The organism is Enterobacter sp. Acro-832 (genome assembly GCF_011752745.1).
Classification (GTDB): Bacteria; Pseudomonadota; Gammaproteobacteria; order Enterobacterales; family Enterobacteriaceae; genus Enterobacter; species Enterobacter quasiroggenkampii.
The window spans coordinates 741,521-855,539 of the sequence record NZ_VWWX01000002.1 but is presented as its reverse complement, the minus strand read 5'-3'; the positions used below and the strand labels follow the sequence as shown (position 1 = coordinate 855,539).

Genomic DNA, 114,019 nt, shown 5'->3' with positions numbered 1-114,019 from the left:
AGACCGACGCTTTCGGTACGCACGAAGACCACCAGCAGCACAAACGACACCACCAGCGCAGCCAGGTTCAGCTTATGGCGGTTTGGCAGCATCAGCGGCTTAGAGGAAATCTTCCCGCGCAGCTTGCCGAACGCGACAATCGAGCCGGTGAAGGTGACCGCACCGATGAAGATACCGAGGAACACTTCCGTCAGGTGAATATTCACCAGAATCGGTTCCAGACCCGGCGTGTGGTACAGGTAGCTGTTGAAGCCCACCAGCACCGCGGCCAGACCCACAAAGCTGTGCAGAATCGCCACCAGCTCCGGCATCTCGGTCATTTCAACGCGTTTCGCCAGGCGAATACCAATCGCACCGCCGATGATCATCGCCACCAGGATCCACGCTACGTTGCCAGTATCCGGCCCGAAGATGGTGGCAATCAGCGCAATCGCCATCCCGGCGATACCAAAGTTATTCCCCTGCTGAGACGTTTCGTGTTTGGAAAGCCCCGCCAGACTGAAAATAAACAGGATTGCAGCAACAATGTATGCGGCTGTCACTAATCCTCCAGACATATGCTACCCCTTAGCCTTTACGAAACATTTTCAGCATGCGCTGAGTCACGGTGAAACCACCGAAAATATTGATACTGGCGATCAGCACCGCGATAAAGCTCAGGAAGCTGATCCAGCCGCCGTGGCCAATCTGCAGTAACGCCCCCACCACGATGATCCCGGAGATGGCGTTGGTTACCGACATCAGCGGCGTATGCAGCGCATGGGAGACGTTCCACACCACGTAGTAGCCCACGACGCAGGAGAGCGCGAAGACGGTAAAGTGGCCGAGGAACTCTTTCGGCGCGACGTCAGCCAGCCAGCCGAAGAGAATAATCACCAGCGCCATGATCGCGTATTTGCGCCACGGGGAAGCCGGTTTGGCAGGTTCTTTTGGCTCAGGCGCCGCTTTAGGCGCTGCCTGAGGCTGGGCCGAAACCTGAATTGGCGGCGCAGGCCAGGTAATTTCACCTTCACGCACCACGGTCACACCGCGCACCACCACGTCGTCAAAATCGACGGTGATGTTGCCGTCTTTCTCTTTGCAAAGCAGCTTCAGCAGGTTGACGAGGTTGGTGCCGTACAGCTGAGACGATTGCGTCGGCAGGCGACCCGGCAGATCGGTATAGCCGATCACCTTCACGCCGTTCGCGGTCGTGGTCACCTGATTCGCTACGGTATATTCACAGTTGCCGCCGTTTTGCGCAGCCAGGTCGACAATCACGCTGCCCGGCTTCATGGAGTCAACCATCTCACGGGTAATCAGCTTCGGCGCCGGTTTACCCGGGATAAGCGCGGTGGTGACAATGATGTCGACATCTTTCGCCTGGGCGGCGAAAAGTTCCATTTCGGCTTTGATAAAGGCTTCCGACATCACCTTCGCGTAACCATCACCGCTGCCCGCTTCTTCCTTGAAGTCCAGCTCAAGGAATTCGGCACCCATACTCTGGACCTGTTCCTTCACTTCAGGACGGGTATCGAACGCGCGCACGATAGCGCCCAGGCTGTTTGCCGCACCGATGGCGGCAAGTCCCGCCACGCCCGCGCCAATCACCATCACCTTCGCCGGAGGGACTTTACCCGCCGCGGTGATCTGACCGGTAAAGAAGCGACCAAATTCGTGGGCCGCTTCAACGATGGCGCGATAGCCCGCAATGTTTGCCATCGAACTTAAGGCGTCCAGCGACTGGGCGCGCGAAATACGCGGCACGGAGTCCATCGCCATGACGGTAACGCCGCGCGCAGCCAGTTTTTCCATCAGCTCAGGATTTTGCGCAGGCCAGATAAAGCTCACCAGCGTGGTGCCCGGATTCAGCAGCGCTATCTCACTCTCTTCCGGTGCGTTGACCTTCAGAATTACCGGCGACTGCCATACGTCGGCACCGTCCACCACTTCCGCGCCAGCCTGGATAAAGGCCTCGTCATCGAAACTCGCCAGTTTGCCTGCGCCGCTTTCAACCGCGACGGTAAAACCCAGCTTAAGCAGTTGCTCCACCGTTTTCGGTGTTGCCGCTACGCGGGTTTCATTGGCTAACCGTTCTTTTGGTACCCCAATACGCATAGTTTTCCCTTCCATCGGTTTTTGATGATGGTTTATCGATAAATGCCCGCGGTTTGTATCATTTTTCGCCATCACACAAGCAATGAGACACAATTCACCCCGGAAAATAAAACAGTAACAAACTGTCTATAACCTACTGAAAATACCGGCCGTGATCTACCGCCAGAAAACACTATTTCTTACTTTATCTGTGAAAAATAAGCGATCGGCGTCACTGACAGTGATATTTACCTTAAATTCATCGCCAGAACCGATAATTCGCGCAAGCGAAGCGGTAAAAACATGATATAGCGCCATAAGAGAACAACTTATTAACATTAAATTAACTTGTAAAAGTCATAAGCTTTATCACTTTTAGTTGTCAAACGCGTGTTTTTTCAACATATCACTAAATGTTATCGAATAAGGTGATTCAGTGAGCACTGGCTGTGAAAAATGGCGCAGACAGCGACGGGTTTTAAATGCCATAATCGGGACCGTCTCAAATTAACAACAATACCAGTACATGGTTTGCGCAAGGCGAAGGATCATTTTTATGAAGCTTAAGAACACACTCCTGGCGTCCGCACTTCTCTCCGCGACCGCCCTGTCTGCGAATGCCGCAACAGAGTTAACGCCGGAGCAAGCGGCAGCGTTAAAACCTTTTGACCATAAGGTCATTGTGGGTCGTTATAATTCTATTGGCGACGCCGTCGCCGCTGCATCAAAGGCCGCTGATAAAAACGGGGCAGCATCGTTTTATGTTGTTGACCAGTCTGATAACGGCAACAGCGGTAACCAGCGCGTGACTATTGCGCTGTATAAAGACAACGCGCCAAAAGCTGACGCACCGAAAAACCGCGTGATCAACGGTGTTGTTGAACTGCCGAAAGATCAGGCAATTGCGCTGGAACCGTACGACACCGTCACCGTTCAGGGCTTCTACCGCAGCCAGCCTGAAGTGAACGATGCCATCACCAAAGCCGCGAAAGAGAAAGGGGCCTACTCGTTCTACATCGTGCGTCAGGTCGATGCTAACCAGGGCGGCAACCAGCGTATTACCGCGTTCATCTATAAAGAAGATGCGAAGAAACGTGTTCTGCAGAGCCCGGATGCGATTCCGGCGAACTCAGAAGCCGGTCGCGCGGCGATAGCGAAAGGCGGCGAAGAAGCGAAGAAAGTGGAAATCCCAGGCGTCGCAACGACGGCTGCGCCAAGCGCTGAAGTGGGCCGTTTCTTTGAAACGCAGTCCACGAAAGGTGGCCGTTATTCGGTTACGCTGCCAGACGGTACCAAAGTTGAAGAGCTTAACAACGCCACTGCCGCGCAGATGGTGCCGTTCGACAGCATCAAATTTACCGGCAACTACGGCAACATGACGGAAGTCTCTTACCAGGTCGCGAAGCGTGCGGCGAAGAAAGGGGCGAAGTTCTACCACATCACCCGCCAGTGGCAGGAACGTGGTAACAACGTGACCATCAGCGCCGATCTGTACAAGTAACAAAATCGTTTAAGAAAGGCGGCGCAATGCCGCCTTTTTTGTTACTTTTTTTGAATTTCTGCCACACGTCATTGCATGCTTTCGTTACACTCCGTAAAATCCCGCGCCTTAGTGTGATCCACCATTTTTATGCGCCTGAGCGAAATAATTATTCTGGATTTTGACCTTTCATAACAGGAAGCCAATGGAAAAGAAACTTGGCCTGAGTGCTCTGACTGCACTCGTTTTAAGCTCAATGCTGGGTGCGGGCGTATTCAGTTTGCCGCAAAATATGGCTGCCGTCGCCAGCCCGTCTGCGCTCATCATTGGCTGGGGCATTACGGGAGTCGGAATATTGCTGCTGGCCTTCGCCATGCTGCTGCTGACCCGCATTCGCCCGGACCTGGACGGCGGCATTTTCACCTATGCCCGTGAAGGCTTCGGCGAGCTGATTGGCTTCTGTTCCGCATGGGGATACTGGCTGTGTGCGGTTATCGCCAACGTCTCCTATCTGGTGATTGTCTTCTCGGCGCTCAGTTTCTTTACCGATACGCCTGAATTGCGCCTCTTTGGCGACGGGAATACCTGGCAGTCTATTGTGGGCGCTTCGGTATTACTGTGGTTCGTCCACTGGCTGGTGCTGCGTGGCGTACAAACGGCCGCCAGCATTAACCTGGTGGCGACGCTCGCGAAGCTGGTTCCGCTCGGCCTGTTTATCGTTCTGGCCTTCATTGCGTTCCGTCTCGACGTGTTTAAGCTCGATTTCAGCGGCGTTGCGCTGGGCGTCCCCGTCTGGGAGCAGGTGAAAAACACGATGCTGATTACCCTATGGGTATTCATCGGCGTTGAAGGCGCGGTTGTGGTTTCTGCCCGCGCCCGAAATAAACGCGATGTAGGCCGCGCCACGCTGCTGGCCGTACTGGCTGCGCTCGGGGTCTATCTGCTGGTCACGCTGCTGTCGCTGGGCGTGGTGGCGCGTCCTGAACTGGCTGAAATGCGTAACCCGTCAATGGCGGGCCTGATGGTGAAAATGCTCGGCCCCTGGGGCGACGTGGTGATTGCGGCGGGTCTTATTATCTCCGTCTGCGGAGCCTACCTGAGCTGGACCATCATGGCGGCTGAAGTGCCCTTCCTGGCCTCTACGCACAAAGCGTTCCCACGGCTGTTTGCGCGTCAAAACAAAAACAGCGCGCCGTCTGCCTCACTCTGGCTGACCAACATCAGCGTTCAGATCTGCCTGGTGCTGATCTGGCTCACAGGTTCAGACTATAACACGCTGCTGACCATCGCCTCGGAGATGATTCTGGTACCCTATTTCTTAGTGGGTGCGTATTTGTTAAAAATTGCCACTCGCCCCGCGCATTATGTCGTGGGTGTCGGAGCCTGTATTTACGGCCTGTGGTTGTTGTATGCTTCCGGACCTATGCATCTGCTGCTGTCGGTGGTGCTGTACGCACCGGGCCTGCTGGTGTTTATCTACGCCCGCCGCACGCATCAGCTGGAGAACGCGCTGAAACGCCGCGAAATGGCATTAATTGGACTCTTACTGGTTGCTGCCGTGCCGGCAACCTGGATGTTAGTGGGATAGCATCGCCTTTCCCATTGTTGAACTGTAAAGGAGAATACGATGGGAAATGCACCGCTTCGCCCCATACTGATCACCGGTGGAGGCCGCCGTATCGGCCTCGCTCTCGCCCATCACTTTCTCAACCTTCGCCATCCGGTCATTGTGAGCTACCGTACGGAATACCCGTCGATTGAAGGGTTACGCAAAGCCGGGGCGGTCTGCATTCAGGCTGATTTTTCAACCGATGAAGGCATTCTGGCCTTTGCGGAAAAGGTGAAATCCACCACTGCGGGGCTGCGCGCCGTGATACATAACGCCAGCGCATGGCAGGCCGAAAAAACCGGTACCTCGCTCAGCGAAACGCTTGCCGCCATGTTGCAGATCCATGTTAATACCCCTTATCTGCTAAACCATGCTCTGCAGGATCTGCTCCGCGGCCACGGGCATGCTGCGGGCGACATCATTCACTTCACTGATTATGTGGTGGAGCGCGGCAGTGACAAGCACATCGCCTATGCGGCCAGTAAAGCCGCGCTGGATAACATGACCCGCTCGTTTGCCCGCAAGCTCGCCCCCGAGGTGAAGGTGAACGCCATCGCCCCGGCGATGATTTTATTCAACGAAAACGATGATGCGGAGTATCGCCAGCAGGCGCTGAATAAGTCGCTCATGAAAATTGCCCCAGGCGAGAAAGAGGTCATCGACCTCGTGGATTACCTGCTCACCAGTTGCTACGTCACCGGCAGAACCTTTGCCGTGGACGGCGGCCGACCGCTGCGTTAGTGAAAGCGGCTCCAGAAGAAAATTAACAGCCAGGCGCTGAGCCCCCAGCAGACCACCGCCCCGCTCAGCGCCAGTGGAAGACGCAGAAAACCGGTGAAATACCACAGCGAAAGCAGGTAGAGAAAATACGGAATGATTGACCACATGCCAAACACGATGGTCGTGCGTAACGCTTCCGTACCGCGTTCAGACGCCACGATATAGTGGGCAATGAGTGCAAAGGTCGGGAAGAGAGGGATCAGCCCGGCAATATAATAGTTTTTCGTTTTCGCCAGCATGCCAATCAGCAACACCACCAGCGCGCCCAGCCCGGCTTTGATCACCAGCCCCATCGTTTTCCCTATAATAATCAACTCACAATATCAGCCAGAATAACGGAACCGACGTTAATTTTGAAAGATTAATGGAAGGTTAAGGTTTCGCGGTGTATGTTGGCTTTTTTCACGAAAACAGACGCTGTATGAATAAGATTGTTTATGTTGAAGACGAACCCGAAGTCGGGCAGTTGATCGCCGCCTATCTGGGTAAACATGATATGGACGTCATTGTTGAACCTCGCGGCGATCGTGCCGAAGAGGTGGTCGTCCGTGAAAACCCGGATCTGGTATTGCTGGATATTATGTTGCCAGGCAAAGACGGCATGACGCTCTGCCGGGACCTGCGCGCCCGTTGGGAGGGCCCTATCGTCCTGCTCACCTCACTGGACAGCGATATGAACCATATTTTGTCGCTGGAGATGGGTGCCAATGATTACATTCTGAAAACCACGCCGCCTGCCGTCCTGCTCGCTCGCCTGCGCCTCCATTTACGCCAGCACGCCAGCATCGAACGCGAAGCACCGGCGCCGTCTCTGACGCCGCACAAAGCGATGCGCTTCGGTACACTGTCTATTGATCCAATTAACCGTCAGGTGCTGCTCTCTGGCGAGCTTATCGCCCTTTCCACCGCAGATTTTGACCTGCTGTGGGAGCTGGCAACGCATGCCGGGCAGATCATGGACCGTGACGCGCTACTGAAAAACCTGCGTGGCGTAAGCTACGACGGAATGGACCGCAGCGTTGACGTGGCGATTTCGCGTCTGCGCAAAAAACTGCAGGATAACGCCACCGAGCCCTACCGCATTAAAACCGTGCGTAACAAGGGCTATCTGTTTGCCCCACATGCATGGGAAACCTGATCGCCGGATAAGATAACCTGCGCGAAATGAAGGCATTGCGCGACGATGCCTTCTCTTCGGGCGTTTATTTTTACGTTTGCGCAACAATTAACTTGCTAAGCACGCGGACTATTCCATAATTACCTTCTCGACTCTCCTTTCTTCAGCTCGCCCCGCTCTTGCGATTGTTTTACTCATTTTCGCCGTGAAGCTTTCACGACATCTCTCCAATAAATCTTGAAATGAGGATTTAAGCTCATGAATTATGTATAGCTACGGTCAGGTAGAAGCGATAAAAACCAATCTTGAGTGGATTGTTAATCAGGCAACCCTGAACCACGCCTCCCCCTCACGAACCGATCAAAAAGCGCTCTTTGACCTGCTGGAACTCATTCAGTCTTACGAAATACTGCTGGACCTCATCAGCGAATACGGAACGGATGTGATTGATACGCACATTGCAGAAGGCCTGGCCGTGACGGAAAAACTCATCGCCAAGGTAAAAAACAGCGCGAAAGCCATGTAACACGCTCGACTGACGTGAAAAACCCGAAGGGTTTTCATGTATATTCTGCATATAGCGTTTTTTTCGGTGAGATCCAATGAAAAAGCTGTTTGTGCAGTTTTATCTTTTACTGTTTGTCTGCTTCCTGGTGATGACCATGCTGGTCGGCCTGGTCTATAAATTTACTGCCGAACGTGCGGGCAGGCAGTCTCTGGACGACCTGATGAAAAGCTCGCTGTATTTGATGCGCAGCGAGCTGAGAGAGATCCCGCCACACGACTGGGCGAAAACCCTGAAAGAGCTGGATCTCAATCTGTCATTCGATTTACGCATTGAGCCGTTGAAAGATTTCGATCTGGACCCGCCCGCCATGCAGCGTCTGCGCGACGGGGACATCGTCGCGCTGGATGAGAAATACACCTTTATTCAGCGTATTCCGCGCAGCCATTACGTGCTGGCCGTCGGGCCGGTGCCCTATCTCTATTATCTGCATCAGATGCGCCTGCTGGACATGGCGCTGATGGCCTTTATCGCCATTTCGCTGGCGTTTCCGGTTTTTATCTGGATGCGCCCGCACTGGCAGGACATGCTGAAGCTGGAATCCGCCGCGCAGCGTTTTGGTGAGGGACACTTTACCGAGCGCATTCACTTCGACAGCGGTTCCAGCTTTGAACGTCTGGGCGTGGCCTTTAACCAGATGGCCGATAACATCAATGCCCTTATCGCCAGTAAGAAACAGCTGATCGACGGGATTGCGCACGAGCTGCGCACGCCGCTCGTGCGCCTGCGCTATCGTCTGGAGATGAGTGAGAATCTGACGGAAGCAGAGTCTCAGGCGCTAAACCGCGACATTGGCCAGCTTGAGGCGCTGATTGAGGAGCTACTGACCTACGCGCGCCTCGATCGTCCGCAAAACGAGCTTAACCTCAGCACGCCGGATCTGCCCGCGTGGCTGCAAACCCACATTGACGACGTTCAGAGCGTGAACCCGCAGCGTACGCTGTTGACCCGCGTGACGCCGGGTGATTACGGCGCACTCGATATGCGCCTGATGGAACGCGTGCTGGACAATCTGATGAACAACGCCATGCGCTACAGCGAAAGTACGCTACAGATTGGGCTGGATTTGCAGGGTAATCAGGCCAGCCTGACGGTAGAGGATGACGGGCCGGGGATTGCGCCGGAGGCGCGCGAAACCGTGTTTGAACCGTTTGTCCGCCTCGATCCCAGCCGCGATCGCGCCACCGGAGGCTGTGGTCTGGGGCTGGCCATTGTCTACTCTATCGCGCAGGCCATGGGCGGCACGGTACATTGCGAGGAGAGCGAGCTCGGCGGCGCGCGCTTCTGCTTTAGCTGGCCGGTGTACCATAACATCGCCCTTCCCGTTCCTGCCTGACCTCAACCGCACGCTGGCCTGACCCGGCGTGCTGTGCTATATGATAAGTATGTTGTAACTAATGAGAGGGGCTTATGGCGACCTACGATCTTATCGAACGGCTGAACAGCACGTTTCGGGAAATAGAACACGAGCTGCTGACCCTGACAGAACGTTTGCAGACCTGCCGCCTGCTGGCCGCGCGCGTCTTTACCCTGCCCGAGGTGGTCAAAGGGGCCGAGCACGATCCGCTGGACACCATCGACGTGAAGCAGCACATCGGCAAGGCCGCGCTGGAACTGGCGATGAAACACTATCGACATCTTTTTATCCAGCAGCAGTCTGAACAGCGCAGCAGCAAGGCAGCCGTGCGGCTGCCGGGCGTGATCTGTCTGCAAACCGATGCAGTATCGCGCGAGGCGCTGGAAAGCCAGATTGCCCATATCAACAGCCTGAAAGCGGCATTTGAGAAGATCGTTACCGAGGAGTCGGGCCTGGCCCCTGCCGCCCGGTTTGAATGGGTCCACCGTCAGCTTCCGGGGTTAATTACGCTGAATGCCTATCGTACGCTGACGGTACTGCGCCACCCCGCCACGCTGCGCTTCGGCTGGGCGAATAAGCACATCATTAAAAACTTCACCCGGGATGAGATCCTGGCGCAGCTGGAAAAAAGCCTCAAGGCGCCACGCACCGTCGCGCCGTGGTCGCGTGAGCAGTGGATTGAGCGCCTGGAGCAGGAGTACCACAGCATCGCCTCGCTACCGGCGGATACGCGCCTCAAAATTAAGCGCCCGGTGAAGGTTCAGCCTATCGCCCGCGTCTGGTATTCCGGCCAGCAAAAACAGGTGCAGTATGCCTGTCCAACGCCGCTGATTGCGCTCTATGATGCCGATCAGGGGGCTATCGTGCCGGATATTGGTGAGTTGCTGAATTACGATGCTGAAAATGTCCAGCACCGTTACCGACCCCAGGCGCAGCCGCTACAGCTGATTATTCCGCGGCTGCACCTGTACGTGGCGAGTTGATTATTTCAGACTGCCGACCATCGCCTCGGGGCGTACCCAGGCATCAAACTCCGCCTCCGTCAGATAGCCCAGCACCAGGGCGGAGGCTTTCAGCGTCAGCCCCTCCTTATGCGCCTTTTTGGCGATCTCGGCGGCTTTGTCGTAGCCAATGTGGGTATTGAGCGCGGTGACCAGCATCAGCGACTCGTTCAGCAGTTGGCTGATGCGCTCGCGGTTTGGCTCGATCCCCACCGCGCAGTGTTCGTTAAAGCTCTCCATGCCGTCTGCCAGCAGACGAATCGATTGCAGAACGTTGTGGATCACCATCGGGCGATAGACGTTCAGCTCGAAGTTGCCGGATGCACCGCCCAGGTTAACGGCCACGTCGTTGCCCAGTACCTGACAGCAGAGCATGGTCATGGCTTCGCACTGGGTCGGGTTGACTTTACCCGGCATGATGGAGCTGCCCGGCTCGTTTTCCGGAATGCTGATTTCACCGATGCCGCAGCGCGGGCCCGAGGCCAGCCAGCGCACGTCGTTGGCGATTTTCATCAGCGAGGCCGCCAGCCCTTTCAGCGCGCCGTGAGTGTGGACCAGCGCATCGCAGGTCGCCAGCGCTTCGAACTTGTTGGGCGCCGTGACGAACGGCTGTCCGGTAATGGCCGCAAGCTCCTCCGCCACACGCACCGCATACTCCGGATGGGTGTTTAACCCGGTGCCCACCGCCGTGCCGCCGAGCGCCAGCTCCGCCAGGTGCGGCAGGCTGTTCTCAATGTGCTTCAGGTTGTGTTCCAGCATCGCCACCCAGCCGGAAATCTCCTGGCCGAGCGTCAACGGCGTGGCGTCCTGCAGGTGCGTACGGCCGATTTTGACGATGTCGCGGAAGGCCTGCGCCTTCTCGTTGAGCGTCGATTTCAGGACATTGAGCTGGGGGATTAGCTGTTCGCGAATAGCTATCACCGCCGCCACGTGCATGGCCGTGGGGAAGACGTCGTTAGAACTCTGGCTCTTGTTGACGTCATCGTTCGGATGAACCTTACGCTCCATGCCGCGCACGCCGCCCAGCAGTTCGCTTGCCCGGTTCGCCAGCACTTCGTTCATGTTCATGTTGCTTTGGGTACCGGAACCGGTCTGCCAGATGGCGAGAGGGAATTCGTCGGGATGCTTGCCCGCCAGCACTTCGTCGGCGGCATTTATGATGGCGGTGGCCTTGTCTGCCGCCAGCAGGCCTAAATCCTGGTTCACTTTTGCGGCCGCGCGTTTGGTGAGGGCCAGCGCCTGAATCAGCGAGATGGGCATTTTTTCAGTCGAGATACGGAAATGCTCCAGCGAACGCTGGGTTTGCGCGCCCCATAGCTTGTCAGCCGGGACGTCGATGGCGCCCATCGAATCTTTCTCATGGCGTACCGTTGTCATTACTTTCTCCTTGATAACACTGTCGGGATTGCTCACATGCTTAAGGGATAAGTATTGATGACTTCTGAGAAACGTTATGGCGCTTTGTGCGCTCTTTTTGGTGTCGGGTGGCGGCTGCGCCTTACCCGACCTACGAGAATCCAGGCCGGGTAAGCGTCAGCGCCACCCGGCAATTTACAGAATTACTTCACACACGCCGAACACTGGGACGACTGGATCTGCTTGAAGAAGTCGTTGCCTTTGTCATCCACGAGGATAAACGCCGGGAAATCTTCCACTTCAATTTTCCAGATCGCTTCCATACCCAGTTCCGGGTATTCCACGCACTCCAGGCTCTTGATGCTGCCCTGCGCCAGAACCGCAGCCGGGCCGCCGATGCTGCCGAGGTAGAAGCCGCCGTGCTTGTGGCAGGCGTCCGTCACCTGCTGGCTACGGTTGCCTTTCGCGAGCATGATCATGCTGCCACCGTTGGCCTGCAACTGGTCGACGTACGAGTCCATACGGCCTGCCGTGGTCGGGCCTAACGAGCCAGAGGCGTAGCCTTCAGGCGTTTTCGCCGGGCCCGCGTAGTAGATCGGGTGATCTTTAATGTACTGCGGCAGCCCTTCGCCGTTGTCCAGGCGCTCTTTCAGCTTCGCGTGCGCGATGTCGCGGCCCACGATAATCGTGCCGTTGAGGGAGAGACGGGTCGAAACCGGATACTGAGACAGCTGCGCCAGAATCTCTTTCATCGGACGGTTCAGGTCAACGCGAACCGCTTCCCCCTCGCCCGCTTTACGCAGCGCTTCCGGAATGTATTTACCCGGGTTGTTTTCCAGTTTTTCGATCCACACGCCTTCGCGGTTGATCTTGGCCTTGATGTTGCGATCCGCAGAGCAGGAGACGCCCATCCCGACCGGGCAGGAAGCGCCGTGACGCGGAAGACGGATCACGCGCACGTCGTGAGCGAAGTATTTGCCGCCAAACTGCGCACCGAGGCCCAGGTTACGTGCTTCTTCCAGCAGCTCCTGCTCAAGCTGCACGTCGCGGAACGCCTGACCATGTTCGTTACCTTCGGTAGGCAGGCCGTCGTAGTATTTGGTTGAGGCCAGCTTCACGGTTTTCAGCGTGCTTTCCGCCGAGGTACCGCCAATCACAAACGCGATATGGTACGGCGGGCACGCCGCGGTGCCGAGGGTGCGCATCTTCTCAACCAGGTAGTTCTTCAGCTTGCCCGGGGTGAGCAGCGCTTTGGTTTCCTGATAGAGATAGGTTTTGTTGGCCGAACCGCCGCCTTTGGCGATACAGAGGAATTTGTACTCATCACCGTCGACGCTGTAGAGGTCAATCTGTGCTGGCAGGTTGGTGCCGGTGTTGACCTCTTTGTACATGTCCAGCGCGGCGTTTTGCGAATAGCGCAGGTTGTCTTCGGTGTAGGTGTTATAAACACCGTGCGCCAGCGCCGCTTCATCACCGCCGCCGGTCCAGACGCGCTGGCCTTTTTTACCGACGATGATCGCCGTACCGGTATCCTGACAGGTTGGCAGAATGCCTTTCGCCGCGATATCGGAGTTACGCAGGAACTGCAGGGCAACGTATTTATCGTTTTCGCTGGCTTCCGGGTCACTCAGAATATCGGCAACCTGCTGCTGATGCGCAGGACGGAGCATAAACGAGGCGTCGTGGAAAGCGTGCTGCGCCAGCAGCGTCAGCGCCTGCGGATCCACCTTGAGGATCTCTTGTCCTTCAAACTCAGAGACGGAGACGTGATCGCGGGTTAACAGGTAATACTCGGTCTGATCCTTACTGAGGGGAAAAGGATCCTGATAATGGAAGGGTTTATTCGACATTGTTCTCTCACTTACTGCTTCGGTCTGTTTATTCAGGGCAGATGTTCCGCTGCCCGGCTTAAAAGCGAGTCAGCTTATCCTACACAATTTTTTAACAAAAACTGAGACTAGTACGACTTTTTACATCCACAGGTTACTTCCATGTGGTTTATTGCTTTAATACCCGGAGTTAATTCCATCATTGAATCAGGGCTTGATAATGCAAAAACTCATTAACTCAGTGCAGAACTACGCCTGGGGAAGTAAAACTGCGTTAACGGATCTCTACGGTATCGCGAACCCGAACAACCTGCCGATGGCAGAACTGTGGATGGGGGCGCACCCGAAGAGCAGCTCAAAAATTGAAGACGCCAGCGGCCAGGTGCGCAGCCTGCGTGACGTAATAGAGGCCAACAAAGCCGCACTGCTGGGCGACAAGGTGGCTCAGCGCTTTGGCGAACTTCCGTTCCTGTTTAAAGTGCTGTGCGCAGACCAGCCGCTCTCCATCCAGGTTCACCCGAACAAGCAAGCGTCTGAAATCGGCTTTGCGAAAGAGAACGCGGCAGGTATTCCGTTAGACGCCGCAGAGCGTAACTACAAAGATCCTAACCACAAGCCGGAACTGGTGTTCGCGCTGACGCCGTTCCTGGCGATGAACGCATTCCGCGAGTTTTCAGAAATTATCTCCCTGCTGCAGCCGGTCGCGGGTGCCCATAACGCTATCGCGCATTTCCTTGAAAACCCGAATGCCGACGCGCTGAGCCAGCTGTTTGCCAGCCTGCTGAATATGCAGGGTGAAGAGAAGTCCCACGCCCTGGCGGTACTGAAAGCCGCCCTGGACAGCCAGCAGGGTGAACCGTGGGAGACCATCCGTCTGATTTCCGAATTCTATCCAGACGACAGCGGCCTGTTCTCCCCTCTGCTGCTGAACGTGGTGAAGCTGAATCCGGGTGAAGCAATGTTCCTGTTCGCTGAAACCCCGCACGCCTACCTTCAGGGCGTGGCGCTGGAGGTGATGGCCAACTCCGATAACGTGCTGCGCGCGGGCCTGACGCCAAAATACATCGATATCCCCGAGCTGGTTGCCAACGTGAAGTTTGTGGCGAAACCTGCCGCAGAGCTGCTGACTCAGCCGGTGAAAAACGGCGCAGAGCTGGACTTCCCGATTCCGGTGGACGATTTTGCCTTCTCCCTGCACGACCTGAGCAGCGACGAAACGTCGGTCGCTCAGGAGAGCGCGGCGATCCTGTTCTGCGTCGAGGGCGAAGCGACGCTGCACAAAGGCGAACAGCGTCTGGTGCTTAAGCCCGGTGAGTCAGCATTCGTTGCTGCCAATGAGTCTCCGGTTAGCGTAAGCGGCACCGGTCGCCTGGCGCGCGTTTTCAATAAGCTATACCCTAAATAATTCGAGTTGCATGAAGGCGGCGACGCTGCGAATCCCCAGGAGCGTACATAAGTACGTGACTGGGGTGAGCGAGGAAAGCCAACGCACAGGCAACTTGAAGTATGACGGGTATTAGGGACTTACTGATTTTTTTAACAACTCTTGCTAAGCTAGTTGCAGGCTTAATATCTCCAGGCGGTTTTTACCGCCTGGTTTCATTTTAGGGATAGTCGCAATGAAAAAATCGGTCGTAGCGGTAGGCGTGATTGTAGCGTTAGGCGTGGTCTGGACGGGTGCCTCCTGGTTTACCGGGAAACAGCTGGAAGGCCGTCTGGCTGAGATGGTGGCGCAGGCTAACGGAGAGATTAAGCGCAGCGCGCCGGAAGCGGGCCTTGAGCTGAGCTACCAGAACTATGAGCGCGGTGTGTTTACCAGCCATATGCAGGTTGTGGTGAAGCCGGTTGCCGGTAAGGAAAACGGCTGGCTGAAACCGGGCCAGAGCGTGGTGCTGGATGAAGTGGTAAGCCACGGTCCATTCCCGCTGGCGCAGCTGAAGTCCTTTAATCTGATCCCGTCGATGGCGTCCGTTCACACGGTCCTGGTGAATAACGACGTCACCAAACCGCTTTTCGACCTGGCCAAAAATACCTCACCTTTCGAGATCGACACCCGCATCAGCTATGCCGGTGACACGAGTTCTGATATTGCCCTGAAAGCGCTGAACTACGAGAAAGAGAATGAGAAAGTTGCTTTTAGCGGCGGTCACTTCAAACTTGACGCGGACCGCGACGGAAACGTGTTCTCCCTGACGGGTGAAGCGGAAAGCGGCCTGGTCAATGCCGTGAACGAATACAATCAAAAAGTTCAGCTCACCTTCAACAACCTGAAAGCCGACGGCAACAGCCGCATGACCGATTTCAAAGAGCGTATCGGCGATCAGAAACTGTCTCTCGATAAAGTTGCCATTGCGGTTGAAGGGAAAGAGATGGCCGTGCTGGAAGGCATGGACGTGAACGGAAAATCCGACGTGTCCAAAGACGGTAAGAGCATCAATACCCAGCTGGATTACACGCTGAAGAGCCTGAAAGTACAGAATCAGGATTTGGGCACCGGCAAACTGTCGCTGAAGATCGGCAATATCGACGGCCAGGCGTGGCACGAATTCAGCCAGAAATACAGCAAAGAGAGCCAGGCGCTGCTGACCGATACCGCACTGCAGCAGAATCCGGAAGTGTACCAGCAGCAGGCGATGGCGGTACTGTTCAACAACCTGCCGATCCTGCTGAAAGGCGAGCCGGTGATTACCGTTGCGCCGCTGAGCTGGAAAAACAGCAAAGGCGAAACCAGCTTCAACCTGTCTCTGTTCCTGAAAGATCCGGCCACTGCAACGGGTGAACCGCAGACGCTGGCGCAGGAAGTGGATCGCAGCGTGAAGTCGCTCGACAGCAAGCTGGCCATCCCGATGGATATGGCAACCGAGTTTATGACTCAGATTGCGAAACTGGAAGGCTACGGCGATGAAGATGCCGGCAAGCTGGCGAACCAGCAGGTGAAAGGTCTGGCGGCAATGGGCCAGATGTTCCGCATCACGAAGGTGGACAACAACACGATTTCCACCAGCCTGCAGTACGCCAACGGCCAGGTCACGCTCAACGGCGACAAAATGCCGCTGGAAGACTTCGTCGGCATGTTTGGTATGCCTGCTCTGGGGATGCCGGAACCGGCTGAACCGGCAGCGCCAGCCGAACCGGCGGCACCGCAACAGTAAACGTCAAAACCCCTCGCATGAGGGGTTTTTTATTGCCGGGTGGCGCTGACGCTTACCCGGCCTACGATTCAGAGCCAGCGCAGCGCCGCCGGGCGATATTATTTCACCGTCACTAACCGCGCCGCCACAATCTGGTGCCCGGCCTGCACATCCGCATTGTCGATACGCTGCATGATTCTGTCCGCCAGGGTGTAACCCATCTCCCGCGCGGGGGTAGTGGCCCAGACGATCGGCAGGTCGTCGAGGGCGTTTTCACCAACGTCGGCGAACGCCCCCAGCGCCACCTGGTGGCCAAAGAAGGTTTCCACCCCGCCCTCGCCGCTCTGACGCCCGGCGCGGATCAGGCCAAACCAGGCGCCCATGGCGATCACATCGTTATAACAAATGACGGCGCTGATGGTCGGACTGCTTCGCAGCAGCGCGCCTATCGCTTCCGCCGCCATCTTCTGGCTGGACTCACACTCAACAACCCACTCGCTGTGGAACGGCAGGCCGTATTTAATCAGCGTCGCACAATAGCCGCCGACCCGCTCGGCGCGGGTGAGGGACGAGCTTTTACCACCCAGCCAGGCAATGCGCTGATGCCCACGACGAATAAGATGCTCGGTCAGCATTTGTGCGGCCTGCATGTTATCCGGGCGCAACGTATCGGCTTCGTCGAGGTAGCTGGCGCGCGAGGCAAACACCAGCGGCACGCCTTTTTCGGCGGCGCGCTCGCACAGTTCACTGCCCACGCCCGATGCCCCGGCGACGATCACCCCGTCCACCCCCTGGTTCAGCAGCATATCGAGCCGGGAAAGCAACTGCCCGGCCTCGCGCCCGCCGTGCAGCAGAAAGACCATCCGCCCCTGCGCTTCAAGCGCTTCGGTTAACCCGGCGGTTAACTCCGCATAGAACGGTGACGTCAGGTCACGAACAATCAGGCCAATCACCCCGCTTTGCCCACCGCGCAACGCCGACGCCTGGCGGTTACGCACAAAGCCCAGCTGCTCAACCGCCTCGTTCACCCGCTGACCGGTCGCGGGAGAGATGCGCCCTTTTCCGCTCAGTACCAGAGAAACGGTGCTGACGGAAACTCCCGCCGCCAGCGCGACATCGTTGATGGTGACTTTCTTCGCTACAGCCATGTGTTGGCGTGACTCCCTGAAAAATGAGATCGGTAAAACGTTTTATCAATACGTTATCTTTATACTACCAGTCAAAGCCTGAGAATGTGATTTAGCGCGCACTAAACTTTGATAAAACGTTTTATCTTCTCGCAGCATTGAAGCAGACAAACTGATTTTAACAATTAAGGAGTCGTTTTATGACGGCGAAAGCAGCACAAAAAATATCGCTGTGGGAATTTTTCCAGCAACTGGGTAAAACCTTTATGCTGCCCGTGGCACTCCTCTCGTTCTGCGGGATCATGCTGGGTATCGGCAGCTCCCTCAGCAGTAAAGACGTTATCACGCTGATCCCGTTCCTCGGCACCCCCGTGCTGCAGGCGATCTTTATCTGGATGAGTAAAGTCGGCTCCTTCGCGTTTAGTTTCCTGCCCGTGATGTTCTGTATTGCTATCCCGCTGGGCCTGGCCCGCGAGAACAAAGGCGTCGCGGCGTTTGCCGGTTTTGTGGGTTACGCGGTGATGAACCTCGCGGTTAACTTCTGGCTGACGGCGAAAGGCATTCTGCCGACCACTGACGCTGCCGTGCTGAAAGCTAACAACATTCAGAGCGTGATTGGTATCCAGTCTATTGATACCGGGATCCTCGGGGCGGTGATCGCCGGGGTGATTATCTGGATGCTGCATGAGCGCTTCCACAATATCCGTCTGCCGGATGCCCTGGCCTTCTTCGGCGGTACCCGATTTGTGCCGATTATCACCCTGGTGGTGATGGGCCTGTTTGGTCTGATCATTCCGCTGATCTGGCCGGTCTTCGCGATGGGCATCAACGGCATCGGCCGCATCATCAACGGCGCGGGAGATTTCGGTCCGATGATCTTCGGTACCGGCGAGCGTCTGCTGCTGCCGTTTGGCCTGCAGCATATCCTGGTGGCCCTGATTCGCTTCACCGAAGCGGGCGGGACGATGGAGGTGTGCGGTCACGACGTGAGCGGTGCGCTGACCATCTTCCAGGCGCAGCTGAGCTGCCCGACGACACACGGCTTCTCCGAAAGCGCCACCCGCTTCCTGTCTCAGGGTAAAATGCCTGCCTTCCTCGGCGGCCTGCCGGGTGCTGCACTGGCGATGTACCACTGCGCGCGTCCGGAAAACCGTCATAAAATTAAAGGCCTGCTGATTTCCGGCGTGATCGCCTGCGTCGTGGGCGGGACCACCGAGCCTATCGAGTTCCTGTTCCTGTTCGTTGCGCCGGTGCTGTATCTGATTCACGCTGTGCTGACCGGTCTGGGCTTTACCGTGATGGCGGTGCTGGGCGTCACCATCGGTAACACCGACGGCAACGTGATTGACTTCGTGGTCTTCGGGATCCTGCACGGCCTCTCCACCAAGTGGTATCTGGTCCCGGTCGTGGCGGCAATCTGGTTCGTGGTGTACTACGGGATCTTCCGCTTCGCCATCACCCGCTTTAACCTGAAAACGCCAGGCCGCGATACCGATACGGCCACCAGCGTGGAACAGGCGGTTGCCGGTACCGTGGGCAAATCCGGCTACAACACCCCTGCCATTCTGGCGGCGCTGGGCGGTGCGGAGAACATTACCTCGCTGGATAACTGCATTACCCGCCTGCGTTTGTCGGTGGCGGATATGTCAAAAGTGGATACCAACGCCCTGAAAGCCAACCGGGCTATCGGCGTGGTACAGTTAAATCAGCACAATTTGCAGGTGGTTATCGGCCCGCAGGTACAGTCAGTGAAAGATGAGCTGGCAACCCTGATGCGAACAGTAGAAGCCTGATGCCTCCGCCCCCTCACCATGAGGGGGTTTTACGTTAAGGATTTAAGCATGTTTGATTTCTCCACCGTCGTGGATCGACACGGCACCTGGTGTACGCAGTGGGACTACGTCGCCGACCGTTTTGGCGCGGACGATCTGCTGCCCTTCACCATCTCGGATATGGATTTCGCCACCGCCCCCTGCATAATCGACGCGCTGCATCAGCGCATTCATCACGGCGTGTTTGGCTATAGTCGCTGGAAAAACGACGAGTTTCTCGCCGCCGTCGCGCACTGGTTCCAGCAGCGTTTTAACAGCCGGATTGATACTGAAAGCGTGGTTTATGGTCCGTCAGTCATCTACATGGTCTCTGAACTGATACGCCTCTGGTCAACCCCCGGCGACGGCGTGGTGGTCCACACCCCGGCTTACGATGCGTTTTATAAAGCCATAGAGGGTAACGCGCGTCGTGTTGTGGCGGTTGAGATGGAAAAGCAGGCTGCAGGCTGGCAGGGCAATATGGCAGCCCTCGAAGCGGCGCTGGCGAAACCGGAAAACAAAATTTTGCTTCTGTGCAGCCCGCAGAACCCGACCGGCAAGGTCTGGACGCGGGATGAGCTGACGCACATGGCGGAACTGTGCGCACGCTATGACGTGGCGGTTATCAGCGATGAAATCCATATGGACATGGTATGGGGAGAACATCGTCACACGCCGTGGAACGCCGTGGCGCGGGGCAAATGGGCGCTTCTGACCTCCGGCTCGAAAAGCTTCAACATTCCGGCGCTGACCGGGGCTTACGGCCTGATCGGCGATGAAGAGAGTTGTAACGGCTATCTCAGCGCGCTAAAAGGACGGGACGGGCTCTCTTCCCCTTCCGTGCTGGCGCTGACGGCGCATATCGCCGCCTACCAGCAGGGGGAGCCGTGGCTGGATGCCCTGCGGGGTTATCTCGAAGGGAATTTGTCGTATATTGCGCAGGAAGTAAACCGCGCTTTTCCGAAACTGAACTGGCAGCCACCGGAAGCGACCTATCTGGCCTGGATCGATCTGCGCCCACTGAACATTGACGATCGGGCGCTGCAAAACGTGCTGATCGAGCAGCAAAAAGTCGCCATCATGCCGGGATATACCTACGGGAAAGAGGGAAATGGCTTCGTGCGCTTAAATGCGGGCTGCCCGCGCAGCAAGCTGGAGCAAGGGGTTCAACGCCTCATCGCCGGGATTAACACGCTCCTGTAATTAACTTGCGCAACGGAATATTCCCTTGCGCAAATAGCTTTTTACCCCGTTTTGTTTTTATAATATGGCGCACTTTAACCAGAAAAGAGTGCGACCATGATTGATACACGCCTGCCTTTAACTGATATTCATCGTCACCTTGACGGTAACATTCGTGCCCAAACCATCCTCGATCTTGGCCGCCAGTTCAATTTAGCGCTTCCTGCTCAGACCCTTGAGTCCTTGATCCCTCACGTACAGGTGACCTCTAATGAACCGGACCTGGTGAGCTTCCTGAGCAAACTCGACTGGGGCGTGAAGATGCTGGCGTCGCTGGATGCCTGCCGCCGCGTGGCGTTTGAGAACATCGAAGATGCCGCCCGCAACGGCCTGCACTACGTCGAGCTGCGCTTCTCGCCGGGCTATATGGCGATGACCCACAACCTGCCCGTTGCAGGCGTGGTGGAAGCCGTCATTGAAGGCGTCCGCGAAGGGTGTAAAACCTTCGACGTTCAGGCCCGCCTGATCGGCATCATGAGCCGTACGTTCGGTGAAGCCGCCTGCCTGCAGGAGCTGGAGGCGCTGCTGGCCCATCGTGATGCCATCACCGCCGTCGACCTCGCCGGTGACGAACTGGGCTTCCCGGGTAGCCTGTTCCTCTCCCACTTCAACCGCGCGCGCGATGCCGGCTGGCACATTACCGTACATGCGGGTGAAGCGGCTGGCCCGGAAAGCATCTGGCAGGCCATCCGCGAGCTGGGCGCAGAGCGTATTGGTCACGGCGTGAAGGCAGTCGAAGATCGCGCGCTGATGGATTTCCTGGCGGAGCAGAGTATCGGTATTGAGTCGTGCCTGACGTCTAACATTCAGACCAGCACCGTAGCATCGCTGTCGCAGCACCCGCTGAAAACGTTCCTTGAACACGGCGTGCTGGCCTCTCTGAATACGGACGATCCGGCGGTTCAGGGCGTGGATATCATCCACGAGTACAACATCGCAGCTTCGCAGGCGGGGTTGAGCCGCGAGCAGATCCGTCAGGCGCAGATTAACGGGCTGGAGATCGCCTTCCTGACGCCTGCGGAGAAGCAGGCTCTGCGGGATAAGGTGGCAACCGCGTAAACCCTTTTGCCGGGTGGCGGCTACGCCTTACCCGGCCTACAACAACGTCAAAACTTATGCCAGACAGAGCGTGGCGCGATGTTTGGCAGATTCGATGCCCAGCTCAATCAGCTCCATAATCTGTATCGCCTGGCTGGCCGGAACCGGGTTCTCCCCCGTGCCGTTTAGCGCATCGCGGATAGCGGCATAATACGCCGGATAGTTACCCGGTATCGTCAGCAAGGTCTCTTCGACCAGCTCCTCGCCTTCCACCCGCGTGACGACGCCGTCGCGCATATCATAGCCCCAGTCTTCCTGCGGCAGACGCTCACCGTTTTTCAGCCTGTCTTCCTGCGGGTCGAGACCAAACTTCACGTAGCTCCCGCGCGTGCCGTGAATAATATAGCGGGCAGATTCTGCAGCCGCGACCATCGTACCGTGCAGCACAATCCGCCGCTGCGGGTAACTGAGCACCGCGTGGAAGTAATCGGTTGTCTGTGCCCCGGGTCTGAGCTGGGCCAGATCGACCGTCATGCTCACCGGCAGGCCAAAAAGATTGACGGCCTGATCCAGCAGATGCGGGGCTAAATCATACCAGATGCCGCTGCCAGGGCCGGCCTGCTCGCGCCAGCGGTTTCGTACCTGCGGGCGAAAACGGTCAAAGTGGGATTCAAAAAAGAGGATCTCCCCTAACGCGCCTTCACTGAGAAGCCGTTTTACCGTCAGAAAATCGCTGTCCCAGCGGCGGTTATGAAACACCGACAGCAGCCTGCCCAGACTCTTTGCCATGGTATCCAGCTCGCGCGCCTGTGACAGTGTCACGGTGAAGGGTTTATCGACAACCACATGTTTCCCGGCTTCCAGCGCGGCCTTTGCCAGCGGAAAGTGGGTATCGTTCGGCGTGGGGATGACGATTAAATCAATATTGGGATCGTTGAAAAGATGTTTCGGCTCTGAGACAACCGGCACGGAAGGCCAGTCGGCATGGACTTTTGTAGCGTCGCTGCTGGATACCGCCGCCAGCGCCATGCCCGGCGTCCCGGCTATCAGAGGCGCATGAAACGTTTTGCTCGCGTACCCGTAACCGATAAGCCCAACGCGGATATTATCACTCATAGTGCCATCCTCTGTTATGACGTTCTTATTTCACACTGGCTAGCCTGGCATTACCACGGATTAATAATGTGCCCTATGACGTAAAATAGCAGGTTATACGGATTGTTTTTGTTACATAGTATTAACCTACTGATTTTGTTTAAGGGAACCGTTCCCAAAGCCCTTGCCGTCAGGGAAACGTCGCTGTAACATTTGCGCCCTGTCTTTATGGATAAAGTACAATTACGTATCATGACGTCAATTATTAATCGAATCATTGAATTAGCGGGATGGATTGTCCTTGGGGTTTCGGTCATTTTGCTGGGCGTTGCCAGCCATATCGATAACTACCAGCCGCCGGAGCCTGTCACCGTCGCTCAACCTAAGTAACCGGTTACTGCAATAAAGAGTGACATAATATGTCAGTTACTTATTGCCAGCCCTGGTGAACACGGTTAACCTTCTCTTCCAGGCATCGTCTGATGCCTGAATTTCAGCAAAGAAAACTCCTAATTTCGTCGCGTTACCTGAGTGGGCTGTTTACGTCTTTATTAATCCGTTTATTATTCGAACGAATTACCTTAACTGGTATTACTCACTTTTATATGGAAACTTATTAATATGACAGTTCAGGACTATTTATTAAAATTTCGCAAGATCAATTCGCTTGAGAGCCTGGAAAAACTGTTTGACCATCTGAACTACACCCTGTCGGATAATCAGGACATCATTAATATGTATCGCGCCGCTGACCATCGCCGTGCGGAGCTGGTCTCCGGTGGTCGTTTGTTCAACGTCGGCGAAGTGCCTAAGTCCGTATGGCGTTACGTTTTATAAGAAAGTAGCCATCCGCGCGAAATGTTATATACTCTCCGCCCTGCCAACTGGCTGTACAACATTTCGCGCAGATTATGGGAGAGTTCATGACCGCAACGCCTGGAGAACGCATTGGAGGCTGGTTAATCGCCCCACTGGCATGGCTGCTGGTTGCCTTATTAAGCGCATCACTTGCGCTGCTGCTTTATACCACCGCACTGATTACCCCCCACGCCATCCAGACCCTGATGTCGCAAAGCGTGCTTAATATTGCGTTGTGGTTTGTGTCGTTCGTTTTCGCGATCGGGATGTGGTACTACACGCTGTGGCTGACCATCGCCTTCTTTAAGCGCCGTAAGAATGTGCCTAAGCACTACATTATCTGGCTGCTGATTTCGGTCCTGCTGGCGGTGAAGGCATTTGCTTTTTCGCCCGTTTCAGACGCGCTGGCCGTTCGTCAGCTGCTTTTCCCGTTGCTGGCCGCGGCGCTGCTGGTGCCCTACTTTAAGCGTTCGACACGGGTGAAAAACACTTTCGTGAACCCGTAATAACCCTACAGATAACCTGTTGTCGCCTGCGTGTGTTTGTCCGATAATAGGCGGCTTTTTTATTTCAGGCTAAATAATGACCGATTACTTACTGCTCTTTGTCGGCACCGTGCTGGTTAACAACTTCGTTCTGGTGAAGTTCCTTGGCCTGTGTCCGTTTATGGGCGTTTCCAAAAAACTGGAAACGGCAATGGGCATGGGGCTGGCGACGACCTTCGTCATGACGCTGGCGTCCATCTGCGCGTGGTGGATTGATACCTGGATCCTCATTCCGCTGGGGTTAACCTATCTCCGTACGCTGGCCTTTATTCTGGTTATCGCGGTGGTGGTGCAATTTACCGAAATGGTGGTGCGCAAAACCAGCCCGGCGCTCTATCGCCTGCTGGGTATCTTCCTGCCGCTGATCACCACCAACTGCGCCGTTCTCGGCGTGGCGCTGCTAAACATCAACCTTGGCCATAACTTTATGCAGTCGGCGCTGTATGGTTTTTCTGCGGCCGTCGGTTTCTCGCTGGTCATGGTGCTGTTTGCCTCTATTCGCGAGCGCCTGGCAGCAGCGGATATTCCTGCGCCCTTCCGCGGTAACGCGATTGCGCTGGTGACCGCGGGTTTAATGTCTCTGGCCTTTATGGGCTTTAGTGGTCTGGTGAAGTTGTAATGAATGCTATCTGGATTGCCATCGCCTCTATCAGCGTCCTGGGGCTGGTGTTTGGCCTTATCCTGGGTTACGCCTCCCGCCGTTTCGCGGTAGAGGACGATCCCGTTGTAGAGAAAATTGATGAGCTTCTGCCACAAAGCCAGTGCGGGCAATGTGGCTACCCGGGCTGCCGCCCCTATGCCGAAGCGGTAGGGGTTCAGGGTGAAAAAATTAACCGCTGTGCGCCTGGTGGCGAAGCGGTGATGTTGAAAATTGCGGCCCTGCTTAACGTTGATCCCCAGCCTGTTGACGGCGATGCGGATGTGCAGGAGCCGGTCCGCGCGCTGGCCGTGATCGACGAAGCGAACTGCATCGGCTGCACCAAATGTATTCAGGCCTGCCCGGTCGACGCCATTGTTGGCGCAACGCGCGCCATGCACACCGTGGTGGCGGACCTGTGCACCGGCTGTAACCTCTGCGTAGCACCCTGCCCGACGCAATGTATCGAGCTGCGCCCGGTTGAAACGACTACCGAAAGCTGGAAGTGGGATCTTCAAACCATTCCGGTTCGCAATATTCCTGTGGAACAACATGCTTAAGTTATTTTCTGCTTTCAGAAAAGAGAAGATTTGGGACTTTGACGGGGGTATTCACCCACCGGAGATGAAAACCCAGTCTAACGGCACGCCGCTGCGTCAAATTCCGCTGGCGACCCGTTTCGTTATGCCGCTCAAGCAGCACATCGGCGCGGAGGGTGAGCTGTGCGTGAAAGAAGGCGATACCGTACTTCGCGGTCAGCCGCTGACCTTTGGTCGCGGACGTATGCTGCCGGTGCACGCCCCCACCTCCGGTAAGGTGGTCGCCATCGCGCCGCATACGGTGGCGCATCCGTCAGCGCTCTCAGAGCTGAGCGTGATGATTGAAGCCGACGGCGAAGACCGCTGGATCGACCGTGACGGCTGGAGCGACTACCGCTCCCATAGCCGCGAAGCGCTCATCGAGCGCATTCATCAGTTCGGCGTTGCCGGCCTCGGCGGCGCAGGCTTCCCGACCGGCGTCAAACTGCGCGGCGGTGGCGATAATATTCAGACGCTGATTATCAACGCCGCCGAATGCGAACCGTACATCACCGCCGACGATCGTCTGATGCAGGACTGCGCCGCCCAGGTGGTGGAAGGCATCCGCATCCTCGCGCACATTCTGCAGCCGCGGGAAGTGCTGATCGGTATCGAAGACAATAAACCGCAGGCTATCTCAATGCTGCGCGCCGTGCTGGCCGGTAGCCACGATATTAGCCTGCGCGTTATCCCGACCAAGTACCCCTCTGGTGGTGCTAAACAGCTGACGCAAATTCTCACCGGTAAGCAGGTTCCGCACGGCGGACGCTCTTCGGATATTGGCGTGCTGATGCAGAACGTCGGCACCGCGTACGCCGTGAAGCGCGCGGTGATCGACGGCGAGCCGCTGACCGAGCGCGTAGTAACGCTGACCGGGGAAGCGGTCTCTCGTCCGGGCAACGTCTGGGCGCGTCTGGGTACGCCGGTGCGTCACCTGCTGGAGCAGGCTGAGTTTTGCCCGTCAAGCGACCAGATGGTGATCATGGGCGGTCCGCTGATGGGCTTTACCCTGCCGTGGCTCGATGTGCCGGTAGTCAAAATCACCAACTGCCTGCTCGCCCCTTCCCCGACCGAGATGGGTGAAGAGCAGGAAGAAAAAGGCTGTATTCGCTGCAGCGCCTGTGCCGACGCCTGCCCGGCGGATTTGCTTCCGCAGCAGCTGTACTGGTACAGCAAAGGCCAACTGCACGATAAGGCGAAAGCCCATAACCTGGCCGACTGTATCGAATGCGGCGCCTGCGCCTGGGTCTGCCCTAGCAACATTCCTCTGGTGCAGTATTTCCGCCAGGAGAAGGCTGAAATTTATGCCATCTCCATGGAAGAAAAACGCGCAGCAGAAGCCAAAGCGCGCTTTGAAGCACGTCAGGCGCGACTGGAACGCGAAAAAATTGCCCGTCAGGAGCGCCATAAGCAGGCCGCCGTTCAGCCTGGCGAGAAAGATCAGGATGCGATTAACGCCGCACTGGCGCGCGTTCGCGAGAAAAAAGCCACTGCGGCACAGCCTGTGGTGATCCCGGCCGGCGAGAAGCCTGACAACAGCGAAGCGATTGCTGCGCGTGAAGCGCGTAAAGCTCAGGCCCGCGCCCGTCAGGCAGAAAAAGCGCAAACGACCCAGGCGGATGCTGAGGTTGACCCACGCAAAGCCGCCGTTGAAGCGGCAATAGCCCGCGCCAAAGCACGCAAAGCCGGTGAGCAGAATGTGGTGGTCGAGCAGGAAGCGGTCGACCCTCGCAAAGCGGCCGTTGAAGCGGCGATTGCCCGTGCCAAAGCGCGCAAGGCGGCACAGCAGACGCAAACCGCAGAACCCGAAGCGCCGGTCGACCCGCGTAAAGCCGCCGTCGAAGCGGCGATTGCCCGCGCTAAAGCGCGCAAAGCGGCGCAGCAGGATGAACAACCGCAGGCCGCCAACGATGACCCGCGCAAAGCCGCCGTCGCCGCTGCCATTGCGCGCGTTCAGGCAAAGAAAGCCGCACAGCAAGCAGTTAACGAGGATTAAATGGTTTTCAGAATCGCAAGCTCCCCTTACACCCACAATCAGCGCCAGACATCGCGCATTATGATGCTGGTCTGCCTGGCGGCGCTGCCGGGCATTGCCGTTCAGTGCTGGTTTTTCGGCTGGGGAACCCTGTTTCAGATAATCCTGGGCTGCGCCAGCGCCCTGGCGGCGGAAGCGCTTGTGCTTAAGCTGCGCAAGGCAGCGGTCTCCCGCATTCTTGCCGACAACTCCGCATTGCTGACCGGCCTGCTGCTGGCTATCAGTATCCCGCCGTTTGCCCCGTGGTGGATGGTGATCCTCGGCACCGTGTTTGCGGTGATCATTGCCAAACAGCTGTATGGTGGACTGGGCCATAACCCGTTTAACCCGGCGATGATTGGCTACGTGGTGCTGCTGATCTCCTTCCCGGTACAGATGACCAGTTGGCTGCCACCGCACGAGATTGCGGCCACGGTTCCGGGCTTCATGGATGCTCTGCACGTGATCTTTACCGGCCATACGGCACTCGGTGCCGATATGAACGCGCTGCGCATGGGCGTGGACGGTATCAGCCAGGCGACGCCGCTTGATACCTTTAAAACGTCCCTGCATGCCGGGCACAGCGTTGAGCAGATCATGAAATCGGCGATCTACAGCGGCGTGCTGGCGGGTGCAGGCTGGCAGTGGGTCAACCTGGCGTATCTGCTGGGCGGCCTGTTCCTGCTGCAGCAGAAAGCCATCCGCTGGCATATTCCGGTCAGCTTCCTCGTGACGCTGGCGGTCTGCGCCACGCTGGGCTGGGTATTCTCTCCTGAATCACTGGCCAGCCCGCAGATGCACCTGCTCTCCGGCGCGACCATGCTGGGTGCCTTCTTTATCCTGACGGATCCGGTAACGGCCTCAACGACTAACCGCGGACGCCTGATCTTCGGCGCGCTGGCAGGCCTGCTGGTTTGGCTCATTCGCAGCTTTGGCGGCTACCCGGACGGCGTGGCTTTTGCCGTCCTGCTCGCCAACATTACCGTTCCGCTCATCGACTATTACACGCGTCCACGCGTGTACGGTCACCGCTAAGGGTTTCGCCATGTTAAAAACGATGCAAAAACACGGCGTCACGCTGGCTATCTTCGCCGCGGTGCTGACAGGGCTGACGGCACTGGTTAATGCGCTGACCAAAACGACCATCGAAGAGCAGGCCTCGAAGCAGCAAAAGGCCCTGTTCGATCAGGTGATCCCGTCCGACTTCTACGATAATGACCTGCAAAAAAGCTGCTTTGTGGTAGACGCGCCGCAGCTTGGGAAAGGCCCGCACCGCCTCTTTATTGCCCGCAAAGGGGATAAACCGGTCGGCGCAGTGATGGAAGCGACGGCGCCTGACGGCTATTCCGGTGCCATTCAGCTGCTTGTGGGCAGCGATTTCTCCGGCACCATACTGGGCACCCGCGTGACGGAACACCATGAAACGCCGGGTCTTGGCGATAAAATTGAAACCCGTCTGAGCGACTGGATTTTGCACTTTGCCGGTAAAGTGATCCATGGTGAAGATGACACCGCGTTTGCGGTGAAGAAAGATGGCGGCGAGTTTGACCAGTTCACCGGTGCGACCATCACCCCACGTGCGGTGGTGAATGCCGTAAAACGAGCCGGGCTGTATGCTGAAACGCTGCCCGCGCAAATCAACAATCTTCCGGCCTGTGAGGAGTAATCATGAGCCAGGTTAAAGAGGTTATTGTCCAGGGGTTGTGGAAAAACAACTCCGCGCTGGTTCAGCTTCTGGGCATGTGCCCACTGCTGGCGGTGACATCCACCGCCACCAACGCGCTCGGTCTGGGTCTGGCAACCACGCTGGTATTGACCCTGACCAACCTCTCCATCTCTGCCCTGCGCCGCTGGACGCCGTCGGAAATTCGTATTCCGATTTACGTCATGATCATTGCGTCGGTGGTCAGTATTGTTCAGATGCTGATTAACGCCTACGCGTTCGGTCTGTACCAGTCGCTCGGGATCTTCATTCCCCTTATCGTCACCAACTGTATCGTGGTCGGGCGTGCGGAAGCCTTCGCGGTGAAAAACAGTCCGGCCATGTCGGCGCTGGATGGATTTTCCATTGGCATGGGCGCCACGTGCGCCATGTTCGTGCTGGGATCCCTGCGTGAAATCCTCGGCAACGGTACGCTATTTGACGGCGCAGATGCCCTGCTGGGCGGCTGGGCCAAAGCGCTGCGCATTGAAGTGTTCCACACCGATACGCCATTCCTGCTGGCGATGCTGCCGCCCGGTGCGTTTATTGGCCTTGGCATGATGCTGGCGATAAAATACCTGATTGATGAGAAACGTAAGCGCCGCGCGGCTGAGCGCAGCGTTCTGGAAGGGACACCCGAGAAGGCCTCATGAATAAAGAAAAGCGCATTGCGATCCTGACCCGTCTGCGGGACGAGAACCCGCACCCGACGACGGAGCTGAATTTTACCTCCCCGTTTGAGCTGCTGATCGCGGTGTTGCTCTCTGCACAGGCGACCGACGTGAGCGTCAATAAAGCCACCGCCCTGCTCTATCCGGTCGCCAATACGCCGAAGGCCATGCTGGAGCTGGGCGTGGAAGGCGTGAAGTCGTATATCAAAACCATCGGCCTCTTTAACAGCAAAGCCGAGAACGTCATTAAGACCTGCCGGATCCTGCTGGAACAGCACGGAGGCGAAGTGCCGGAAGACCGTGCTGCGCTGGAAGCCTTACCGGGCGTAGGTCGTAAAACCGCGAACGTGGTGCTCAATACCGCGTTTGGCTGGCCTACTATCGCCGTCGATACGCATATATTTCGCGTGTCTAACCGGACCAACTTCGCGCCGGGGAAAAATGTCGAGCAGGTCGAAGAGAAGCTGCTTAAAGTGGTTCCGGCTGAATTTAAGGTTGATTGCCATCACTGGCTGATTCTGCACGGCCGTTACACGTGTATTGCCCGTAAGCCTCGCTGCGGCTCCTGCATTATTGAAGATCTCTGCGAATACAAAGAAAAAGTATATCCCTGAACAACAAAACCCCACACCAAAAGAAGGGTGATGGTGCACGCTTCTTTTGGCCGTTATTTGTTCGCCTTTCGTCTCCCCCAGGCTGTCACTTGTTCGGTGCTTTAACGCTCAAACAGGTTAATACTTTTTTCATAGCCGAAAATTTCTATACATCTGTGATCGCGATCACCCTGATAACTTCATGTTGTTTTTTTGTTGTCAAAATCGAGCTAAAGCCTTTGTCTGACAAGACACTCTTCTTTTTTTACCGACGATAAGACCAGCTATTTTTCAGAATTTGGGCTATATCACTGCCAGAGACGGCAAATAGCAGAACATATCGCCAAACACCGGTCCTGACGGGTCTCTGCCAGTCGAAAAAACTACCTTTACACATCGTATAAAATTTAACGCTGAATAACATTTGTATGAACCGACGATTATACCACCCCAGATATATGTAACAGATTATTACAAACGTATTGCCAGATGGGGCAGGATAGTGAACATTACCCGCCGTTTCTCCTCCCAATATAACTATAAGGCGTATGGACTACGGCCATCACGCTATGAACACCCCCGTTAATATGGGATGTAAAAAAAGAGGTATATGTGTCTACTGCAAACAATAAACCAACAGATGAAAGCGTGAGTCTTAACGCTTTTAAACAACCAAAAGCGTTCTATCTCATCTTCTCTATCGAGTTATGGGAGCGTTTTGGTTATTACGGCCTGCAAGGGATCATGGCAGTTTACCTGGTGAAACAGCTGGGTATGTCCGAAGCCGATTCCATCACGCTGTTCTCCTCCTTTAGTGCTCTGGTGTACGGTCTGGTCGCGATTGGCGGCTGGCTGGGCGATAAAGTCCTCGGCACTAAACGTGTCATCATGCTGGGCGCCATTGTCCTGGCAATTGGCTATGGTCTGGTTGCATGGTCAGGGCACGATGCCGCTGTCGTGTATATGGGTATGGCGACGATTGCCGTCGGTAACGGTCTGTTCAAAGCGAACCCGTCCTCCCTGCTCTCTACCTGCTACAGCAAAGACGATCCGCGTCTGGACGGTGCATTTACCATGTACTACATGTCCATCAACATCGGTTCGTTCTTCTCAATGCTGGCCACCCCATGGCTTGCAGCAAAATTCGGCTGGAGCGTGGCGTTTGCGCTGAGCTTCGTCGGTATGCTGATCACCGTGGTGAACTTCCTGTTCTGCCGCAGCTGGGTTAAAAACTACGGTTCAAAACCGGACTTCGAGCCTGTGCATATGGGCAAACTGCTGGCGACCATTGTGGGCGTTGTTGCCCTGGCGGCGATCGCCACCTGGCTGCTGCACAACCAGGGCATCGCACGTGCCGTTCTGGGCGTGGTCGCGCTGGGTATCGTGGTCATCTTTGCGAAAGAAGCATTCGCCATGCAGGGTGCAGCCCGCCGTAAGATGATCGTGGCGTTCATTCTGATGCTGGAAGCGATTATCTTCTTCGTACTGTACAGCCAGATGCCAACCTCTCTGAACTTCTTCGCCATTCGTAACGTTGAGCACTCCATCCTGGGTATTGCGTTCGAGCCGGAGCAGTATCAGGCGCTGAACCCGTTCTGGATCATGATTGGTAGCCCGATTCTGGCCGCGATCTATAACAAGATGGGCGACCGTCTGCCAATGCCGCACAAGTTCGCTATCGGTATGGTGCTGTGCTCCGGCGCGTTCCTGGTGCTGCCGCTGGGTACCAAATTTGCTACCGACGCCGGTATCGTATCCGTTAACTGGCTGATCCTGAGCTACGCGCTGCAGTCTATCGGCGAACTGATGATCTCCGGTCTGGGTCTGGCGATGGTTGCACAGCTGGTGCCACAGCGTCTGATGGGCTTCATTATGGGTAGCTGGTTCCTGACGACTGCGGGTGCAGCCATTATCGCAGGCAAGATTGCGAACCTGATGGCCGTACCGGAAAACGTCACTGACCCACTGGTTTCTCTGAACGTCTACGGTACCGTGTTCATGCAGATTGGTATCGCGACTGCCGTTATTGCCGCTCTGATGCTGCTGACTGCACCGAAACTGAATCGAATGACTCAGGACGACGACAAGACCGCTAAGGCGACCAAAACCGCTACCGCGTGATATCCGTGAGAAACGACTGACCAGAAGCCGCTAATTGATTAGCGGCTTTTTTTTTATCCGTTTGCGCACTAACATAGCTGAAACCTCAGCGAAAAGGAGTTACCGATGAAACTGTTCTACAAACCGGGCGCGTGCTCTCTTGCTTCCCATATCACCCTGCGCGAGAGCGGCAAAGATTTCACGCTGGATGGCGTTGATCTGATGAAAAAACGTCTGGAAAACGGCGATGATTTTCTTGCCATTAACCCGAAAGGACAAGTTCCGGCGCTCCTGCTGGATGACGGTACTCTGCTGACCGAAGGCGTGGCGATTATGCAGTTCCTGGCCGATAGCGTGCCCGATCGCCAGCTGCTGGCCCCGGTCAGTACCATTTCTCGCTATAAAACGCTGGAGTGGCTGAACTACATCGCCACCGAGCTGCACAAAGGCTTTACCCCCCTGTTCCGCCCGGATACGCCGGAAGAGTTTAAGCCTACCCTGCGCGCCCTGCTGGAGAAAAAGCTGCAGTATGTTAACGAATCGCTGAAAGACGAACAGTGGATTGGCGGTTCGCGCTTCACGATTGCCGATGCGTACCTGTTCACCGTGCTGCGCTGGGCGCGCGCGGTTAAGCTGAATCTGGAAGGGTTAGACCACATTGCATCGTATATGAAGCGTGTGGCAGAGCGTCCTGCGGTGGCTGCGGCGCTGAAAGCGGAAGGGTTGAATTAGCCGAGCAGACTGTGTTGCCGGGTGGCGCTGACGCTTACCCGGCCTACGAATTCCGTAGGCCCGTGCAAGCGCAGCGCCGCCGGGCGGTGTTTAAAGCTGGGTTGCGCTGAAATAGTGCTCCGGCTTCGCGATTCGATCCTGTGCTGCGACCACCTGCAGCTCATATTCCTGCATCTCTTTCGTCGCCATCATAATTTCGTACACTGCCGCAGTAACATGCTCCAGCGCATCGCGCAGCGTTGCCCCTTGCAGTAATTTCACCAGCAGCAGGCCGCTGGTCACATCTCCCACGCCCACCGGCTGGCGCAGGCCAAAATCCACCAGCGGACGGCTGATGTGCCAGGCATCCTCTTTCGTCACCAGCAGCATCTCAAAGCGATCCTGACTTAGCCCTGCGCGCGCGAGGTGTTTTACCAGTACAACCTCAGGCCCCTGCGCGATCAGCTCGCGAGACGCGCTTACGGCCTCTTCTACGCTGTTAACCGGATGCTCGCAGAGAATTTCCAGTTCAACCAGGTTTGGCGCAATGATATCGCTGGCGGGCAGCGCATGACGAACGTGGAATTCTGCCACGCCTGGCGCCACGATACAGCCTTTCTCCGGATGGCCCATAACGGGGTCGCAGAAATATTTTGCCGACGGGTTAGCGGCCTTCACCTGGCGTACGATGCCGAGGATATGCTCCCCCTGCTCCGCTGAACCAAGATAACCGCTCAGTACGGCGTCACAGCGCTTGAGCTGGCCGATATCGGCAATGCCCTGCACCACCTCGGTGAGGTGTGAAGGCGGCATTACGCAGCCGGTCCATTTGCCGTACTGCGTGTGGTTGGAAAACTGAACGGTATTGAGGGGCCAGACGTTGGCGCCGAGGCGGCGCATCGGGAATTCCGCTGCGCTGTTGCCAGCATGTCCAAAAACAACGTGGGACTGAATGGCGAGGATGTTCTTCATTTTATGCTTACCCAACCCTTAAAAAACAAAAGGGGCGTGGTTTCCCACGCCCCTGAAGACTGTGACTTATTTCCAGCAGACAAGGCAGTAGTTTTTCTTACCGCGACGCAGCAGGGTGTAGCGGCCATACAGACGGTCGCCGTCAACAAAGGTGTATTCCGGGTCGGCCTGCTTTTCACCGTTGATGGTGATGGCGTTGGACGCGATGGTTTTACGCGCCTGACCGCGGGAAGGCTGGAGTTCAGAGTCCACCAGCGCCTGCATCAGGTCAGCCCCTTTCTCCATCTCAACCATTGGCACGCCGTCCTGCGCCAGCTGTTCGAAGTCCGCTTCGCTCAGATCGCTCAGGGTGCCGTTAAACAGGCTAGCGGTAATGCGTTTTGCCGCGGCCAGACCTTCTTCACCGTGAACCAGTTTGGTCACTTCATCCGCCAGCACGTACTGCGCGCGAGGCGCTTTACCGCTGTTCTTGTCTTCTTCTTCCAGCGCGTTGATCTCTTCAATGTCCATAAAGGTGAAGAACTTCAGGAAGCGGTAAACATCGGCGTCCGCCGTGTTGATCCAGAACTGGTAGAATTTGTACGGGCTGGTTTTCTTCGGATCGAGCCATACCGCGCCGCCTTCGGTTTTACCAAATTTGGTACCGTCTGCTTTGGTAATCAGCGGAACGGTCAGACCAAACACCTGATTCTGGTGCAGGCGACGGGTCAGGTCGATACCGGAGGTGATGTTACCCCACTGGTCAGAACCGCCAATCTGCAGGGAAACACCGTGCAGTTTGTTCAGGCAGGCAAAGTCATACCCCTGCAGCAGGTTGTAGGAGAACTCGGTAAAGGAGATACCCTGGTCGTCACGGTTCAGACGCTGCTTCACGGCCTCTTTGTTAATCATCTGGTTAACAGAGAAGTGCTTGCCGATGTCACGCAGGAAGGTCAGCACGTTCATGCTGCCAAACCAGTCGTAGTTGTTCGCGGCAATCGCGGCGTTATCGCCACAGTTGAAGTCGAGGAACGGTGCAACCTGTTTGCGGATCTTATCGACCCACTCCTGCACGGTATCTTCGGTGTTCAGTTTACGCTCAGCGGCTTTAAAGCTTGGGTCACCAATCAGACCGGTCGCGCCGCCCACCAGGGCAACAGGCTTATGGCCCGCCATCTGGAAGCGTTTCAGGCATAACAATGGAACAAGATGCCCCAAATGCAAGCTGTCAGCGGTGGGATCGAAACCGCAATAGAGCGCGATCGGGCCTTGCGCCAGTCGCTCTGCTAACGCTTCCTCGTCCGTCACCTGGGCCACGAGGCCCCGCTCTTGCAATTGTTTAATCAAGTTACTGCTTGCCATCAAATTCTCCATGTATAAACGACTGCACCTTTGCCGGTACACGACTTTTCGCCTGATGCGAAAGGACCATAGAATAAAGCGCAAGCGCGGTGTGCGCTAGCGCTTAAATCAACAAATTTCGGGGATTACGGCGCCAGTCTGTCGATTTTCCAGCCGCCATTCTCGCGCTGGTATAAAAAGCGGTCGTGCAGGCGATGTTCGCCCCCCTGCCAGAACTCGATTTGCTCAATCGGGATGCGGAAACCACCCCAGAAGCTCGGCAGCGGGATTTCACCCTGCTGGAACTTCTGCTTCAGCTCGAGGAATTTACTTTCCAGCACCCCGCGGGCGGAAATGCGGCTGGACTGTTTTGATACCCAGGCACCAATCTGGCTGTCCCGCGGGCGGCTGTGGAAATACTTCACCACTTCCAGCGTCGAGAGACGTTCCGCTTTGCCGGTCACCATGACCTGACGTTCCAGCATGTGCCAGGGGAACAGCAGGCTGATACGCGGATTGTTTTCCAGATGGTGCGCTTTGCGGCTGCCAAGGTTGGTGTAGAACACCAGTCCTTTCTCGTCATAATGCTTGAGCAATACGATGCGCTGATACGGCTGACCGTTTTCATCCACCGTCGCGACAACCATCGCCGTGGGGTCGGCAAGTTTCGCTTCGCAGGCCTGTTTCAGCCAGCGTTCAAAAAGCACGAGGGGTTCAGCGGGAAGATCCTGGCGACGCAGGCCGCCTTTGGTGTATTCACGGCGCAGATGCGCAATTTGCTGCAGTTCGTCGTTATCTGACATGGCGTTAGCTGACATTGAGAGTGGGTGGCGCTATTGTGCGCCGCCCCTGTAAAAATCTCAACGCTTCGGATTTTCGAGCTGGCAATTGTTCAGCACAATACGGTCACGTTTGTAGACCGTGGCGCTGTCGCCTTTCGACCAGAAGACATAGATACCGTCGGTGTAACGCGCCCCCGAGGCTGAAATGCCCTGCTTCAGCGTCAGCAGTTTATTGTCATAAACAAAACTGGCTTCCTGGCGTGGATTGTTCAGCTTCACGGTCAGCGGTTTTTCGTCGCAGCGATACTCAAGCGTATCGGTCTGCATGCGCTCAAGGAGCTGGTTGTAGACGCTGCATCCTGACAGCAACAAAGGGGCGGCAATAAGAAGAAGTTTTTTCATGGGCGTATTCCGAAGACTTTCCTGGTCCTGGAGGGCATGGCTGCCCCCCTGTTTCGTTCCATTTTAACGACGACGCGCCGCGCTGAATTTCAGTTAACTCTGATTATGACGCGGATTTGCCGGGAAAATCGCCCCAAGGACGCTCGCCTCGCGCGCGCCGGTTACCGACGGTAAATTGCCCGGCAGCCCGGCAATGGTGCGCCAGGCAAGCCAGGCGAAGGCCAGCGCCTCCATATCATCACCGCTGATGCCGGCCTCATCGGTCGTCGACACTTCGGTGCCCGGCAGCAGCCCGGCAAGACGCGCCATCACCAGCGGGTTACGGCTTCCCCCGCCGCACACCAGCAGGCGTTCACATCCGCCACTGAGGAGCACCTGTTCGGAAATCGACACGGCCGTAAGCTCGGCAAGCGTCGCCTGAACATCCTGCGGCGCGAGCGCCGGGAATGACGCCAGCTGGCGCTCAAGCCAGCCAAAGTTGAAGTATTCACGCCCCGTGCTTTTCGGTGCCGGTAAGGCAAAATAAGGATCGCTCAGCATGGACTGCAACAGCGGGATAATCACCTTACCCTCGCTCGCCCACTCCGCGTTTTTATCGTACGGTTGACCGCACTGACGCCAGATCCAGGCATCCATTAACATATTGCCCGGGCCGGTATCGTAACCGCGGACCGGCTGCCCCGGGATAAGCATCGACAGATTGGCGATCCCACCAATGTTGAGCACCATACGCCGTTCTGAAGGGTGCGCCAGCAGCGCCTGATGAAACGCGGGCACCAGCGGTGCACCCTGTCCGCCAAGGGCAATATCGCGACGACGGAAATCGCCGACCACCGTGACGCCCGTCTTCGCCACAATCTGGTTGTTATCGCCGATTTGCAGAGTATGCGGAGCCTCTCCGATGGGTTCATGCCAGACCGTTTGTCCGTGACACCCGATGGCGACCACATCCTGCGGGCGAAGATGTTCCTTTTGCATCAAAGCCTGCACCGCATCCGCAAACAGCGCACCGAGACGAACATCCAGCTGTCCAAGCTGGGAGAGGGTCAGCTGCTGCCCCTGACAGATACTGAGAATATCCTCTTTCAGTGAAATGGGGATTGGCCAGGTCAGGCTCGCCTGCTGTGCCACCATGTTTTCATCAATGGCGGCCAGAACGACATCTACCCCATCCAGACTGGTGCCTGACATCACACCAATGTAGCGACCCGATTTCATGCGCTTTCCTTACGTTGTGTGGGCTAAGGATATCCACTCAACCATAAACGGCGTCGCTTTGCCATCCGGCAATAATATTTTTTAACAATGTCAGACGGGTAGCGCGGGCGGATCCTGTTTATGTCTCGTTAAGTCAAATTCAAGTACAATTTTCCTATTGTTAGTGCAAAGATATGAACTATGGCTCCTTATGCCATATAATTTAGCCATAACGGATGCCCCAAATCGGGCGTTTTTGGTGAACAGGAGATTCAAATGATTTTACGTGTACTGGGCGTTTCGCTGATTGGTTTAACTCTGGCTGGCTGTGTGAATGACAGTTCACTTTCTGGCGACGTTTACAGCGCTTCTGAAGCGAAACAGGTTCAGAACGTGACTTACGGTACCGTTGTTAACGCACGCCCTGTACAGATTCAGGGTGGTGATGAAAACAACGTGATGGGTGCAATCGGCGGTGCCGTTCTGGGTGGTTTCCTGGGTAATACCGTCGGTGGTGGTACGGGACGCTCTCTGGCGACAGCCGCAGGTGCCGTTGCGGGTGGCGTAGCCGGCCAGGGCGTTCAGGGTGCGATGAACAAAACGCAGGGCGTAGAGCTGGAAATTCGTAAAGACGACGGCAGCACAATCATGGTTGTTCAGAAACAGGGCAGCACCCGCTTCTCTGCAGGCCAGCGCGTTGTACTGGCGAGCAATGGAAGCCAGGTGACCGTTTCTCCACGTTAATTAAAAGTGGATGTGGTCCTCGGGCCACATCCATTTACAATATATATCACTCTCACAAATATAATTACAAAATACATTCACCCCACCCATTATTAATCACTCCTTATATTGTTTCTGCGCAAAGTATTTATTGCACTAATTGATTAGACTCTTCGCAATCACCTTCTCTTTATTCATTATAATTTGTAAAAATTCTATGCTTGCGAATCGTCGTGCTCTAACGAGCCGTTATATCGCGTTCTGTCTCGGTTGCCTTGTTGTTATCGGGATATTACACGCGCTGTTTTTAAAACTCGTTGAATGGGTTCCGTCCTTTTCACCGCTTTTATTCCCTACGCTCACCATTTTTCTTCTGGTGTTTCACCTGTTTATTGCCTGTTTTATGGCGATGAAATACTGGTGTGACAAAAGACGGTTGTATCTGGTCACAATCGCCTTTGCCTTTGCCGGGTCCGCATTGCTGATGGTCGGAACGCTGACCAGCTTCCCCGCCTGGCTGGATCTCTATCAGTTCAACGTCGTGAACTACAACGATGCGATGATCTACTATATGTTCCGCCACTTTTTAATGGCGGTGCTGTTCATCGTGGCGGCAATACTCTATCCCATGCGCGATTACCCTCTTTCACGGCTGGCGCATATCTCAATTGTGAGCGGGGCGTCTCTTTTTACCGCCTGTGCAGTGGGACTGGCCTGGATATATTCCAGCCACTCGCCCTTGTTATCGATTGACCTGGTTGATAATGAAACCCGGCAGTTTATGGTCCTCTGGAGCCATTGCATTAATATCTCTTTAATAGTTTTCTGGGTGATAACATTAGTAGCGCTGATGTTTGTCACGCGCGTGCGCAATTTATTCTGGGTAGGCGGAAATTTTCTGTGCGTTTGCTATATCGTCACGCTTTCAATGCTGTTAGCGGCTGGACATGCCGAAGATATCTCCTGGTACCGCGCCCGGTTATTTGAAACTGTCGCCACGCTGCTGATTATTTTTGTTCTGCTTTACGATGTCTTCAGACTGTATCGCGACTCGCACGTAAAATATCAGCAGTCCTATCAGAACTCGATTCGCGATCCGCTCACGCGCCTTTATAACCGCAGCTATTTTTATGAATCGTTAAACCAGGCGCTGGATATCGCCAGACCCAACCGCCCCGTTTCCGTCATTGTCAGCGATCTCGATCGCTTCAAGCGCATTAACGACACCTACGGGCATCTTCAGGGCGATAAAGTCCTGCAGTTTGTCGCCAACCTGCTGATGGATTCCGTGCGCCCGCAGGACATCGCGGCCCGTATCGGCGGCGAGGAGTTTGTGCTGATGCTGGCCAACACGTCGTCAGACTCCGCGTACCAGGTGGCCGAGCGCATACGTCTGAAGCTAAGCAGCTTTGATAAAACCAGCAGCGGCGGTCAGTTGCCGGAGCCCATCACCATCAGTATGGGGGTGTTTACGGCAACGTCATCAACGATAACCGCAGAAGCGTGCGTGGAAAGTGCCGACAAGGCGATGTATGAAGCGAAGGAGACGGGTCGTAATCGTGTGGTCGTCTTTAAGTAAAAAAAGGCCTTGCTGGTGCAAGGCCTTCGTGTTTATCAGTCGCGAGACTGCAGCTCATGGATATTTTGCTCAAGGCGAGCAATGAGGCTGATGAGCATTTCCAGCTCCGCCGGTGAAACGCCTGAGAGGATTTCACCGCGCGTTTTGGTGATGACGGCTTCCATTTCGGTGATGATAGGCGCCGCTTTCTCAGTGAGTTTAATCCGCTTAGCACGACGATCGCTGGCGCAGGTTTGTCGGGAGATCAACCCCTTCTCTTCCAGCTGATCAAGCGTGCGCACCAGCGACGGTTGCTCAATGCCTATCGCTTTTGCCAGCTGAATTTGTGACTGATCGGGCGGAAGCTGATGAATGTTGTGCAGCGTGACCCAATGCGTCTGTGTTAATTCCAGAGGTTTCAGGCGATGGTCAATCAGAGCACGCCAGACGCGTACCAACCTTGCCAGATCAGAACCTAATGGCGATTCCAATTTCATCTCCTTATAATTAGCTTGCTAAGTTATTATACTGATTTTAGAATAGTGTGCAGCATTTGTATTGCCAAAACAAATGCAATACTGCATTCATCGAACTTAAAAGTATGACTTACACTGAATTGTGATGCTTCATCATACTAAGACAAGCCAACGCGGCATTCTGTTCACTGCAAAGGATTTCTGCCCGTGACGTTTTTTCATCGCTCAGAGGGGTTACCCCTTCAGGATCTGATCTTCGGTGCGTCAGTCTACTTTCCTCCCCTGTTTAAGGCCGTGCTGGTGGGCTTTATTCTCTGGCTCATCGCGCATCGTCTGCTTCGCGACTGGATGTACTCCGGCGAAATCTGGCATCCCATGCTGATGGATCTTTCCCTGTTTGCCCTCTCCGTATGTCTGGGCCTTGCTGTCTTGATGGTGTGGTGACTATGCCTCTGAAAACGCTGAAGTACTTTTCCACCCTTTTTGTTCTCGCCCTCGCGCTGGTTGCAGGCTGGTGGATGTGGAATTTTTATATGCAGTCCCCCTGGACCCGTGACGGCAAAATTCGCGCTGAACAGGTCAGCATCACCCCGCAGGTGTCGGGAAGCATCACGACGCTGCTCGTTAAGGATAACCAGTACGTCAAAAAGGGTGAGGTACTCTTCCGGATCGACGATACCCCATACCACATCGCGATTCTGAACGCCGAGGCGCAGCTGGCAAAAGCCCAGTCAGACTTAGCGAAAGCGAATAACGAAGCCAACCGCCGCCGGCATTTATCGCAAAATTACATCTCAGCGGAAGATTTAGACACTGCCAACATCAACGTGAAGGCCATGCAGGCGAACGTCAACGTGGCCGAAGCCACGCTGAAGCAGGCCCAGTGGGAGCTGACCCAAACGGTGATTACCGCGCCGGTTGATGGGTGGGTAACCAACCTTTCCGCTCGCGTGGGGAATTATGCCACCACGGGCCAACCCGTTTTTGCCCTCGTCGACAGCCACTCCTTCTACGTGGTGGGCTATTTTGAAGAGACCAAGCTTCGCCATATTCGCGAGGGATCGCCCGCCGCCATTACGCTTTATAGCGGCTCGAAGAAGTTACAGGGTCACGTATCCAGCATTGGCCGCGCCATTTACGATCAAAGCGTCGAAACGGATTCCGGCCTGGTGCCGGACATCAAGCCGAACGTGCCCTGGGTGCGTCTCGCTCAGCGCGTGCCGGTTCGCGTGGAGTTTGACCATTTACCGCAGGACATCACGCTGGTCTCCGGCACCACCTGTACTGTCTCCATCGGAAACCGGTGATGAAGCTGCCGGCACTCTCCTGGCAAAACACGCCGTGGATCAAAGCGACGCGCCCTCAGTGGCGCTACGCGCTGCGTAACGGTATTGCCATGTGTCTGGCGCTGACCGTCGCCTATTACCTGAACCTGGATGAACCCTACTGGGCGATGACGTCTGCCGCGGTGGTGAGTTTTCCTACGGTCGGCGGGGTGATCAGTAAGAGCCTTGGGCGCATCGCCGGCAGCCTGCTGGGTGCCACGGCGGCGTTAATTATCGCCGGCCATACGCTGAATGATCCGTGGATGTTCCTGCTGAGCATGGCGGCGTGGCTGGGGTGCTGTACCTGGGCCTGCGCCCATTTTACCAATAACGTCGCCTACGCTTTCCAACTGGCGGGCTATACCGCCGCCATTATCGCCTTCCCGGTCGTCAACGTGCTCGACACCACCGAACTGTGGGATATCGCGCAGGCGCGCGTCTGTGAAGTCATTGTCGGGATCCTCAGCGGCGGCTTCATGATGATGATCCTCCCCAGCACCTCCGACGGCACAGCGCTTATCACTGCCCTCAAGACCATGCACACCCGGCTGCTTGAGCACGCGAGCCTGCTATGGCAACCGGATACCAGCGATGAGATCCGCCTCGCGCATGAAAAGGTGATCGGACAGATCCTGACGATGAATCTGTTGCGTATTCAGGCGTTCTGGAGCCACTACCGCTTTCGTCGTCAGAACACCCTGCTAAATTATTTACTACACCAGCAGCTGCGTATGACCAGCGCCATCTCCAGCCTGCGCCGGATGCTGCTCAACTGGCCGACGCCGCCGGAAAACACCCGTGCCGTCATCGAAACGCTGCTCGCTGCTCTCGCGCGCCCGGATGCGGACATCTACACCGTTGCGAAGATCATCGCCCCGCTCGCCCCGGTTGATGAGTACGACTATCGCCATCGCGCCTTCTGGCAGCGTCTGAATTACTTTTGCCGACTCTACCTGCGCAGCAGCCGCTGGATTAACGCGGTTGAGAATGCCACGCCGGTCACGGAGTTCAACGTGCCCGGGAGTCCGGCTCTCGCCCGCCATACCGACTACCTGGAAGCACTGTGGAGCGGTTTTCGCACCTTCTGCGCGCTGATGCTGGTGGGGGCGTGGAGCATCACCACGCAGTGGGAGTCCGGTACGGCGGCCCTGACGCTTGCTGCCATCAGCTGCGTGCTTTACTCCGTCGCGGCCTCGCCGTTCAACTCGCTGACGCTCCTGCTACGCACTCTGGTGCTGCTGTCGTTGTTCAGTTTTGTGGTGAAGTTTGGCCTGATGGTGCAGATAAGCGATCTGTGGCAGTTCCTGCTGTTTCTGTTTCCGCTGTTGACCACCATGCAGCTACTCAAGCTACAAATGCCAAAACAGGCGGGCCTCTGGGGGCAGCTGATTGTCTTTATGGGCTCGTTTATCTCCGTGACCAATCCGCCGGTTTATGATTACGCCGATTTTCTTAATGACAACCTGGCGAAAATCCTTGGCGTGGGGCTGGCGTGGCTGGCTTTCGCGGTGTTGCGCCCCGGCTCCGATGCCCGCAAAAGCCGCAGGCATATCCGGGAGTTACGCCGGGGGTTTGTGGACCAGCTCAGCCGTAAACCGCATCTAGGTGAAAACGAGTATGAATCGCTGGTGTATCACCACGTCAGCCAGCTCAATAACAGCCAGGACGCGCTCTCCCGGCGCTGGCTGCTGCGCTGGGGCGTGGTGCTGTTGAACTGTTCGCACGTGGTCTGGCAGCTTCGCGGGTGGGAAACACGTTCCGACCCGCTGTCGCAGGTTCGCGATGTATGCATCTCTCTGCTGCGCGATGTGATGAGCGAACGCGGTGTCCAGCAGCGACCGCTGGCAACCACGCTGAATGAACTGCAGCGGATCTGCGATACGCTTGCACGACATCATCTCCCCGCCGCCCGTGATTTGGCCTCGATAATCTGGCGGCTGCACTGCTCGCTGTCGCAGCTGGAGCAAGCACCACCGCCGGGTACCATTGGGGATCAGATCACGCCGCAGGCATAACGCGCCCCGCCGCCGCCAAGCGGTTTAGGCTGATCGGACATATTGTCGCCGCCGACATGAATCATTAGCGCTTTATCTTTTACCTCATCCAGCTTTTTCAGACGCGGCGCGACAACGGGATCGGTGGCTTTACCGTCGTTATTGACCACCAGCACGGGCAGATCGCCCAGGTGTCCCATTCCATCCGGGCCCTCATGCTTGCCGGTATGCTGGGGATCCAGGTGCCCCCCTGCCGCTTCCGCCGCTGACGCTTTACCCTCTTTTAATGCGGGCTGACAGCTTCCTTTGGCGTGAACATGGAAACCATGCTCACCGGGAGGGAGTGCTTTGAGGTTGGGAGCGAACTCCAGCCCTTTGTCGGTTTCCGTGATTTTCATCGTACCGATGGACTGACCCACACCCTGAGAGGTAACGAGATTCATTTCCACTTCGTCGCTGGCTGCCTGCGCCCCTGCGCAAACAACCAGCGCGACCATTGCCAGAGCAAAACGCTTCATATGACCTCCGCTGGTTATTTTTTGCCCCTTAAGTGTATACCAGGGGCAAAGATTTCACCGAAAAGTCACCTTCTGGCGGTTTATGGCACGTCGTAACCCAGCGCGGCTTTGCGGATGCGGAACCACTGCTGGCGGGTCATCTGCAGCTCTTCAGCGGCCAGTGCAGAACGCACGCGTTCTATTTTGCCAGAACCAATAATGGGCAGCGGTTTTGACGGCAGACGAAGGATCCAGGCGTAAACCACCTGTTCGATGCTCTCCGCGTTCAGCTCGCGGGCGATAGTGTCAAGCTCGTTGCGCAGCGGCTGGAATTCATCATCATTAAACAGGCGTCCGCCTCCCAGGCACGACCAGGCCATCGGGCGAATACGCAGCTGTTGCAGCTGGTCGAGGGTACCGTCCAGCAGCAGCGGCTGGTGTACCGGGGAGATCTCCACCTGATTGGTGGCCAGGGTAAACGGCAGACGAGACTGAAGCAGTGCAAACTGCGCCGGGGTGAAGTTGGAAACGCCAAAGTGACGCACTTTGCCGCTCTGATGCAGGTTCAGGAAGGCTTCTGCCACCTCATCGGCATCCATGAGCGGATCCGGACGGTGGATTAACAGCAGGTCGATATGGTCGGTCGCCAGATTGACCAGCGACTGCTCAGCGCTCTTGATGATATGCGCGCTGTCGGTGATGTAATGCCCAAGGGCGTGTTCCGGTTTTGCCGTGGTGGCAATCCCGCACTTCGTGACGATCTCCATGCGGTCGCGGAGTGCCGGAACCAGCTTGAGCGCCTCGCCGAATGCGGCTTCACACTGATAGCCACCGTAAATGTCCGCATGGTCGACCGTGGTAACGCCCAGATCGATATGCTCTTCAATAAAGCTCGCCAGCTGGAGGGGGGACATATTCCAGTCCATCAGGCGCCAGTAGCCCATCACAAAACGGGAGAATTCTGGCCCCTGGGGGGCAAGGGTAATTCGCTGAACCATAACATTTTCCTCAAGGATGTAATGTCATGAGTATACGCAATTACCGTGTTAAAAAAGTGAAGGTTGCTGGGGTTCTTCGGTCTCACCGGCTTTGTTTGCGCGTATTTTGCGCAGAAGACGCTGTCGGCAGAGGCGTAGCACCTCCTGCTTTTGCGTGTCGCTAAAGTTTTGCCAGTTGAAACGCTCGTCGCGGGTACGCATGCACCCGCGGCAATATCCGCGTTCATCCACCTGACAAATCCCCCGGCACGGGCTCTGGATGGGGAAAAACTCCAGTTGCTCTGCCACACTCACCTCCGGATAACCACTCTCACCTACAGTGAAGACGCTAAACGCGCCACGTGCAAGGCCTATACCACAGATTTGTGGCATTAAGGTTTCACTAATCTTCCCTCTTTATACTCGGCCCATCATGACAATGACAGGTTTACCGATCGATGTGGTTAATCAAAAAGTTACAATGTAACGACATTAAATTTACTCTGGGCTGTGCACTCTTCTTTACGCTAATCAACGGGCTGTTTATCCAGCGCAGCTGGGCCATTATTGCCCCTGCGCACCTGCACGACATCCTCTTTGCCGCGTCCGTACCGCTGGTGCTGTTTTGCGGCTGGGTGATTGTGTTTAGCCTGCTGAATATCCCCTATATCCGCAAGCCGCTGCTGATCGTCTTAACGGTCGGATGCGCCGCGGCAACCTACTTTATGTACACCTACGGCGCGGTGATCGATCAGAACATGATTGTGAACGTGTTCGAAACCAACTCTCAGGAAGCGACAGCCCTGGTGACGCCGCAGATGATTCTGTGGATTGTTATTGCTGGCCTCGTGCCTTCCGTGGTGCTGGCGCTGACCCGCATTCGTACCGGGAAATGGTGGTATGCCCTGCTGACGCGCGTTGCCGCGATGCTTGGCGCTCTGCTGGTGATTATCCTGATTGCCGCCGTGTTTTATAAAGATTACGCCTCGCTGTTTCGCAACAACAAAAGCATCGTCAAAATGGTGACCCCGGCCAACTATGTCAGCGCCGTGGTGAAGTACAGCAAAATGCGCTGGTTTGCCGGCGATCAAACGCTGGTACGGATTGGCGAAGATGCCCATAAAGGACCGTTGATTTCAGGTCAACAAAAGAAAACCGTTCTGGTACTGGTCGTTGGGGAAGCCTCTCGCGCGGCGAACTACTCCCTGAATGGTTACGATCGTGAAACGAACCCGGAGCTGAAAAAGCAGGATGTGATTAACTTCCCACAGGCCTCCTCATGCGGCACTGAAACCGCCGTTTCCGTTCCGTGCATGTTCTCGGGCATGACGCGTAGCAAATACGATGCCGACCTGGCGCACCATCAGGAAGGTCTGCTCGATGTGCTGAAGCATGCGGGTATCAACCTGCTCTGGCGTGACAACGACGGCGGCTGTAAAGGTGCCTGCGATCGCGTGCCGCATACCGATATGACGCAGTGGAATCTGGATCAGTTCTGCAAAGACAAATCCTGTATTGATGATGTGAATTTCTACCGTCTGGACAATGTGCTGGATGGTCTGAAGCAGGACACGGTGCTGGTTATCCACCTGATGGGGAGCCACGGTCCGGCGTACTATCGCCGTTACCCGGACACTTTCCGGAAATTCACCCCAACCTGCGACACCAACGAGATTCAGGATTGCGATCATCAGGCGCTGATGAATACCTATGACAACACCATCCTGTATACCGACAGCATGGTCAGCAAAACCATTGATGCCCTGAAAGCACGCCAGGCAAGCATGAATACCGCGCTGATTTATCTCTCGGATCACGGTGAGTCACTGGGTGAAAGCGGCATTTATCTGCACGGGACGCCGTACATGCTGGCGCCGGAGCAGCAAACGCACATTCCGTTTATGTTCTGGCTGTCACCGGACTACGCGAAAAACTTTGGCATCAATGAACAGTGTTTACGCGACCATGCAGCAAAAAATGCGGTCTCCCAGGACAATTTATTCTCAACTGTATTGGGTATGATGGACGTTAAATCAACGGTTTATCAACAGCAGCTGGATATTCTGAACGCATGTCGTCAATAAACTCGCTTGCATTAGACCGAACGGTCTATTAGAGTGCGGCCATGAGCAGAAATACTGAACACGATACCCGCGAACATCTACTGGCAACCGGCGAGCGTCTTTGCATGCATCGCGGGTTTACCGGTATGGGGTTGAGCGAGTTATTAAAAACCGCTGAGGTACCGAAGGGGTCGTTTTATCACTACTTTCGGTCCAAAGAGGCCTTTGGCGTGGCAATGCTGGAGCGTCATTACGCGGGCTACCACCAACGTCTGGCGACCCACTTTGCGTCGGGTGAAGGAAACTATCGGGATCGTGTTCTGAACTACTATCAGGAAACGCTGAACCAGTTCTGTCAGCAGGGCATTATCAGCGGATGCCTGACGGTCAAGCTGTCTGCCGAGGTGTGCGATCTTTCCGAAGATATGCGCTCGGCGATGGATAAGGGTGCCCGCGGCGTGATCGCCCTGCTGGCCCAGGCGCTGGAAAAAGGCCGCGACGAAAAAACGCTGGCCTTTTCCGGCGACCCCTTAATGCAGTCTCAGGTGCTCTACTCCCTCTGGTTAGGGGCCAACCTGCAGGCAAAAATTTCGCGCAGTGCCGTGCCGCTGGAAAGCGCGCTGGCACATGTGAAAAACAGCATTACTGCGCCTGGCGTATAACGGGTGTTTTTATTTACCTTATTACTAGTCGACTGGTCTACTCAGGAGTCTTTATGTCAGCTGAAAAACTGTTTACCCCATTGAAAGTGGGTGCCGTCACGGCGCCAAACCGCGTGTTCATGGCTCCGCTGACCCGTCTGCGCAGCATTGAGCCGGGTGACATCCCCACCCCGCTGATGGGCGAATACTATCGTCAACGCGCAAGCTCTGGTCTGATCATCACCGAAGCCACGCAGATCTCTGCGCAGGCGAAAGGTTACGCCGGTGCGCCGGGCCTTCACAGCCCGGAACAGATCGCGGCATGGCAGAAAATCACCGCGGGCGTTCACGCTGAAGAGGGCCGTATTGCGGTCCAGCTGTGGCATACCGGTCGTATCTCACACAGCAGCATCCAGCCTGGCGGTCAGGCACCGGTCTCCGCGTCAGCCCTGAGCGCCAATACCCGTACTTCCCTGCGCGATGAAAACGGCAACGCGATCCGCGTGGATACCTCTATGCCGCGCGCGCTGGAGCTGGACGAAATCCCGGGGATTGTTAACGACTTCCGTCAGGCCGTGGCCAACGCCCGTGAAGCCGGCTTTGACCTGATTGAGCTGCACTCCGCGCATGGCTATCTGCTGCACCAGTTCCTGTCACCGTCGTCTAACCACCGCACCGATCAGTACGGCGGTAGCGTCGAAAACCGCGCCCGTCTGGTGCTGGAAGTGGTGGATGCGGTATGCAAGGAGTGGAGCCCGGACCGTATCGGGATCCGCGTCTCCCCAATCGGGTCTTTCCAGAACGTCGACAACGGCCCGAACGAGGAAGCGGATGCGCTCTATCTGATTGAAGAGCTGGCCAAACGCGGTATTGCCTATCTGCACATGTCCGAGCCTGACTGGGCTGGCGGTAAGCCTTACACTGAAGCCTTCCGCCAGAAAGTGCGCGAGCGCTTCCACGGGGTGATCATCGGTGCAGGTGCCTATACGCCTGAGAAAGCCGAAGATCTGATTAATAAAGGGCTGATCGATGCCGTCGCGTTTGGTCGCGACTACATCGCCAACCCGGATCTGGTTGCTCGCCTGCAGAAAAAAGCGGCGCTCAACCCGCAGCGTCCGGAAAGCTTCTACGGCGGCGGTGCGGAAGGCTACACCGACTACCCTTCACTGTAATCTCGCCATTGTTCATTGATAGCGGCGACAGTTCGCCGCTATACTAAAACATCGTTTCTGATCAAAAAGCTTTTTTATTCCATTGGTTAATGAGGAAATTATGCGCCTACTTCACACCATGCTGCGCGTTGGCGACCTGCAACGTTCTATCGATTTCTACACTAACGTCCTGGGCATGAAGCTGCTGCGCACCAGCGAAAACCCGGAATATAAATACTCACTGGCATTCGTGGGTTACGGCCCGGAAACGGATGAAGCGGTGATCGAGCTGACCTACAACTGGGGCGTTGACAGCTATGAGCTGGGCACGGCCTACGGCCATATCGCGCTGGAAGTGGATAACGCGGCCGACGCGTGCGAACGCATTCGCAAAAATGGCGGTAACGTCACGCGCGAAGCGGGCCCGGTAAAAGGCGGCACCACCGTGATTGCGTTTGTGGAAGATCCGGACGGTTACAAAATCGAGCTGATTGAAGCCAAAGATGCCGGTCGCGGTCTGGGCAACTGATCCCTCAGGGCGCAACGTGCGCCCGTAGTTTTACTGCATCACCCCGCAAAATTTGCCATAATGCGCTCTGCTTTTTCCCCATGTAAGAGACCCTGATGTCCGATAACGCTCAATTTAGCGGTCTGTGCGACCGTTTTCGTGGTTTTTATCCCGTTGTCATTGATGTAGAAACAGCCGGATTTAACGCTAAAACCGATGCGCTGCTCGAAATTGCCGCCATCACGCTGAAGATGGATGAACAGGGCTGGCTTACACCGGACACCACGCTGCATTTCCACGTTGAACCTTTCGAAGGGGCAAACTTACAGCCGGAAGCGCTGGCGTTTAACGGTATCGATCCGCATAACCCGCTGCGCGGTGCCGTCAGTGAATATGACGCGCTGCACGCCATTTTTAAAATGGTGCGTAAAGGCATGAAAGAGAGCAACTGCAGCCGCGCCATTATGGTGGCCCATAACGCCACCTTCGATCACAGCTTTACCATGGCTGCCGCGGAGCGCGCGTCGCTCAAACGCAACCCCTTCCACCCTTTTGTCACCTTCGACACCGCCGCGCTGAGCGGCCTGGCGCTGGGACAAACGGTGTTATCAAAGGCCTGTATTACGGCTGGCATTCCGTTCGACGGCACGCAGGCGCACTCCGCGCTGTATGACACGGAGCGTACCGCAGAGCTGTTCTGTGAGATCGTCAACCGCTGGAAGCGTCTGGGCGGCTGGCCGCTGCCGATGGGCGATGAGGCCGAGCGCCAATCGTAGGCCGGGTAAGCGCAGCGCCACCCGACAAAAAAAAAGCGACCCCATAGCAGGTCGCTTTTTTATTTCCGCAGAAAATTACTCTGCGTCCGGCTCTTCCGTTTTGTACTTCGCCGCGGTTTCTTTGATCAGCTGTTGCAGTTCACCGCGCTGATACATTTCAATCAGGATATCGCAACCGCCAACCAGTTCACCGTCTACCCACAGCTGTGGGAACGTCGGCCAGTTCGCGTACTTCGGCAGCTCAGCGCGGATGTCCGGGTTCTGCAGGATATCAACGTAAGCAAAACGCTCACCACAGGCAGACAGCGCCTGAACCGCTTGCGCGGAGAAGCCGCAGCTTGGCAGCTTTGGAGAACCTTTCATATACAGCAGAATCGGGTTTTCAGCGATCTGGCGCTGGATTTTTTCAATAGTGGTGCTCATGTCTTGCTTCCTTTAACTTCTGTTACGGCATTCGTCTGACATTGTAGCGGTTCAGACTGGCATCGGAAAATAACATTTTTGTCACGTATAGACATTTTACGCCGAGTCACGAAAAGTTGCATTGCAAATGGTGTTTACCCCTGCGGCGGCCAGGGTTTTGCTTAGGGAATGGGCAAATGTACGACAGAACGATGAATTTTTTTGCACTTGCTAACGAAACAGGATTAGAGATTGAAAAATGGTATTAACTTTCTGGCTTTTTATGGATTAGAATCGACGGGCTTTGTAAATCACACGCGGGTATTATTGATGACCTGCATTTATCAGGGGACTGCCCAGTGGCGCGGATAAATAAAATCTCGATCACGCTCTGTGCTTTACTGTTTACTTCACTCACTTTCACGCCAGTGGCAAACGCCTCTCAGCAGGCGCGGCATTCTGCTGTACAAAAAAACCATCTGGTGAAAGCCACAGAACGTAAGAAAAAAACCACCGCTAAGAACGACAAGAAAAAGACAAACACACAGACTAAAAAAACCGCTTCCAGCAAGACGAAAACCACTTCTTCCCGCACTGCCCACACCGCCAAAAGTAAAGCTTCGCAAACCGCCGCTAACCTCGTGACTGAAAAATGCATCGCGCGTAAAGGCCATAAGGCGAAATGCACCAAGGTCACCAAAATAGCGGAAGTGCATAAAGTACGCGTCCAGAAAGCGCAAAAAACCGCAATGAACAAGCTGATGGGGCAGATTGGCAAACCTTATCACTGGGGCGGGACTTCGCCGCGTACCGGTTTTGACTGCAGCGGCCTCGTCTATTACGCCTATAAAGATCTGGTCAAGTTCCGCATTCCGCGCACCGCCAACGAAATGTACCACCTGCGCGACGCGTCCCCGGTCAACCGTGGAGAGCTGGAGAACGGCGATCTGGTCTTCTTCCGCACGCAAGGCCGCGGGACAGCTGACCACGTTGGCGTCTATGTCGGCAACGGAAAATTCATCCAGTCACCGCGTAGCGGCCAGGATATTCAGATCACCTCTCTCAGTGAAGACTACTGGGTACGCCATTACGTCGGCGCACGCCGCGTGATGACGCCGAAAACCATTCGCTAACCCCTGCCCTGCCACACCCGTGGCAGGGTAAGTTCCTCTTTTGCATACCCTTTCAATTTGCTATCCTGTCCTTGTTGTCTGTGTGGTTATTGACAACACAAAATACAATAAGGAGAGAAGCAATGTCGTTCGAATTACCTGCACTACCGTATGCAAAAGACGCCCTGGCCCCGCACATTTCTGCGGAAACCCTGGAATATCACTACGGCAAGCATCACCAGACGTACGTCACCAACCTGAACAACCTGATCAAGGGCACCGATTTTGAAGGCAAAACGCTGGAAGAGATCGTGCGCAGTTCTGAGGGTGGCGTATTCAACAACGCCGCTCAGGTGTGGAACCACACCTTCTACTGGCACTGCCTGGCGCCGAACGCCGGTGGCGAACCTGTCGGTGAACTGGCTACCGCCATCAACGCCGCCTTTGGCAGCTTCGCGGATTTCAAAGCGAAGTTCACCGATGCCGCCATCAAGAACTTCGGTTCGGGCTGGACGTGGCTGGTCAAAGAGGCGGATGGCAAACTGGCTATCGTGTCTACCTCTAATGCGGGCACACCGCTGACCACCAGCGCGAAGCCGCTGATGACCGTGGACGTATGGGAACACGCTTACTACATCGATTACCGTAACGCGCGCCCTAACTACCTGGAGCACTTCTGGGCACTGGTTAACTGGGACTTTGTGGCGAAGAACTTCGCTGCGTAAGAGACACGCAGAAGGGTTCGCCCTTCTGCGTTTTTGGTTTATTCCGCAGCGCAGGCTGCTTCTGGCTGTTTACGACCCGACATCATCACCAGCAGCAGGCCGAGCGCGGCAATAATCGCCCCCATCACCGGCACAAAACTGTACCCCAGCCCACCAGAAATCACGGCCCCACCGGCCGCCGCACCGAGCGCATTGCCCAGGTTAAAGGCACCAATATTGACCGAGGATGAGAGGCCCGGCGCTTCATGCGCGACGCGCATCACGCGCATCTGCAGTGGTGGCACCACAGCGAACGTTGCAGCCCCCCAGACGACCATCGCCACCGCGGCGCCAAACTCGTTACGCGCCAGCCACGGAATGGCGATCATGATAACAATCAGCAGGGTTAAGAAGCCCTTCAGCGTTCCGCTCACCGAACGGTCGGCAAATTTCCCGCCGAGATAGTTGCCAATCGAGAAGCCCACGCCAATTAGCACCAGCATCGCGGTCACAAAGAGAGGCGTTGCGTGGGTGATGTCATGCAGCACAGGTGAAATATAGGTGTAGAGGGTAAACATCGCCCCTGCCCCCAGCACGGTGGTCAGCAGCGCGGAGAGCACCTGCGGGCGCACCAGCACCGACAGCTCTCTGCGTACGTCAGGGCGTTCACCCGCGCTGCCTTTTGGCAGGGAGAAGAACAACGCCACCATCGCGACTACGCCCAGTCCGGCCGTCGCCAGGAAGGACATCCTCCAGCCAATGACCTCGCCCAGCCAGGTTGCCGCAGGAACGCCGCCGATGTTAGCAATGGTCAGGCCCATAAACATGGTGGCCACGGCGCTGGCCTGCTTATGTTTTGGCACCACGCTTGCTGCCACAACCGACCCGAGTCCAAAGAACGCGCCGTGGTTGAGGCTGGTCAGAATACGCGACAGCATCAGCGTGGTGTAGTCCGGCGAAATGGCCGAAAGCACGTTACCGAGGGTGAAAATCGCCATCAGGAAAATCAGCGCATTGCGGCGCGCGCGGTGCGAAAGGAGAAGCGTCATCAGCGGCGCCCCCACCATCACGCCGATAGCGTAGGCGCTGATTAACATGCCTGCCGCAGGAATCGAGACGTCCACGCCGCGGGCGATGACGGGCAGTAACCCCATCGGGGAGAATTCAGTGGTGCCAATCCCAAAAGCGCCAATCGCCAGGGCCAGCAGGGGAAAATTGATTTTCATGCGTCAACTCCGGATGCCGTGTCATGTGATGACACAGAACAAAGAAGCGGAAAGCATGACATCAATCACAAAAAATGAGAAGTTAACAAAATGGCAAAAGATTTTTGCCTTAGGAGTAACAATCGGGGTGAGCGGGAGGGAGAAGGCTCTCCCTCCGCGTAAATCAGTGCAGCGCGGCCGTCAGACCCGCCGCGACAATCAGAGCCAGCACAACAACGGTGGTGAACAGCGAAAACTTCAGATCGGAACTCATCAATTTTTCTCCTTTTAATCCCCCCACGAAAAGTGAGTCTGCTCATTTTTGCATAATTTACGTCAAAAATCTTCCTGGATTTAGGCTGATAAACACTTTACCTCTTCCCCTTTTCATCAAGATAGGACAAAATTCCACGCTAAATTTATTAGCGTACCGGCCATTGACCCCCTCCTGACGTCCCGTGTCGTTTTCCCGGCGTGCCGCAATTCAAGATTGCGTGATAAGGGTGAGAGAAGGCAAACGTTTACCTTCAAGTTTTTCAGGAGTTTAGGATATGGTCTGGAGTGACATTTAATGGCAACAATTAAAGACGTAGCAAAACGCGCAAACGTTTCCACTACAACCGTATCACATGTAATTAACAAAACCCGCTTCGTGGCGGAAGAGACGCGCAACGCCGTCTGGGCAGCAATCAAAGAACTGCACTATTCGCCAAGTGCGGTTGCGCGCAGCCTCAAGGTTAATCACACCAAATCCATTGGATTGCTGGCCACCAGCAGTGAAGCGGCCTATTTTGCCGAGATCATTGAAGCGGTAGAGAAGAACTGCTTCCAGAAAGGCTATACCCTGATTCTGGGCAACGCATGGAACAGCATAGAAAAACAGCGTGCCTACCTGTCGATGATGGCGCAGAAGCGCGTGGATGGCCTGCTGGTGATGTGTTCCGAGTACCCGGAATCCGTGCTGTCGATGCTCGAAGAGTATCGCCATATCCCCATGGTGGTCATGGACTGGGGTGAAGCGCGCGCGGACTTCACCGACTCCGTTATCGACAACGCCTTTGAAGGCGGTTACATGGCGGGTCGTTACCTGATTGAACGCGGTCACCGCGAGATTGGCGTGATCCCGGGTCCGCTGGAGCGTAACACCGGCGCGGGCCGTCTGGCCGGTTTTATGAAAGCGATGGAAGAAGCGCTGATCACCGTGCCGGAAAACTGGATCGTGCAGGGCGACTTTGAGCCGGAATCAGGCTACCGCGCAATGCAGCAGATCGTTTCCCAGCCGCACCGCCCGACCGCCGTTTTCTGCGGGGGTGACATCATGGCCATGGGTGCGCTCTGCGCCGCCGATGAACTGGGTCTGCGCGTACCGCAGGATATTTCCGTGATCGGGTATGACAACGTACGTAACGCGCGCTTCTTCACCCCGGCGCTGACAACCATTCACCAGCCAAAAGATTCGCTGGGCGAAACGGCCTTCAATATGCTGTTGGACAGAATCGTCAATAAACGCGAAGAGTCGCAGTCCATTGAAGTTCACCCGCGCCTGATTGAACGCCGTTCCGTTGCGGATGGTCCGTTCCGCGACTACCGTCGTTAATCCTTTGACGGGGCCAGCTACGCTGGCTCCCGTAACCATTCCCGGTTTAGCGTTTCGCTGTCTCCCAGATAATCCAGCAGCCAGGCCATGGCGGGCGAGACATCATTTTGTTGCCAGGTCAGGCAGCAGGCCGCGTCCGGGAACGGATTCTCCAGCGTCAGTTCAACCCATTCTCCGGTATCGATGCGCGGACGCGCAAAATGAACGGGCACCATCGCGACGCACAGCCCGGCGCTGAGGCACGTCGCCGATGATTCCCAGTCAGGAGCCACCACCCGCCGCTGGTTGTCCAGAAGCCAGGTGATACGCTTGGGCAATGAGCGGGACGTATCCTCCAGCACCAGCGACGGCCAGTTACGCAGCGTATCGTCGCTCAGCGGCCCGTCCATCGCCGCCAGGGGATGATCGCGTGCCACCACGCATTTCCAGCTCAGCATCCCCATGTCGCGAAAGGCGTAACGTCCCCCGACCGGGATCGCCTGCGTGGCGCCAATCGCCATCTCCGCCCTGCCGTCCGCCAGCGCATCCCACACCCCGTTGAACACCTCCTGCGAGACCCGCAGCTCAACGTCAGAGAAATGACGATAGAAATCCACGATCATCTGCCGGGTGCGTTCCGGCTTCACGATGTTATCCACCGCGATGGCGAGATGTCCCCGCCAGCCGTTGGCGATCTGCTGGCACTGTTCGCGGGTGATCTGCATTTTTTTGATAACAGAACGCCCTTCCTTCAAAAACCACGCGCCTGCGGGCGTTAATTCCACGTCGCGATGCCGCCGCTCAAACAGCGGAACCGCCAGCCACTCCTCAAGCTGTCGCACCGTGTAGCTGATGGCCGAAGGGACGCGGTGCAACTCCTGCGCTGCACCGCTAAAGCTGCCGTTACGCGCAACAGCATCGACCACTTCAAGAGAATAATCTGACCACATTTTCTGCCTGCAAAAAATTTGAATGCACCCGCCAAATATTAGCGTTTCACAAGCCGCTTTGCACTCCCTACACTCTGCGCCAACGTACACCTGCCTCCTCAGGAGAATAAGAGAATGCAACCCAGGAAAGGATTTTTAGTCTGGCTCGGCGGCTTAAGCGTGCTGGGCTTTTTGGCCACCGACATGTACCTGCCCGCGTTTGCCGCGATGCAGGAAGACCTGCAAACCCCTGCGGCGGCCATCAGCGCCAGCCTGAGCCTGTTCCTTGCCGGTTTTGCTTTCGCCCAGCTGCTCTGGGGACCGCTCTCGGATCGCTTCGGCCGTAAACCGGTACTGCTGCTGGGTCTGGCCATTTTTGCCGTGGGCTGCCTGGGGATGCTGTGGGTGCGCGATGCCACCTGGCTACTGGTGCTGCGCTTTATTCAGGCCGTGGGCGTCTGTGCTGCGGCGGTGACCTGGCAGGCGCTGGTGACCGACTACTATCCGGCTAACCGCACAAACCGTATTTTCGCCACTATTATGCCGCTGGTGGGTCTTTCCCCTGCCCTGGCTCCGCTGCTGGGCAGCTGGATCCTCGCACACTTTGACTGGCAGGCCATTTTTGCCACGCTGTTTGCTATCACGCTGGTGCTGATGCTGCCGGCGTTTGCCCTTAAGCCCGCGCATAAAAAAGAGGCGCATGCCGACGCGAAGCCGATTACCTTCACCTCCCTGCTGAGCGCCAAGGCGTATCGCGGGAATGTCCTGATTTATGCCGCCTGTTCGGCCAGCTTCTTCGCGTGGCTCACCGGCTCGCCGTTTATTCTGCACGATATGGGCTACAGCCCGGCGGCCATCGGTCTAAGCTATGTTCCGCAGACCATCGCGTTCCTGGTGGGCGGGTACGGCTGCCGCGCGGCGCTGCAAAAATGGGAAGGCCAGCAAATGCTGCCATGGCTGCTGGTGCTCTATGCGCTGAGCGTCATCGGTACCTGGGCCGTCGGGTTTATTCCGGGCGCGGGCCTGGCTGAAATTTTGATTCCCTTCTGCGTGATGGCCGTGGCGAACGGGGCGATTTACCCGATCGTGGTGGCACAGGCGTTACGTCCGTTCCCGCAGGCGACAGGCCGCGCCGCCGCGCTGCAAAATACCCTTCAGCTGGGTCTGTGCTTCCTGGCAAGCCTGGTGGTCTCGGCGCTGATTGCGACGCCGCTTTTGACCACCACCAGCGTGATGCTGGTCACCGTTGCGCTGGCGGTATTGGGTTACCGCATGCAGGCGTCCGCGAAGCGTGAGCAGGATAGCGGTGCGCAGGTGGAAACCTCGCATGCCTGATTGCGCCAGAAATCATGTTACATTTCAGTGATTAGGTTGCTAACAATTTTCTATTGAATCACCAAATTTTGAGGCCTATACTAAATTTGGTTCGATTAAATACGATAAATATTAAGTGTTAACGGGAGCCGGAGTGCTCCCGTTTTACCATGGAAGGCATTTCGGCAAGGGTTATCTCCCTTCCTCTGTTCTACGTCGGATACTAGCCTCGCGGTATTTACCGTGAGATTTCTCACAAACCAAAAAAAGCGTCTACGCTGTTTGAAGGTTCTGATCACATCAGGGTGATGGAGAAGCTATGAGTTCATCGTGTATAGAAGAAGTCAGCGTTCCGGACGACAACTGGTCCCGGATCGTCAGTGAACTGTTAGGTCGAGCAGGCATCACTATCAACGGATCTTCGCCATCCGATCCCCAGGTTAAACATCCCGACTTTTTTAAACGCGTGTTGCGGGAAGGGTCGCTAGGCCTGGGAGAAAGTTATATGGATGGCTGGTGGGAATGTGAACGGCTGGATATCTTTTTTGCCAGCGTGTTACGTGCCGGTCTGGAAAATCAACTCCCCCGCAATCTGAAAGACACCCTGCGTGTCGCCTCTGCCCGACTGTTTAACTTGCAAAGTAAAAAACGCGCATGGATCGTCGGCAAAGAGCATTACGATCTCGGCAATGACCTGTTCAGCCGCATGCTGGACCCTTTCATGCAATACTCCTGCGCCTACTGGAAAGACGCGTCGACGCTTGAGGAAGCACAGCAGGCCAAGCTGCGTCTGATCAGTGAAAAGCTGCAGCTACAGCCCGGCATGCGCGTGCTGGATATCGGCTGCGGCTGGGGCGGGCTGGCGTATTTTATGGCGAAGCACTATGGCGTCAGCGTGGTCGGCGTGACGATCTCAGCGGAACAGCAAAAAATGGCGCGGGAGCGCTGCCAGGGTCTCGATGTGGATATCCGGCTGCAGGACTACCGTGACCTGAACGAGCAGTTCGACCGGATCGTTTCCGTCGGAATGTTCGAGCACGTGGGGCCAAAAAACTACGATACCTACTTTGAGGTGGTGGATCGTAATCTGAAACCGGACGGGCTCTTCCTGCTGCACACCATCGGCTCTAAGCGGACCGACAATAACGTTGACCCGTGGATCAATAAATACATCTTTCCGAATGGCTGTTTACCGTCCGTTCGCCAGATCGCCAACGCCAGTGAATCCCATTTCGTGATGGAGGACTGGCATAACTTTGGCGCGGACTACGACACCACCTTAATGGCGTGGCATGAACGTTTCCAGAAAGCCTGGCCCGAGATTGCGGACAACTATTCAGAACGATTCAAACGGATGTTTAGCTATTATCTGAATGCCTGCGCGGGGGCGTTTCGCGCACGGGATATTCAGCTCTGGCAGGTGGTATTCAGCCGGGGGATTGAACACGGACTGCGTGTCGCACGCTAAAAAAATAACCCCGGATAGCCGGGGTTATTTTTTATTCTTCTTCTACGGTCTTTATTATTGCGGCTTCTTTAGCTGCCAGCACGCGTTCAACCGTATCCACCACCGCCTGGGTTTGCGGATCGATTTCGATATTCACGCGATGCCCCAGTTTTTTGGCGCCCAGCGTGGTGCGCTGCAGCGTTTCAGGAATTAAATGCACGCAAAAACGCGTTGGCGTCACTTCTCCCACGGTCAGGCTAATCCCGTCAATGCCAATAAATCCTTTATAGAGGATGTATTTCATTAATGACGGGTCCTGCATTTTAAACCAGATTTGACGGTTATTTTCCGAGGTCACGATTTTCGCCACTTCGGCAGTGGTCATGATATGCCCCGACATCAGGTGACCGCCAATCTCATCGCTGAACTTCGCCGCGCGCTCAACGTTGACGGTATCGCCTACCACCAGCTCGCCCAGGTTAGTAATCCGCAGCGTCTCTTTCATTAAATCAAAGCTGATCTGGTTGCCGTTAATTTCGGTCACGGTCAGGCAGCAGCCGTTATGGGCAATCGAGGCGCCGGTTTCGATGCCCTCAAGCATATATTCCGGCAGCTCAACAACATGAGTACGGAAATTAGGTTTTTCATCAATGGACACCACTTTGGCAGTGCCCTGCACAATACCAGTAAACATGCTTACAACTCCTGTTTTTTCCGAACGGTGATGACACCGTTTAATCCCTCCACAATAACAGTTGGAAAAACAGGTTGCCAGCGGAGCGCATTTTCTGGCGATTTTTTCACTAGATAAATAGCTAAAGCCCGCTACAATAGCTGGCACCCCCCTGCATTTTCTTCTTGCTGCCCGTTTCGGCGGCTTTTTTAGTCTCTCAAATAACTACAAAATAAAGGTGTTCACGTGCAGAAGTACATGAATGAAGCGCGCCAGTTATTGGCACTGGCTATACCAGTGATCGTCGCGCAAGTGGCCCAGACCGCAATGGGATTTGTGGATACGGTAATGGCAGGTGGCTACAGCGCCACCGACATGGCGGCCGTGGCTATCGGCACGTCAATCTGGCTTCCGGCCATCCTGTTCGGTCACGGTCTGCTGCTCGCGCTCACGCCTGTTATCGCTCAGCTCAATGGCTCGGGCCGTCGCGAACGCATCGCCCATCAGGTTCGCCAGGGTTTCTGGCTGGCAGGGTTTGTCTCCGTGCTGATCATGGTGGTGCTCTGGAACGCGGGCCATATCATTCGCGCTATGCATAATATTGACCCGGCGCTGGCGGACAAAGCCGTGGGCTATCTGCGCGCGCTGCTCTGGGGCGCACCGGGCTACCTCTTTTTCCAGGTGGCGCGTAACCAGTGTGAAGGCCTGGCGAAAACCAAGCCCGGCATGGTGATGGGTTTTATCGGGCTGCTGGTCAACATCCCGGTTAACTATGTCTTTATTTACGGTCATTTCGGGATGCCGGAGCTGGGTGGCGTCGGCTGCGGCGTGGCAACGGCAGCCGTTTACTGGGTCATGTTCTTCTCGATGCTTACCTTCGTGAAGCGCGCCCGCTCCATGCGCGATATTCGTAACGAGAACAGATTCAGCACGCCGGACTGGAGCATCATGACGCGTCTGGTGCAGCTAGGGTTGCCGATTGCCCTTGCGCTGTTCTTTGAGGTGACCCTGTTTGCCGTGGTCGCCCTGCTGGTCTCCCCGCTGGGCATTGTGGACGTCGCCGGGCACCAGATTGCGCTCAACTTCAGCTCCCTGATGTTTGTCCTGCCGATGTCGCTGGCCGCGGCAGTGACGATCCGCGTGGGCTTCCGCCTGGGGCAAGGCTCGACGCTCGACGCGCAAACCGCCGCGCGCACCGGGCTGGGCGTCGGCGTCTGCATGGCCATTTGCACGGCGCTTTTTACCGTCGCGCTGCGCGAGCAAATTGCCCTGCTCTATAACGACAATCCGGAAGTCGTCGCGCTGGCATCGCACCTGATGCTGCTGGCCGCGATTTACCAGATTTCGGACTCTATTCAGGTGATTGGCAGCGGCGTGCTGCGCGGCTATAAAGACACGCGCTCCATTTTCTTTATCACCTTCATCGCCTACTGGGTGCTGGGTCTGCCGTGTGGGTATATTCTGGCCCTGACCGACCTGGTGGTGGACCGCATGGGACCGGCGGGGTTCTGGATGGGCTTTATCATCGGCCTGACGTCGGCGGCGATTATGATGATGATGCGCATGCGCTTCCTGCAGCGCCAGCCATCCACGATCATTTTGCAACGCGCTGCACGTTAAATACGCAGTAGCCGCCACCCGGCGGCTATTTTCTCTTCACTTTGCGCGGTAATACAGCAATCGCGTGAAATCAGAGAGAAAATTGCATTTTCCCTCTTGCCACCTCGGTGCTGTGCCGCTAATATTCGTCCCCGTTGTCACCGACAACACGTTGCGTTCATAGCTCAGTTGGTTAGAGCACCACCTTGACATGGTGGGGGTCGTTGGTTCGAGTCCAATTGAACGCACCATTCTGCGTCCGTAGCTCAGTTGGTTAGAGCACCACCTTGACATGGTGGGGGTCGGTGGTTCGAGTCCACTCGGACGCACCATTTCAGTCCTGAAATGGTGCAAATTCTCCTCTGATAGCCTGAATTTTCTTAATCCTTTATTTTCATCATTATTCTCCTGCTACGCTTTTCCTATGGAAAAAAACACAGGAAACGTGTCGATGAAGAAGATCGCGATTATCGGCTCCGGCCCCACAGGGATTTACACCTTTTATCACCTGCTTCAAAACAGCACGCCGCTCTCTGTTTCCGTTTTCGAACAGGCTGATGAAGCCGGCGTGGGCATGCCCTATAACGACGACGATAATTCCCGACTGATGCTGGCGAACATTGCGAGCATTGAAATCCCGCCCATTTTTATGACCTACCTCGACTGGCTTAAGGAACAGAGCGACGCCCATCTGGCACGCTTTAAGGTGGATAAAGCCAGCCTGCATGACCGACAGTTCCTGCCCAGGCTTCTGTTGGGAGAGTACTTTCGCGACAGTTTTCGTTCAATCGTAAAAGAGGCGAAAAAGCTGGGGTTCGAGGTTAAAGTCCATGAATCCGCGAAGGTCACCGACATCATCCCTTCGACAACCGGCGTGACGATTTCGGTCAACGACCGCACCTTACCGGATCAATTCGACCTGGCGGTTATTGCCACCGGCCACGTCTGGCCAGAGGAGGATGAAGCCACGCGCACGTTCTTCCCAAGCCCGTGGTCCGGTCTGATGGACGCCCGCATTCCCCCTTGCCGCGTGGGCATTATGGGCACCTCCTTGAGCGGTCTGGACGCCGCTATGGCGGTGGTGATGCAGCACGGTGCGTTTCGTGACGGTAAATTCATCCTCGACAAAAGCAGCGAAGGGTTACACATTACACTGATGTCCCGGACGGGCATTCTGCCGGAAGCCGATTTTTACTGCCCTATTCCTTACGAGCCGCTGTCGGTATTGACCGAATTCGTGGTGGAAAGCGAGATCGCCAAAGGACCGGATGGCCTGCTTGACCGCATTTTTGCCCTGATGGTCAAAGAGCTTCAGCTTGCCGATCCGGCGTGGTGCGAGAAGATGTCTCTGCATACGCTAAATGCGGACACTGTTCGTGAGGCCTGGTTTGAGGATCGTCAACGCCACGGCCCCTTTACCTGGGCGGAAGAGAATCTCAACGAGGTTGAACGCAACAAACGGGAACGCCGTACCGTGGCGTGGCGCTACACCGTGCTGCGGCTGCATGAGGTCGTTCAGGAGATCGTTCCCCATCTCAGCGAGCAGGACAGAAAACGCTTTAAGCAGGGGCTGGCTCGGGTATTTATCGACAACTATGCCGCCATTCCTCCGCAGTCTATCCGCAGGCTGCTCGCACTTCGCGAAGCCGGCATCATCAGCGTGGCCGCACTAGGTGACGACTACACGCTCGACGTTGGCAGCGATCGAACGGTAATAACCACACAAGAGACCGTATATCGTTTCGACGTATTTATTGACGCGCGCGGACAAAAGCCGCTCAAAACGAAAGATCTGCCCTTCCCGACGCTGCGAAAACAGCTGGAAGCGACCGGCGATGAGATACCCGATATCGGCGAGGATTACACCTTAAAAGCGCCTGACACCGTTCGCGGGCGCATCGCCTTCGGTGCGATACCGTGGCTGATGCACGATCGTCCCTTCGTTCAGGGGCTGGTGGAGTGTGCAGAGATTGCAGAGGCGATGGCGAAAGCGGCGGAAAAACCCGCGTCACGCGTGCGGCGGAGATTACCCTATTTTGAATACTGACAGGGCATCCGTGCCCTGCTGTTGCGGGTTACTCGAAGAAGACTTCCGGGTTTTCCGACAGCGAGACGAAGCTTTTCGTCGCTTTATCCAGCGCGAGGATTTCGCCGCTTTCAATGTCGTACACCCAGCCGTGCAGTCGGATGGAGTTATTACGCAGGCCCACCGCGACGGATGGATGGGTCTTGATGTTGCTCAGCTGCGCAAACACGTTTTCCTGCACCATCGCATTGACCTTATCGATCGGCTTATCCCAGCTTTTCTTTTCCACCACCGCTTTCGCCGCATCGGAATAGCGCAGCCAGTGCGATACAGCAGGCATCGGCTCCAGGTTCGCGTTATCGGCAATCGCCTTCATCGCGCCGCAGTTGGAGTGACCGCAAATCACGATATCCGTGACGCCCAGCGCCACGACGGCGTATTCGATGGTAGCGGACACACCGCCAGGCTCCGGTCCGAACGGCGGCACAATGTTGCCAGCATTACGAATGACAAAGAGTTGTCCTGGCTCTTGCTGGGTGACCAGTTCCGGGACCAGACGGCTGTCGGAGCATGAGATGAACAGCGCTTTGGGATTCTGGCTGGACGCTAAACTGCGGAAGAGTTCTTTACGTTGCGGGAAAATCTCTTTTTGAAAGCTGAGAAAACCTTCAATGATATGTTGCATAGCAATGTCTCTTTTATCTGTTTTAGTTTAGGTATGATCGAGATCACACTCGTAAAGTTTACCCATCGTGGTTTACTTCAGACAAGCAATATATTTCTGGCCCGACCGCTGCACAATTTCGTCCGCGTTAGCGAGGATGTTCTGCCCTTCGAACGCGCCGTACAGACGTTCAAACGTTCTGCCTTCCAGATGACTCACGACGGACGCCACGGTGCGGGCCGGCAGCGGAAGATAGTTCGGGTAGCTCCACATAAACGAGACGGCGTCTTTACCCGGCGTGACCTGCAGAATATCGCCCACCAGCAGCACCCCGTCCCCCTCCTGCCAGTGCAGCACCGTTCCCCCGGCAAAATGCCCGCCCAGACGCAGCAGGGTAACCGACGGGAAAATCTCCAGCGCATCGCCTTCCCAGAAATGAATGGCCGGACTGTCGCGCATCACCCACTCTCTGTCGCTGGCGTGCAGGTACACCGGCGCGTCAAACGCCGCAGCCCACTCCTGCATCGTGGTGTAATAGTGCGGATGTGAAATCGCAATCGCGCTGATGCCGCCAAGGGCGTTAATAAGCGTTTTGGTTGCCGGGTCAATGTTGGCGATGCAGTCCCAGAGGATATTGCCGTGCGGCGTTTGCAGAAGCAGTGCCCGCTGGTTGATAGCAAACGCCGGAACGGTTTTGATACCGAACAATCGCGGCTCCAGCTGCTGCCATTTGTTGCTGTGCGTCGCGTTGACGGTATCGAGATCGGTCCACGCCTGTCCCGTGATGGGCACATACTGGCGTTCATCCTCACAAATTGGGCATCTGTCCGGCTGCGTCTCGTAGGCGGTTCCACAGGTTTTACAGAGTGTAATCATGTGCTCTCCTCAGCGATAAAGCACTGAGTATGGCAGGGATTATCCTTATGTGCTGCGAGGTACATTGCTGGCTTTTTTTGCCCTATACTGTGCCAGTATCGAAAACTGAACAGAGCAGGTGCAACATGGAAATTGATCTCGATAACTTAGTGTTTAACGGTCTGGATGAAGCAGAAGAGCGTAATGCGGAACGTCTGGACGACGCGGATAAAAAAGCGCAGGCGATTGTCGCCGACGACGACTGCGGCGACGCCTGCAAGATCTAATAAAAAAGCACCGGGAAACCGGTGCTTTTTTATTTCACTCGTTAAACGTCACGCACACTTCGTTCCAGTACGTTTCACGCGTGCGGCGCAGTTCAGCGTGGCGTTTTATCATGGAACCACTCCGGGTCAATGTTGGCAACGTCTACGCCATACAGGCTGGCGACAGGCAGTATCGACTCAAGAACACGTTGCGCGCTGTTCTCCGCATTCGCTGGCCGGGCCGCAAAAAACCGCCGTAACGTGCTGATCCATTTTTTCATCGTCTTACCCTCTCTCGCCGTATCTGCCTTCAGTTAAGCACCCCAATCCCGTGCAGGGGAAATACCAAAATCCACTGTCGATGTGCAGGATCTGCAAATAGCACCCTCGCCCTTTTCACTCTTCATTAACACCTTGTTCACTAATGCTTTTTTGCTCATAGCAAAGAACGATTTCTTATTTGGCGATAGCTTTCCCTTATGGGAGCGTAACGGGGTAAAACAAAAACAACGGGATGGCGAATGACTATGGCAGCAAAAATGAAAGGGTTTAAAAAACGGACGCTGGTTCTGGGATTAGTGGCAGCCTGGGGCCTGTTTTCAGCGCAGGCGCAGGCCGATCAGCTGGCGGATATCAAGGCAGCAGGGGTGGTGAAAGTGGCCACGTTTGATGCCAACCCGCCGTTTGGCTCGATTGATGCCAAAACGCATGAGATCGTGGGTTACGACGTTGACTTCGCCAAAGCGCTGGCAAAATCGCTCGGCGTGAAGCTTGAACTGGTTGCCACCAATCCGGCCAACCGCATTCCGCTGCTGCAGTCCGGCAAAGCCGACCTGATCGTGGCGGATATTACTATCACCCCGGAACGCGCACAGGTCATTGATTTCTCGACGCCTTACTTCGTCACTGGCCAGCAGTTCCTGGTTCCGGCGAAATCACCGGACAAGCTCGATGACTATAGCCGGGCGCGCATTGGCGCAGTCAAAGGCACAACAGGCGAGCAGGCGCTGCACCAGCGTTTCCCGCAGTCCCGCGTCCTCTCATATGACGACATTCCCCTGGCGCTGACCGCACTACGCAACGGCAACGTACAGGCCATCACTCAGGACAGCACCATTCTGGCCGGTCTGCTGGCGCAGGCGCCGGACAAAGCCAACTTCAAAATCCTGCCCGATCTGCTCAGCAAAGAAGAGATCGGCGTGGGGGTGAAGAAAGGTGAAACGGCACTGCTGAAAGCCGTCAACGACGAGCTGGTGAATCTCGAGAAGACCGGTCAGGCGGCAAAAATCTATGATGTCTGGTTTGGTCCTGGCACCCCTGCTCCACAGCCTCGCGGCTTTAAAATAGAAGCCAGGTAATTATGCTCTCAGGTTTATTTTCACACTCCGCGGCCGGTGCCGCGGATTTTTCACATCTGGAACAGGCCAGCGTCGAGTTTCGTCATGTGGACAAACGCTACGGTGACCATCAGGTTTTGAACGACATTAACCTCACCATCACGCCCGGTGAAGTGGTTGCTATCCTCGGCCCGTCGGGTTCCGGTAAATCCACCCTGATTCGTCTTATCAACCAGCTTGAACCCCTGAGCGGCGGAGAGATCCTGGTCGACAACAAGCCTACCGGAAAGCTCTCCGGTAGCGGGCTGCGCCAGCTGCGAAGCCGCGTGGGGTTTGTATTCCAGCAGTTCAACCTTTATGCCCATCTCACCGCCAGCCAGAACATTACCCTGGCACTGGAGCACGTTCACGGCTGGAAGCCACAGCCAGCCCAGGCGCGCGCGCTGGCCCTGCTGGAGAAAGTCGGGATGCTGGAAAAGGCCCACCATTTCCCGGCAGAGCTATCCGGCGGACAGCAGCAGCGCGTGGCGATAGCCCGCGCCCTCGCCTCTTCACCGCAAATCATTCTTTTCGATGAACCCACCTCCGCGCTGGATCCGGAGATGATTGGTGAAGTGCTGTTCGTGATGAAAGCCCTCGCCCACAGCGGGATCACGATGATCGTAGTGACCCATGAGATGCAATTTGCCCGGGAAATCGCCGACCGGATTGTCTTTATCGACGGCGGGCAAATTCTGGAAACCGCGCCGCCAGCGCAGTTTTTCAACCAGCCAGCGCATCCGCGCGCGCAGCGTTTCCTGCAAAAGGTGCTGGACCCGCTGCATCAGGAGCATCTGTAATGCCCGCGCTCGACTGGCAGGGGGTACTGACCGGACAGCCTCTGCAGTGGATACTTTCCGGATTTCTCACCACCTTGTGGGTAACGCTGGCGGGGATCGCGCTGGCCAGCCTGCTCGCACTGCTCTTTATGCTCCTGCGCCTGTCCGGTGGACGCGTCGGGAAAGCGATCGTCAGCGGCTGGGTATCGCTGTTTCGCAATACGCCGCTGCTGGTGCAGCTGCTGTTCTGGTATTTTGCCGCCTGGAACGGGCTGCCGCAGGCGTTTCGCGACGTGGTCAACGCCGATTACAGCTGGTCCATTCTGCCCGGCGACGTCTGGTGGTTTACGCCCGAATTTTTATGCTCTGCCTGGGGGCTGGGCGTTTTTACCTCGGCGTTTTTAATCGAAGAAGTGGAAGCCGGGTTGCGTTCTGTGCCAATCGGGCAACGGGAGGCGGCGCTGGCCCAGGGATTCTCGGCATGGCGCGTATTTCGCTACATCCTGCTGCCGCAGGGGCTGGCTAACGCCTGGCAGCCCGTTGTGGGCCAGTATCTCAACCTGATGAAGCTCTCCTCGCTCGCCAGCGGGATTGGCTTCGCCGAGCTCACCTACCAGGTCAGGCAGATCGAAAGCTTTAACGCACACGCGCTGGAGGCATTTACCCTCGGTACTGCACTCTATCTGCTCACTGGTCTGGTCATGGGAATGGTGCTGGTCCGCCTTGGGCCGCAGGCGAAACGTAAACGCCCGATCGTCGCCACCACAGGGAGTGAAAAACATGATTGCCGGACTTAATGTCATCACCGATAACCTCGATTATCTGCTGTGGGGACGCGCGGCAGCCGGTGAACCGGGAGGCGTACTGCTTTCGTTAATGATGGCAGCAGGCGCTGCGGTTATCGCTCTGCCCGGAGGGATACTGCTCGCGTGCCTGGCCTGGCGCTTTACCGGGCTCGTGCGAAAAGTCCTCTTTTTATGGGCAGAGCTGATTCGCGGGATCCCGCTCATCTTCGTGATTTTCTGGATGTGGTATCTCCTGCCGCTCATGACCGGGGGCGATCTGCCCGGGGCGCTGACCGTCACGCTGGCGCTGGCCTGGTTTACAGCGGCCACCGTGATGCACTCGGTGCTGGCCGGGCTGAGCGCGCTGCCGACCGGGCAGTTCGAAGCCGCGCTGTCACAGGGATTCAGCACGCAGCAAACCCTGTGGCGCGTGCTGCTGCCGCAGGCGCTGAGGAATATTCTGCCGTCGCTGGTGGGGATTTTTATCAGCCTGCTGAAGGATACGTCGCTGGCGTTTATCGTGAACGTCCCGGAGCTGACCACGGTGGCGGGACAGGTCAACAACCGGGTGCAAATCTACCCGGCGGCCATTTTTATCTTTACGGGCGTGGTCTATTACCTGCTCTGCTGCTCGCTCGAGCAGCTTGCGAAACGCTGGCGCCTTACCCGGCCAGCGCTTTAACCACCGTTTCCATTGCCTCGGTTGTCAATGCACTGCGTTTCACGCGCTGGTTCGCCAGCGCGGTACGCAGTACCCCGGCAATGACAATATGCTTTGGCTCCTGCCCTAAATCACGCATCTCAAGCACGACCTTCCCGACCACCCGGCACATCTCCTGATACAGCGCTTCATCTTTGGTCACGTTACCCATCGTCATCACTCCATTGCCTGTTAAACGTTGAGCTTAAATGATTCTCCTGCCGGATACAAAAAAGAAGCCCGGCGAGGAACTCGCCGGGCTTCATCTGTAAAATCAGCTAATTAGTTGTTAACTGGAATGACCGCGCCTTTGTACTTGGTGCGGATCCAGTCCTGAATCTCTTTCGAGTGCAGCACGTTCACCAGCGCAACGATGTCTTTCTTCTTCTCGTCACCGCGATGCACGGTGATGATGTTGGCATACGGGTTGTTTTCACCGCTCTCAACCGCAATCGGGTCGTGAACCGGATCCAGACCGGCGTCAATCGCGTAGTTGGCGTTAATCACCACCGCATCGCCTTCGTTGTTGTTGTACATCTGCGGCAGCAGAGACGCTTCAACGTTAGGCGTGAACTTCAGCTTTTTCGGGTTCTCGACGATGTCGCTGATGCGCGCGGTCACTTTATCGATGCCCGGCTTCAGCTTGATCACGCCCTCTTTCTCGAAGATGGAAAGAATACGACCCTCTTCAGAAACCGCGTCACGCATGATGATCTTGCCACCTTCCGGCAGGTCTTTCAGCGACTTGTATTTTTTGGAGTAGATGCCGATTGGCTCAATGTGGATCGCGCCCGCACTGACAAAATCGTAGTCCTTATCGCCCGCATGATCTTTCAGCACGCTGTTCAGGTAAGGAATGTGCTGGAAATAGTTCGCATCGATGTCATGGCCCGCCAGCGCGGTGTTCGGCAGAATGTAGTCCTGGAACGGTTTAATCTCCAGGTCGATACCCTGCTTCGCCAGAATCGGCTTTGCCTGCTCCAGAATTTCCGCATGCGGCGTGTTGGATGCCCCCACGGTCAGGGTGTCGGCCCAGGAGGCGAAGCTCAGGGCGCTCAGGGTTGCAGCGGCGATCAGTGTCAGTGTCTTTTTCATGATGTGGTTCCTGTGTGTATTTATTAGCGTTTATCTAACAGTGAAGTAATGACATCGCCGCAGAACTGGATAATGAAAACGATGATCAGAATGGTCACCGTTGCCACCAGCGTGACGTCACCATGGTTGCGCTGGAATCCTTCCAGATAAGCCAGATTTCCCAAACCACCAGCGCCAATCACCCCCGCCATTGCGCTGTAGCTCACCAGCGCAATCAGCGTTACCGTAATACCCGATACCAGTGCAGGTGATGATTCCGGCAGTAAAACCCGAAACACGAGCGTGCTCAGTCGTGCGCCCATCGAGCGCGTCGCTTCAATCACGCCTTTATCCACTTCACGCAGGGCGATCTCCACCAGGCGTGCGTAGAACGGTGCGGCCCCCACAATCAGGGCCGGCAGCGCCGCGTTGGCGCCAAGAATGGTGCCGACAACGGTCTTGGTGAACGGGATCAGCAGCACAATCAAAATGATGAACGGAATCGAGCGGAACACGTTCACCACAATCGAAATGACGCTATACACCGTGCGGTTGTGGAACAATCCGCCGCGCGCGGTTAAAAACAGCGCCAGACCCAGCACGATGCCTAATACAAAGGTCGCCACGCCGGAAAGCGCGGTCATGTACAGCGTCTCCAGCGTCGCCGCCCAGAGCTGATCCCACTTGAGATGCGGAAAGAGATTCTCAGCCATGTTTAATCACCTCGCCTTCAATATCGCTGTGCTGCAGGTCGGCGAGGATATTGTTCAGTTGTTCATCAGATGCCACGACGTGCACCCAGAGTTGACCAAACACGCCGTGAGCGGTTTGGGTCATTTTTCCGTGCAGGATGTTAAACGGCAGGCCGTAGCGCAGCGTCAGTTCGCCCACAATCGGTTTGTGCGTGCTGTGCCCGGTAAAGGTCAGCCTGATGACCGTACCTTCCAGATCGTTTGCCAGTTCGGTATTGAAGGTTTCTTCTTCAGCGTACTGGCTCACCTGACGAACAAACTGCTGCGTAATCGGCTGCTGCGGATGGGTAAAGACGCTCAGCACGTCTCCCTCTTCCACCACTTTACCGTTCTCCATCACCGCCACGCGGTCGCAGATTTTGCGCACCACATGCATCTCGTGCGTGATCAGCACGATGGTCAGCTTGAACCGACGGTTAATATCCAGCAGCAGATCGAGGATCTGATCGGTGGTCTGCGGGTCAAGCGCGGAGGTGGCTTCATCGCAGAGCAGCACATCCGGGCGATTAGCCAGCGCACGCGCAATGCCCACGCGCTGCTTTTGCCCACCGCTCAGCTGTGACGGATAAGCATGCTCGCGACCTTTCAGGCCAACGAGTTCAATAAGCTCGGCCACGCGGGCCTTTATTTCGGCTTTTGGTACGCCAGCAATTTGCATCGAGAACGCAATATTCTCGCTGACCGTGCGCGACCACAGCAGATTGAAGTGCTGAAACACCATGCTGATCTTCAGACGCGCCTGGCGCAGCGCTTCACCTTTTGCGGCTGAAATGTTCTGCCCGTTGATGGTTACGCTGCCGCTGCTCGGTTTTTCCAGACCATTCAGCAGTCGGATAAGCGTACTTTTACCTGCGCCGCTGTAACCAATGATCCCGTATATCTGTCCCTGTGCTATCGTCAAATTGACATTATCAACGGCTGTGAGTGCCACCTTTCCGTTATCAAAAACCTTCGAAATATTGCTCAGTACAATCATTCTTATTCGTTATCCGTGCCGCCCGTGGCGGTTTAGCAGTATGGATGTCCAAACGATAGTAAACAGGCGTTATCAGCTTTTGAATGAACAAAAAAGAATGTGTTATAACTTTCGGCGATAAACAGCGGATTTACCGGGTGGGAAGCATTTAGACCAATTTCAGCAATGATTATCTGCCGGATGCATATCTGCTGGCGGACGGGCGCAAAAAACGGTCATTTTTGCAGCATTTTATCCCGATATAGCCATCCTCACATCCAGACAACTTTACGTCTTGCTGTCCTTCCATCCAGAAATGGCATTTATATTCCTTTCTGTTCTAAACGGCAGTGAATGGTTCTTTATTGAGAAAATTTCACCGCCCTATCATCCCGTCATGACATCCAGAAAGGAAAACATCATGACGATTTATCACTCCGTCACCGAACTGATTGGTCGTACCCCGCTGATCCAGCTGCATAAGCTTGATACCGGTCCCTGCTCGCTGTTCCTGAAGCTGGAAAACCAAAATCCGGGCGGGTCGATTAAGGATCGCGTTGCGCTGTCGATGATTAACGAAGCGGAACGTACCGGCCAGCTGCAGCCAGGCGGCACGATTATTGAGGCCACGGCGGGCAATACCGGTCTCGGCCTGGCCCTGATCGCCGCCCAGAAAGGCTACTCGCTGATCCTGGTGGTGCCGGACAAAATGAGCCGCGAGAAGATTTTCCACCTGCGCGCGCTGGGTGCCCAGGTGGTGCTGACCCGCTCCGACGTCAACAAGGGCCATCCTGCCTATTACCAGGATTACGCCCAGCGTCTGGCGAACGAACTGCCTGGCGCGTTTTACATCGACCAGTTCAACAACGAAGCCAACCCGCTGGCGCACCGCACCACCACGGCGCCGGAACTGTATGAGCAGCTTGACGGCAAAATCGACGCCATCGTGGTGGGCGTCGGCTCAGGCGGCACGCTGGGCGGCCTGCAGGCGTGGTTCGCCGAGCACTCTCCGCACACGGAGTTTGTCCTGGCTGACCCGGCTGGATCCGTTCTCGCCGACCAGGTGGAAACCGGACGCTACCACGACGCGGGCTCCTGGCTGGTTGAGGGAATTGGCGAAGACTTTATTCCTCCGCTGGCCCACATTGAAGGCGTCAATCGCGCCTGGCGCATCACCGACCGCGAGGCCTTCACCACCGCGCGCGAGCTGCTGAAAACGGAGGGCATTCTGGCGGGCTCCTCCAGCGGTACGCTGCTGGCGGCCGCGCTGAAGTATTGCCAGGCACAAGCCACGCCGAAGCGGGTGGTGACCTTCGCCTGCGACAGCGGCAATAAATATCTCTCGAAGATGTTCAACGACGACTGGATGCGACAGCAGGGGCTCATCACGCGTCCTCAGGCCGGCGATCTCTCCGACTACATCGCCTTGCGCCACGACGAAGGTGCGACCGTCACCGCCGCCCCGGACGACACGCTCTCCACCGTCCTGGCGCGCATGCGTCTGTATGACATCTCCCAGCTGCCGGTGCTGGAGAACGGCAAGGTGGTGGGCATTATCGACGAGTGGGATCTCCTGCGGCATATCGGCGGCGACGGCGATCGCTTCGCGCTGCCGGTGACGGCAGCCATGACGCGTCAGGTCGAATTCCTTGATAAACACGCGCCGGAAAGCGCCCTGAACGCCATCTTCGACCGCGGCCTGGTGGCCGTCATTAATGACAACGACCGTTTTCTCGGTCTGATTACGCGCAGCGACGTTCTGACCGCCTGGCGCAACCGTCTACAGCAATAAAGGAATCAATGATGAAAAATCTGGCCACCCTCAGCGTACACAGCGGCGAATTCAACGACCAGCACGGTGCCGTCATGCCGCCGATTTACGCCACCTCGACGTTTGCGCAACCCGCGCCCGGGGAGCATACCGGTTATGAGTACTCCCGCAGCGGCAACCCTACCCGCCATGCGCTGGAAACGGCGATTGCCGAACTGGAAGGCGGCACGCGCGGCTACGCTTTTGCCTCCGGTCTGGCGGCCATCTCCACGGTGCTCGAACTGCTGGATAAAGACAGCCATATTGTCGCCATTGATGACGTTTACGGTGGGACGTACCGCCTAATCGAAAATGTGCGCAAGCGCAGCACCGGGCTGCAGGTCAGTTGGGTTAAACCGGATGACCTGGCCGGGCTCGAGGCCGCCATTCGCCCACAGACGCGTATGGTGTGGGTCGAGACGCCGACCAACCCGCTGCTGAAGCTGGCCGATCTGGCGGCCATCGCGGCCATTGCCCGTCGGCATAACGTCATCAGCGTGGCGGATAACACCTTCGCGTCGCCGGTGATCCACCGTCCGCTGGAGTCTGGTTTCGATATCGTGGTGCACTCTGCCACCAAATACCTTAACGGCCACTCTGACGTGGTGGCCGGGCTGGCGATTGTCGGGGACAACAAGGAACTGGCGGACAAGCTGGGCTATCTGCAAAACGCGGTGGGCGGCGTTCTGGATCCGTTCAGCAGCTTCCTGACGCTGCGCGGTATTCGCACGCTTGCGCTGAGGGTCGAAAAGCACAGCACCAACGCGCTGGCGATTGCGCAATGGCTCGATCAGCATCCTCTGGTCGAAAAGGTATTCTATCCTGGCCTGGAATCACATCCGCAATACCAGCTTGCCCGCACGCAGATGGCGCTGCCCGGTGGCATGATTTCCGTCGTGGTAAAAGGCGATGCGCAACGCGCCACCGAGGTGATTCGCAACCTGAAGTTGTTCACCCTTGCGGAAAGTCTGGGCGGCGTGGAGAGTCTGGTAAGCCAGCCTTACAGTATGACGCACGCCTCGATTCCGCTGGAACAACGGCTGGCAAACGGCATTGTGCCGCAGCTGATCCGCCTGTCGGTGGGAATTGAAGATCCTAAAGACCTGATTGCGGACCTCAGCCAGGCGCTGCAAAAATAAGCAAACGGCGGCAGGTTACTCACCTGCCGCCATAAGTTGTCATCATGGCTTAACGCCTTGATAACAATATTATGTGAAACAGCATTGATTATTTCTGAAACACCGTTTCCATTTTCCTTTTATCTTAAAATCAGCGTATAATGCGCGCCAAATCCCTGGTGAATGGTTTCAGCGCTTGGAATACAAAAAACAACGTACAACTTCTCCTCTCCTTCGTTGGGCTGTCACTCAGGCACACTTTCTTCTGCACGCTCATTTGATGTCTCCTATCCTTAGTGCGTGTCATATACTCTTTTGCAACACAGGTTTGACTCCGCGGCGGTGCGCCCCCGGAGCGAGATTTCCATATCCTTCCCAACTTAAAGACTAAGACTGTCATGAAAAAGACGAAAATTGTTTGTACTATCGGCCCGAAAACCGAATCTGAAGAGATGCTGAGCAAAATGCTGGACGCCGGCATGAACGTGATGCGTCTGAACTTCTCCCACGGTGACTACGCAGAGCACGGCCAGCGCATCCAGAACTTGCGCAACGTGATGAGCAAGACCGGTAAAAAAGCGGCCATCCTGCTGGATACCAAAGGTCCAGAAATCCGTACCATCAAACTGGAAGGCGGTAACGACGTCTCTCTGAAAGCGGGCCAGACCTTCACCTTCACCACCGACAAATCCGTCGTCGGCAACAGCGAAATCGTTGCAGTGACCTACGAAGGCTTCACCAGCGATCTGTCCGTCGGTAACACCGTGCTGGTAGACGATGGCCTGATCGGTATGGAAGTCACCGCTATCGAAGGCAACAAAGTTATCTGTAAAGTGCTGAACAACGGCGACCTGGGCGAAAACAAAGGCGTTAACCTGCCGGGCGTCTCCATCGCGCTGCCAGCCCTGGCTGAAAAAGACAAACAGGACCTGATCTTCGGCTGCGAGCAAGGCGTTGACTTCGTCGCGGCCTCCTTCATCCGTAAGCGTTCCGACGTGGTTGAAATCCGTGAGCACCTGAAAGCGCACGGCGGCGAGAAGATCCAGATCATCTCCAAAATCGAAAACCAGGAAGGCCTGAACAACTTCGACGAAATCCTCGAAGCGTCTGACGGCATCATGGTTGCACGTGGCGACCTGGGCGTTGAAATCCCGGTTGAAGAAGTAATCTTCGCGCAGAAGATGATGATCGAGAAGTGTGTGCGCGCGCGTAAAGTGGTTATCACCGCAACGCAGATGCTGGACTCCATGATCAAAAACCCACGCCCAACCCGCGCTGAAGCTGGCGACGTGGCAAACGCCATCCTCGACGGTACTGATGCGGTTATGCTGTCCGGCGAATCCGCGAAAGGTAAATATCCGCTGGAAGCGGTCGGCATCATGGCGACCATCTGTGAACGTACTGACCGCGTGATGACCAGCCGTCTGGACTTCAATAACGACAGCCGCAAGCTGCGTATCACCGAAGCAGTATGCCGCGGTGCAGTAGAAACCGCTGAGAAACTGGAAGCCCCACTGATCGTGGTTGCCACTCAGGGCGGTAAATCTGCGCGCGCCGTGCGTAAATACTTCCCGGATGCGACCATCCTGGCCCTGACCACCAACGAAACCACCGCTCGTCAGTTGGTGCTGAGCAAAGGCGTCGTTGCGCATCTGGTTAAAGAGATCGCCTCTACTGACGATTTCTACATTCAGGGTAAAGCACTGGCTCTGGAAAGCGGTCTGGCACAGAAAGGTGACGTTGTGGTCATGGTTTCTGGCGCGCTGGTACCAAGCGGCACCACCAATACCGCATCTGTTCACGTGCTGTAATAATTCCCGAACGAATTAATTTGGATAAAAAGCGCCCGTCGGGCGCTTTTTTTATTCCTGGCATTAGCCAAAGTCATTCAAAATGCAAATCGGGTTTTTCTATTTAATTGCGAATTATCTAAGATGAATCCGATGATAAATGCCTTTTTTTCCTTAGATTTTTACCCGAAACCGGCTGATTCGATGCTTCTTTGAGCGAACGATCAAAAATAGGTGTATTCCCATCAAAAAAATATTCTCAACCCAAAAAACTTTGTGTAATACTTGTAACGCTACATGGAGATTAACTCAATCTAGAGGGTATTAATAATGAATCGTACTAAACTGGTACTGGGCGCGGTAATCCTGGGTTCTACTCTGCTGGCTGGTTGCTCCAGCAACGCTAAAATCGATCAGCTGTCTTCTGACGTTCAGACTCTGAACGCTAAAGTTGACCAGCTGAGCAACGACGTGAACGCAATCCGTTCCGACGTTCAGGCTGCTAAAGACGACGCAGCTCGCGCTAACCAGCGTCTGGACAACCAGGCTACTAAATACCGTAAGTAATAGTACCTGTTAATAAAATGGCGCACATTGTGCGCCATTTTTTTTGCCTGCGTCAAACGGCTACTGCGTCACCTTCTCCCCTTCATCTTCCGCTACCGCAGCAGATACCCGGCTGTTTTGCACCGACAACACGCTATTGCTGGCTGACGGGCCGCTACCGGCCGACACGATAACCGGGATCCCGGCGCGACGTGACAGGGCTTTATCAATTAGCGCCTTATCGCTTCCCGCCTGGGAAACAAAGGTCGCAAACTCGGCGGAATGGGTAATGGGCGAGACCTGTGGATTTTCCCCTTCTACCTGCGCCAGCGGACGGTGGACCTCAATATAGCGTTTACCATCCGGCTCAATGGAAAACTTCACGGGTTCATTAATAATCTGCACCCGCGTGCCCACCCGCACCTGTTCGAACAGGGCCTTAATGTCCGGGGCGTTCATCCGCATACAGCCAGAGCTGACCCGCAGGCCGACGCTGTCTGGCGCGCTGGTACCGTGGATAAGATATTCCCCATTCCCCACGCCTAAACGCAGCGCGAAGCGTCCCAGGGGGTTATTTGGCCCGGCAGGAACAACCGGAGGCAGTTTAATGCCCTGCTCCAGTGAGCGTGCTCTGATGCCAGGCGTGGGTGTCCAGGTCGGATTAGGGATTTTCTGACTTACCCGCGTGGTCGTCACCGGTGTTTCCAGCCCCAGCTGACCAATGCCCAGGGGGAAAACCTGAACAATGTTTTGCCCCGGCGGGAAGTAGTAGAGCCGAAGCTCAGCGAGATTTACCACTATTCCCTCGCGGGGCGTATCCGGCAACAGCATTTGCGACGGAATGGTTATCACCGTTCCCGGCGCAGGGTTTACCGGCGCAATGGTATTGTTGGTTTCCAGGATCACCTGCGCCGCCGTATTAAACCGACGGGCAATGGTCTGCAGCTTATTATCCCCTTCCTGTATCGTGTAGGTTTGATTTTGCCCAATCAGACGACTGCCTGCGGGCGGCAACGGATAGTCCATCGCACGGGCCGAATTAAGGGCACCGAGCGAACTGAGGAGTAATAGAGTAATGAGAGACGCGCGCTTCATGCTGAGATTCCTTATTCACTGACAGAACGCCAGAAAGCTGAAAAACCAGCGAGGCGGGAACCACCTCGCGAAACAGAATGAATGCAGTTCTGTAAGTCTAGCTAAGGATTGCAGCTTTGGCGCGGATGGCGCGAATCATCGCTTCCAGTCCCTGAGAACGGGACGGGGTGAGGTGTTGGGTTAAGGCCATTTTTTCAAACCACGGACGGACATCAAACGCCACAATATCCTGCGCCGACATCTGCTGGTAAAGGCTAAAGACGACGGCAATAAGCCCTTTTACAATGGCGGCATCGCTGTCGCCGCGCAATTCGATCGTGCCGTCATCAGACTGCGCCATCACGATCCACACCTGGCTCTGACAGCCCTGAATAGTGTTCTCTGCGCTGTGCGCCTCTTCACCGAGCGGTGGTAAGCGTTGTCCCAGTTCAATGATATAGAGATACTTCTCTTCCCAGTTTGCGCAACGCGAGAAGTTGCGCAGTAATTTATCTTTGTCCGGCAGCTCTGCCATCTTTCGCCTCTCCGTTAGCCCAGCAGCTGGTGAATGCGCTTAAGCCCCGCTACCAGCCTGTCGACCTCTTCCGTCGTGTTGTACATCACCAGCGATGCGCGGCACATTGCCGGTACCTGGTAAAACGCCATCAGCGGCATGGCGCAGTGGTGCCCGGTACGGACCGCAACGCCGTAGTTATCGAGAAAACTGCCCACGTCATAGGCATGGTGTTTCCCGAGATTAAACGCAATCACCCCTTGCCGATCGGCAGGCCCGTAGAGGGTCAAATCCGGCACGCTGGCAAGTTCCGCCAGCGCGTAGTGCATCAGCAGCTGTTCGTACTCCTGAATGGCGTCCAGGCCGATGGCAGAGACGTAAGAGACCGCCGCCCCCAGCCCGATAATCCCCCCGGTGTTGGGCGTGCCCGCCTCAAAACGCCACGGCGCGCGCGCGTAGGTCGTGCCTTCCGTCAGGCTGACGGTGGCGATCATCGACCCGCCCCCTTCCCACGGCGGCATCGCCTGCAGGATGTCTTCTTTCACATACAGCACGCCGATCCCGGTCGGCCCATAGAGCTTGTGGCCTGAAAAGACGTAGAAATCACAGTCCAGCGACTGGACGTCAACCGCGTGGTGCATCACCGCCTGGGCACCGTCAATCAGGACCTTTGTGCCCGCCTGATGAGCCTTTTCGACGATCTCTGCCACCGGGTTTTCTGTCCCCAGCACGTTGGAGACCTGGGTAACCGCCACCAGCCGCGTACGTTCATCCAGCAAGACGTCAAGCTGCTCAAGCTGAAGCGTCCCGTCCGCATTTAACGGGATCACCCGCAGCTGGGCGCCCACGCGCTCGCAGAGCATCTGCCACGGCACGATATTGGCGTGGTGTTCCATCTGGGTGATGATGATGTTATCGCCCGCGTGAACCTGAGCATTGCCCCAGCTGTTAGCGACGAGGTTAATCCCTTCGGTGGTCCCGCGAACAAAGACCAGTTCTTCCGGCGAGCGGGCGTTAAGGAAGGCGGCAAGCTGCGTGCGCACGTTTTCCATCCGCTGGGTCGCCTCGGCGCTCAGGGTATGAATACCGCGATGCACGGCAGCATAGCCGTGGCGATAGAACTCGGCTTCGGCATCCACCACCTGATTCGGCTTCTGCGCGCTGGCCGCGCTGTCCAGGTAGGCCAGCGGCAGACCGTTTACTTCACGGGTCAGAACCGGGAAATCTGCCCGTACTTTCTCGACGGGAAAACTCATGCTTCGCCTCCAGGCAGGCGCTGACCGATTCGATCCAGCACCTGCAGTTTTAACTGACCATCGTGCAGCGCTTCCGTCAGTTCGGCGGCAAACGCGTAGATAATCATTTTCTGCGCCGCCTGCTGGTCGATGCCGCGGGATCGCAGGTAGAACATCTGCTCGTCGTCGATTCGTCCTACCGTCGCACCGTGGCTGCATTTGACATCGTCCGCGTAGATTTCCAGCTGCGGTTTGGTGTCCACCTCCGCCAGTCGCCCTAACAGCAGATTGTTGTTGGTCATCTGCCCGTCGGTTTTAATGGCGTGCTGCGCCACGTTAATCAGGCCGTTAAACACCGCGCGCCCTTTATCACTGACGATGGTTTTGTGCAGCTGGCGGCTGTTGCAGTAGCCTTTGTTGTGCTCCAGCCACGTGCGCGTGTCACACACTTCCGATTTAACCGGCATCGCCAGGCTGTTGATGCGCAGCGTGGTGTTTTCCCCGTTAAGCTGCGTGCTGGTGTTGTGGCGCAGCACCGCCCCGCCGAGCAGGAAGCTGTGGCTGTACGCGGCGGCATCCTGGCCCAGGACAATGTCGTTATGGGCAAAATGGTGGCTCTGCGCATTCTCAAACGCCAGTTTGATGTGGTGTAGCTGGGCATTGGCCGCCACGTTCATCGTCAGACGCGACCCGGTAAAGTGACGCGTCTCATTGAGGCTGACGTAATGTTCGATGACCGTGGCCTCCGCGCCCTCCGCCAGCTCAAGATGGTGACGATAGTGCGCGGTATTGATTTCATCGCCGTTCAGACCCTGAGTGATATGCATCAGCAACAGCGGCTTTGTCGGACGCTGGTTACGCTTCACGGCGATATGCGTCACGCTGCGGGCCAGGCTCTCGGTCAGGTGCAGGAAAACCTCGGGCTGAACCGGGGCGCTCAGGCGCTGGCGATCGTCGTTTATCTCAATCTCAAAGCCGCTCTCCTGGACCGTGTCGCTCAGTTCCGGACGGAACTGGCCATCGACAAACACCAGGCGCACGGCATCGACACGCAAGGCCAGCGCGTCGCGCTGCGCTGGGGTGAGATCCGCCAGACGGGTAACAAACTCGGCGTTCAGCAGGCCATCGAGCGGGGTATATTTCCAGTTCTCATGCTTACGCGTCGGCAGGCCAAGACGCAGCATCTGCTGCAGATGCTGCTGCGCCTGCGCCGAGCGCGTGCCGCCCTGGGCTTCAAACAGCCGGTGCCACTGCTGGAGCGCATTACTGCTGTTCGGTAAGCCAGCCATAACCCTGCTCCTCCAGTTGTTTAACCAGCGTAAAATCACCGGATTTCACAATGCGCCCCTGGTAAAGCACGTGGACGTAATCCGGCTTGATGTAGTCCAGAATGCGCTGGTAGTGGGTGACGATAATAAACGAGCGATTGCCGTCGCGCAGGGCGTTTACGCCGTCAGCGACAATCTTCAGGGCGTCGATATCCAGACCGGAATCGGTCTCATCCAGAATGCACAGCTCGGGCTCGAGTACCGCCATCTGCAGAATGTCGTTACGCTTTTTCTCGCCGCCGGAAAAACCGACGTTCACCGAGCGGGTGAGCAGATCTTCCGGCATTTTCAGCAGCCTGATCTTCTCCTCCATCAGATCCTGGAAGTCGAAGCGGTCCAGCGCCTCCAGCCCACGGTATTTGCGCACCGCATTCAGCGCCGTCTGCAGGAAGAACTGGTTGCTGACGCCAGGAATTTCGACCGGGTACTGGAAAGCCATAAAAATGCCCTCTCCCGCACGATCTTCCGGCGACATCTCCAGCAGATCTTTGCCGTTAAACTCGACCGAGCCGTGGGTCACCTCATAATCTTCGCGCCCGGCCAGCGTCGCAGAAAGCGTACTTTTCCCGGAACCGTTCGGCCCCATGATGGCGTGGACTTCGCCCGGCTTAACGTCAAAATTGAGGCCACGCAGGATGGCTTTATCTTCTACGCTGACCTGTAAATCTTTAATGCTTAACATGTGCTTTCCTTAACCGACGCTGTGTTCAAGACTAATGGCGAGGAGTTTCTGGGCTTCAACGGCAAATTCCAGCGGCAGTTCAGAGAACACGTCCTTACAGAAGCCGTTGACAATCATCGAGATGGCGTCTTCTTCGCTGATCCCGCGCTGCAGGCAGTAGAAGAGCTGGTCTTCCCCAATCCGTGACGTGGTCGCCTCGTGCTCCAACTGGGCCGTGTTATTACGGCATTCGACGTACGGGAAGGTATGTGCGCCGCAGTCTGCGCCAATCAGCATCGAGTCACATTGGGTAAAGTTTCGCGCATTGGTGGCCGTCGGCATGATTTTCACCAGCCCGCGATAGCTGTTCTGGCTGTGTCCGGCGGAGATACCTTTCGAGATAATGGTCGATTTGGTGTTTTTACCAATGTGGATCATCTTGGTGCCGGTATCCGCCTGCTGATGACCGCTGGTGAGCGCCACCGAGTAAAACTCGCCGATGGAGTTATCCCCGCGCAGGATGCAGCTCGGGTATTTCCAGGTGATGGCCGAGCCGGTTTCGGACTGGGTCCACGACATCTTGCTGTTTTCCCCTTCGCACAGCGCACGCTTGGTCACGAAGTTCAGGATACCGCCAGTATTGCCGTCGCCCGGGAACCAGTTTTGCACCGTCGAGTATTTCACCTCGGCGTCTTTATGGATGATGACCTCCACCACCGCCGCGTGCAGCTGATAGCTGTCGCGGACCGGGGCAGAGCACCCTTCGATGTAGCTGACGTAGCTCCCCTCATCGGCCACCAGAATGGTACGTTCGAACTGGCCGGTTTTTTCGGCATTAATACGGAAATAGGTGGAAAGCTCCATCGGACAGCGCACGCCTTTCGGCACGTAAATAAAGGTACCGTCCGAGGCCACCGCCGCGTTAAGCGCCGCAAAGAAGTTATCGTTTGAAGGCACAACGGTCCCGATGTACTTTTTCACCAGTTCCGGATGATCGTGAATCGCTTCGCCGAAGGAGCAGAAAATGATCCCCTGCTCTGCCAGCTTCTCGCGATAGGTGGTGGCCACCGAGACCGAGTCAAAGATAGCGTCCACCGCCACCTCTTTCCCTTCGCGCACCGGTACGCCCAGCTGGTTAAAGGCTTCTTCCACCTCTTTGCTGAGGAAACTGTTCTCCGCGCCGGTTTGCTGCACCGCGCCGGGCTGCGAGGCGCAGGTGTCATCACAGCTGCCGCAGGACGGCGCGGAGTAGTAGCTGTAATCCTGGTAGTTCAGCTTGTCATAATGCGCTTTCAGCCAGTGCGGCTCTTCCATCTCCAGCCAGGCGCGGTAGGCACTCAGGCGAAACTCCAGCATCCACTCGGGCTCGTTACGTTTCGCCGAAATCGCCCGCACGACATCCTCGTTGATGCCTTTTGCCAGCTCATCGGTCTGCAGCTGGGTGAAGAACCCCTCTTTATAGTTGAGGTGCCCGCCGCTCCAGGTATTTACTTCACTCGTTGCTTCAGTATTACGAGACATAGTTCCGCCTATACCCCAAAGCTTTCGCCGCAGCCGCATTCGTTCTGGGCTTTCGGGTTATGAAATTTGAATAACTGATTTAAGCCTTCGCGGACGTAATCCACTTCGGTGCCATCGATAAAGGGCATAGCCTGCAGCGCGACGTACAATTTTGCGCCGTCGGTCTCGAACACCAGGTCATCTTTCTCGGGTTCGGTGACGGTATCAAGCACGTAACCGAAACCTGCGCAGCCGGTCTGTTTGACACCTAAACGCACGCCAAGGATCTCGGGCTTTTTCGCCACCAGCTCGTGAATATGTGCCGCCGCCGCTGGCGTGAGCGTTAACCCGCGCCAGGCGAAATCGGCAGGATTAAAGGTTTCTGAATGCAGTTCCATAGGTCCACCTCATCTGATAAGCCATCAGGGCATAACACCATGTTAGTGATAACGATTATCACTTCAACCCTCTGTCAGCAGGGGCATTCGGCTAAACCGCCCTTTTTGCCTACTTTTATTAAGCATAGACCCTGTGACAAGATGCAGGCAGGATGGATTTAATTGTTCAATGCATTGATTAATAATGCATTTCGTCGTGGGGTTTGTGGCGGAGAGGTGAAAAGTAAAATATGCATCGGAAATGCCTATTTTTGAGATAGCCTCTTTGATTATCGTGAACTCAATCTAACAGATGTGATTTGGCGCACTAAAAGAAGGCCAGGGCTTCAGGTGCGCGGCCAGCAAGCGCTCCTCAGCAGTAGACAACCTGTTGATGCGAGCTTTTTTCTGAAAATCATACACACACTCTGGATCACATTATTAATCACTGTAGCATTAACCACACTCTTGCAAAGGAAGTAAGGCGGCATATGGCGTTACAGGGAAAGATGATTCTGAATGGCGCAGATTACGCGCCTTTCAATCTGTATGGTGTGGGCATGTTCATGGCGCATTCCGGGTTGGGAGCCAATAGAAACAATCCCATTTGCGGAAATGTCGCCAATACTGGCCCTATTCCCCCGGGGAAATACTGGATTGTTGATCGCAGGGAGGGTAACTGGTTCTCCCAAAAAAAAGAGGAGATTCACGATGCAGCTAACAGATTTATTGGCCGAAATGCTTTTGGTAAATCTGACTGGTTTGCTTTGTGGCGTGATGACTGGGGTATAGATGATTACGCATGGATAGAAAATGTAAAACGTGGAAATTTCCGACTACATCCCGGCACGGTTTCAAAAGGATGCATAACTATCGCCAACATGTCTGATTTTGCGATGATTCATAACGCGCTAATGAGTACATCGCTTATTCAGGTTCCATGCATGCGGTCACTCATGGTGCGGGGATGGGTGGAGGTAGTAGCGGGTGGCTACATTAAAAATCCTTGCTCGTAGGGCAAGTAAAATTATTTATTTTCTCCTTTTATTACTCGCGATAGGCCATATGCTACCAGGTCCTGAGTTATATATTAACTATGATTTAGCCCGAACAACAGCAATCACTATCACCGGAAATGAAAATGCTGAATCTATGTATGATGCCTATTCATTCATTGACTGGCTTGCAATGCTAATCATCACTATCTCTTTCTATATTTTAACAATGAAGTTAACCAAAAAACTAAGGAAATAATAAAATGCCTATACCTCCCTATATGTGGCTTAAAGACGATGGCGGTGCAGATATCAAAGGATCTGTTGACGTACAAGATCGTGAAGGAAGCATTGAAATTATCGGCCTGAGCCATGGTATAAATTTGCCCGTTGACAGCGCTAACGGCAAAATCACCGGCACCCGCCAACATTCATCTATGATGATTGAAAAAGAAGTTGATAGCTCTACGCCATATCTTTACAAGGCTGCAGCAACCGGGCAAACGCTGAAAAGCGCAGAAATAAGGTTTTATCACATCAATGATGCAGGCCAGGAGGTCTGCTACTATACCGTTCTTATGGAGAATGTGAAATTAACTGGCGTCCACTGCAGCGTTCCAAATGTTAAGCTGGCGGGAAACGATAAAATGAATCACATAGAAAGCGTCAGCATTCAATATGAAAAAATCACCTGGAGAATTCTTGACGGTAATATTCAATTTTCAGATGCATGGAATGAGCGCCATACTCGCTAAGTATTAATAAGGGGACACAGTCCCCTATTGAACAAGTAGCCAACTGCAAAGCCCCAGAAAAAATTAGATGTTCTTTAAAATTAGCCGTGTAAATCTCATCTGCAGGAATAATGCCTATTCTTGAGATAGATTTTGCATGGAAAGTGACAAAACAAAAAAAGGCCCTCAAGGCCTCTTACACTCAATGGTGGAATGAAACAGCAAAACCCTGCTCACGCCAGTGGTCGAGCTGTTCCTGCTGTCGAGGCGTTGGCGATTTCCCCGTCCAGACGAAGATTTTTTGCCCCGGGAAAAGCTCGGGACGCGGCGAATCAATCGGTTCTGCCAGGACGTCAATGTGCCAACCCTTCTGCGATAAGCGCGCGGCTTCAAGCCACAGATGGGTGCGGTCATCACACTCCCAGCCAATCAGGAGCGCATCTTTACCGGCTTTTTTGCGAGACTCCGCCAGGCTTGCGATCGCGAATTCGATCAGGACCCCGTCAAACAGGCTCGCCATGTGACGCACGGTATTTTGGTCCTGGTTCATCCGCTGACGAACGGGAGAAATAATATTGTCAATCAGGGCGTCTATCGGATGATCGCGGCGGAACTCACCGACTTTGGCGCGCAGCTTTGCCGGGCTGGCATAGCGCAGAACGGTCATCATCTCTTCCTGGAACGAGACCCAGTTACCCTGAGTCAAAACTTCCTTGTTTTCCAGCAAGGCTTTTACTTTCCCGACCGAAACGCCGCTCTTCATCAGGCGTTTGATCTCTTCGATACGCAGGATATCTTCATCGTCAAACTGACGATGACCCCCTTCGCTGCGCTGCGGCTTCAACAATCCATAACGGCGCTGCCAGGCACGCAGCGTAACGGGGTTGATACCGCATCGTTCGGCCACTTCGCCGATACTGTAATAGGCCATTAACTCCCTCACGCTCAGAACTTCCATACCTAACTGCACCAACCTTATCAGATTGTACACACCATTTGTATAACTAAGACCGCATTTTGAACGGGTGAATGGCTTACGACGCCATTCACCTGTTAATACATTGTTGTATAAAATTTACCGTTCGTACAGTTACGTCTGTCCGATTGTGTACAGCTTTATCACAATTCGAACTTTTTCTCCGGCCACGCAATGGCTGGAATCCCGCCGTGCCGGGGGCTGGCAAAAAGATGCCCCTGGAACTGGGAAATCCCCGCAGACTCCAGCCACATCCACTCTTCCGCCTTCTCTACTCCCACCGCGCAGAACTGGATTTCGAGCGAGGAACAGCATTTGATGATGGCCTGAATAATGGCCTGTCGGGGGCCACTTTTATGCACGTTCGCGACCAAATCACGATTAATCTTAATTCTGTCAGGCTGGAAGTGGGCCAGTAGCTGCAGCCCGGCAAAACCGGCACCAAAGTGATCGATCGTCACGCTGATACCCGCGCTTTTTAACTGCCTGACCGAATCCGTGAACTCATCAAAGCGGGAAATGGCTTCGCTCTCGGTGAACTCCACCACGATTTGTTCAGGTACAAAACCGTTTGCTTCGATCGCGGTAAGCAGAAAATCCACGGCGTTGGGAATGTTAACCAGCGTCATAGGCAGCAGGTTAAGGGATAACGTCTGGTCCTGTAATCCCAGCGCGCTGGCCATGGAGAGCGCCACCTGCTTGCTTTGCAGATCAGACGCGTACACTTCCTCATGCGGAAGGCTGGCGAAATAAGCCCCCGGCGAGTCGCCGGACGGGGTGCGGAGAAGCGCCTCCCAGGAGACAACCTGCTGCATAAATGGATCGACTATCGGCTGGAACGCGAAGCTGCAATCCGCCCCCTTCGCGACCACCTCAGGCTGCGCGGACAAGCGCGTTTCTTCCCGAACGAATTCCCATGAGTCCGCAGGCGGCAGTTCAAAATAGTTCGCTTTTTCCGTGGCCTCGACAAAGGTGCGGAAAAACTGCAGAGGGCGGTCGTTATACGTCAGCTGGTAGCGTGTCGTCCCCTTATTGAGCACCTGCTGCAGTACCTCGTCCCGGTCGAAGTGGCGCAAATCAAAAAGCTCCATACCCACGTTGCCAAAACGCCGGACAGGCCCGTGATCGCGCATTAACTCGACCACGTTATGGTGGCGCGGGTCGTTGCAGATCTGCTCATAGATAGCCGAAACGTGCTCAACCGGCCCTTCCAGCAGTTGAAAAAAATGTGTGCCGTTAAACAGCAAGATCCCCGTGACATTGGATTGCCGATTTTTATGATTTGCAGCAGCGACCATTGCTTCCAGTGCTTTCACTGGAACGTCCTCGCAGATATGACTGCGGTAAATGATGGTTGTGAGCATGCTATTCCTGGGGTTAGGGTTTTGGCCACGAAAGACGTGGGTAATGTTCATTTATAGCACATTAATTGCCTGACAAATAATTTACATCTCAACCATTTACGGCAGTTAATGAGACCTTTTGACTCGGCTGTACAACTTACCAGCACCTGCGCTTTTTGTACAATATATCCTGCACTCACCCCCCATCACAACGCCAACCCAACGCCATGAAAAATAAATGATTTATAAGATATATCGTAAAAAATCTAAAAAATTGTACATTTTAGATGTACAGATTTGAAAATTATGTATACCTTAAATGTAACGTTACTGATTACAAAATTTTACAGGAGCGAAACATGCAGCAGAAAGGTTACGTCGCAGATTCCGCAGCAGCAATCGCACAGTACTTCGAAAAAGCCGCGCTTCCTACCCAGCAGGAAACGCTGGGCCAGGTGGTTGTTGAAATTCTCAGCGACGGGCGAAACCTTAATCGCAAATCGCTTTGTACAAAATTGCTGAGTCGCCTCGAAAAAGCCGACAGCCCGGAAGAGGAAGAGCATTACCACATGCTGCTTGGTCTGCTCTTCGAACGGTAAGGATATGAATAGCAGTAACGCAGACCGACTAATAGACCAGCTTATCGGTGAAGCCGTTCTCTCTCTTCTGAAAGAGCGGGGACCGGTGACAACTGAAGGCTTGCTACAGCGTCTGCGGGTCATGAAAGAACATGAAAAGGATCCCCAGCGGCGGGAGACACTTGCGGTGGTGATTGCCGAGATCGGCTCAAACAGCACCGCCTTTACACGTCGCAGAACCGCGCAAGGACGAACGAAAAGAGAGGGATCTCTCAACGATACCCGAGACAATGTTGTGCCGTTATTTGGAAGTGGAAAACCGTCCGATCCCAAAAAAATACATTGACTGCAATTTAACAGCTACGGTGAGAACAAATGAGACAAAATATTCAGCTTCAACCCGAATACCACTCTGCTTTTTTAGACAGTGCGCTGGCGGAGTATTTCCGCCATGCAGGCGATCGTTTTGCTGAAGAGTCCGCTATTTTTTCTACTGCAGTACGCTGTGTTCTGGCCTCCGAAGGGCATCTGTCCAATAAGGCGATCATCCTCTGGCTCATTCAGACGCTGGAAGCCACCAACGACGTGGTTCAGGCGGATGTGATTCGCAAGACGCTGGAAATCGTGGTGGGTTACACGATGGACGATCTCTGAGTTCCTGCTCGCCACGCCCCCTAACGTGTCATCGTCAAAACTGACGATCGGCCTGACGATGACACGTGCCCTCCCCGCATAACGCCCTGTAATCCACGCAAAATCAACCTGGCACGCTTCCTGCTTATTTCCGTATACGGGACTGGGTTTCCAGTCAACTTTGCTTCATTTCTTAACAGGTCTGTTATTGATGAAAAAGATCGCCAGCGTCTGCCCGTACTGCGGTGCAGGCTGTAAATTGAACCTTGTCGTTGAAAATAACCGTATCATCCGTGCCGAAGCGGCAGAGGGGGTCACAAACCAGGGCACTTTATGTCTGAAAGGATTTTACGGTTGGGACTTCCTTAACGATACCCGTCTGCTCACCCCTCGCCTCACCCAGCCCATGATCCGCTACCGCAAAGGCGAAGCCTTCACCCCCGTTACCTGGGAAGAGGCGATCCGCTACACCGCCCACAGGCTCAGCAGTATTAAAGCGCAGCACGGGCCGCGGTCGATCATGACCACCGGCTCCTCGCGCGGAACCGGCAATGAAACCAACTATGTGATGCAAAAATTTGCCCGCGCGGTGCTGAACACCAACAACGTGGACTGCTGTGCGCGCGTCTGTCATGGCCCGTCCGTCGCCGGTTTACAGGAAACGCTCGGTAACGGCGCGATGAGCAACTCCATTAGCGATATTGAAAACTCAAAATGCCTGCTGGTCTTTGGCTATAACTGCGCGGACTCCCACCCTATCGTCGCCCGCCGCGTGCTCAAAGCACGTGAAAACGGCGCAAAAATTATCGTCTGCGATCCGCGGCGTATTGAAACGGCGCGTATTGCCGACCAACATCTGCAGCTGAAAAATGGCAGCAACATGGCGCTGGTGAACGCCTTTGGCTATGTGCTGCTGGAAGAGGAACTGTACGATAAAAGTTACGTGGCGCGCTTTACGGAGGGGCTTGAGGCATACCGGCAAACGGTAAAAGACTATGCGCCGGAGAAGGTCGAACATCTTACCGGCATCCCCGCCCGTGACGTCCGCCAGGCAATGCGCACCTTCGCGGCGGCCCCTTCCGCCACCGTGATGTGGGGGATGGGCGTGACCCAGTTTGGACAGGCTGTGGATGTGGTCAAAGGGCTGTCCAGCCTGGCGCTGCTGACCGGGAATCTCGGTCGCCCTGCCGTCGGCGTCGGGCCGGTGCGCGGTCAGAACAACGTACAGGGTGCCTGCGATATGGGCGTTCTGCCGAATATGTTCCCCGGCTATCAGGATGTGACCGATCCGGCGGTCAGGCAGAAGTTCGCCGACGCCTGGGGAATTGACGTCAATGCGATGGACGATCGCGTCGGGACGCGCATTACCGAAGTGCCGCACCTTGCGCTGGAAGGCAAGGTGAAGGCCTATTACATCATGGGGGAAGATCCGCTTCAGACCGAAGCCGATCTCGGCCTGGTGCGCAGCGGTTTTGAGGCGCTCGATTTTGTCGTGGTTCAGGACATATTTATGACCAAAACGGCAGAGGTGGCGGACGTTCTGCTCCCGGCTACCTCCTGGGGTGAACACGGCGGCGTCTTTACCTGTGCCGATCGCGGCTTCCAGCGTTTTGGCAAAGCCATCGACGCCAGCGGCAATGTGAAGCGTGACTGGGAGATCATCAGCCTGCTCGCCACCGAGATGGGCTACCCGATGCATTATGACTCCAACCAGCAGATCTGGGACGAGATGCGCGCGCTGTGCCCGCTCTTCTACGGCGTGACGTATGAAAAAATGGGCGAGATGGGCCACGTGCAGTGGCCCTGCCCGACGCTGGATCACCCCGGAACGCCGTACCTGTACAAAGACAATCAGTTCGACACGCCGAGCGGTAAAGGGCAACTCTTTGCCGCACCGTGGCGCGCGCCGGCGGAAACCCCGGATGCGGATTTCCCGCTGGTGCTGTGTACGGTACGCGAGGTGGGACACTACTCCTGCCGCTCCATGACCGGGAACTGCGCCGCGCTGCAAAGCCTGGCCGACGAGCCGGGTCGGGTGCAAATGAACCCTGCCGATGCAGAAAAGCTGGGCATTACTGACGGGCAGCTGGTCTGGGTACGTTCACGTCGCGGGAAAGTGATTACCCGCGCCAGCATCAGCGCGCGTATCAACGCCGGTGCCGTCTATATGACCTATCAGTGGTGGATTGGCGCCTGCAACGAGCTGACCCAGGACAACCTCGATCCCATCTCCAAAACCCCGGAAACGAAGTACTGCGCGGTGCAGCTGGAGGCGATTGAGGACCAGCGCTGGGCGGAGGACTATGCCGCGTCGGCGTATCAGTCCATGAAGTCGCGGCTGATGAGTGCGGCGAACGTCTGAGGAAAATGCCGGGTGCCGTAACCGTCACCCGGCGACAAAACAGCGCCTGCGCCCTTTTCTTCCTGTTAGCCGTCCTGCCCCACTAAATGGTCATGCAATTTATTCGGGTGGGCGTTCTTTTCAACCATCCGGTGAATCAGCGCCATAAGTTCGAAATCATTACGCAGATCGAATTTTTGCATCAATAAATACTTATGCGTGAATATCGTTTTGTTACTCGTCCTGAGCCTGTTCGCAATCTGTCCGACCGATAACCCTTTGTATAAATTCACCGAAAGACGAATCTGCTGCGTCGATAATATTTTATGCGGGCAGTGGAAGCAGTCTTTATGTTTCCAGCGATAATCAGGCAGTTGCGTACGGTACCATGCAAGAAAGAGTCTCTCGCTTACCCGATCCAGCGGGGCCCGGCGGGAGATGAAAATCATATCCTGAAAACAGGATGAAAATTCAGTGAAGCGCCGTTCGTCATCGACCATCCCAATTAAGATCCCTTTTTTTCTCGCTTTTAATTCAGGAATACAGGTCAGCGCTTCACCCGGGCATAAAGAGAGGATAACAATATCGGCGCTATTGACGCTGTCAAAAGTAAACTCAATGCCAAAATTAACCTGATATCTAAAATTATGCAGGAAGAAATCGACAAGAAAATATTGCAGGCCATTTTTTAAAAAAGAATCCGGTTCTTTAATCAGGATATTCAACATAGCGGTTACCGACATCTGCAAATAAAAGGATAACTCACGCACGGGCCGATCAGTTGTATTGCATCGTCATGACCACGACGGCACTGATGCTCCCCGGCGTCGCGCTCCCGGTAACAGAGTTGACCGATGCCTGCAGGGCTATCGTCGCGGTTCTGTCTGCTGAGATGGCCTGCGTAATCTGAGTCCCGGTTCCCTTTAAAGCACCGGTAGCGGCATCGTTCATCGCTATTGCGACGTGAGTGGCCGAACCGCTGTTCATATAGTAACCCGCCCCTGCGATGGGATCGGGGTTTCCGGTAAATAAGACCGTCACGCTGCGCGTACCCGCAGGGCACTGGGTAAACATCAGGTTAAAAGGCACAGGTTCGGAAGACGATCCCGGGGTTGCCATATTGGATGCCTGAATATTACCGAGATTAACATCCAGATTGTTATTTCCCCCATTAAATACACAGGGAGAGGCAACAATATTACCGGTGACGCTGACGTTAACGGTATCCGCTGCAATGAGATTGCCGCTGATTAATGCCGCGGTGAACGCTGCCGTGCGCAAAATATTCATCGTCATTCCCTTTACTGGTATGTCAAATTTAAGGTTGCTGACGCATTTGCTGTGCCGGGTTCTACCGTCGTTTGCGTCTGATAATAACGCGCCGTTAAGGGGAACGCTTCCAGGCCACCCGCCGCGGGCTTTAACGGCAGACGCGTATTGAGCGTGAGAGGCGTACCGTTATAGAGCAGCTGAACGCCGACGCCTTTCGCCGTGCCGGTATTCCCTTGCCCCGTAAGCGCCAGCACGCTCGTCGCCGCAACGTCGGGATTCTGAATACCGCTGAGTGACACGTTGACGTTAGCCCCCGCATCGCAGTTAAGCCCGAGATTCTGGGTATTCTGGGCGCCCACCGGCGTGGTGCCCACCGTTGCGCCAAACGCCGCGGCAGAAATATCCCCTATCGGAAACGTCAGTTGAGGCGTCGTAATCGTGCAGGCAAGCACGTTAATCGTTCCGCCCAGCAGGGTCGTCGTCAGGCCATCACGATATACACCATCGCTCCCCTGCAGCGTCACCACACCCAGTACCCCCGGCATCAGCGAACCGGACGCAACCGGTCCAGTGACGATAAGTTCGACTTTACCGCCCCACCACTCGACATAACTTGCCTGCGCAGTATAGGAAAAGGTATTAGCCGGGTTTTCAAAATAATTACCCGATGAAAAACGTATTCCAATGCCGCTGACGTTGGTGTCGTATACATGGTTACCGTAGGTACTCGGCGTGGCATTAAGGTAGCGCATGCTAAAACCCAGCATTAACGGATTGGTACATCCCGTTAAATAGGAACCGGTTAGCGTTGCATTACGCGAAAACAGGACGGTCCCAACGGCGACGTCGCGTTGCACCGTAATTGTCCCGACAGACAAGGTTGAGTCCTGTGGCGTAATCGTCGTACAGGTTCCTGCATGGGCACTATTCCAGCCTGCGGCAATGCTCAGAAGGAATAGCATGTTCATTAAGCGCATTTTAAAATCCTAAAGGCAATTGACGTTGATTTCTGTTATTCCGCCGGAAGGCGACGGCGGGGTAAGCACGTACGGGGCGCGGCATTGCCGATCGCGTTCCGCTCCCCACGTAACAAAGACGGTGCCCTGTGTATCCAGCCCGGTGAGATAAACCTGGCCTTTATCACCCACAATGAAGCTGCTGCTCTCGACGCCTTTCAGGCTTGCAATCGCGCCAAAGGGAACTGCATGGCCGTTGTGCATAACATTGAACAACGCGCGTCGCCCCACTTTTGCCTTATAGTCGGCCATCACGAGTGCCCCTCGCGTCGGCGTCACCGTCCGGGTATTAATATCCACCTCAACCTCATCCGGCAGGCTTTCCGGGGCAAGGATGATGTCATTTTTACGATAAACGGCGAGGTTACTGACCACCGTATATCCCCGGTAATCCGTTCTGACTCCCGGCTGATTGAGAATATCCACACCGTGCGCGCCCGGTGCGCGAATCAGAGCATTAGTCTCGCCCAGAGGCTGCGAAAGCGTGATTCCTTCTCTGTGGGCGACAATGCCGCCCTGCAGGCCATAATTAACCCGCTCGCTGTTCCTGTCGTAGCTATAGCCCGCGGTAACTTCGCCGTAGGTTCCCTTATAATCACCGTTCACATTACCCGTATAGCCGACGCCATCCGACCCGTAGCCTTGCTGCACGTTCCAGTTCAGCGCGTGGTTTTCCAGCGCCACGCCGTTCAACCCGAGGTTGTGTGTGGTGCCGTTATTCTTGCTGGCGCTCACGCCATAGTTCGCCCAGGTCTGCGTTAAAAATTTGTCGAGAGGAATACTGACGTTAAAAGCCAGCAGCCGATCGCTGTCGTATCGCTTATCACCCGCACTGCCGTTTTTACTGTAGGTCCAGGTGAGTCCGTAACTGATGTTATGCCAGGCGTTGTTGTAACCCAGGGTGTAGGACGCCATCGTCTGACCCGAATTCCAGTAGTCTTCTCGGGCCGCGCTCAGCGTCAGCGAACCAAGATTACCGCCCAGCGTCTGGCTCATCGTCAGCTCGGCCCGGTTGCGACGCCGGTCCTGAAGCGCACTACTGTCACCGTACGAATCCAGTACCTCCTGCATGCCGTAGTAGCCGGACGTGGAATAGCGGTAGCCCGCAATCGAAAATTGCGTCCCCGTTCCGATCACGCTTTTGCTGTACCGCGCGCGCCAGGATTGACCGCTGGATTTATCACTGCCCTGCGGGGTGGACCAGGCCTGGGTCATGTCCGCAGAAATGGCACCGAAATCCCCCATATTCTTCCCGACGCCCAGTGCGAAAGACTGGTATTTGTTCGACGCCTGCAGCCCGCCATAAATCGTGAGTCCATACGGCAGACCATAGATCCCGGTGATTTGCCCGAAGGGTGTCTTCTCAACGCTGCCGTTATAAGAACGATACTGCCCGCCGGTCACCGCATATTTCAGGCGCCCTTCACGCTGCAAAACCGGTAATGACGCGTACGGCAGGGTAAAATGTTGCTCGCTGCCATCGGCCTCTTTAACGGTGACGTCCAGATCCCCGGCGCCTCCCGTCGGGTACATATCGGTAATTTCAAATGCCCCAGGCGCCACGTAGGTCTGATAAATCTGATAGCCATTTTGCCGCACCACCACCTGGGCATTGGTGCGCGCGATACCCCGCACCACGGGTGCATAGCCTTTCAGCGAATCCGGGAGCATGTCATCATCCGAAGCCAGCTGTCCGCCGCGAAACGGCATACTGTCGAACACGTCTGCTGGTGCCGAGCTATCCCCCAGGGTGAGCTGCGCGTTGAGTGGAATAATGGCCCGCTGCGCGTAGGTGTAGACGGTATCCCATTTGTCCTGACCGGTCTCATCCCGTGACCAGGTGGTGTAATTCCGCACTCGCCACGGCCCAACGTTGAGACCCGGGCGCAGGTTGGCATATTGACTGTCGCTGTTTTTACTCTCGTTTTGTTTCGCCCGGCTGCTTGCACCACTCAGGCTGTAGTTCAACATGACGGCGGCGATCCCTTCATCCCAGAGCGCTGGCGAAACATACCCACGTGCAGGCAGGTCAATGGCGGCCTGAGGAATGCTGATAATCAGTCGCTGCGCGGCGAACTGAAAATCCGTGCTGGCATGAGGGATAGCCTGCAGGTTGACGCAGGACGTGCCCTGGTTCGCTAAGTCGGGAAAAAGCGCGGTTTTGACGCCCCATTTATTTAGCTGTTCAAGACTCAGACAGGGCTTAAGGTTATCGCCCTCCTGTCCGCCGTTTACGGAGATGAAGTCAATATCGCTGGTCTCGATGAGCTGGTCGTCAAGAATGATGTCAACATGGTATTTCCCTGGTGCCTGCGAACCTGATTCAAAAGCAGCTAAATCAGCTTTATCTGCGCCCGGATTGTCCAGCTCAACCAGTTCAGCGTTGAACGACTCACGGGCATCAACAGTCTGCATTGCATTGACCAGCGCGAAGGCGATACAGATCGCCATACGCGCAGGCTGCATTTTTTTAGTTTTCGTTGCCATCATCATGAACCTGACTCGAAACGAGGAGCACCGCTTTTAATAAATTAAAAGCTGGCCTGATGTATTATTCCGGGGCTGCCGTAATCATTAATAACTTTGAATGAAATATGACTGCCACTGGCTCCTGCGGGTAAGGTAAATGCCGCCATTGCGCCGGGTGCCACCCAGGAGACCTCATCCAGCTTTTTATTGCCGATGCTTATTTCATTAAAATTGATGACATAGGGCGTTGGATTGGTGACCAAAAGTTTATCCCCGCTACGCGACCAGGTTAATTTATTCGCTTGCTCTTCCGGGGTGGATGCCTTCAGACCTGCCGGGCGATAAATAAGCTTAATGCGCGTTTTGACGGCAATTTGCAGTGAGTTTGTCTGCTTCGAGGCGGACGGTATCGCTTTAATATTCAGCCAGAAAAGACTCTCTTTATCCTGAGGTAACGAACCCGAGAACAAAATGCGCTCAATGTTTTGCTGCCCCCCATCCAGTCGATATAACGGAGGTGTAACAATAAAAGGTGCTTTATTAGCATTACCCTCCGGCATCTCAACCCAGGACTGAATTAAATAAGGCACGCTGTCTGCATTGTTAATGCTGATTGATGCCTCTTTTTTCCCGCCATCAAAAATGACGCGGGTCCCGCCAATAATGACCCCGGCATAAGCATGCGAAAACGATGCAGAGAGGATGACCGCGATGAGCAGGGTCTTGCTAATAAAATGCATGTTACACCTCGTGAAAAACGGGGGCAGTGAATGCCCCCACGCAGAACCGCGTGGAACTGGTTCAGGTTCTGCTTAATGACTAGTTATAAACAACGGAGAAATTAGCTACGGAGTTGGCAGGGCCGGCCGTCACCGATGACGCCGTTGAAATATACTGCGCGTAGAAATTCAGCGTATTATCTGCGGTACTGCTGAGCGTATAGCTATAGCTGTTGCTGCCGTGCAAAGGCAGATCCGCTTTATCTGCGGTCATCAAATTGATGGCAACACCCGTTGCCGCACCGGCGACGGAGGTATCAATAGCCAGCAGATCGGCGTTGGTCAGATCGGGGGTACCGTCAAAACGCACTTTGGCACTGGTGACCGTGACCGGGCAGTTCTTCAGGACAATATCGAATTTCGCTGCCGCCGTTCGGGAACCCGTCGCCGTAAATTCTGATTTATTGTAATCGCCCAATACCACCACCTGATTTTGAGAGGAAACCGCAACATCGCAGGCAGAGTCCAGGATGTTACCATTAAAATTGACGGTTCCTGCAGCAGCGAAAGCGTTGCCCATCATTAAGGCGGCCCCCGTCGCAGCCATCGCTAAAATAACGTTCTTTTTCATAACCTTTATTTTCCTGATTTAGGGGATAACTTTATTTATTATTAACACTCATGCAGCAGAAAGCTGATGAATACATCAATGTGAATTCATTTGTTTTTTATTAAAGCCATAAGCTCTTTCTGACTGGCTGGTTAAAATTTATATAATCATACGGCTGAATACAACGTTTAGATGGTCTAGCTGTAGACTTTGATTTAACGAAAAAACAACATTCCTTTCAGGAAATACTTAAGCCATGCTGTCCTGGTCTATTAATAGACTATGAAATCTTTTTGTTTATATTCAGGATGTTAGATTACAACGACTCAATGGTCTACTTTTAGACCTCGTCGAAACATTCCCTGACTCCTTCATTTTTAAGATAATTCTTCCCACAGTTCAAAAAACGATCGGACCCGTAGTCGCCGTGAGGTATCTTATGAATACGCGTTTAACCCCTCCACTGAATCACCAGGAATCAACCGTTCTGGGTTTAAAACCGCTTAGCCATATAGATGCCATGATTAAATCAGTGGTACCTGTGGCGGACAGAATAATTATCAGCCGAGGGGAAACCGTACATTATTATAAAGATGAGATTCGTCAGTGCTTTTTACTTCTCCAGGGGAGTGTGGCGCTTCATCGTCGCGGCGACGGTATTGTTTTAAACTCTGAATCTGCGCCTTTTATTCTTGGCGTCAGCAGCCAGTTTTCTTCGGAACATCTGTATGTCAGGGCCCTTGAGACGGCAGAAATAGCCCGCGTGCCGCTGGAGACGTTTAATCAGATCGTTGGGCAGCAGGATTTATGGGAGCACTTTTCAAAGCTGCTGATTTATACGGCCTCGCGGGTGTATGAGCACTGCGCGCAAATATCGCAAATGTCTGCTTACGACATCATTCGTTTCCAGCTTGTTGAGCTAATGCAGGAGCCCGATGCCATACGGCAAAATACAACGGCGGCCGCGTATATCAAAAGCAGGACCTATCTTTCGCGTAGCGGAATTATGCGCATTCTTGCAGAACTGCGGACCGGGAAGTACATCACCATGGAGCGTGGGGTGCTGCTTGACATTCACCATCTGCCCCGCAAATATTGACAGCCAGCGCGCCTGAAACCAGGAGAAGCGCTATAATTAGCCAGGTTATTTTTAAGGCTGTCGGCAACCATGTCCCTTCCAGAAAAGTCTCAACGGGGTTCCCCCTACGCGCAAGAACTTATTTCACACCTGTTATCTGATTGCACAACGCGACATATTGCCCGCGGCGAGCGGCTGGACCTGCAGGTCAACGGTCAGGGCATGTGCTATTTAATTCTTGAGGGAACCGTCGCCATCTACAGAAAAAGTGATGACAGGATGCTGTCTACGGCCCGCAGCCCTGCCGTCTTCGGCATCGCTAACCTCACCGATATCTATTTTAATGATTATCTTAAGACCGTCAGCCCGTGTCTGATCGGCACGCTCACCACCGAACGGGTGAATGCCATTATTAAAGAGAAGGCGCTTTGGGGACTGCTCTCTCAACAGCTCATGTTTGTCTATAGCCGTCTTTATAACAACGTGATGCCGCAGGGCGCGCCCACGGCGTATGAGATGATTCGCCAACAGCTCATAAAACTGATGGATGAAGATGAGAGCTATCGCGGCAACGTGACGGCGGAAAGGTATATCAGGGAGAAAACCCAGCTCTCCCGCAGCGGCGTGATGCGCATTCTGGCGGATTTAAAAACCGGCGGATTTATCGAAATGGAAGAAGGCAGGCTTATTAAAATCAACAAGCTCCCCGCTAAATACTGAACGTCAGACACAAAAAAGGCCGCTCTTGCGGCCTTTTTTACTCTCTCAATGGACGTGAACGCCCAACCGCCAGGCAAAGTAGATCTCTTCTTTAAGCTCATTCGAAGAGAGCGCCAGCAAATCTGTAAATTCCAGCTCAAGCTGTTTCAGCTTTTTCAGGTACTGCGCCGGGGACAGATTGCTCTTATCGCGACGTAAATATTCAATTGCCAGCTGTGTTGGGGTTATTTCAGTATCCATGATGTCCTCGCTTATGTACAAAACCTGACCAGTATATCACAACCCACTGACTAGTTTTTGACCAAAGGCAAAACATCTGAAAACTTTACACGACCGCCGTCGTCAGCCGCGATGAGCAGCACAGGCGATCCTGCTCGTCGAGAATGTCAATCTGCCATACCTGATGGCGGCTACCGGCGTGCAGCGCGCGGCAAACTCCGCGCACGCGCCCGCTGCGTACCGAGCGGATATGGTTAGCATTCACCTCGAGTCCGACCACCTTCTGCTCCCCTTCGGTACAGAGATATCCCGCCACCGAGCCCAGAGTTTCGGCCAGCACGACGGACGCCCCGCCGTGCAATAAACCAAACGGCTGATGTGTGCGACGATCGACGGGCATGGTGGCCTCGATATCATCGTCGCCAATGCGGGTGAACTGGATATCCAGCAGCCCCACCATATTCCCCTCGCCCATGGCGTTCAGCGCCTGCAGCGTCACGGCACGTTTCCAGATCATCCAATTATCTCCAGTAAAGCCTGCAATGGGTGACGTACACCGTTACCTTCTACCCGTTTCACCTGGCTTCGACAGGAGTAGCCCGTTGCCAGACAGCGGTTTCGCGGCAAACGCTGCATCGCCTGATGCCAGGACAGCTCATAGATGCCGAGCGAGTTGGCGTGGTTTTTCACTTCGTGTCCGTACGTGCCGGCCATGCCGCAGCAGCCCACGCTGACGCTCTCCAGCTTCGCGCCGAAGCGGGCAAAGATGGAGGCCCACTGCGCGGGGGCACCCGGCAGCGCGGTGACTTCCGTGCAGTGTCCGAACAGATACCACGGCTCACCGCTGACGTCCTGAACAGCTTTGTCTTCCAGGGCCATCGGCAGCCACTCGTGCACCAGCATGACGTGGAAATCACCGCGCTTGTCGCCCAGCGTCTGCTTGTATTCATCGCGATAGCACAGCACCAGCGCCGGGTCGACGCCGACCATCGGTATCGCGAGTTGCGCCACGCGGTTTAAGAAGTCAGCGGTTTTCTGCGCGGTCTTCGCAAAGCGCGTCAGGAAGCCTTTAATGTGCTGCGCCTTACCGTTGGGTGAGAACGGCAGGACCACCGGCTGATACCCCAGCTTTTCGGTCAGGCGGATGAAATCCGCCACCACCTGGGCATCGTAGTAGCTGGTAAACGGATCCTGCACCACCAGCACCACCTTCGCTTTTTGCTCAGGCGTGAGTGCCTCCAGCTGCTCCAGGGTCATGTTCGCCGAGCGATGCCCGACGAGCTGGCGCTGCAGAGACGGCACCGACAGCAGCGGCAGATCGACCATGCCGATATGTTTTTCGGAGAGCTTGCGCACCAGCGGCTGGTTGATAAAGAAGTTGAAGGTCTTCGGCGCACGTGCCATCAGCGGCGCGTAGCTTTCCACCGTCGCCACCAGATGGTCGCGCACCGGGCGGAGGTAGCGGGTATGATACAGCTGCAGGAAGCGCGAGCGGAATTCCGGCACGTCGATTTTAATCGGGCATTGGGTTGAGCAGGCTTTACAGGCCAGACAGCCGGACATCGCCTCTTTCACCTCATGGGAGAAATCATACTCGCCCTTGTTGGCATGCCAGCTGTTACGGGTGCGTTCAATCAACGAGCGCAGGCTGGCCCGTTTTTCCGGAATCTGCTGCTCAAGCCTGAGCGGGTCAACCCCGCGATCGGCCAGCAGTCGCAGCCATTCACGCACCAGCGTCGCCCGCCCCTTTGGAGAATGGATACGGTTGCTGGTGATTTTCATTGACGGACACATCGGGCTTTTCACATCAAAGTTAAAGCACAGGCCATTGCCGTTACACTCCATCGCGCCGCGCCAGGAGGAGCGCACCGCAATCGGGATCTGTCTGTCGTACGTGCCGCGCTTGACGGCATCCACCTGCATCATTGGCGCGTCCACGCCTTCAGGCGGGCAGATTTTGCCCGGGTTGAGGCGGTTATGCGGGTCAAACGCCGCTTTCACCTTGCGCAGCTCCGCATAGAGCTGTTCGCCGAAGAATGCCGGGCTGTATTCCGCGCGGAATCCTTTCCCGTGCTCTCCCCAGAGCAGACCGCCATATTTGGCGGTTAAGGCCACCACATCGTCGGAGATCTGCTTCATCAGGATCTCCTGCTGCGGGTCGCACATATCCAGCGCCGGACGCACGTGCAGCACCCCGGCATCGACGTGGCCGAACATGCCGTAGCTCAGGCCGTGGCTGTCCAGCAGGGCGCGAAACTCGACGATATAATCCGCCAGATGCTCAGGCGGCACGCAGGTATCTTCGGCAAAGGGAATCGGCTTCGCCGCCCCTTTCGCATTGCCGAGCAGGCCCACGGCTTTTTTACGCATCGCATAGATACGCTCAATCCCGGCCAGATCGTTACAGAGTTGCCAGCCGATCACGCCGCCTTCGCCCTGCGCAATCAGCTCATCCAGCCGCTGGCAGAGCGTGGTGACCTGGCTCTCAATCAGCGCCGCATCGTCACCGGCAAATTCCACGATGTTAAGACCGAGCATCTCTTTATCCGGCACGTCGGTAATGAGATCGCTGACGGAGTGCCAGACAATATCTTCCCGGGCCAGGTTGAGCACTTTGGAGTCAACCGTTTCCACCGACAGCGCTTTCGCTTCCACCATAAACGGCGCATTGCGCAGCGCGGAATCGAAGGAGTCATATTTGACGTTCACCAGCCGACGCACCTTCGGCAAGCGGGTGATATCCAGCCGCGCCTCGGTGATAAACGCCAGCGTCCCTTCAGAGCCGGTGAGCACGCGGGTTAAATCAAACTGGGTCAGGTCGTCGTTAAAGACGTGACGCAGGTCGTACCCGGTCAGGAAGCGGTTCAGTTTGGGGAACTTATCAAGAATAAGCTGGCGGTTGTCGCGGCAGCGCTCCAGCACGGTACGATAGATGCGTCCGCTGGCCGTGTTATCTTTGCCCAGCGTTTCCGCCAGTTCGACCGGCATCGGCTGCGTATCGAGAATATCGCCGCCCAGCAGAACGGCACGCACGCCCAGCACGTGATCGGAGGTTTTGCCGTAGACCAGCGAGCCCTGACCGGAAGCATCCGTGTTGATCATCCCGCCGAGGGTCGCGCGGTTACTGGTGGAAAGCTCCGGGGCAAAAAAGTAACCGTAAGGCTTGAGGTACTGGTTAAGCTGATCTTTGATAACGCCCGCTTCGACCCGCACCCACCCCTCTTCCGGGTTGATCTCAATGATGCGGTTCATATAGCGCGACATATCAACAATGATGCCCTGGTTCAGCGCTTGACCATTGGTCCCGGTGCCGCCGCCGCGCGGCGTAAAGACCAGCGAGGCAAAGCGCTCCTGTGTGGCCAGCCGGGCGATAAGCGCGACGTCAGCCGTTGAACGAGGGAAAACGACGGCATCGGGAAGAAGCTGGTAAATACTGTTATCGGTCGCCATCGTCAGCCTGTCGGCATAGTTCGTGGCGGTATCACCTGTAAAACCCTGTTGCTCCAGTGCTTGCAAAAAATTAAGCACCAGCTGAACGACGCCAGGTGCCTGAGAAATCTGTGGGATCATGACTGTCGACCCTAATTAGAGTTGTATGAAATCGTTTGCGTGTATCTTAAAAGTTTTATCACATTTTTTTCTTATAATCTCTGCCGAATTACAGGCAAAATCCGCCTGTCAAAAACCGCTGAGATCATCAATGATTAGAGAGACGCGGTTTTCCGTTCCCGCCAGCCACGCTGGCGTTCTTTTAAGGAAAGTTTCATTTATGGTCAATCTTCGCCAGCCCAGGGATGTTGCGCAAATTTTGCTGTCGGTGCTGTTCCTGGCCCTCATGATTATTGCGTGTCTGTGGATTGTTCAACCCTTTATTCTCGGCTTCGCCTGGGCCGCGACCGTTGTCGTTGCCACGTGGCCTCTGCTGCTGCGTTTGCAGAAACTGCTGTTCGGCCGCCGCGGGTTAGCGGTGCTGGTCATGACGCTCCTGCTGTTCCTGCTGTTTATTATTCCGATTGCCCTGCTGGTGAATAGCCTGGTGGATTCCAGTGGCCCCGTTATTCGCGCTATTAGCAGCGGTGACCTGACGCTGCCGGATCTCGCCTGGCTGAACAGCATTCCGGTGGTGGGCGCCAAGCTCTACAGCGGCTGGCATAGCCTGCTGGAGATGGGCGGCAGCGCGCTGATGGCAAAAGTCCGCCCGTACATTGGCACGACCACGACCTGGTTTGTGGGTCAGGCGGCGCATATCGGCCGGTTTATGATGCACTGTACCCTGATGCTGCTTTTCAGCGCCCTGCTCTACTGGCGCGGCGAGCAGGTGGCTTTAGGCGTTCGTCACTTCGCCACCCGCCTGGCGGGCAAACGGGGTGACGCGGCGGTTTTACTGGCTGCGCAGGCTGTGCGCGCGGTGGCGCTGGGCGTGGTGGTGACCGCGCTGGTGCAGGCGGTGCTGGGCGGTATCGGTCTGGCGATTTCCGGCGTACCGTACGCTACCGTGTTCACCGTGGTCATGCTGATGACCTGTCTTGCGCAACTGGGACCGCTGCTGGTGCTGGTCCCTAGTATTATCTGGCTGTACTGGACGGGTGATACCACGTGGGGAACGGTGCTACTGGTCTGGAGCTGCGTGGTCGGCACCATGGATAACGTCATTCGTCCGATACTCATCCGCATGGGTGCTGACCTGCCGCTGATCCTGATCCTCTCCGGAGTCATTGGCGGACTGATTGCCTTTGGCATGATAGGCCTGTTTATTGGCCCGGTGCTGCTCGCCGTCACCTGGCGTCTGTTCTCCGCCTGGGTGCATGAAATTCCGCCCCCGGGAACAGACCCGGACGTGATTTTGAGCGAACTGGAAGAGCTGGAAGAGAAGAACACGCATTAAGTTTTTTTGCCGGGTGGCGCTAACGCTTACCCGGCCTACATTCCCCCTCACAATACTTTAACGCTGCTAAAGTATTTATTCGTTGCTCACTGGTCAGACCCGCCTTTTTTGCTCTAAGTCCGCTATTCACCTTAAAAAATCTTTACGTCTCTTTAACTATTGAGACGAATCCGATCGACGCTAAAAGATGACATGCCTACTATTAGGACACGGTTATAGATCAACACCTTGATTTATAAGCATGGAAATCCCCTGAGTGAAACAACGAATTGCTGTGTGTAGTCTTTGCCCATCTCCCACGATGGGCTTTTTTTTATCCTGACTACGCGCGCTTAACCTCACAGGTACTGAGCATCCGCCACTCAGCAGGCAGCACCCGCGTTTCCCCTGTCACATTAACCGTCACCGCCGCGCGGATATCCGCCGACGATGCGCCAACCTGCAGTTCAAACTCGCCCGGCTCAACGATGCGTTTCCCGTCCCGGCGGGTAAAGTTGAACATCTCAACCGGTAGTGTAAAACTGACCGTGGCGGTTTCGCCCGGCGAGAGCGTGACGCGCTGGAAGGCCTTCAGCTCCTGAAGCGGTCGCACCTGGGTGGCGACCTTATCCCTGACGTAAACCTGCACCACCTCGCTGCCGCTGCGTTCCCCGGCATTGGTGATATCCACGCTCAGCGTCACCTCGCCGTCGACCGGCACGCTGCCTTCAGCTACGCGGGCAGCCCCCCAGCTAAACGTTGTCCAGCCAAGGCCGAAGCCAAACGGATAACGTGAACCGAAGTGGAACGCAAACGGCGTACCGCCGCTTTTGAGCTTGTGATTGTAGTAATACGGCATTGCCCCGGCGCTTTTCGGCACGCTCACCACCAGACGCCCCTGCGGCTCAGCGCGTCCCGTTAGCACGTCCGCGATCGCCCAGCCCCCTTCCTGCCCTGGCGCCCACGCCACCAGCAGCGCTGCAATCTTATCCTCCAGCCCCTGAAGGTTGTACGGGCGCCCGCCGGTCATCACGACAATCACCGGTTTGCCCGTCGCCACCAGCGCTTCCAGCAGCTGTTGCTGCACGCCCGGCAGATTCAGGGAGTCGGTGTCGGAACCTTCCCCCACGGTTCCGCTCTGGAACAGCCCGGCGAGATCGCCCACGCAGGCCACCACCACGTCACTCTCCTGCGCCGCGTTCACGGCCTCGGGGATCAGCGCGGTGCTTTGCGAGACCGGCGACTGCTGCATCGGCTTACCGCCGCTGTCGCCCGGGAAGACCGGCGCACCCGCCATCCGTTTCTCGATGATGTGACACCCTTTGGCGTAACGGACCTGCGACGCGCCGAGGTAATGTTCCAGCGCCGCGCGCGGGGTCGTCACCTGCGAGGTCTCTTCAACCATATCGCTGATGATCAGATGTACCGGGAAGCTGTAGCCGCTGAGCAGCGCCAGCGGATCGTCTGCCGTCGGCCCCACCACCGCCACGCGGGGCTTACCGCCGAGCGGTAAAATACCGTTGTTTTCCAGCAGCGTGACCGATTTCGTCGCCACCTCCCGCGCAACCTGTCGGGTGGTGTCATTTTGCAGATCGATACCGTTCTCATCCGCGTACGGGTTTTCAAACAGGCCCAGGCGGAATTTTTCGGTCAGCACGCGCACCACGATCTCATCCACCCTGGTCATAGAAATCAGCCCGCGCTCAACGGCGTCCGCCAGATGGCGCGCGCAGTCATCTTTCGGCAGCTCGACGTCCAGCCCGGCGTTAAAGGCCAGCGCGGCGGATTCGGCCGCATCGTGAGACACACCGTGATGCTGGTGCAGCAGGCTGACGCCGCCGTAATCCGCGACAATAATGCCGTCGAAGCCCCACTGTTCGCGCAGGACGGTGGTCAGCAGGAAGCTGTCGCTGTGCCCCGGCTGATTGTCGATATCGTGGTAGGCCGGCATCACCGACCCGGCATTGGCCAGCTTCACCGCCATTTCAAACGGCAGCAGGAAGGTGTCGTTCAGTTCGCTAAAGCCCAGATGTACCGGCGCATGGTTGCGCGCCCCTTCGCTGAACGAGTGGCCCACGTAGTGCTTGAGCGTCGCCAGCAGGTCGCGCTTATCGCCCTGCACCCCTTTCACGTAGGCGGTTGCCATCACCCCCACCAGCCAGGGATCTTCCCCGAAGGTCTCTTCGGTTCGCCCCCAGCGCACGTCGCGGGAAACGTCCAGCACCGGCGCCAGCCCCTGCAGACAGCCGACGGACCGCGCCTCTTTACCGATCTGCTCTGCCGCGCGCTGTACCAGTTCAGGATCCCAGGTAGAGCCGTAGTTCAGCGACGACGGGAACAGGGTGGCGTCTTTGCACAGCAGCCCCACCAGGCACTCTTCATGGAACAATGCCGGAATGCCGAGACGCGTCTCTTCCATCATCATGCGCTGCAGGCGGTTAGCGGCGCGCACTCCGGTTTTCGCGTCAACGATATGGGTACCCAGCGGACGGGTGATCTGCCCGACGCCCAGCTTTAGCCGTTCACTCAGCGCTGCCTGCTCGCTCACGCCGGCGAATTCATCGCTGAGGTCGCTGCGTTCGCGATGGTTGCCGTTTTCATCGAGGATCAGCCAGTACGCATGCATCTGGGCGAACTTCTCTTCCGGGGTCATACGCGCCAGTAAATCGGCGACGCGCTCGTGCACGGGACGTCCCGCGTCCTTATAGATAGCTGTCATGTTTTACTCCTGTAGTGCGGAAGGGATTGTTGGGCTGAGCTGCCCCGCGTCGGGTCTCACCTCACGCTTGCTGGCCAACTCCCGGGCGATGGAATCCACCAGCCGACTGTTGAGCTTGTAGATAGCAAGCAGCGCGACCATGCAAAGGAACAGCGCGCAAGGGATAAGGGTGAACAGCGCGTTAATCGTAGAGAGTACGTGGGGCGCCTGAGTTGCCTGTCCCGGGGCGTAATCCACCATGCCCAGCACCCAGCCGACCACCGCGCCACCCAGCGCCAGGCCGAATTTGATGGCAAACAGTGCGGTGGAAAAGACCAGCCCGTCCAGGCGGCGGCCACTGCGATGCTCTTCGTAGTCGACCACATCGGAGAACATGGTCCACTGCAGCGGCGTGGTCAGGTTTTGCACAAAGCTAAAGACGATGTTGAGGCCAAAAATCAGCCACACCTGCGAAGGCGGCAGGAAGAAAATCAGCGCGCCGAAAATAACGAAGGAAATAATGGTCCACTGGTAGGCGCGCACGCGGTCAAATTTCCCCAGCAGCCGTTCAGATAATAATGCGCCGCTTAAGGAGGCGACCATTCCGGAAACAATAAAGGCAAAAACCAGCTCCGGGCGCAACAGCACATAGTTCACGTAATACATCGTGGCGGAACCACGCGTTACCACCGCCGTTAACAGCAAAATATTAAACAGGAAAACAATGCGCCACTGGCTGTTACCGGCCAGCAGTTTTAAATCGGTCAGCATGGAGCCGGAGGTATCATTGCGCGGCGAATAGCGCTCGCGGGTCATGAGGAAACAGCAGAAAAAGAGCACAATGCCCAGCAGCCCCATCAGGCTCATGGCATAGAAATAGCCTTTCTGCACGTTGCCCTGGCCTAACAGTGAGACCAGCGGCAGGGCAATCACCGTCACAATCAACCCGCCGATAAACGACAGGCCAAAGCGCCACGACTGCAGGGAGTGACGCTCGCGCGGATCCAGCGTCAGCGCGCCGGGCATGGCGCAGTAAGGTACGTTAATGGCGGAGTAAATCAGGCTTAAGATCGCGTAGGTCACACAGGCATAAACGATTTTCGCCGTCGGCCCCACGTCCGGTACATAGAAAGTGATGAGGCAGCTTACGCCAAACGGAATGGCGAACCACAGCAGCCAGGGACGGAAACGACCGTGACGCGTCTGGGTGCGATCCACCAGGGCGCCAATGCACGGGTCGACAAACGCATCAACCACGCGCACCACTAAAAACATGGTGCCCATGATTGCGGCGGGTAGCCCAAAAACGTCCGTATAGAAATAAGCGAGAAATAAGGTTGCCGTTTGCCAGACCAGCGCGCTGGCCATATCACCTAAGCCATAACCTATTTTATCTTTGGTACGCAATACAGAGGAGAGTGTCATTGTTATTTGCCTTTTTATCAGGTTAAAACGTATTTCAACCAGTTGCGCATCACTGAAAGGGAAATGCGCAGTAAGGCTCAAGTATTAGCAACGCGTTGCGCGCTAACAATTGTCTAAATTGACAGACAAATTATGATATTTGGTTTTTTACTTTATTTGTGATGGGGAGCAAATAAGAGGGAAAATAAAAAAGGCGAGGAGATATCTCCTCGCCTTTATCCGTTTTTAAGCGGTTACTTGTTCAGTTCCGCCAGGCTCAGCCAGGTTTGCACCACCGTATCCGGGTTCAGGGACAGGCTATCAATCCCCTCTTCCATCAGCCAGGCAGCGAAGTCTTCATGGTCGGATGGACCCTGACCACAAATCCCGACGTATTTGCCCTGCTTCTTCGCCGCGCGGATGGACAGGGAGAGCAGCGCCTTCACCGCCTCGTTGCGCTCATCGAACAGCTCGGAGACCACGCCGGAGTCGCGGTCCAGACCCAGCGTCAGCTGCGTCATGTCGTTCGAACCGATAGAGAAGCCGTCGAAGTGCTCGAGGAACTGCTCGGCCAGCAGGGCGTTGGACGGAATTTCACACATCATGATGATCTTCAGCCCGTTCTCGCCGCGCTTCAGACCCTGACGCGCCAGCTCGTCCACAACCGCTTTCGCCTGATCCACGGTACGTACGAACGGGATCATGATCTCCACGTTGGTCAGACCCATGTCGTTGCGCACGCGCTTCACCGCCTCACACTCCAGCGCGAAGCAGTCGCGGAAGCTGTCGGACACGTAGCGTCCGGCCCCGCGGAAGCCCAGCATCGGGTTCTCTTCTTCCGGCTCGTAGCGCTCGCCGCCGACCAGGTTGGCGTATTCGTTAGACTTAAAGTCAGACAGACGCACAATCACGCGTTTCGGATAGAAGGCGGCACCCAGCGTCGCGATCCCTTCGGTCAGACGGCCGACGTAGAACTCTTTCGGCGAGTCATAGCCTTTCATCATCTCGCGGATTTCGTTCTGCAGCTTTGGATCCTGGTCGTCAAACTCCAGCAGCGCACGCGGGTGAACGCCGATCATACGGTTGATGATAAATTCCAGGCGCGCCAGGCCTACGCCTTCGTTCGGCAGGCAGGCGAAGTCGAACGCGCGGTCCGGGTTACCGACGTTCATCATGATCTTCAGCGGCAGGTCCGGCATGGTATCCACGCTGGAGCTCTTCACGCTGAAGTCGAGGATATCGGCATACACGTAGCCGGTATCGCCTTCGGCACAGGAGACGGTCACGTTCTGACCGTCCTTCATGCGCTCGGTAGCATCACCGCAGCCGACAACCGCAGGAATACCCAGTTCGCGGGCAATGATCGCCGCGTGACAGGTACGGCCGCCGCGGTTGGTGACGATAGCCGCCGCTTTCTTCATGATCGGTTCCCAGTCCGGGTCGGTCATGTCGGTCACCAGCACGTCGCCGGGCTCAATACGGTTCATCTCGCTGATGTTGTGGATCACTTTCACCGGACCGGCCCCGATGCGGTGACCGATAGCACGGCCTTCCGCCACGATTTTGCCCTGGGCGTGCAGCGTGTAACGCTCCATCACCTGGCCGCGAGAGCGGACGGTTTCCGGGCGCGCCTGCACGATAAACAGCTTGCCGGTGTTCCCGTCTTTCGCCCATTCGATATCCATCGGACGGCCGTAGTGTTTTTCAATCTGCACCGCCTGCTTCGCCAGCTCCTGCACTTCGGCGTCGGTCAGGGAGAAGCGGTCGCGCTGCTCCTGCGGTACGTCTTCAATTTTAACCTGCTTGCCATGCTCCTGGGTCGGGGCATAGATCATGCGGATTTTTTTCGAGCCCATGGTGCGGCGCACCACCGCCGGACGGCCAGCGGCCAGCGTAGGCTTGTGAACGTAGAATTCGTCAGGGTTTACCGCACCCTGCACAACCATCTCACCCAGCCCCCACGCGGAGGTGATAAACACCACCTGGTCGAAGCCGGATTCGGTATCAATGGAGAACATCACGCCGGATGAGCCCACGTCCGAGCGCACCATGCGCTGCACGCCAGCGGAAAGTGCCACGCCGCGATGGTCGTAGCCCTGGTGCACGCGATAGGAGATGGCACGGTCGTTAAACAGGGAAGCAAACACGTGCTTCACGGCCACCAGCACCGCATCGTAACCCTGGACGTTCAGGAAGGTTTCCTGCTGCCCGGCAAACGAGGCGTCCGGCATGTCTTCCGCGGTCGCAGAGGAACGCACGGCAAAGGAGGCCTGCGCATCGTCAGCAGAAAGCTGGTTGTATGCGTCGTGAATGGCTTTTTCCAGTTCCGGCTGGAAAGGTGTGTCGATGATCCACTGGCGGATCTGCGCCCCGGCTTTGGCAAGCTCGGTGACGTCATCAATATCCGTTTTATCCAGCAGGTCGTAAATGCGCTGGTTAACACCGCTCTGGTCTAAAAACAGGTTAAAGGCATCGGCGGTGGTGGCAAACCCGTTCGGTACGGAGACACCCATACCCGACAGGTTTGTAATCATTTCACCCAGGGAGGCATTTTTGCCCCCAACTCTGTCTACATCATTCATGCCGAGTTGGTTATACCAAAGCACCAGCGGTGACGAGCCATTGTTGGACATCGAAACAATCCTTTTGTGATATTTGATCGGAGTAAGTAACACCTGACTACGTATTTATACTGGCATATTTATTTCCGCTAAAAAAACGGTGAATCGTGTAAGCAATTTAAAATTTCAACTTTTCGGATACTTTCCCATCAACGATTAACCCGATGATTCCTCTATATTCAGCCAGAAACCCCAAAAATAAAGTCGCTATTTGAAAAATGAAATCCACTTTTCAGGAAAATCAAAAACAGCGTTTCATTCATAATTAGGATAAGTTCTTTGCTGTGTAAATTACTTTTTTAATTTATGCTTTCAGACAATTACGTCTGATATTCAGGGTGGGTAAAATGGATAGTGCTGTCGATCGTCACGTTTTTTATATTTCTGATGGTACGGCGATCACCGCCGAGGTGCTGGGCCACGCGGTGATGTCGCAGTTTCCCGTATCGATCAACAGCATTACGCTGCCGTTTGTCGAAAATGAGAGCCGCGCCAAAGCGGTGAAGGACCAGATCGACGCCATTTACCAACAGACCGGCGTCCGCCCGCTGGTGTTCTACTCCATCGTGATCCCAGAGATTCGCGCCATCATTCTGCAGAGTGAAGGCTTCTGCCAGGATATCGTGCAGGCGCTGGTGGCTCCGCTGCAAAGCGAGCTGAAGCTCGACCCGACGCCTATCGCCCACCGTACCCACGGGCTGAACCCCGGCAACCTGACCAAGTACGACGCCCGTATCGCCGCCATTGACTATACCCTCGCGCACGACGACGGTATCTCTCTGCGTAATCTCGACCAGGCGCAGGTGATCCTGCTTGGCGTGTCGCGCTGCGGCAAAACGCCGACCAGCCTCTACCTGGCGATGCAGTTCGGCATTCGCGCCGCCAACTACCCGTTTATTGCTGACGACATGGATAACCTGGTGCTGCCCGCCGCCCTTAAGCCGCTGCAGCACAAGCTGTTCGGGCTGACCATTAATCCGGAACGCCTTGCTGCCATCCGCGAAGAGCGCCGCGAGAAAAGCCGTTACGCCTCCATGCGCCAGTGCCGGATGGAGGTCTCCGAAGTGGAAGCCCTGTACCGCAAAAATCAGATCCCGTGGCTGAACAGCACCAACTACTCTGTTGAAGAAATTGCCACCAAAATTCTCGACATCATGGGGCTTAACCGCCGCATGTACTAATATGCTAGTACATTAGCTCAGATTCAGGTATCATCATCGGCAACCACGGGGCGGTGTCGCCCCGAACTTGAAATCAGCAGGGATTGGTTTAAGGTGATGCCCATCACTTCCCGGTAGTCTGCCGATGAAGCAAAAATTTTCTGAGACATTCCATGAATAAAACCGATGAACTCCGCACTGCGCGCATTGACAGCCTGGTTACGCCGGCTGAACTGGCCCAGCGGCATCCTGTTTCCGCTGCCGTTGCAGAACACGTGACGGCCTCCCGCCGCCGCATTGAAAAAATACTTAATGGTGAAGACAAGCGTCTTCTGGTGGTGATTGGTCCCTGCTCCATCCACGATCTGGATGCCGCGATGGATTACGCAAAACGGCTTCAGGGCCTGCGGGATAAGTATCAGCACCGCCTTGAGATTGTGATGCGAACCTACTTTGAAAAACCGCGTACCGTGGTGGGCTGGAAAGGGCTGATTTCCGACCCTGATCTGAACGGCAGCTATCGCGTGAACCACGGCATCGAGCTGGCACGTAAGCTGCTTTTGCAGGTCAACGAGCTGGGCGTGCCGACCGCCACCGAGTTTCTTGATATGGTGACCGGGCAGTTTATCGCCGATCTGATCAGCTGGGGCGCGATTGGCGCACGCACCACCGAAAGCCAAATCCACCGCGAGATGGCCTCCGCCCTCTCCTGTCCGGTCGGCTTTAAAAACGGGACCGATGGCAATACCCGTATTGCGGTTGATGCCATCCGCGCTGCCCGTGCCAGCCACATGTTCCTGTCGCCGGACAAGAGCGGTCATATGACCATCTACCAGACCAGCGGTAACCCGTACGGGCACATCATCATGCGCGGCGGCAAGAAACCCAATTACCATGCACAAGATATTGCGGCGGCCTGTGAAACCCTGGCCGAGTTCGACCTGCCGGAACATCTGGTGGTGGACTTCAGCCACGGCAACTGCCAGAAGCAGCATCGCCGCCAGCTGGACGTCTGCGATGAGATCTGCCAGCAGATCCGCAGCGGTTCAACCGCCGTTGCAGGGATTATGGCGGAGAGCTTTATCAAAGAAGGCACGCAGAAAATCGTTGCTGGCCAGCAGATGGTATACGGCCAGTCGATCACCGACCCGTGCCTGAGCTGGGAAGACAGCGAGCTGCTGCTGGAGAAACTCGCAGCAGCCGTGGACACACGCTTTTAACATCCTGCCGGGTGGCGCTGCGCTTACCCGGCCTACGATTCTTGCCGTTGTAGGCCCGGTAAGGCGAAGCCGCCACCGGGCTTTTCATTGCACAATATTGATCCTCTCACCCTTTTTTCACAAAAACGCTTGCCGTGAATTTGCAGTTTATTGATAATGATTATCATTGTTACATTGATTGTTATTTATAAACATTATGTCACGTACGGATAACAGCGCGGCAACGCCAGCAAAAACAGACACAGCACCAGCCCCAACCGAGCGTCGGATTGACAGCAAAACCCTGCTCGGCGATGAGGGCCGGGTCATTATCGAGCATGACGGCCAGCGCTATCTGCTGCGCCAGACCCATGCCGGAAAACTGATCCTCACAAAATAAACAACACAAAAAACTACGCCAGCCACCCAGGTAAACCCCAGGCAGCCAGCGCTTTTCAATTCTAATGGAGAGTTGCTATGCCACACCTGCCTTCCGCGTCTTTACGCCCGTCACTTCTGACGCTGGCGATTGTCAGCGCCCTGCCGACCGCGGCGTTTGCTGCCACAGATGACATTACCGTCACCGCCACGGGCAACGCCCGCAGCGCCTTTGAAGCCCCCATGATGGTGAGCGTGATTGACGCCAGCGCGCCGGAGAAGCAAACCGCCAGCTCGGCGGCCGACCTGCTGCGTAACGTCCCCGGCCTGACGCTGGACGGTACCGGGCGCACCAACGGGCAGGACGTGAACCTGCGCGGCTATGACCGTCGCGGCGTGCTGGTGCTGGTTGACGGCGTGCGTCAGGGCACCGACACCGGTCACCTGAACAGCACGTTCCT

113 protein-coding genes, 2 tRNA genes and 1 other RNA gene (2 of these 116 cut by a window edge) are annotated in these 114,019 nt (G+C 55.6%); 67 read left to right on the top strand and 49 right to left on the bottom strand.

The features are described 5' to 3' along the window. Both pntB and pntA read right to left on the bottom strand, forming a co-directional pair. A protein-coding gene (gene pntB / locus F3J31_RS10610) for a Re/Si-specific NAD(P)(+) transhydrogenase subunit beta (RefSeq protein ID WP_021241158.1) crosses the window boundary here: on the bottom strand, positions 1–557 show its 5' portion. It extends 832 nt beyond the left edge of the window; the window shows 557 of its 1,389 coding nt (coding positions 1–557); it begins with the start codon at positions 555–557; its stop codon lies off the left edge, out of view. 10 nt (positions 558–567) lie between these two features. Beyond that, complete coding sequence (pntA, locus tag F3J31_RS10605) at positions 568–2,097, bottom strand: Re/Si-specific NAD(P)(+) transhydrogenase subunit alpha (RefSeq protein WP_008500544.1); 1,530 nt, start codon at positions 2,095–2,097, stop codon at positions 568–570. A gap of 535 nt (positions 2,098–2,632) precedes the next feature. Here pntA and ydgH point away from each other — a divergent pair. The 3 genes from ydgH (at position 2,633) to folM (ending at position 5,906) form a co-directional block, all read left to right on the top strand. Next, positions 2,633–3,577, top strand: coding sequence for a DUF1471 family protein YdgH (ydgH, locus tag F3J31_RS10600; RefSeq protein ID WP_048030717.1), 945 nt, complete (start codon positions 2,633–2,635; stop codon positions 3,575–3,577). 184 nt (positions 3,578–3,761) lie between these two features. Continuing rightward, positions 3,762–5,144, top strand: coding sequence for an amino acid permease (locus tag F3J31_RS10595; protein ID WP_045910348.1), 1,383 nt, complete (start codon positions 3,762–3,764; stop codon positions 5,142–5,144). A 39-nt stretch (positions 5,145–5,183) separates the two neighbouring features. After that, positions 5,184–5,906, top strand: a complete 723-nt coding sequence (folM, locus tag F3J31_RS10590; protein WP_048030718.1) for a dihydromonapterin reductase — start codon at positions 5,184–5,186, stop codon at positions 5,904–5,906. On the opposite strand, the gene F3J31_RS10585 is transcribed toward folM, so the two are convergent. Beyond that, on the bottom strand, positions 5,903–6,238 hold the full coding sequence (locus F3J31_RS10585) for a GlpM family protein (protein WP_045910346.1): 336 nt from the start codon (positions 6,236–6,238) through the stop codon (positions 5,903–5,905). The genes folM and F3J31_RS10585 overlap by 4 nt on opposite strands. Positions 6,239–6,366: 128 nt before the next feature. Between F3J31_RS10585 and rstA the strand changes: the two genes are divergently transcribed. From rstA to tus, 4 genes are all read left to right on the top strand, one after another. Next, the gene (gene rstA / locus F3J31_RS10580) at positions 6,367–7,083 is read left to right on the top strand and encodes a two-component system response regulator RstA (protein ID WP_021241154.1); all 717 of its coding nucleotides are present in this window, start codon (positions 6,367–6,369) and stop codon (positions 7,081–7,083) included. Between the two features lie 244 nt (positions 7,084–7,327). Next, on the top strand, positions 7,328–7,588 hold the full coding sequence (locus F3J31_RS10575) for a hypothetical protein (RefSeq protein ID WP_045415030.1): 261 nt from the start codon (positions 7,328–7,330) through the stop codon (positions 7,586–7,588). 76 nt (positions 7,589–7,664) lie between these two features. After that, on the top strand, positions 7,665–8,963 hold the full coding sequence (gene rstB, locus F3J31_RS10570) for a two-component system sensor histidine kinase RstB (RefSeq protein ID WP_045910344.1): 1,299 nt from the start codon (positions 7,665–7,667) through the stop codon (positions 8,961–8,963). A 74-nt stretch (positions 8,964–9,037) separates the two neighbouring features. Beyond that, entirely contained in the window at positions 9,038–9,967 is a 930-nt protein-coding gene (gene tus / locus F3J31_RS10565) for a DNA replication terminus site-binding protein (protein WP_045910343.1), read from the top strand. On the opposite strand, the gene fumC is transcribed toward tus, so the two are convergent. Then, positions 9,968–11,362 carry a class II fumarate hydratase gene (fumC, locus tag F3J31_RS10560; RefSeq protein WP_167212951.1) on the bottom strand — a complete coding sequence of 465 codons (1,395 nt, stop codon included), beginning with the start codon at positions 11,360–11,362 and terminating at the stop codon, positions 9,968–9,970. A 182-nt stretch (positions 11,363–11,544) separates the two neighbouring features. Continuing rightward, positions 11,545–13,191: a class I fumarate hydratase FumA gene (gene fumA, locus F3J31_RS10555; RefSeq protein ID WP_028012930.1), complete on the bottom strand. Its 1,647-nt coding sequence runs from the start codon at positions 13,189–13,191 to the stop codon at positions 11,545–11,547. A 199-nt stretch (positions 13,192–13,390) separates the two neighbouring features. On the opposite strand from fumA, the gene manA reads away from it, so the two are divergent. Further along, positions 13,391–14,575 carry a mannose-6-phosphate isomerase gene (manA, locus tag F3J31_RS10550; RefSeq protein WP_167212949.1) on the top strand — a complete coding sequence of 395 codons (1,185 nt, stop codon included), beginning with the start codon at positions 13,391–13,393 and terminating at the stop codon, positions 14,573–14,575. Between the two features lie 214 nt (positions 14,576–14,789). Further along, positions 14,790–16,322 carry a YdgA family protein gene (locus F3J31_RS10545; RefSeq protein ID WP_167212946.1) on the top strand — a complete coding sequence of 511 codons (1,533 nt, stop codon included), beginning with the start codon at positions 14,790–14,792 and terminating at the stop codon, positions 16,320–16,322. 98 nt (positions 16,323–16,420) lie between these two features. Here F3J31_RS10545 and F3J31_RS10540 read toward each other — a convergent pair whose 3' ends face one another. Further along, entirely contained in the window at positions 16,421–17,449 is a 1,029-nt protein-coding gene (locus F3J31_RS10540) for a Mal regulon transcriptional regulator MalI (protein ID WP_167212944.1), read from the bottom strand. A gap of 179 nt (positions 17,450–17,628) precedes the next feature. Between F3J31_RS10540 and malX the strand changes: the two genes are divergently transcribed. The 3 genes from malX (at position 17,629) to add (ending at position 21,540) form a co-directional block, all read left to right on the top strand. After that, complete coding sequence (gene malX, locus F3J31_RS10535) at positions 17,629–19,221, top strand: maltose/glucose-specific PTS transporter subunit IIBC (RefSeq protein WP_024909342.1); 1,593 nt, start codon at positions 17,629–17,631, stop codon at positions 19,219–19,221. 48 nt (positions 19,222–19,269) lie between these two features. Then, positions 19,270–20,442, top strand: coding sequence for a MalY/PatB family protein (locus tag F3J31_RS10530; protein WP_167212941.1), 1,173 nt, complete (start codon positions 19,270–19,272; stop codon positions 20,440–20,442). Positions 20,443–20,538: 96 nt separating this feature from the next. Next, positions 20,539–21,540: an adenosine deaminase gene (gene add / locus F3J31_RS10525; protein ID WP_167212939.1), complete on the top strand. Its 1,002-nt coding sequence runs from the start codon at positions 20,539–20,541 to the stop codon at positions 21,538–21,540. A 54-nt stretch (positions 21,541–21,594) separates the two neighbouring features. Here add and F3J31_RS10520 read toward each other — a convergent pair whose 3' ends face one another. Next, positions 21,595–22,635, bottom strand: coding sequence for an oxidoreductase (locus F3J31_RS10520; RefSeq protein WP_167212937.1), 1,041 nt, complete (start codon positions 22,633–22,635; stop codon positions 21,595–21,597). Positions 22,636–22,878: 243 nt separating this feature from the next. Between F3J31_RS10520 and blr the strand changes: the two genes are divergently transcribed. The 12 genes from blr (at position 22,879) to gstA (ending at position 33,044) form a co-directional block, all read left to right on the top strand. Then, on the top strand, positions 22,879–23,004 hold the full coding sequence (gene blr, locus F3J31_RS10515; RefSeq protein ID WP_168112406.1) for a division septum protein Blr: 126 nt from the start codon (positions 22,879–22,881) through the stop codon (positions 23,002–23,004). 231 nt (positions 23,005–23,235) lie between these two features. Next, entirely contained in the window at positions 23,236–23,451 is a 216-nt protein-coding gene (gene ydgT, locus F3J31_RS10510; RefSeq protein ID WP_013096896.1) for a transcription modulator YdgT, read from the top strand. 86 nt (positions 23,452–23,537) lie between these two features. Beyond that, positions 23,538–23,978 (top strand): DUF2569 domain-containing protein, encoded by a 441-nt coding sequence (locus tag F3J31_RS10505; protein WP_167212935.1) that lies wholly within the window; start codon positions 23,538–23,540, stop codon positions 23,976–23,978. 76 nt (positions 23,979–24,054) lie between these two features. Next, a complete protein-coding gene (gene rsxA / locus F3J31_RS10500) occupies positions 24,055–24,636 on the top strand; it encodes an electron transport complex subunit RsxA (protein ID WP_008500564.1) in 582 nt (193 codons plus the stop codon). Then, positions 24,636–25,214, top strand: a complete 579-nt coding sequence (gene rsxB / locus F3J31_RS10495; protein ID WP_032651615.1) for an electron transport complex subunit RsxB — start codon at positions 24,636–24,638, stop codon at positions 25,212–25,214. The genes rsxA and rsxB overlap by 1 nt, the downstream gene beginning before the upstream one ends. Next, complete coding sequence (rsxC, locus tag F3J31_RS10490) at positions 25,207–27,228, top strand: electron transport complex subunit RsxC (RefSeq protein ID WP_048222796.1); 2,022 nt, start codon at positions 25,207–25,209, stop codon at positions 27,226–27,228. The genes rsxB and rsxC overlap by 8 nt, the downstream gene beginning before the upstream one ends. Further along, positions 27,229–28,281, top strand: a complete 1,053-nt coding sequence (gene rsxD, locus F3J31_RS10485; protein WP_024909350.1) for an electron transport complex subunit RsxD — start codon at positions 27,229–27,231, stop codon at positions 28,279–28,281. A 10-nt stretch (positions 28,282–28,291) separates the two neighbouring features. After that, complete coding sequence (rsxG, locus tag F3J31_RS10480) at positions 28,292–28,912, top strand: electron transport complex subunit RsxG (protein WP_167212932.1); 621 nt, start codon at positions 28,292–28,294, stop codon at positions 28,910–28,912. Between the two features lie 2 nt (positions 28,913–28,914). Then, on the top strand, positions 28,915–29,601 hold the full coding sequence (locus F3J31_RS10475; RefSeq protein WP_008500569.1) for an electron transport complex subunit RsxE: 687 nt from the start codon (positions 28,915–28,917) through the stop codon (positions 29,599–29,601). Further along, the gene (nth, locus tag F3J31_RS10470; protein ID WP_008500570.1) at positions 29,598–30,233 is read left to right on the top strand and encodes an endonuclease III; all 636 of its coding nucleotides are present in this window, start codon (positions 29,598–29,600) and stop codon (positions 30,231–30,233) included. Before F3J31_RS10475 ends, nth begins: the two co-directional genes overlap by 4 nt. Before the next feature lie 591 nt (positions 30,234–30,824). After that, positions 30,825–32,333, top strand: coding sequence for a dipeptide/tripeptide permease DtpA (gene dtpA, locus F3J31_RS10465; protein WP_045910333.1), 1,509 nt, complete (start codon positions 30,825–30,827; stop codon positions 32,331–32,333). Between the two features lie 105 nt (positions 32,334–32,438). Beyond that, positions 32,439–33,044 (top strand): glutathione transferase GstA, encoded by a 606-nt coding sequence (gene gstA, locus F3J31_RS10460; RefSeq protein WP_008500572.1) that lies wholly within the window; start codon positions 32,439–32,441, stop codon positions 33,042–33,044. Between the two features lie 90 nt (positions 33,045–33,134). On the opposite strand, the gene pdxY is transcribed toward gstA, so the two are convergent. The 5 genes from pdxY to anmK all read right to left on the bottom strand — a co-directional run bounded on the left by pdxY (position 33,135) and on the right by anmK (position 37,717). Further along, positions 33,135–33,995: a pyridoxal kinase PdxY gene (gene pdxY, locus F3J31_RS10455; protein WP_167212930.1), complete on the bottom strand. Its 861-nt coding sequence runs from the start codon at positions 33,993–33,995 to the stop codon at positions 33,135–33,137. Between the two features lie 66 nt (positions 33,996–34,061). Continuing rightward, positions 34,062–35,336, bottom strand: a complete 1,275-nt coding sequence (gene tyrS, locus F3J31_RS10450; RefSeq protein WP_023335449.1) for a tyrosine--tRNA ligase — start codon at positions 35,334–35,336, stop codon at positions 34,062–34,064. Between the two features lie 125 nt (positions 35,337–35,461). Then, entirely contained in the window at positions 35,462–36,118 is a 657-nt protein-coding gene (pdxH, locus tag F3J31_RS10445) for a pyridoxamine 5'-phosphate oxidase (protein ID WP_008500575.1), read from the bottom strand. Positions 36,119–36,175: 57 nt separating this feature from the next. Then, the gene (gene mliC, locus F3J31_RS10440) at positions 36,176–36,499 is read right to left on the bottom strand and encodes a C-type lysozyme inhibitor (protein WP_025758348.1); all 324 of its coding nucleotides are present in this window, start codon (positions 36,497–36,499) and stop codon (positions 36,176–36,178) included. 93 nt (positions 36,500–36,592) lie between these two features. Next, positions 36,593–37,717 (bottom strand): anhydro-N-acetylmuramic acid kinase, encoded by a 1,125-nt coding sequence (gene anmK, locus F3J31_RS10435; protein ID WP_045910332.1) that lies wholly within the window; start codon positions 37,715–37,717, stop codon positions 36,593–36,595. A 255-nt stretch (positions 37,718–37,972) separates the two neighbouring features. On the opposite strand from anmK, the gene slyB reads away from it, so the two are divergent. Together slyB and F3J31_RS10425 are read left to right on the top strand one after the other, a co-directional pair. Beyond that, positions 37,973–38,440, top strand: a complete 468-nt coding sequence (slyB, locus tag F3J31_RS10430; RefSeq protein ID WP_008500578.1) for an outer membrane lipoprotein SlyB — start codon at positions 37,973–37,975, stop codon at positions 38,438–38,440. A gap of 196 nt (positions 38,441–38,636) precedes the next feature. Next, a complete protein-coding gene (locus F3J31_RS10425) occupies positions 38,637–39,998 on the top strand; it encodes a GGDEF domain-containing protein (RefSeq protein ID WP_167212928.1) in 1,362 nt (453 codons plus the stop codon). Positions 39,999–40,033: 35 nt separating this feature from the next. On the opposite strand, the gene slyA is transcribed toward F3J31_RS10425, so the two are convergent. Next, on the bottom strand, positions 40,034–40,474 hold the full coding sequence (gene slyA / locus F3J31_RS10420; protein ID WP_021241135.1) for a transcriptional regulator SlyA: 441 nt from the start codon (positions 40,472–40,474) through the stop codon (positions 40,034–40,036). A 186-nt stretch (positions 40,475–40,660) separates the two neighbouring features. On the opposite strand from slyA, the gene F3J31_RS10415 reads away from it, so the two are divergent. Genes F3J31_RS10415 through F3J31_RS10405 form a run of 3 tightly spaced genes read left to right on the top strand, consistent with a single transcriptional unit; the run spans position 40,661 to position 43,793 of the window. Next, positions 40,661–40,897 carry a DUF1656 domain-containing protein gene (locus F3J31_RS10415; protein ID WP_024909360.1) on the top strand — a complete coding sequence of 79 codons (237 nt, stop codon included), beginning with the start codon at positions 40,661–40,663 and terminating at the stop codon, positions 40,895–40,897. Between the two features lie 2 nt (positions 40,898–40,899). Next, positions 40,900–41,760, top strand: a complete 861-nt coding sequence (locus F3J31_RS10410; RefSeq protein ID WP_167212925.1) for an HlyD family secretion protein — start codon at positions 40,900–40,902, stop codon at positions 41,758–41,760. After that, positions 41,760–43,793, top strand: coding sequence for an FUSC family protein (locus F3J31_RS10405; protein WP_167212922.1), 2,034 nt, complete (start codon positions 41,760–41,762; stop codon positions 43,791–43,793). Before F3J31_RS10410 ends, F3J31_RS10405 begins: the two co-directional genes overlap by 1 nt. On the opposite strand, the gene sodC is transcribed toward F3J31_RS10405, so the two are convergent. The 3 genes from sodC to F3J31_RS10390 form a co-directional block, all read right to left on the bottom strand. Beyond that, on the bottom strand, positions 43,772–44,290 hold the full coding sequence (gene sodC, locus F3J31_RS10400) for a superoxide dismutase [Cu-Zn] SodC (protein ID WP_167212919.1): 519 nt from the start codon (positions 44,288–44,290) through the stop codon (positions 43,772–43,774). The two genes, F3J31_RS10405 and sodC, sit on opposite strands and share 22 nt — an antisense overlap. 80 nt (positions 44,291–44,370) lie before the next feature. Then, positions 44,371–45,267 (bottom strand): aldo/keto reductase family oxidoreductase, encoded by an 897-nt coding sequence (locus F3J31_RS10395; protein WP_167212917.1) that lies wholly within the window; start codon positions 45,265–45,267, stop codon positions 44,371–44,373. A gap of 48 nt (positions 45,268–45,315) precedes the next feature. Then, the gene (locus tag F3J31_RS10390) at positions 45,316–45,555 is read right to left on the bottom strand and encodes a DUF1289 domain-containing protein (RefSeq protein ID WP_008500587.1); all 240 of its coding nucleotides are present in this window, start codon (positions 45,553–45,555) and stop codon (positions 45,316–45,318) included. A gap of 149 nt (positions 45,556–45,704) precedes the next feature. Here F3J31_RS10390 and eptA point away from each other — a divergent pair, with 149 nt between their 5' ends. The 5 genes from eptA (at position 45,705) to rnt (ending at position 50,385) form a co-directional block, all read left to right on the top strand. Continuing rightward, entirely contained in the window at positions 45,705–47,330 is a 1,626-nt protein-coding gene (gene eptA, locus F3J31_RS10385; RefSeq protein WP_167212915.1) for a phosphoethanolamine transferase EptA, read from the top strand. A gap of 41 nt (positions 47,331–47,371) precedes the next feature. Next, positions 47,372–47,971: a TetR/AcrR family transcriptional regulator gene (locus F3J31_RS10380; RefSeq protein WP_045910326.1), complete on the top strand. Its 600-nt coding sequence runs from the start codon at positions 47,372–47,374 to the stop codon at positions 47,969–47,971. 53 nt (positions 47,972–48,024) lie between these two features. Continuing rightward, the gene (locus F3J31_RS10375; RefSeq protein ID WP_039023853.1) at positions 48,025–49,122 is read left to right on the top strand and encodes an alkene reductase; all 1,098 of its coding nucleotides are present in this window, start codon (positions 48,025–48,027) and stop codon (positions 49,120–49,122) included. 100 nt (positions 49,123–49,222) lie between these two features. Beyond that, the gene (gene gloA / locus F3J31_RS10370; protein ID WP_008500591.1) at positions 49,223–49,630 is read left to right on the top strand and encodes a lactoylglutathione lyase; all 408 of its coding nucleotides are present in this window, start codon (positions 49,223–49,225) and stop codon (positions 49,628–49,630) included. A 95-nt stretch (positions 49,631–49,725) separates the two neighbouring features. Beyond that, entirely contained in the window at positions 49,726–50,385 is a 660-nt protein-coding gene (gene rnt / locus F3J31_RS10365; RefSeq protein WP_023618191.1) for a ribonuclease T, read from the top strand. A 75-nt stretch (positions 50,386–50,460) separates the two neighbouring features. On the opposite strand, the gene grxD is transcribed toward rnt, so the two are convergent. Continuing rightward, a complete protein-coding gene (grxD, locus tag F3J31_RS10360; protein WP_003832760.1) occupies positions 50,461–50,808 on the bottom strand; it encodes a monothiol glutaredoxin 4 in 348 nt (115 codons plus the stop codon). Positions 50,809–51,146: 338 nt separating this feature from the next. Between grxD and F3J31_RS10355 the strand changes: the two genes are divergently transcribed. Next, complete coding sequence (locus F3J31_RS10355; protein ID WP_023327204.1) at positions 51,147–51,920, top strand: C40 family peptidase; 774 nt, start codon at positions 51,147–51,149, stop codon at positions 51,918–51,920. Between the two features lie 122 nt (positions 51,921–52,042). Beyond that, entirely contained in the window at positions 52,043–52,624 is a 582-nt protein-coding gene (sodB, locus tag F3J31_RS10350) for a superoxide dismutase [Fe] (protein WP_029739795.1), read from the top strand. 38 nt (positions 52,625–52,662) lie between these two features. On the opposite strand, the gene F3J31_RS10345 is transcribed toward sodB, so the two are convergent. Then, on the bottom strand, positions 52,663–53,829 hold the full coding sequence (locus tag F3J31_RS10345; RefSeq protein ID WP_048030744.1) for an MFS transporter: 1,167 nt from the start codon (positions 53,827–53,829) through the stop codon (positions 52,663–52,665). A gap of 163 nt (positions 53,830–53,992) precedes the next feature. Then, entirely contained in the window at positions 53,993–54,082 is a 90-nt protein-coding gene (locus tag F3J31_RS10340; RefSeq protein WP_008500596.1) for a YnhF family membrane protein, read from the bottom strand. Between the two features lie 297 nt (positions 54,083–54,379). Here F3J31_RS10340 and purR point away from each other — a divergent pair, with 297 nt between their 5' ends. Further along, on the top strand, positions 54,380–55,405 hold the full coding sequence (gene purR, locus F3J31_RS10335; RefSeq protein ID WP_008500597.1) for an HTH-type transcriptional repressor PurR: 1,026 nt from the start codon (positions 54,380–54,382) through the stop codon (positions 55,403–55,405). Between the two features lie 17 nt (positions 55,406–55,422). On the opposite strand, the gene punR is transcribed toward purR, so the two are convergent. Then, positions 55,423–56,334, bottom strand: coding sequence for a DNA-binding transcriptional activator PunR (punR, locus tag F3J31_RS10330; RefSeq protein ID WP_039266192.1), 912 nt, complete (start codon positions 56,332–56,334; stop codon positions 55,423–55,425). 114 nt (positions 56,335–56,448) lie between these two features. Between punR and punC the strand changes: the two genes are divergently transcribed. Together punC and cfa are read left to right on the top strand one after the other, a co-directional pair. Beyond that, positions 56,449–57,648, top strand: a complete 1,200-nt coding sequence (gene punC / locus F3J31_RS10325) for a purine nucleoside transporter PunC (RefSeq protein ID WP_167212911.1) — start codon at positions 56,449–56,451, stop codon at positions 57,646–57,648. A 298-nt stretch (positions 57,649–57,946) separates the two neighbouring features. Next, positions 57,947–59,095: a cyclopropane fatty acyl phospholipid synthase gene (gene cfa / locus F3J31_RS10320; protein ID WP_008500601.1), complete on the top strand. Its 1,149-nt coding sequence runs from the start codon at positions 57,947–57,949 to the stop codon at positions 59,093–59,095. Positions 59,096–59,126: 31 nt separating this feature from the next. On the opposite strand, the gene F3J31_RS10315 is transcribed toward cfa, so the two are convergent. Beyond that, the gene (locus F3J31_RS10315) at positions 59,127–59,768 is read right to left on the bottom strand and encodes a riboflavin synthase (protein ID WP_047348807.1); all 642 of its coding nucleotides are present in this window, start codon (positions 59,766–59,768) and stop codon (positions 59,127–59,129) included. A gap of 225 nt (positions 59,769–59,993) precedes the next feature. Between F3J31_RS10315 and mdtK the strand changes: the two genes are divergently transcribed. The 4 genes from mdtK (at position 59,994) to F3J31_RS10295 (ending at position 63,393) form a co-directional block, all read left to right on the top strand. Then, entirely contained in the window at positions 59,994–61,367 is a 1,374-nt protein-coding gene (gene mdtK, locus F3J31_RS10310; protein ID WP_048222752.1) for an MdtK family multidrug efflux MATE transporter, read from the top strand. Positions 61,368–61,520: 153 nt separating this feature from the next. After that, positions 61,521–61,597, top strand: a tRNA-Val gene (locus tag F3J31_RS10305). A gap of 4 nt (positions 61,598–61,601) precedes the next feature. Then, a tRNA-Val gene (locus tag F3J31_RS10300) sits at positions 61,602–61,678 on the top strand. A gap of 119 nt (positions 61,679–61,797) precedes the next feature. Continuing rightward, positions 61,798–63,393, top strand: coding sequence for an FAD-NAD(P)-binding protein (locus F3J31_RS10295; protein ID WP_167212908.1), 1,596 nt, complete (start codon positions 61,798–61,800; stop codon positions 63,391–63,393). Between the two features lie 28 nt (positions 63,394–63,421). Here F3J31_RS10295 and F3J31_RS10290 read toward each other — a convergent pair whose 3' ends face one another. After that, a complete protein-coding gene (locus tag F3J31_RS10290) occupies positions 63,422–64,057 on the bottom strand; it encodes a carbonic anhydrase (RefSeq protein WP_047075163.1) in 636 nt (211 codons plus the stop codon). 72 nt (positions 64,058–64,129) lie between these two features. Then, entirely contained in the window at positions 64,130–64,912 is a 783-nt protein-coding gene (locus F3J31_RS10285) for an MBL fold metallo-hydrolase (RefSeq protein WP_167212905.1), read from the bottom strand. 125 nt (positions 64,913–65,037) lie between these two features. On the opposite strand from F3J31_RS10285, the gene F3J31_RS10280 reads away from it, so the two are divergent. After that, entirely contained in the window at positions 65,038–65,178 is a 141-nt protein-coding gene (locus F3J31_RS10280; RefSeq protein ID WP_003857665.1) for a hypothetical protein, read from the top strand. A 92-nt stretch (positions 65,179–65,270) separates the two neighbouring features. On the opposite strand, the gene F3J31_RS10275 is transcribed toward F3J31_RS10280, so the two are convergent. Further along, the gene (locus F3J31_RS10275; protein ID WP_032666818.1) at positions 65,271–65,438 is read right to left on the bottom strand and encodes a hypothetical protein; all 168 of its coding nucleotides are present in this window, start codon (positions 65,436–65,438) and stop codon (positions 65,271–65,273) included. 246 nt (positions 65,439–65,684) lie between these two features. Here F3J31_RS10275 and F3J31_RS10270 point away from each other — a divergent pair, with 246 nt between their 5' ends. The 4 genes from F3J31_RS10270 to F3J31_RS10255 are packed head-to-tail and all read left to right on the top strand — an operon-like array spanning position 65,685 to position 68,779. Then, complete coding sequence (locus F3J31_RS10270) at positions 65,685–66,515, top strand: ABC transporter substrate-binding protein (protein WP_167213180.1); 831 nt, start codon at positions 65,685–65,687, stop codon at positions 66,513–66,515. A 2-nt stretch (positions 66,516–66,517) separates the two neighbouring features. Continuing rightward, entirely contained in the window at positions 66,518–67,333 is an 816-nt protein-coding gene (locus F3J31_RS10265; RefSeq protein WP_167212902.1) for an amino acid ABC transporter ATP-binding protein, read from the top strand. Next, positions 67,333–68,109: an amino acid ABC transporter permease gene (locus F3J31_RS10260; protein WP_167212899.1), complete on the top strand. Its 777-nt coding sequence runs from the start codon at positions 67,333–67,335 to the stop codon at positions 68,107–68,109. The genes F3J31_RS10265 and F3J31_RS10260 overlap by 1 nt, the downstream gene beginning before the upstream one ends. Further along, a complete protein-coding gene (locus F3J31_RS10255; RefSeq protein WP_048030750.1) occupies positions 68,093–68,779 on the top strand; it encodes an amino acid ABC transporter permease in 687 nt (228 codons plus the stop codon). The genes F3J31_RS10260 and F3J31_RS10255 overlap by 17 nt, the downstream gene beginning before the upstream one ends. On the opposite strand, the gene fumD is transcribed toward F3J31_RS10255, so the two are convergent. The 4 genes from fumD to F3J31_RS10235 all read right to left on the bottom strand — a co-directional run bounded on the left by fumD (position 68,760) and on the right by F3J31_RS10235 (position 71,599). Further along, positions 68,760–68,969 carry a fumarate hydratase FumD gene (gene fumD, locus F3J31_RS10250; protein ID WP_023343959.1) on the bottom strand — a complete coding sequence of 70 codons (210 nt, stop codon included), beginning with the start codon at positions 68,967–68,969 and terminating at the stop codon, positions 68,760–68,762. The genes F3J31_RS10255 and fumD overlap by 20 nt on opposite strands. Positions 68,970–69,079: 110 nt before the next feature. Then, a complete protein-coding gene (locus F3J31_RS10245) occupies positions 69,080–69,892 on the bottom strand; it encodes a MetQ/NlpA family ABC transporter substrate-binding protein (RefSeq protein ID WP_008500616.1) in 813 nt (270 codons plus the stop codon). Positions 69,893–69,915: 23 nt separating this feature from the next. Further along, positions 69,916–70,584 carry a methionine ABC transporter permease gene (locus F3J31_RS10240; protein ID WP_008500617.1) on the bottom strand — a complete coding sequence of 223 codons (669 nt, stop codon included), beginning with the start codon at positions 70,582–70,584 and terminating at the stop codon, positions 69,916–69,918. After that, the gene (locus F3J31_RS10235) at positions 70,577–71,599 is read right to left on the bottom strand and encodes an ATP-binding cassette domain-containing protein (protein WP_045910313.1); all 1,023 of its coding nucleotides are present in this window, start codon (positions 71,597–71,599) and stop codon (positions 70,577–70,579) included. The genes F3J31_RS10240 and F3J31_RS10235 overlap by 8 nt, the downstream gene beginning before the upstream one ends. A 400-nt stretch (positions 71,600–71,999) precedes the next feature. On the opposite strand from F3J31_RS10235, the gene F3J31_RS10230 reads away from it, so the two are divergent. The 4 genes from F3J31_RS10230 (at position 72,000) to lpp (ending at position 76,863) form a co-directional block, all read left to right on the top strand. Next, positions 72,000–73,370, top strand: a complete 1,371-nt coding sequence (locus F3J31_RS10230) for a cystathionine beta-synthase (RefSeq protein WP_048222734.1) — start codon at positions 72,000–72,002, stop codon at positions 73,368–73,370. Positions 73,371–73,381: 11 nt separating this feature from the next. Next, a complete protein-coding gene (locus tag F3J31_RS10225; RefSeq protein WP_045910312.1) occupies positions 73,382–74,527 on the top strand; it encodes a PLP-dependent aspartate aminotransferase family protein in 1,146 nt (381 codons plus the stop codon). Positions 74,528–74,904: 377 nt separating this feature from the next. Beyond that, positions 74,905–76,317: a pyruvate kinase PykF gene (gene pykF, locus F3J31_RS10220; RefSeq protein ID WP_045284943.1), complete on the top strand. Its 1,413-nt coding sequence runs from the start codon at positions 74,905–74,907 to the stop codon at positions 76,315–76,317. 309 nt (positions 76,318–76,626) lie between these two features. After that, positions 76,627–76,863: a murein lipoprotein Lpp gene (lpp, locus tag F3J31_RS10215; RefSeq protein WP_010430241.1), complete on the top strand. Its 237-nt coding sequence runs from the start codon at positions 76,627–76,629 to the stop codon at positions 76,861–76,863. A 60-nt stretch (positions 76,864–76,923) separates the two neighbouring features. Here the strand turns inward: lpp and F3J31_RS10210 are convergent, their stop codons facing one another. The 7 genes from F3J31_RS10210 to sufA all read right to left on the bottom strand — a co-directional run bounded on the left by F3J31_RS10210 (position 76,924) and on the right by sufA (position 83,552). Continuing rightward, a complete protein-coding gene (locus tag F3J31_RS10210) occupies positions 76,924–77,937 on the bottom strand; it encodes a L,D-transpeptidase family protein (protein ID WP_167212896.1) in 1,014 nt (337 codons plus the stop codon). Between the two features lie 97 nt (positions 77,938–78,034). After that, positions 78,035–78,451 carry a cysteine desulfuration protein SufE gene (sufE, locus tag F3J31_RS10205; protein WP_039023841.1) on the bottom strand — a complete coding sequence of 139 codons (417 nt, stop codon included), beginning with the start codon at positions 78,449–78,451 and terminating at the stop codon, positions 78,035–78,037. Positions 78,452–78,465: 14 nt separating this feature from the next. Next, the gene (gene sufS / locus F3J31_RS10200; RefSeq protein ID WP_167212893.1) at positions 78,466–79,686 is read right to left on the bottom strand and encodes a cysteine desulfurase SufS; all 1,221 of its coding nucleotides are present in this window, start codon (positions 79,684–79,686) and stop codon (positions 78,466–78,468) included. Next, a complete protein-coding gene (sufD, locus tag F3J31_RS10195; protein WP_167212890.1) occupies positions 79,683–80,954 on the bottom strand; it encodes a Fe-S cluster assembly protein SufD in 1,272 nt (423 codons plus the stop codon). Before sufD ends, sufS begins: the two co-directional genes overlap by 4 nt. Beyond that, entirely contained in the window at positions 80,929–81,675 is a 747-nt protein-coding gene (gene sufC, locus F3J31_RS10190) for a Fe-S cluster assembly ATPase SufC (protein ID WP_048027583.1), read from the bottom strand. The genes sufD and sufC overlap by 26 nt, the downstream gene beginning before the upstream one ends. Before the next feature lie 9 nt (positions 81,676–81,684). Beyond that, entirely contained in the window at positions 81,685–83,175 is a 1,491-nt protein-coding gene (gene sufB / locus F3J31_RS10185; RefSeq protein ID WP_021241107.1) for a Fe-S cluster assembly protein SufB, read from the bottom strand. An 8-nt stretch (positions 83,176–83,183) separates the two neighbouring features. Beyond that, positions 83,184–83,552: a Fe-S cluster assembly scaffold SufA gene (gene sufA, locus F3J31_RS10180; protein ID WP_008500631.1), complete on the bottom strand. Its 369-nt coding sequence runs from the start codon at positions 83,550–83,552 to the stop codon at positions 83,184–83,186. A 470-nt stretch (positions 83,553–84,022) separates the two neighbouring features. Between sufA and F3J31_RS10175 the strand changes: the two genes are divergently transcribed. The 3 genes from F3J31_RS10175 to tssD are packed head-to-tail and all read left to right on the top strand — an operon-like array spanning position 84,023 to position 85,281. After that, the gene (locus F3J31_RS10175; RefSeq protein ID WP_167212887.1) at positions 84,023–84,547 is read left to right on the top strand and encodes a DUF2778 domain-containing protein; all 525 of its coding nucleotides are present in this window, start codon (positions 84,023–84,025) and stop codon (positions 84,545–84,547) included. Further along, positions 84,519–84,785: a hypothetical protein gene (locus F3J31_RS10170; protein ID WP_240152757.1), complete on the top strand. Its 267-nt coding sequence runs from the start codon at positions 84,519–84,521 to the stop codon at positions 84,783–84,785. Before F3J31_RS10175 ends, F3J31_RS10170 begins: the two co-directional genes overlap by 29 nt. A 4-nt stretch (positions 84,786–84,789) precedes the next feature. Beyond that, the gene (tssD, locus tag F3J31_RS10165) at positions 84,790–85,281 is read left to right on the top strand and encodes a type VI secretion system tube protein TssD (RefSeq protein ID WP_045910305.1); all 492 of its coding nucleotides are present in this window, start codon (positions 84,790–84,792) and stop codon (positions 85,279–85,281) included. Between the two features lie 181 nt (positions 85,282–85,462). Here tssD and F3J31_RS10160 read toward each other — a convergent pair whose 3' ends face one another. Both F3J31_RS10160 and F3J31_RS10155 read right to left on the bottom strand, forming a co-directional pair. Beyond that, the gene (locus tag F3J31_RS10160) at positions 85,463–86,191 is read right to left on the bottom strand and encodes a MerR family transcriptional regulator (protein WP_039266180.1); all 729 of its coding nucleotides are present in this window, start codon (positions 86,189–86,191) and stop codon (positions 85,463–85,465) included. A gap of 188 nt (positions 86,192–86,379) precedes the next feature. Beyond that, positions 86,380–87,600, bottom strand: coding sequence for a diguanylate phosphodiesterase (locus F3J31_RS10155; RefSeq protein ID WP_048222722.1), 1,221 nt, complete (start codon positions 87,598–87,600; stop codon positions 86,380–86,382). A gap of 338 nt (positions 87,601–87,938) precedes the next feature. On the opposite strand from F3J31_RS10155, the gene ycgZ reads away from it, so the two are divergent. The 4 genes from ycgZ (at position 87,939) to fdhF (ending at position 91,152) form a co-directional block, all read left to right on the top strand. Then, the gene (ycgZ, locus tag F3J31_RS10150) at positions 87,939–88,178 is read left to right on the top strand and encodes a regulatory protein YcgZ (RefSeq protein ID WP_167212885.1); all 240 of its coding nucleotides are present in this window, start codon (positions 87,939–87,941) and stop codon (positions 88,176–88,178) included. A 4-nt stretch (positions 88,179–88,182) separates the two neighbouring features. Then, entirely contained in the window at positions 88,183–88,503 is a 321-nt protein-coding gene (locus F3J31_RS10145) for a hypothetical protein (protein WP_045910303.1), read from the top strand. A 29-nt stretch (positions 88,504–88,532) separates the two neighbouring features. Next, complete coding sequence (locus F3J31_RS10140; protein ID WP_023327185.1) at positions 88,533–88,811, top strand: biofilm development regulator YmgB/AriR family protein; 279 nt, start codon at positions 88,533–88,535, stop codon at positions 88,809–88,811. Between the two features lie 190 nt (positions 88,812–89,001). Then, a complete protein-coding gene (gene fdhF / locus F3J31_RS10135) occupies positions 89,002–91,152 on the top strand; it encodes a formate dehydrogenase subunit alpha (RefSeq protein WP_167212883.1) in 2,151 nt (716 codons plus the stop codon). A gap of 65 nt (positions 91,153–91,217) precedes the next feature. On the opposite strand, the gene F3J31_RS10130 is transcribed toward fdhF, so the two are convergent. From F3J31_RS10130 to F3J31_RS10105, 6 genes are all read right to left on the bottom strand, one after another. Next, positions 91,218–91,859, bottom strand: coding sequence for a LuxR C-terminal-related transcriptional regulator (locus F3J31_RS10130; protein ID WP_167213174.1), 642 nt, complete (start codon positions 91,857–91,859; stop codon positions 91,218–91,220). Positions 91,860–91,908: 49 nt separating this feature from the next. Then, a complete protein-coding gene (locus tag F3J31_RS10125; protein ID WP_167212860.1) occupies positions 91,909–92,421 on the bottom strand; it encodes a fimbrial protein in 513 nt (170 codons plus the stop codon). Positions 92,422–92,432: 11 nt separating this feature from the next. Next, positions 92,433–93,380, bottom strand: a complete 948-nt coding sequence (locus F3J31_RS10120) for a fimbrial protein (protein ID WP_167212857.1) — start codon at positions 93,378–93,380, stop codon at positions 92,433–92,435. Positions 93,381–93,389: 9 nt separating this feature from the next. After that, the gene (locus F3J31_RS10115; RefSeq protein ID WP_167212854.1) at positions 93,390–95,906 is read right to left on the bottom strand and encodes a fimbria/pilus outer membrane usher protein; all 2,517 of its coding nucleotides are present in this window, start codon (positions 95,904–95,906) and stop codon (positions 93,390–93,392) included. A 44-nt stretch (positions 95,907–95,950) separates the two neighbouring features. Next, the gene (locus tag F3J31_RS10110) at positions 95,951–96,628 is read right to left on the bottom strand and encodes a molecular chaperone (RefSeq protein ID WP_167212852.1); all 678 of its coding nucleotides are present in this window, start codon (positions 96,626–96,628) and stop codon (positions 95,951–95,953) included. A 79-nt stretch (positions 96,629–96,707) separates the two neighbouring features. Then, on the bottom strand, positions 96,708–97,238 hold the full coding sequence (locus tag F3J31_RS10105) for a fimbrial protein (protein ID WP_167212849.1): 531 nt from the start codon (positions 97,236–97,238) through the stop codon (positions 96,708–96,710). Positions 97,239–97,656: 418 nt separating this feature from the next. Between F3J31_RS10105 and F3J31_RS10100 the strand changes: the two genes are divergently transcribed. Beyond that, positions 97,657–98,316, top strand: coding sequence for a helix-turn-helix domain-containing protein (locus tag F3J31_RS10100; RefSeq protein ID WP_167212846.1), 660 nt, complete (start codon positions 97,657–97,659; stop codon positions 98,314–98,316). Between the two features lie 69 nt (positions 98,317–98,385). Next, a complete protein-coding gene (locus F3J31_RS10095) occupies positions 98,386–99,015 on the top strand; it encodes a helix-turn-helix domain-containing protein (RefSeq protein WP_167212843.1) in 630 nt (209 codons plus the stop codon). Positions 99,016–99,060: 45 nt separating this feature from the next. On the opposite strand, the gene F3J31_RS10090 is transcribed toward F3J31_RS10095, so the two are convergent. The 3 genes from F3J31_RS10090 to F3J31_RS10080 all read right to left on the bottom strand — a co-directional run bounded on the left by F3J31_RS10090 (position 99,061) and on the right by F3J31_RS10080 (position 102,804). Beyond that, a complete protein-coding gene (locus F3J31_RS10090; RefSeq protein ID WP_003857766.1) occupies positions 99,061–99,255 on the bottom strand; it encodes a YdiH family protein in 195 nt (64 codons plus the stop codon). Positions 99,256–99,340: 85 nt separating this feature from the next. Beyond that, positions 99,341–99,751 carry a 1,4-dihydroxy-2-naphthoyl-CoA hydrolase gene (gene menI / locus F3J31_RS10085; RefSeq protein WP_021241102.1) on the bottom strand — a complete coding sequence of 137 codons (411 nt, stop codon included), beginning with the start codon at positions 99,749–99,751 and terminating at the stop codon, positions 99,341–99,343. After that, a complete protein-coding gene (locus F3J31_RS10080; protein WP_167212840.1) occupies positions 99,748–102,804 on the bottom strand; it encodes an FAD-binding and (Fe-S)-binding domain-containing protein in 3,057 nt (1,018 codons plus the stop codon). Before F3J31_RS10080 ends, menI begins: the two co-directional genes overlap by 4 nt. 199 nt (positions 102,805–103,003) lie before the next feature. On the opposite strand from F3J31_RS10080, the gene ydiK reads away from it, so the two are divergent. Beyond that, entirely contained in the window at positions 103,004–104,119 is a 1,116-nt protein-coding gene (gene ydiK / locus F3J31_RS10075; RefSeq protein ID WP_045910283.1) for an AI-2E family transporter YdiK, read from the top strand. Between the two features lie 209 nt (positions 104,120–104,328). Beyond that, an RNA gene (rprA, locus tag F3J31_RS10070) (antisense sRNA RprA) lies at positions 104,329–104,436 on the top strand. Between the two features lie 5 nt (positions 104,437–104,441). Here the strand turns inward: rprA and F3J31_RS10065 are convergent. The 3 genes from F3J31_RS10065 to ppsA all read right to left on the bottom strand — a co-directional run bounded on the left by F3J31_RS10065 (position 104,442) and on the right by ppsA (position 110,833). After that, the gene (locus F3J31_RS10065) at positions 104,442–106,817 is read right to left on the bottom strand and encodes a glycoside hydrolase family 3 N-terminal domain-containing protein (RefSeq protein ID WP_167212838.1); all 2,376 of its coding nucleotides are present in this window, start codon (positions 106,815–106,817) and stop codon (positions 104,442–104,444) included. 3 nt (positions 106,818–106,820) lie between these two features. Next, positions 106,821–108,221, bottom strand: a complete 1,401-nt coding sequence (locus F3J31_RS10060) for an MFS transporter (RefSeq protein WP_045910281.1) — start codon at positions 108,219–108,221, stop codon at positions 106,821–106,823. Positions 108,222–108,454: 233 nt separating this feature from the next. Beyond that, a complete protein-coding gene (gene ppsA / locus F3J31_RS10055) occupies positions 108,455–110,833 on the bottom strand; it encodes a phosphoenolpyruvate synthase (RefSeq protein ID WP_167212835.1) in 2,379 nt (792 codons plus the stop codon). 335 nt (positions 110,834–111,168) lie between these two features. Here ppsA and F3J31_RS10050 point away from each other — a divergent pair, with 335 nt between their 5' ends. The 4 genes from F3J31_RS10050 to F3J31_RS10035 form a co-directional block, all read left to right on the top strand. Next, positions 111,169–112,002, top strand: a complete 834-nt coding sequence (locus F3J31_RS10050; RefSeq protein ID WP_167212832.1) for a pyruvate, water dikinase regulatory protein — start codon at positions 111,169–111,171, stop codon at positions 112,000–112,002. A 152-nt stretch (positions 112,003–112,154) separates the two neighbouring features. Then, positions 112,155–113,201, top strand: coding sequence for a 3-deoxy-7-phosphoheptulonate synthase AroH (aroH, locus tag F3J31_RS10045; RefSeq protein WP_008500645.1), 1,047 nt, complete (start codon positions 112,155–112,157; stop codon positions 113,199–113,201). A gap of 196 nt (positions 113,202–113,397) precedes the next feature. Further along, complete coding sequence (gene hemP / locus F3J31_RS10040) at positions 113,398–113,580, top strand: hemin uptake protein HemP (RefSeq protein ID WP_024909414.1); 183 nt, start codon at positions 113,398–113,400, stop codon at positions 113,578–113,580. A gap of 77 nt (positions 113,581–113,657) precedes the next feature. Next, positions 113,658–114,019 carry the beginning of a TonB-dependent hemoglobin/transferrin/lactoferrin family receptor gene (locus tag F3J31_RS10035; RefSeq protein WP_167212829.1) on the top strand. The gene runs 1,621 nt beyond the window's last position, so the window shows 362 of its 1,983 coding nt (coding positions 1–362); the start codon lies at positions 113,658–113,660; the stop codon falls past the right edge of the window.

Bases quoted from the DNA above. Each gene is read 5' to 3' on its own strand.
- pntA (WP_008500544.1), bottom strand. From the start codon at position 2,097: ATGCGTATTGGGGTACCAAAAGAACGGTTAGCCAATGAAACCCGCGTA.
- ydgH (WP_048030717.1), top strand. From the start codon at position 2,633: ATGAAGCTTAAGAACACACTCCTGGCGTCCGCACTTCTCTCCGCGACC.
- F3J31_RS10595 (WP_045910348.1), top strand. From the start codon at position 3,762: ATGGAAAAGAAACTTGGCCTGAGTGCTCTGACTGCACTCGTTTTAAGC.
- folM (WP_048030718.1), top strand. From the start codon at position 5,184: ATGGGAAATGCACCGCTTCGCCCCATACTGATCACCGGTGGAGGCCGC.
- F3J31_RS10585 (WP_045910346.1), bottom strand. From the start codon at position 6,238: ATGGGGCTGGTGATCAAAGCCGGGCTGGGCGCGCTGGTGGTGTTGCTG.
- rstA (WP_021241154.1), top strand. From the start codon at position 6,367: ATGAATAAGATTGTTTATGTTGAAGACGAACCCGAAGTCGGGCAGTTG.
- F3J31_RS10575 (WP_045415030.1), top strand. From the start codon at position 7,328: ATGTATAGCTACGGTCAGGTAGAAGCGATAAAAACCAATCTTGAGTGG.
- rstB (WP_045910344.1), top strand. From the start codon at position 7,665: ATGAAAAAGCTGTTTGTGCAGTTTTATCTTTTACTGTTTGTCTGCTTC.
- tus (WP_045910343.1), top strand. From the start codon at position 9,038: ATGGCGACCTACGATCTTATCGAACGGCTGAACAGCACGTTTCGGGAA.
- fumC (WP_167212951.1), bottom strand. From the start codon at position 11,362: ATGACAACGGTACGCCATGAGAAAGATTCGATGGGCGCCATCGACGTC.
- fumA (WP_028012930.1), bottom strand. From the start codon at position 13,191: ATGTCGAATAAACCCTTCCATTATCAGGATCCTTTTCCCCTCAGTAAG.
- manA (WP_167212949.1), top strand. From the start codon at position 13,391: ATGCAAAAACTCATTAACTCAGTGCAGAACTACGCCTGGGGAAGTAAA.
- F3J31_RS10545 (WP_167212946.1), top strand. From the start codon at position 14,790: ATGAAAAAATCGGTCGTAGCGGTAGGCGTGATTGTAGCGTTAGGCGTG.
- F3J31_RS10540 (WP_167212944.1), bottom strand. From the start codon at position 17,449: ATGGCTGTAGCGAAGAAAGTCACCATCAACGATGTCGCGCTGGCGGCG.
- malX (WP_024909342.1), top strand. From the start codon at position 17,629: ATGACGGCGAAAGCAGCACAAAAAATATCGCTGTGGGAATTTTTCCAG.
- F3J31_RS10530 (WP_167212941.1), top strand. From the start codon at position 19,270: ATGTTTGATTTCTCCACCGTCGTGGATCGACACGGCACCTGGTGTACG.
- add (WP_167212939.1), top strand. From the start codon at position 20,539: ATGATTGATACACGCCTGCCTTTAACTGATATTCATCGTCACCTTGAC.
- F3J31_RS10520 (WP_167212937.1), bottom strand. From the start codon at position 22,635: ATGAGTGATAATATCCGCGTTGGGCTTATCGGTTACGGGTACGCGAGC.
- ydgT (WP_013096896.1), top strand. From the start codon at position 23,236: ATGACAGTTCAGGACTATTTATTAAAATTTCGCAAGATCAATTCGCTT.
- F3J31_RS10505 (WP_167212935.1), top strand. From the start codon at position 23,538: ATGACCGCAACGCCTGGAGAACGCATTGGAGGCTGGTTAATCGCCCCA.
- rsxA (WP_008500564.1), top strand. From the start codon at position 24,055: ATGACCGATTACTTACTGCTCTTTGTCGGCACCGTGCTGGTTAACAAC.
- rsxB (WP_032651615.1), top strand. From the start codon at position 24,636: ATGAATGCTATCTGGATTGCCATCGCCTCTATCAGCGTCCTGGGGCTG.
- rsxC (WP_048222796.1), top strand. From the start codon at position 25,207: ATGCTTAAGTTATTTTCTGCTTTCAGAAAAGAGAAGATTTGGGACTTT.
- rsxD (WP_024909350.1), top strand. From the start codon at position 27,229: ATGGTTTTCAGAATCGCAAGCTCCCCTTACACCCACAATCAGCGCCAG.
- rsxG (WP_167212932.1), top strand. From the start codon at position 28,292: ATGTTAAAAACGATGCAAAAACACGGCGTCACGCTGGCTATCTTCGCC.
- F3J31_RS10475 (WP_008500569.1), top strand. From the start codon at position 28,915: ATGAGCCAGGTTAAAGAGGTTATTGTCCAGGGGTTGTGGAAAAACAAC.
- nth (WP_008500570.1), top strand. From the start codon at position 29,598: ATGAATAAAGAAAAGCGCATTGCGATCCTGACCCGTCTGCGGGACGAG.
- gstA (WP_008500572.1), top strand. From the start codon at position 32,439: ATGAAACTGTTCTACAAACCGGGCGCGTGCTCTCTTGCTTCCCATATC.
- pdxY (WP_167212930.1), bottom strand. From the start codon at position 33,995: ATGAAGAACATCCTCGCCATTCAGTCCCACGTTGTTTTTGGACATGCT.
- tyrS (WP_023335449.1), bottom strand. From the start codon at position 35,336: ATGGCAAGCAGTAACTTGATTAAACAATTGCAAGAGCGGGGCCTCGTG.
- pdxH (WP_008500575.1), bottom strand. From the start codon at position 36,118: ATGTCAGATAACGACGAACTGCAGCAAATTGCGCATCTGCGCCGTGAA.
- mliC (WP_025758348.1), bottom strand. From the start codon at position 36,499: ATGAAAAAACTTCTTCTTATTGCCGCCCCTTTGTTGCTGTCAGGATGC.
- anmK (WP_045910332.1), bottom strand. From the start codon at position 37,717: ATGAAATCGGGTCGCTACATTGGTGTGATGTCAGGCACCAGTCTGGAT.
- slyB (WP_008500578.1), top strand. From the start codon at position 37,973: ATGATTTTACGTGTACTGGGCGTTTCGCTGATTGGTTTAACTCTGGCT.
- F3J31_RS10425 (WP_167212928.1), top strand. From the start codon at position 38,637: ATGCTTGCGAATCGTCGTGCTCTAACGAGCCGTTATATCGCGTTCTGT.
- slyA (WP_021241135.1), bottom strand. From the start codon at position 40,474: ATGAAATTGGAATCGCCATTAGGTTCTGATCTGGCAAGGTTGGTACGC.
- F3J31_RS10410 (WP_167212925.1), top strand. From the start codon at position 40,900: ATGCCTCTGAAAACGCTGAAGTACTTTTCCACCCTTTTTGTTCTCGCC.
- F3J31_RS10405 (WP_167212922.1), top strand. From the start codon at position 41,760: ATGAAGCTGCCGGCACTCTCCTGGCAAAACACGCCGTGGATCAAAGCG.
- sodC (WP_167212919.1), bottom strand. From the start codon at position 44,290: ATGAAGCGTTTTGCTCTGGCAATGGTCGCGCTGGTTGTTTGCGCAGGG.
- F3J31_RS10395 (WP_167212917.1), bottom strand. From the start codon at position 45,267: ATGGTTCAGCGAATTACCCTTGCCCCCCAGGGGCCAGAATTCTCCCGT.
- eptA (WP_167212915.1), top strand. From the start codon at position 45,705: ATGTGGTTAATCAAAAAGTTACAATGTAACGACATTAAATTTACTCTG.
- F3J31_RS10380 (WP_045910326.1), top strand. From the start codon at position 47,372: ATGAGCAGAAATACTGAACACGATACCCGCGAACATCTACTGGCAACC.
- F3J31_RS10375 (WP_039023853.1), top strand. From the start codon at position 48,025: ATGTCAGCTGAAAAACTGTTTACCCCATTGAAAGTGGGTGCCGTCACG.
- gloA (WP_008500591.1), top strand. From the start codon at position 49,223: ATGCGCCTACTTCACACCATGCTGCGCGTTGGCGACCTGCAACGTTCT.
- rnt (WP_023618191.1), top strand. From the start codon at position 49,726: ATGTCCGATAACGCTCAATTTAGCGGTCTGTGCGACCGTTTTCGTGGT.
- grxD (WP_003832760.1), bottom strand. From the start codon at position 50,808: ATGAGCACCACTATTGAAAAAATCCAGCGCCAGATCGCTGAAAACCCG.
- sodB (WP_029739795.1), top strand. From the start codon at position 52,043: ATGTCGTTCGAATTACCTGCACTACCGTATGCAAAAGACGCCCTGGCC.
- F3J31_RS10345 (WP_048030744.1), bottom strand. From the start codon at position 53,829: ATGAAAATCAATTTTCCCCTGCTGGCCCTGGCGATTGGCGCTTTTGGG.
- F3J31_RS10340 (WP_008500596.1), bottom strand. From the start codon at position 54,082: ATGAGTTCCGATCTGAAGTTTTCGCTGTTCACCACCGTTGTTGTGCTG.
- purR (WP_008500597.1), top strand. From the start codon at position 54,380: ATGGCAACAATTAAAGACGTAGCAAAACGCGCAAACGTTTCCACTACA.
- punR (WP_039266192.1), bottom strand. From the start codon at position 56,334: ATGTGGTCAGATTATTCTCTTGAAGTGGTCGATGCTGTTGCGCGTAAC.
- punC (WP_167212911.1), top strand. From the start codon at position 56,449: ATGCAACCCAGGAAAGGATTTTTAGTCTGGCTCGGCGGCTTAAGCGTG.
- cfa (WP_008500601.1), top strand. From the start codon at position 57,947: ATGAGTTCATCGTGTATAGAAGAAGTCAGCGTTCCGGACGACAACTGG.
- F3J31_RS10315 (WP_047348807.1), bottom strand. From the start codon at position 59,768: ATGTTTACTGGTATTGTGCAGGGCACTGCCAAAGTGGTGTCCATTGAT.
- F3J31_RS10295 (WP_167212908.1), top strand. From the start codon at position 61,798: ATGAAGAAGATCGCGATTATCGGCTCCGGCCCCACAGGGATTTACACC.
- F3J31_RS10290 (WP_047075163.1), bottom strand. From the start codon at position 64,057: ATGCAACATATCATTGAAGGTTTTCTCAGCTTTCAAAAAGAGATTTTC.
- F3J31_RS10285 (WP_167212905.1), bottom strand. From the start codon at position 64,912: ATGATTACACTCTGTAAAACCTGTGGAACCGCCTACGAGACGCAGCCG.
- F3J31_RS10280 (WP_003857665.1), top strand. From the start codon at position 65,038: ATGGAAATTGATCTCGATAACTTAGTGTTTAACGGTCTGGATGAAGCA.
- F3J31_RS10275 (WP_032666818.1), bottom strand. From the start codon at position 65,438: ATGAAAAAATGGATCAGCACGTTACGGCGGTTTTTTGCGGCCCGGCCA.
- F3J31_RS10270 (WP_167213180.1), top strand. From the start codon at position 65,685: ATGGCAGCAAAAATGAAAGGGTTTAAAAAACGGACGCTGGTTCTGGGA.
- F3J31_RS10265 (WP_167212902.1), top strand. From the start codon at position 66,518: ATGCTCTCAGGTTTATTTTCACACTCCGCGGCCGGTGCCGCGGATTTT.
- F3J31_RS10260 (WP_167212899.1), top strand. From the start codon at position 67,333: ATGCCCGCGCTCGACTGGCAGGGGGTACTGACCGGACAGCCTCTGCAG.
- F3J31_RS10255 (WP_048030750.1), top strand. From the start codon at position 68,093: ATGATTGCCGGACTTAATGTCATCACCGATAACCTCGATTATCTGCTG.
- fumD (WP_023343959.1), bottom strand. From the start codon at position 68,969: ATGGGTAACGTGACCAAAGATGAAGCGCTGTATCAGGAGATGTGCCGG.
- F3J31_RS10245 (WP_008500616.1), bottom strand. From the start codon at position 69,892: ATGAAAAAGACACTGACACTGATCGCCGCTGCAACCCTGAGCGCCCTG.
- F3J31_RS10240 (WP_008500617.1), bottom strand. From the start codon at position 70,584: ATGGCTGAGAATCTCTTTCCGCATCTCAAGTGGGATCAGCTCTGGGCG.
- F3J31_RS10235 (WP_045910313.1), bottom strand. From the start codon at position 71,599: ATGATTGTACTGAGCAATATTTCGAAGGTTTTTGATAACGGAAAGGTG.
- F3J31_RS10230 (WP_048222734.1), top strand. From the start codon at position 72,000: ATGACGATTTATCACTCCGTCACCGAACTGATTGGTCGTACCCCGCTG.
- F3J31_RS10225 (WP_045910312.1), top strand. From the start codon at position 73,382: ATGAAAAATCTGGCCACCCTCAGCGTACACAGCGGCGAATTCAACGAC.
- pykF (WP_045284943.1), top strand. From the start codon at position 74,905: ATGAAAAAGACGAAAATTGTTTGTACTATCGGCCCGAAAACCGAATCT.
- lpp (WP_010430241.1), top strand. From the start codon at position 76,627: ATGAATCGTACTAAACTGGTACTGGGCGCGGTAATCCTGGGTTCTACT.
- F3J31_RS10210 (WP_167212896.1), bottom strand. From the start codon at position 77,937: ATGAAGCGCGCGTCTCTCATTACTCTATTACTCCTCAGTTCGCTCGGT.
- sufE (WP_039023841.1), bottom strand. From the start codon at position 78,451: ATGGCAGAGCTGCCGGACAAAGATAAATTACTGCGCAACTTCTCGCGT.
- sufS (WP_167212893.1), bottom strand. From the start codon at position 79,686: ATGAGTTTTCCCGTCGAGAAAGTACGGGCAGATTTCCCGGTTCTGACC.
- sufD (WP_167212890.1), bottom strand. From the start codon at position 80,954: ATGGCTGGCTTACCGAACAGCAGTAATGCGCTCCAGCAGTGGCACCGG.
- sufC (WP_048027583.1), bottom strand. From the start codon at position 81,675: ATGTTAAGCATTAAAGATTTACAGGTCAGCGTAGAAGATAAAGCCATC.
- sufB (WP_021241107.1), bottom strand. From the start codon at position 83,175: ATGTCTCGTAATACTGAAGCAACGAGTGAAGTAAATACCTGGAGCGGC.
- sufA (WP_008500631.1), bottom strand. From the start codon at position 83,552: ATGGAACTGCATTCAGAAACCTTTAATCCTGCCGATTTCGCCTGGCGC.
- F3J31_RS10175 (WP_167212887.1), top strand. From the start codon at position 84,023: ATGGCGTTACAGGGAAAGATGATTCTGAATGGCGCAGATTACGCGCCT.
- tssD (WP_045910305.1), top strand. From the start codon at position 84,790: ATGCCTATACCTCCCTATATGTGGCTTAAAGACGATGGCGGTGCAGAT.
- F3J31_RS10160 (WP_039266180.1), bottom strand. From the start codon at position 86,191: ATGGCCTATTACAGTATCGGCGAAGTGGCCGAACGATGCGGTATCAAC.
- F3J31_RS10155 (WP_048222722.1), bottom strand. From the start codon at position 87,600: ATGCTCACAACCATCATTTACCGCAGTCATATCTGCGAGGACGTTCCA.
- ycgZ (WP_167212885.1), top strand. From the start codon at position 87,939: ATGCAGCAGAAAGGTTACGTCGCAGATTCCGCAGCAGCAATCGCACAG.
- F3J31_RS10145 (WP_045910303.1), top strand. From the start codon at position 88,183: ATGAATAGCAGTAACGCAGACCGACTAATAGACCAGCTTATCGGTGAA.
- F3J31_RS10140 (WP_023327185.1), top strand. From the start codon at position 88,533: ATGAGACAAAATATTCAGCTTCAACCCGAATACCACTCTGCTTTTTTA.
- fdhF (WP_167212883.1), top strand. From the start codon at position 89,002: ATGAAAAAGATCGCCAGCGTCTGCCCGTACTGCGGTGCAGGCTGTAAA.
- F3J31_RS10130 (WP_167213174.1), bottom strand. From the start codon at position 91,859: ATGTTGAATATCCTGATTAAAGAACCGGATTCTTTTTTAAAAAATGGC.
- F3J31_RS10125 (WP_167212860.1), bottom strand. From the start codon at position 92,421: ATGAATATTTTGCGCACGGCAGCGTTCACCGCGGCATTAATCAGCGGC.
- F3J31_RS10120 (WP_167212857.1), bottom strand. From the start codon at position 93,380: ATGCGCTTAATGAACATGCTATTCCTTCTGAGCATTGCCGCAGGCTGG.
- F3J31_RS10115 (WP_167212854.1), bottom strand. From the start codon at position 95,906: ATGGCAACGAAAACTAAAAAAATGCAGCCTGCGCGTATGGCGATCTGT.
- F3J31_RS10110 (WP_167212852.1), bottom strand. From the start codon at position 96,628: ATGCATTTTATTAGCAAGACCCTGCTCATCGCGGTCATCCTCTCTGCA.
- F3J31_RS10105 (WP_167212849.1), bottom strand. From the start codon at position 97,238: ATGAAAAAGAACGTTATTTTAGCGATGGCTGCGACGGGGGCCGCCTTA.
- F3J31_RS10100 (WP_167212846.1), top strand. From the start codon at position 97,657: ATGAATACGCGTTTAACCCCTCCACTGAATCACCAGGAATCAACCGTT.
- F3J31_RS10095 (WP_167212843.1), top strand. From the start codon at position 98,386: ATGTCCCTTCCAGAAAAGTCTCAACGGGGTTCCCCCTACGCGCAAGAA.
- F3J31_RS10090 (WP_003857766.1), bottom strand. From the start codon at position 99,255: ATGGATACTGAAATAACCCCAACACAGCTGGCAATTGAATATTTACGT.
- menI (WP_021241102.1), bottom strand. From the start codon at position 99,751: ATGATCTGGAAACGTGCCGTGACGCTGCAGGCGCTGAACGCCATGGGC.
- F3J31_RS10080 (WP_167212840.1), bottom strand. From the start codon at position 102,804: ATGATCCCACAGATTTCTCAGGCACCTGGCGTCGTTCAGCTGGTGCTT.
- ydiK (WP_045910283.1), top strand. From the start codon at position 103,004: ATGGTCAATCTTCGCCAGCCCAGGGATGTTGCGCAAATTTTGCTGTCG.
- F3J31_RS10065 (WP_167212838.1), bottom strand. From the start codon at position 106,817: ATGACAGCTATCTATAAGGACGCGGGACGTCCCGTGCACGAGCGCGTC.
- F3J31_RS10060 (WP_045910281.1), bottom strand. From the start codon at position 108,221: ATGACACTCTCCTCTGTATTGCGTACCAAAGATAAAATAGGTTATGGC.
- ppsA (WP_167212835.1), bottom strand. From the start codon at position 110,833: ATGTCCAACAATGGCTCGTCACCGCTGGTGCTTTGGTATAACCAACTC.
- F3J31_RS10050 (WP_167212832.1), top strand. From the start codon at position 111,169: ATGGATAGTGCTGTCGATCGTCACGTTTTTTATATTTCTGATGGTACG.
- aroH (WP_008500645.1), top strand. From the start codon at position 112,155: ATGAATAAAACCGATGAACTCCGCACTGCGCGCATTGACAGCCTGGTT.
- hemP (WP_024909414.1), top strand. From the start codon at position 113,398: ATGTCACGTACGGATAACAGCGCGGCAACGCCAGCAAAAACAGACACA.